This is a genomic window from Caballeronia sp. SL1002, assembly GCF_057814995.1.
On sequence record NZ_JBYMUW010000004.1, the window covers coordinates 288,358 to 400,079 of the forward strand.

Annotated in this window: 109 protein-coding genes (2 of these 109 only partly in view); 43 read left to right on the forward strand and 66 right to left on the reverse strand. The window is 63.8% G+C overall.

Features of this window, described 5'->3' with window-relative positions:
• From AC3D25_RS22770 to AC3D25_RS22785, 4 genes are all read left to right on the forward strand, one after another.
• Nucleotides 1–525, forward strand: partial view of a carbohydrate ABC transporter permease gene (locus tag AC3D25_RS22770; RefSeq protein ID WP_488890736.1) — the 3' portion only. It extends 327 nt beyond the left edge of the window; 525 of the gene's 852 nt are visible here — the last part of the coding sequence; its start codon lies beyond the left edge, outside the window; the stop codon is at nt 523–525.
• An 81-nt stretch (nt 526–606) separates the two neighbouring features.
• Nucleotides 607–1,005, forward strand: a complete 399-nt coding sequence (locus tag AC3D25_RS22775) for an FKBP-type peptidyl-prolyl cis-trans isomerase (RefSeq protein WP_488890737.1) — start codon at nt 607–609, stop codon at nt 1,003–1,005.
• 81 nt (nt 1,006–1,086) lie between these two features.
• Nucleotides 1,087–1,623, forward strand: a complete 537-nt coding sequence (locus AC3D25_RS22780) for a DUF3280 domain-containing protein (protein ID WP_488890738.1) — start codon at nt 1,087–1,089, stop codon at nt 1,621–1,623.
• A 148-nt stretch (nt 1,624–1,771) separates the two neighbouring features.
• Nucleotides 1,772–2,812: a cytochrome D1 domain-containing protein gene (locus tag AC3D25_RS22785; RefSeq protein WP_488890739.1), complete on the forward strand. Its 1,041-nt coding sequence runs from the start codon at nt 1,772–1,774 to the stop codon at nt 2,810–2,812.
• A 66-nt stretch (nt 2,813–2,878) separates the two neighbouring features.
• Here the strand turns inward: AC3D25_RS22785 and AC3D25_RS22790 are convergent, their stop codons facing one another.
• Nucleotides 2,879–5,233, reverse strand: coding sequence for a TonB-dependent receptor (locus AC3D25_RS22790; protein WP_488890740.1), 2,355 nt, complete (start codon nt 5,231–5,233; stop codon nt 2,879–2,881).
• Between the two features lie 196 nt (nt 5,234–5,429).
• On the opposite strand from AC3D25_RS22790, the gene AC3D25_RS22795 reads away from it, so the two are divergent.
• On the forward strand, nt 5,430–6,491 hold the full coding sequence (locus AC3D25_RS22795) for an ATP-binding protein (RefSeq protein ID WP_488890741.1): 1,062 nt from the start codon (nt 5,430–5,432) through the stop codon (nt 6,489–6,491).
• On the opposite strand, the gene AC3D25_RS22800 is transcribed toward AC3D25_RS22795, so the two are convergent.
• From AC3D25_RS22800 to AC3D25_RS22850, 11 genes are all read right to left on the reverse strand, one after another.
• Nucleotides 6,398–7,123 carry a response regulator gene (locus tag AC3D25_RS22800; protein ID WP_488890742.1) on the reverse strand — a complete coding sequence of 242 codons (726 nt, stop codon included), beginning with the start codon at nt 7,121–7,123 and terminating at the stop codon, nt 6,398–6,400. The genes AC3D25_RS22795 and AC3D25_RS22800 overlap by 94 nt on opposite strands.
• Nucleotides 7,120–8,307, reverse strand: a complete 1,188-nt coding sequence (pqqE, locus tag AC3D25_RS22805; protein ID WP_488890743.1) for a pyrroloquinoline quinone biosynthesis protein PqqE — start codon at nt 8,305–8,307, stop codon at nt 7,120–7,122. Before pqqE ends, AC3D25_RS22800 begins: the two co-directional genes overlap by 4 nt.
• A 3-nt stretch (nt 8,308–8,310) precedes the next feature.
• Nucleotides 8,311–8,592 carry a pyrroloquinoline quinone biosynthesis peptide chaperone PqqD gene (gene pqqD / locus AC3D25_RS22810; RefSeq protein WP_488890744.1) on the reverse strand — a complete coding sequence of 94 codons (282 nt, stop codon included), beginning with the start codon at nt 8,590–8,592 and terminating at the stop codon, nt 8,311–8,313.
• Complete coding sequence (gene pqqC, locus AC3D25_RS22815) at nt 8,589–9,305, reverse strand: pyrroloquinoline-quinone synthase PqqC (RefSeq protein WP_488890745.1); 717 nt, start codon at nt 9,303–9,305, stop codon at nt 8,589–8,591. Before pqqC ends, pqqD begins: the two co-directional genes overlap by 4 nt.
• A complete protein-coding gene (pqqB, locus tag AC3D25_RS22820; protein WP_488890746.1) occupies nt 9,302–10,222 on the reverse strand; it encodes a pyrroloquinoline quinone biosynthesis protein PqqB in 921 nt (306 codons plus the stop codon). The genes pqqC and pqqB overlap by 4 nt, the downstream gene beginning before the upstream one ends.
• A gap of 19 nt (nt 10,223–10,241) precedes the next feature.
• On the reverse strand, nt 10,242–10,808 hold the full coding sequence (locus tag AC3D25_RS22825) for a cytochrome b (RefSeq protein ID WP_488890747.1): 567 nt from the start codon (nt 10,806–10,808) through the stop codon (nt 10,242–10,244).
• 74 nt (nt 10,809–10,882) lie between these two features.
• Nucleotides 10,883–11,701 (reverse strand): formylmethanofuran dehydrogenase subunit C, encoded by an 819-nt coding sequence (locus AC3D25_RS22830; protein ID WP_488890748.1) that lies wholly within the window; start codon nt 11,699–11,701, stop codon nt 10,883–10,885.
• Nucleotides 11,698–12,645 (reverse strand): formylmethanofuran--tetrahydromethanopterin N-formyltransferase, encoded by a 948-nt coding sequence (gene fhcD / locus AC3D25_RS22835; protein ID WP_488890749.1) that lies wholly within the window; start codon nt 12,643–12,645, stop codon nt 11,698–11,700. The genes AC3D25_RS22830 and fhcD overlap by 4 nt, the downstream gene beginning before the upstream one ends.
• A gap of 14 nt (nt 12,646–12,659) precedes the next feature.
• Complete coding sequence (locus tag AC3D25_RS22840) at nt 12,660–14,360, reverse strand: formylmethanofuran dehydrogenase subunit A (RefSeq protein WP_488890750.1); 1,701 nt, start codon at nt 14,358–14,360, stop codon at nt 12,660–12,662.
• Nucleotides 14,357–15,694: a molybdopterin-binding domain-containing protein gene (locus tag AC3D25_RS22845; protein WP_488890751.1), complete on the reverse strand. Its 1,338-nt coding sequence runs from the start codon at nt 15,692–15,694 to the stop codon at nt 14,357–14,359. Before AC3D25_RS22845 ends, AC3D25_RS22840 begins: the two co-directional genes overlap by 4 nt.
• A gap of 240 nt (nt 15,695–15,934) precedes the next feature.
• Nucleotides 15,935–16,693: a HisA/HisF-related TIM barrel protein gene (locus tag AC3D25_RS22850; RefSeq protein WP_488890752.1), complete on the reverse strand. Its 759-nt coding sequence runs from the start codon at nt 16,691–16,693 to the stop codon at nt 15,935–15,937.
• A gap of 12 nt (nt 16,694–16,705) precedes the next feature.
• On the opposite strand from AC3D25_RS22850, the gene AC3D25_RS22855 reads away from it, so the two are divergent.
• The 3 genes from AC3D25_RS22855 to AC3D25_RS22865 are packed head-to-tail and all read left to right on the forward strand — an operon-like array spanning nt 16,706 to nt 19,438.
• Nucleotides 16,706–17,719, forward strand: a complete 1,014-nt coding sequence (locus AC3D25_RS22855) for an ATP-grasp domain-containing protein (RefSeq protein ID WP_488890753.1) — start codon at nt 16,706–16,708, stop codon at nt 17,717–17,719.
• Nucleotides 17,716–18,810 (forward strand): hydantoinase/oxoprolinase family protein, encoded by a 1,095-nt coding sequence (locus AC3D25_RS22860; protein WP_488890754.1) that lies wholly within the window; start codon nt 17,716–17,718, stop codon nt 18,808–18,810. Before AC3D25_RS22855 ends, AC3D25_RS22860 begins: the two co-directional genes overlap by 4 nt.
• Before the next feature lie 37 nt (nt 18,811–18,847).
• Nucleotides 18,848–19,438, forward strand: coding sequence for an amino acid kinase family protein (locus AC3D25_RS22865; RefSeq protein WP_488891059.1), 591 nt, complete (start codon nt 18,848–18,850; stop codon nt 19,436–19,438).
• 1,170 nt (nt 19,439–20,608) lie between these two features.
• On the opposite strand, the gene AC3D25_RS22870 is transcribed toward AC3D25_RS22865, so the two are convergent.
• The 3 genes from AC3D25_RS22870 to pqqA all read right to left on the reverse strand — a co-directional run bounded on the left by AC3D25_RS22870 (nt 20,609) and on the right by pqqA (nt 22,114).
• On the reverse strand, nt 20,609–21,289 hold the full coding sequence (locus AC3D25_RS22870) for a (5-formylfuran-3-yl)methyl phosphate synthase (RefSeq protein ID WP_488890755.1): 681 nt from the start codon (nt 21,287–21,289) through the stop codon (nt 20,609–20,611).
• Nucleotides 21,290–21,329: 40 nt separating this feature from the next.
• Nucleotides 21,330–21,935 (reverse strand): DUF447 domain-containing protein, encoded by a 606-nt coding sequence (locus AC3D25_RS22875; RefSeq protein ID WP_488890756.1) that lies wholly within the window; start codon nt 21,933–21,935, stop codon nt 21,330–21,332.
• Between the two features lie 104 nt (nt 21,936–22,039).
• Nucleotides 22,040–22,114 carry a pyrroloquinoline quinone precursor peptide PqqA gene (gene pqqA, locus AC3D25_RS22880; RefSeq protein WP_013342881.1) on the reverse strand — a complete coding sequence of 25 codons (75 nt, stop codon included), beginning with the start codon at nt 22,112–22,114 and terminating at the stop codon, nt 22,040–22,042.
• 389 nt (nt 22,115–22,503) lie between these two features.
• Here pqqA and AC3D25_RS22885 point away from each other — a divergent pair, with 389 nt between their 5' ends.
• From AC3D25_RS22885 to tkt, 6 genes are read left to right on the forward strand one after another with little or no spacing between them, the layout of a single operon-like run.
• Complete coding sequence (locus tag AC3D25_RS22885) at nt 22,504–23,985, forward strand: ribulose-bisphosphate carboxylase large subunit (protein ID WP_488890757.1); 1,482 nt, start codon at nt 22,504–22,506, stop codon at nt 23,983–23,985.
• Between the two features lie 42 nt (nt 23,986–24,027).
• Nucleotides 24,028–24,456 (forward strand): ribulose bisphosphate carboxylase small subunit, encoded by a 429-nt coding sequence (locus tag AC3D25_RS22890; protein WP_488890758.1) that lies wholly within the window; start codon nt 24,028–24,030, stop codon nt 24,454–24,456.
• A gap of 43 nt (nt 24,457–24,499) precedes the next feature.
• Nucleotides 24,500–25,447: a CbbX protein gene (gene cbbX / locus AC3D25_RS22895; protein ID WP_488890759.1), complete on the forward strand. Its 948-nt coding sequence runs from the start codon at nt 24,500–24,502 to the stop codon at nt 25,445–25,447.
• 9 nt (nt 25,448–25,456) lie between these two features.
• Nucleotides 25,457–26,551, forward strand: a complete 1,095-nt coding sequence (locus AC3D25_RS22900) for a class 1 fructose-bisphosphatase (RefSeq protein WP_488890760.1) — start codon at nt 25,457–25,459, stop codon at nt 26,549–26,551.
• A gap of 44 nt (nt 26,552–26,595) precedes the next feature.
• Entirely contained in the window at nt 26,596–27,468 is an 873-nt protein-coding gene (locus AC3D25_RS22905; RefSeq protein WP_488890761.1) for a phosphoribulokinase, read from the forward strand.
• A 43-nt stretch (nt 27,469–27,511) separates the two neighbouring features.
• A complete protein-coding gene (gene tkt / locus AC3D25_RS22910; protein ID WP_488890762.1) occupies nt 27,512–29,566 on the forward strand; it encodes a transketolase in 2,055 nt (684 codons plus the stop codon).
• Nucleotides 29,567–30,380: 814 nt separating this feature from the next.
• Here tkt and AC3D25_RS22915 read toward each other — a convergent pair.
• From AC3D25_RS22915 to AC3D25_RS22925, 3 genes are read right to left on the reverse strand one after another with little or no spacing between them, the layout of a single operon-like run.
• Complete coding sequence (locus AC3D25_RS22915) at nt 30,381–31,754, reverse strand: DUF6513 domain-containing protein (RefSeq protein ID WP_488890763.1); 1,374 nt, start codon at nt 31,752–31,754, stop codon at nt 30,381–30,383.
• Nucleotides 31,733–32,332, reverse strand: a complete 600-nt coding sequence (locus AC3D25_RS22920) for a flavoprotein (RefSeq protein ID WP_488890764.1) — start codon at nt 32,330–32,332, stop codon at nt 31,733–31,735. Before AC3D25_RS22920 ends, AC3D25_RS22915 begins: the two co-directional genes overlap by 22 nt.
• A gap of 7 nt (nt 32,333–32,339) precedes the next feature.
• The gene (locus AC3D25_RS22925; protein ID WP_488890765.1) at nt 32,340–34,409 is read right to left on the reverse strand and encodes a sigma-54-dependent Fis family transcriptional regulator; all 2,070 of its coding nucleotides are present in this window, start codon (nt 34,407–34,409) and stop codon (nt 32,340–32,342) included.
• A 324-nt stretch (nt 34,410–34,733) separates the two neighbouring features.
• On the opposite strand from AC3D25_RS22925, the gene AC3D25_RS22930 reads away from it, so the two are divergent.
• Nucleotides 34,734–35,216: a dihydroneopterin aldolase gene (locus AC3D25_RS22930; protein WP_488890766.1), complete on the forward strand. Its 483-nt coding sequence runs from the start codon at nt 34,734–34,736 to the stop codon at nt 35,214–35,216.
• Nucleotides 35,217–36,081: 865 nt separating this feature from the next.
• Here AC3D25_RS22930 and AC3D25_RS22935 read toward each other — a convergent pair.
• The 8 genes from AC3D25_RS22935 to AC3D25_RS22970 all read right to left on the reverse strand — a co-directional run bounded on the left by AC3D25_RS22935 (nt 36,082) and on the right by AC3D25_RS22970 (nt 43,346).
• Complete coding sequence (locus AC3D25_RS22935) at nt 36,082–36,489, reverse strand: hypothetical protein (RefSeq protein WP_488890767.1); 408 nt, start codon at nt 36,487–36,489, stop codon at nt 36,082–36,084.
• Between the two features lie 93 nt (nt 36,490–36,582).
• Nucleotides 36,583–37,092, reverse strand: a complete 510-nt coding sequence (gene fae / locus AC3D25_RS22940) for a formaldehyde-activating enzyme (protein WP_488890768.1) — start codon at nt 37,090–37,092, stop codon at nt 36,583–36,585.
• A 121-nt stretch (nt 37,093–37,213) separates the two neighbouring features.
• Nucleotides 37,214–38,104, reverse strand: a complete 891-nt coding sequence (locus tag AC3D25_RS22945) for a triphosphoribosyl-dephospho-CoA synthase (protein ID WP_488890769.1) — start codon at nt 38,102–38,104, stop codon at nt 37,214–37,216.
• Nucleotides 38,091–39,050 carry an ATP-grasp domain-containing protein gene (locus AC3D25_RS22950; RefSeq protein WP_488890770.1) on the reverse strand — a complete coding sequence of 320 codons (960 nt, stop codon included), beginning with the start codon at nt 39,048–39,050 and terminating at the stop codon, nt 38,091–38,093. The genes AC3D25_RS22945 and AC3D25_RS22950 overlap by 14 nt, the downstream gene beginning before the upstream one ends.
• Entirely contained in the window at nt 39,047–40,072 is a 1,026-nt protein-coding gene (mch, locus tag AC3D25_RS22955; RefSeq protein ID WP_488890771.1) for a methenyltetrahydromethanopterin cyclohydrolase, read from the reverse strand. The genes AC3D25_RS22950 and mch overlap by 4 nt, the downstream gene beginning before the upstream one ends.
• Nucleotides 40,050–41,246 (reverse strand): ATP-grasp domain-containing protein, encoded by a 1,197-nt coding sequence (locus tag AC3D25_RS22960; RefSeq protein WP_488890772.1) that lies wholly within the window; start codon nt 41,244–41,246, stop codon nt 40,050–40,052. Before AC3D25_RS22960 ends, mch begins: the two co-directional genes overlap by 23 nt.
• Before the next feature lie 9 nt (nt 41,247–41,255).
• Nucleotides 41,256–42,182 (reverse strand): NAD(P)-dependent methylenetetrahydromethanopterin dehydrogenase, encoded by a 927-nt coding sequence (locus tag AC3D25_RS22965; RefSeq protein ID WP_488890773.1) that lies wholly within the window; start codon nt 42,180–42,182, stop codon nt 41,256–41,258.
• 105 nt (nt 42,183–42,287) lie between these two features.
• Entirely contained in the window at nt 42,288–43,346 is a 1,059-nt protein-coding gene (locus AC3D25_RS22970) for a beta-ribofuranosylaminobenzene 5'-phosphate synthase family protein (RefSeq protein WP_488890774.1), read from the reverse strand.
• A 379-nt stretch (nt 43,347–43,725) separates the two neighbouring features.
• On the opposite strand from AC3D25_RS22970, the gene AC3D25_RS22975 reads away from it, so the two are divergent.
• Nucleotides 43,726–44,865, forward strand: coding sequence for an IS481 family transposase (locus AC3D25_RS22975; protein ID WP_488888469.1), 1,140 nt, complete (start codon nt 43,726–43,728; stop codon nt 44,863–44,865).
• A 485-nt stretch (nt 44,866–45,350) separates the two neighbouring features.
• Here AC3D25_RS22975 and AC3D25_RS22980 read toward each other — a convergent pair whose 3' ends face one another.
• Complete coding sequence (locus AC3D25_RS22980) at nt 45,351–45,617, reverse strand: hypothetical protein (RefSeq protein WP_488890775.1); 267 nt, start codon at nt 45,615–45,617, stop codon at nt 45,351–45,353.
• A 35-nt stretch (nt 45,618–45,652) separates the two neighbouring features.
• Nucleotides 45,653–46,027 (reverse strand): 4a-hydroxytetrahydrobiopterin dehydratase, encoded by a 375-nt coding sequence (locus tag AC3D25_RS22985; RefSeq protein WP_488890776.1) that lies wholly within the window; start codon nt 46,025–46,027, stop codon nt 45,653–45,655.
• A gap of 390 nt (nt 46,028–46,417) precedes the next feature.
• Here AC3D25_RS22985 and AC3D25_RS22990 point away from each other — a divergent pair, with 390 nt between their 5' ends.
• The 11 genes from AC3D25_RS22990 to AC3D25_RS23040 all read left to right on the forward strand — a co-directional run bounded on the left by AC3D25_RS22990 (nt 46,418) and on the right by AC3D25_RS23040 (nt 56,468).
• Nucleotides 46,418–48,235 carry a methanol/ethanol family PQQ-dependent dehydrogenase gene (locus AC3D25_RS22990; RefSeq protein WP_488890777.1) on the forward strand — a complete coding sequence of 606 codons (1,818 nt, stop codon included), beginning with the start codon at nt 46,418–46,420 and terminating at the stop codon, nt 48,233–48,235.
• Nucleotides 48,236–48,382: 147 nt separating this feature from the next.
• Entirely contained in the window at nt 48,383–48,820 is a 438-nt protein-coding gene (locus AC3D25_RS22995) for a c-type cytochrome (RefSeq protein WP_488890778.1), read from the forward strand.
• A 59-nt stretch (nt 48,821–48,879) separates the two neighbouring features.
• Nucleotides 48,880–49,800 carry a substrate-binding domain-containing protein gene (locus tag AC3D25_RS23000; RefSeq protein WP_488890779.1) on the forward strand — a complete coding sequence of 307 codons (921 nt, stop codon included), beginning with the start codon at nt 48,880–48,882 and terminating at the stop codon, nt 49,798–49,800.
• Nucleotides 49,800–50,531 carry a hypothetical protein gene (locus AC3D25_RS23005; protein ID WP_488891060.1) on the forward strand — a complete coding sequence of 244 codons (732 nt, stop codon included), beginning with the start codon at nt 49,800–49,802 and terminating at the stop codon, nt 50,529–50,531. The genes AC3D25_RS23000 and AC3D25_RS23005 overlap by 1 nt, the downstream gene beginning before the upstream one ends.
• A gap of 36 nt (nt 50,532–50,567) precedes the next feature.
• Nucleotides 50,568–51,560, forward strand: a complete 993-nt coding sequence (locus AC3D25_RS23010) for a LysR family transcriptional regulator (RefSeq protein ID WP_488890780.1) — start codon at nt 50,568–50,570, stop codon at nt 51,558–51,560.
• Complete coding sequence (locus AC3D25_RS23015; RefSeq protein WP_488890781.1) at nt 51,529–52,479, forward strand: quinoprotein relay system zinc metallohydrolase 2; 951 nt, start codon at nt 51,529–51,531, stop codon at nt 52,477–52,479. Before AC3D25_RS23010 ends, AC3D25_RS23015 begins: the two co-directional genes overlap by 32 nt.
• 35 nt (nt 52,480–52,514) lie before the next feature.
• Nucleotides 52,515–53,381: a quinoprotein dehydrogenase-associated SoxYZ-like carrier gene (locus AC3D25_RS23020; protein ID WP_488890782.1), complete on the forward strand. Its 867-nt coding sequence runs from the start codon at nt 52,515–52,517 to the stop codon at nt 53,379–53,381.
• A 20-nt stretch (nt 53,382–53,401) separates the two neighbouring features.
• On the forward strand, nt 53,402–54,298 hold the full coding sequence (locus tag AC3D25_RS23025; RefSeq protein ID WP_488890783.1) for an MBL fold metallo-hydrolase: 897 nt from the start codon (nt 53,402–53,404) through the stop codon (nt 54,296–54,298).
• A 29-nt stretch (nt 54,299–54,327) separates the two neighbouring features.
• Nucleotides 54,328–54,627 (forward strand): EthD family reductase, encoded by a 300-nt coding sequence (locus tag AC3D25_RS23030; RefSeq protein WP_488890784.1) that lies wholly within the window; start codon nt 54,328–54,330, stop codon nt 54,625–54,627.
• A gap of 860 nt (nt 54,628–55,487) precedes the next feature.
• Nucleotides 55,488–55,748: a hypothetical protein gene (locus AC3D25_RS23035; RefSeq protein ID WP_488890785.1), complete on the forward strand. Its 261-nt coding sequence runs from the start codon at nt 55,488–55,490 to the stop codon at nt 55,746–55,748.
• Between the two features lie 81 nt (nt 55,749–55,829).
• The gene (locus AC3D25_RS23040) at nt 55,830–56,468 is read left to right on the forward strand and encodes a hypothetical protein (protein WP_488890786.1); all 639 of its coding nucleotides are present in this window, start codon (nt 55,830–55,832) and stop codon (nt 56,466–56,468) included.
• A 19-nt stretch (nt 56,469–56,487) separates the two neighbouring features.
• Here the strand turns inward: AC3D25_RS23040 and AC3D25_RS23045 are convergent, their stop codons facing one another.
• Nucleotides 56,488–59,436 carry a bifunctional diguanylate cyclase/phosphodiesterase gene (locus AC3D25_RS23045; protein WP_488890787.1) on the reverse strand — a complete coding sequence of 983 codons (2,949 nt, stop codon included), beginning with the start codon at nt 59,434–59,436 and terminating at the stop codon, nt 56,488–56,490.
• Nucleotides 59,433–60,593 carry an ABC transporter substrate-binding protein gene (locus tag AC3D25_RS23050; protein ID WP_488891061.1) on the reverse strand — a complete coding sequence of 387 codons (1,161 nt, stop codon included), beginning with the start codon at nt 60,591–60,593 and terminating at the stop codon, nt 59,433–59,435. Before AC3D25_RS23050 ends, AC3D25_RS23045 begins: the two co-directional genes overlap by 4 nt.
• A gap of 522 nt (nt 60,594–61,115) precedes the next feature.
• Between AC3D25_RS23050 and AC3D25_RS23055 the strand changes: the two genes are divergently transcribed.
• Nucleotides 61,116–61,991, forward strand: coding sequence for an IclR family transcriptional regulator (locus AC3D25_RS23055; protein ID WP_488890788.1), 876 nt, complete (start codon nt 61,116–61,118; stop codon nt 61,989–61,991).
• Between the two features lie 13 nt (nt 61,992–62,004).
• Here the strand turns inward: AC3D25_RS23055 and AC3D25_RS23060 are convergent, their stop codons facing one another.
• The 4 genes from AC3D25_RS23060 to AC3D25_RS23075 all read right to left on the reverse strand — a co-directional run bounded on the left by AC3D25_RS23060 (nt 62,005) and on the right by AC3D25_RS23075 (nt 65,069).
• Nucleotides 62,005–62,634: a LysE family translocator gene (locus tag AC3D25_RS23060; protein WP_488890789.1), complete on the reverse strand. Its 630-nt coding sequence runs from the start codon at nt 62,632–62,634 to the stop codon at nt 62,005–62,007.
• 149 nt (nt 62,635–62,783) lie between these two features.
• A complete protein-coding gene (locus AC3D25_RS23065; protein ID WP_488890790.1) occupies nt 62,784–64,280 on the reverse strand; it encodes an MFS transporter in 1,497 nt (498 codons plus the stop codon).
• 37 nt (nt 64,281–64,317) lie between these two features.
• A complete protein-coding gene (locus AC3D25_RS23070; RefSeq protein ID WP_488890791.1) occupies nt 64,318–64,578 on the reverse strand; it encodes a hypothetical protein in 261 nt (86 codons plus the stop codon).
• A 74-nt stretch (nt 64,579–64,652) separates the two neighbouring features.
• Nucleotides 64,653–65,069, reverse strand: a complete 417-nt coding sequence (locus tag AC3D25_RS23075; protein ID WP_488890792.1) for a hypothetical protein — start codon at nt 65,067–65,069, stop codon at nt 64,653–64,655.
• A 237-nt stretch (nt 65,070–65,306) separates the two neighbouring features.
• Here AC3D25_RS23075 and AC3D25_RS23080 point away from each other — a divergent pair, with 237 nt between their 5' ends.
• The 10 genes from AC3D25_RS23080 (at nt 65,307) to AC3D25_RS23125 (ending at nt 76,743) form a co-directional block, all read left to right on the forward strand.
• A complete protein-coding gene (locus AC3D25_RS23080) occupies nt 65,307–65,870 on the forward strand; it encodes a cysteine hydrolase family protein (protein ID WP_488890793.1) in 564 nt (187 codons plus the stop codon).
• A 10-nt stretch (nt 65,871–65,880) separates the two neighbouring features.
• A complete protein-coding gene (locus tag AC3D25_RS23085; RefSeq protein WP_488890794.1) occupies nt 65,881–66,909 on the forward strand; it encodes a GlxA family transcriptional regulator in 1,029 nt (342 codons plus the stop codon).
• Between the two features lie 106 nt (nt 66,910–67,015).
• Nucleotides 67,016–68,026, forward strand: a complete 1,011-nt coding sequence (gene deoC, locus AC3D25_RS23090; protein WP_488890795.1) for a deoxyribose-phosphate aldolase — start codon at nt 67,016–67,018, stop codon at nt 68,024–68,026.
• Nucleotides 68,027–68,083: 57 nt separating this feature from the next.
• Nucleotides 68,084–70,480 (forward strand): aldehyde dehydrogenase family protein, encoded by a 2,397-nt coding sequence (locus AC3D25_RS23095; RefSeq protein ID WP_488890796.1) that lies wholly within the window; start codon nt 68,084–68,086, stop codon nt 70,478–70,480.
• A 76-nt stretch (nt 70,481–70,556) separates the two neighbouring features.
• Nucleotides 70,557–71,027 carry an RbsD/FucU family protein gene (locus AC3D25_RS23100; protein ID WP_488890797.1) on the forward strand — a complete coding sequence of 157 codons (471 nt, stop codon included), beginning with the start codon at nt 70,557–70,559 and terminating at the stop codon, nt 71,025–71,027.
• Nucleotides 71,024–71,983, forward strand: coding sequence for a ribokinase (gene rbsK / locus AC3D25_RS23105; RefSeq protein WP_488890798.1), 960 nt, complete (start codon nt 71,024–71,026; stop codon nt 71,981–71,983). Before AC3D25_RS23100 ends, rbsK begins: the two co-directional genes overlap by 4 nt.
• Before the next feature lie 10 nt (nt 71,984–71,993).
• On the forward strand, nt 71,994–73,037 hold the full coding sequence (locus AC3D25_RS23110) for an ABC transporter permease (RefSeq protein ID WP_488890799.1): 1,044 nt from the start codon (nt 71,994–71,996) through the stop codon (nt 73,035–73,037).
• A gap of 47 nt (nt 73,038–73,084) precedes the next feature.
• The gene (locus tag AC3D25_RS23115) at nt 73,085–74,089 is read left to right on the forward strand and encodes an autoinducer 2 ABC transporter substrate-binding protein (protein ID WP_488890800.1); all 1,005 of its coding nucleotides are present in this window, start codon (nt 73,085–73,087) and stop codon (nt 74,087–74,089) included.
• A gap of 63 nt (nt 74,090–74,152) precedes the next feature.
• Nucleotides 74,153–75,691 (forward strand): sugar ABC transporter ATP-binding protein, encoded by a 1,539-nt coding sequence (locus AC3D25_RS23120; RefSeq protein WP_488890801.1) that lies wholly within the window; start codon nt 74,153–74,155, stop codon nt 75,689–75,691.
• Nucleotides 75,688–76,743 (forward strand): ABC transporter permease, encoded by a 1,056-nt coding sequence (locus AC3D25_RS23125; protein WP_488890802.1) that lies wholly within the window; start codon nt 75,688–75,690, stop codon nt 76,741–76,743. The genes AC3D25_RS23120 and AC3D25_RS23125 overlap by 4 nt, the downstream gene beginning before the upstream one ends.
• 30 nt (nt 76,744–76,773) lie before the next feature.
• Here AC3D25_RS23125 and AC3D25_RS23130 read toward each other — a convergent pair whose 3' ends face one another.
• Nucleotides 76,774–77,499: a DeoR family transcriptional regulator gene (locus AC3D25_RS23130; protein WP_488890803.1), complete on the reverse strand. Its 726-nt coding sequence runs from the start codon at nt 77,497–77,499 to the stop codon at nt 76,774–76,776.
• A gap of 306 nt (nt 77,500–77,805) precedes the next feature.
• On the opposite strand from AC3D25_RS23130, the gene AC3D25_RS23135 reads away from it, so the two are divergent.
• Complete coding sequence (locus AC3D25_RS23135) at nt 77,806–78,276, forward strand: hypothetical protein (RefSeq protein ID WP_488890804.1); 471 nt, start codon at nt 77,806–77,808, stop codon at nt 78,274–78,276.
• Between the two features lie 11 nt (nt 78,277–78,287).
• Here the strand turns inward: AC3D25_RS23135 and AC3D25_RS23140 are convergent, their stop codons facing one another.
• Nucleotides 78,288–79,313, reverse strand: a complete 1,026-nt coding sequence (locus AC3D25_RS23140) for a sensor domain-containing diguanylate cyclase (RefSeq protein WP_488890805.1) — start codon at nt 79,311–79,313, stop codon at nt 78,288–78,290.
• 88 nt (nt 79,314–79,401) lie between these two features.
• The gene (locus AC3D25_RS23145) at nt 79,402–79,863 is read right to left on the reverse strand and encodes an Lrp/AsnC family transcriptional regulator (RefSeq protein ID WP_488891062.1); all 462 of its coding nucleotides are present in this window, start codon (nt 79,861–79,863) and stop codon (nt 79,402–79,404) included.
• Between the two features lie 125 nt (nt 79,864–79,988).
• Here AC3D25_RS23145 and AC3D25_RS23150 point away from each other — a divergent pair, with 125 nt between their 5' ends.
• Complete coding sequence (locus AC3D25_RS23150; RefSeq protein ID WP_488890806.1) at nt 79,989–80,525, forward strand: RBBP9/YdeN family alpha/beta hydrolase; 537 nt, start codon at nt 79,989–79,991, stop codon at nt 80,523–80,525.
• Between the two features lie 155 nt (nt 80,526–80,680).
• Here the strand turns inward: AC3D25_RS23150 and AC3D25_RS23155 are convergent, their stop codons facing one another.
• From AC3D25_RS23155 to AC3D25_RS23185, 7 genes are all read right to left on the reverse strand, one after another.
• Complete coding sequence (locus tag AC3D25_RS23155) at nt 80,681–81,025, reverse strand: DUF4148 domain-containing protein (protein WP_488890807.1); 345 nt, start codon at nt 81,023–81,025, stop codon at nt 80,681–80,683.
• 155 nt (nt 81,026–81,180) lie between these two features.
• Nucleotides 81,181–81,723, reverse strand: coding sequence for a cytochrome b (locus AC3D25_RS23160; protein WP_488890808.1), 543 nt, complete (start codon nt 81,721–81,723; stop codon nt 81,181–81,183).
• Nucleotides 81,720–82,778 (reverse strand): catalase family peroxidase, encoded by a 1,059-nt coding sequence (locus tag AC3D25_RS23165; RefSeq protein WP_488890809.1) that lies wholly within the window; start codon nt 82,776–82,778, stop codon nt 81,720–81,722. Before AC3D25_RS23165 ends, AC3D25_RS23160 begins: the two co-directional genes overlap by 4 nt.
• A 113-nt stretch (nt 82,779–82,891) precedes the next feature.
• Nucleotides 82,892–84,136 (reverse strand): citrate synthase, encoded by a 1,245-nt coding sequence (locus tag AC3D25_RS23170; protein WP_488890810.1) that lies wholly within the window; start codon nt 84,134–84,136, stop codon nt 82,892–82,894.
• 53 nt (nt 84,137–84,189) lie between these two features.
• The gene (locus AC3D25_RS23175; protein WP_488890811.1) at nt 84,190–84,579 is read right to left on the reverse strand and encodes a VOC family protein; all 390 of its coding nucleotides are present in this window, start codon (nt 84,577–84,579) and stop codon (nt 84,190–84,192) included.
• Between the two features lie 27 nt (nt 84,580–84,606).
• Nucleotides 84,607–85,923 carry an MFS transporter gene (locus AC3D25_RS23180; protein ID WP_488890812.1) on the reverse strand — a complete coding sequence of 439 codons (1,317 nt, stop codon included), beginning with the start codon at nt 85,921–85,923 and terminating at the stop codon, nt 84,607–84,609.
• Between the two features lie 53 nt (nt 85,924–85,976).
• The gene (locus AC3D25_RS23185; RefSeq protein ID WP_488890813.1) at nt 85,977–86,735 is read right to left on the reverse strand and encodes an SDR family oxidoreductase; all 759 of its coding nucleotides are present in this window, start codon (nt 86,733–86,735) and stop codon (nt 85,977–85,979) included.
• Nucleotides 86,736–86,993: 258 nt separating this feature from the next.
• On the opposite strand from AC3D25_RS23185, the gene AC3D25_RS23190 reads away from it, so the two are divergent.
• From AC3D25_RS23190 to AC3D25_RS23200, 3 genes are all read left to right on the forward strand, one after another.
• Nucleotides 86,994–87,956 carry a 2-hydroxyacid dehydrogenase gene (locus AC3D25_RS23190; protein WP_488890814.1) on the forward strand — a complete coding sequence of 321 codons (963 nt, stop codon included), beginning with the start codon at nt 86,994–86,996 and terminating at the stop codon, nt 87,954–87,956.
• Nucleotides 87,957–88,074: 118 nt separating this feature from the next.
• A complete protein-coding gene (locus AC3D25_RS23195) occupies nt 88,075–88,641 on the forward strand; it encodes a carboxymuconolactone decarboxylase family protein (RefSeq protein WP_488890815.1) in 567 nt (188 codons plus the stop codon).
• Nucleotides 88,642–88,680: 39 nt separating this feature from the next.
• The gene (locus tag AC3D25_RS23200; protein ID WP_488890816.1) at nt 88,681–89,514 is read left to right on the forward strand and encodes a helix-turn-helix transcriptional regulator; all 834 of its coding nucleotides are present in this window, start codon (nt 88,681–88,683) and stop codon (nt 89,512–89,514) included.
• A 9-nt stretch (nt 89,515–89,523) separates the two neighbouring features.
• On the opposite strand, the gene AC3D25_RS23205 is transcribed toward AC3D25_RS23200, so the two are convergent.
• The 22 genes from AC3D25_RS23205 to AC3D25_RS23310 form a co-directional block, all read right to left on the reverse strand.
• Nucleotides 89,524–90,228 (reverse strand): GntR family transcriptional regulator, encoded by a 705-nt coding sequence (locus tag AC3D25_RS23205; protein ID WP_488891063.1) that lies wholly within the window; start codon nt 90,226–90,228, stop codon nt 89,524–89,526.
• 95 nt (nt 90,229–90,323) lie between these two features.
• On the reverse strand, nt 90,324–91,652 hold the full coding sequence (gene oxlT, locus AC3D25_RS23210) for an oxalate/formate MFS antiporter (protein ID WP_488890817.1): 1,329 nt from the start codon (nt 91,650–91,652) through the stop codon (nt 90,324–90,326).
• A gap of 165 nt (nt 91,653–91,817) precedes the next feature.
• Entirely contained in the window at nt 91,818–92,249 is a 432-nt protein-coding gene (locus AC3D25_RS23215) for a PAS domain-containing protein (protein ID WP_488891064.1), read from the reverse strand.
• A 94-nt stretch (nt 92,250–92,343) separates the two neighbouring features.
• The gene (gene frc / locus AC3D25_RS23220; protein WP_488890818.1) at nt 92,344–93,594 is read right to left on the reverse strand and encodes a formyl-CoA transferase; all 1,251 of its coding nucleotides are present in this window, start codon (nt 93,592–93,594) and stop codon (nt 92,344–92,346) included.
• A gap of 85 nt (nt 93,595–93,679) precedes the next feature.
• Entirely contained in the window at nt 93,680–95,458 is a 1,779-nt protein-coding gene (locus AC3D25_RS23225) for a thiamine pyrophosphate-binding protein (protein WP_488890819.1), read from the reverse strand.
• A gap of 273 nt (nt 95,459–95,731) precedes the next feature.
• A complete protein-coding gene (locus tag AC3D25_RS23230; RefSeq protein WP_488890820.1) occupies nt 95,732–97,534 on the reverse strand; it encodes a TadE/TadG family type IV pilus assembly protein in 1,803 nt (600 codons plus the stop codon).
• A gap of 37 nt (nt 97,535–97,571) precedes the next feature.
• The gene (locus AC3D25_RS23235; protein WP_488890821.1) at nt 97,572–98,150 is read right to left on the reverse strand and encodes a TadE/TadG family type IV pilus assembly protein; all 579 of its coding nucleotides are present in this window, start codon (nt 98,148–98,150) and stop codon (nt 97,572–97,574) included.
• 92 nt (nt 98,151–98,242) lie between these two features.
• Nucleotides 98,243–98,839, reverse strand: coding sequence for a TadE/TadG family type IV pilus assembly protein (locus AC3D25_RS23240; protein ID WP_488890822.1), 597 nt, complete (start codon nt 98,837–98,839; stop codon nt 98,243–98,245).
• Nucleotides 98,840–98,847: 8 nt separating this feature from the next.
• Nucleotides 98,848–99,714: a tetratricopeptide repeat protein gene (locus tag AC3D25_RS23245; RefSeq protein WP_488890823.1), complete on the reverse strand. Its 867-nt coding sequence runs from the start codon at nt 99,712–99,714 to the stop codon at nt 98,848–98,850.
• Nucleotides 99,711–100,667 carry a type II secretion system F family protein gene (locus AC3D25_RS23250; protein ID WP_488890824.1) on the reverse strand — a complete coding sequence of 319 codons (957 nt, stop codon included), beginning with the start codon at nt 100,665–100,667 and terminating at the stop codon, nt 99,711–99,713. Before AC3D25_RS23250 ends, AC3D25_RS23245 begins: the two co-directional genes overlap by 4 nt.
• 13 nt (nt 100,668–100,680) lie before the next feature.
• Complete coding sequence (locus AC3D25_RS23255; protein WP_488890825.1) at nt 100,681–101,655, reverse strand: type II secretion system F family protein; 975 nt, start codon at nt 101,653–101,655, stop codon at nt 100,681–100,683.
• Nucleotides 101,652–103,112 carry a TadA family conjugal transfer-associated ATPase gene (locus tag AC3D25_RS23260; protein WP_488891065.1) on the reverse strand — a complete coding sequence of 487 codons (1,461 nt, stop codon included), beginning with the start codon at nt 103,110–103,112 and terminating at the stop codon, nt 101,652–101,654. Before AC3D25_RS23260 ends, AC3D25_RS23255 begins: the two co-directional genes overlap by 4 nt.
• Complete coding sequence (locus AC3D25_RS23265; RefSeq protein ID WP_488890826.1) at nt 103,112–104,326, reverse strand: CpaE/TadZ family protein; 1,215 nt, start codon at nt 104,324–104,326, stop codon at nt 103,112–103,114. The genes AC3D25_RS23260 and AC3D25_RS23265 overlap by 1 nt, the downstream gene beginning before the upstream one ends.
• A gap of 61 nt (nt 104,327–104,387) precedes the next feature.
• A complete protein-coding gene (locus AC3D25_RS23270) occupies nt 104,388–104,771 on the reverse strand; it encodes a CpaD family pilus assembly lipoprotein (RefSeq protein WP_488890827.1) in 384 nt (127 codons plus the stop codon).
• Between the two features lie 11 nt (nt 104,772–104,782).
• Nucleotides 104,783–106,237: a type II and III secretion system protein family protein gene (locus tag AC3D25_RS23275; RefSeq protein ID WP_488890828.1), complete on the reverse strand. Its 1,455-nt coding sequence runs from the start codon at nt 106,235–106,237 to the stop codon at nt 104,783–104,785.
• A 65-nt stretch (nt 106,238–106,302) separates the two neighbouring features.
• Complete coding sequence (gene cpaB / locus AC3D25_RS23280; protein ID WP_488890829.1) at nt 106,303–107,349, reverse strand: Flp pilus assembly protein CpaB; 1,047 nt, start codon at nt 107,347–107,349, stop codon at nt 106,303–106,305.
• 30 nt (nt 107,350–107,379) lie between these two features.
• The gene (locus AC3D25_RS23285) at nt 107,380–107,937 is read right to left on the reverse strand and encodes an A24 family peptidase (RefSeq protein WP_488890830.1); all 558 of its coding nucleotides are present in this window, start codon (nt 107,935–107,937) and stop codon (nt 107,380–107,382) included.
• Between the two features lie 30 nt (nt 107,938–107,967).
• Entirely contained in the window at nt 107,968–108,159 is a 192-nt protein-coding gene (locus AC3D25_RS23290) for a Flp family type IVb pilin (protein WP_488890831.1), read from the reverse strand.
• Nucleotides 108,160–108,611: 452 nt separating this feature from the next.
• Nucleotides 108,612–108,767 carry a hypothetical protein gene (locus AC3D25_RS23295; protein WP_488890832.1) on the reverse strand — a complete coding sequence of 52 codons (156 nt, stop codon included), beginning with the start codon at nt 108,765–108,767 and terminating at the stop codon, nt 108,612–108,614.
• A 382-nt stretch (nt 108,768–109,149) separates the two neighbouring features.
• Entirely contained in the window at nt 109,150–110,265 is a 1,116-nt protein-coding gene (locus AC3D25_RS23300; protein ID WP_488890833.1) for a TIGR03118 family protein, read from the reverse strand.
• Between the two features lie 198 nt (nt 110,266–110,463).
• On the reverse strand, nt 110,464–111,162 hold the full coding sequence (locus AC3D25_RS23305) for an anti-sigma factor family protein (protein ID WP_488890834.1): 699 nt from the start codon (nt 111,160–111,162) through the stop codon (nt 110,464–110,466).
• A protein-coding gene (locus AC3D25_RS23310) for an RNA polymerase sigma factor (RefSeq protein WP_488890835.1) crosses the window boundary here: on the reverse strand, nt 111,152–111,722 show its 3' portion. It continues 35 nt past the right edge of the window; 571 of the gene's 606 nt are visible here — the last part of the coding sequence; its start codon lies beyond the right edge, outside the window; it ends in the stop codon at nt 111,152–111,154. The genes AC3D25_RS23305 and AC3D25_RS23310 overlap by 11 nt, the downstream gene beginning before the upstream one ends.

Below are 111,722 nucleotides of genomic sequence, written 5' to 3' on the forward strand. Positions count from 1 at the left end.
AACACGACGCTGTTCGCGGCGTTCGTCGCGGGTAATTTCGTGCCGATCCAGATCCTGATGATTCCGGTGCGCGACCTGTCGCTGCAACTCGGGCTGTTCAACACGGTCGGCGCGCTGATTCTCTTCCACATCGCGTTTCAGACCGGCTTTTGCGCGCTGTTCCTGCGCAACTTCATCAAGCAGTTGCCGTTCGAACTGATCGAGGCGGCGCGGATCGAGGGCGCGAACGAGTGGACCGTGTTCTTCAAGATCGTGCTGCCGCTGATCCGGCCCGCGCTCGCGGCGCTCGGCATTCTCGTGTTCACGTTCGTGTGGAACGACTACTTCTGGGCGCTGTGCCTGACACAAGGCGATGAAGCCGCACCGATCACCGTCGGCGTCGCCGCGCTGAAAGGACAGTGGACGACCGCGTGGAACCTGGTGTCGGCGGGATCGGTGCTGGCGGCGCTGCCATCCGTGATGATGTTCTTCGCGATGCAGCGCCACTTCGTCGCCGGGCTGACGTTCGGCGCGACGAAGGGGTAAAACGCGCGACGCGTGCTATCTTCCTCGGTTCGTCACACCATAACGCTGCGTCGTCAGCGATATAGAACCGAGGAAGCTCAAATGAAAAAGCTCGCATTCCTGCTCACGTCCGTCGTCATCGCCGCGTCGGCTCACGCCGCCGGCACGACTGAAACGCTGCCGTCGGGCGTCAAGATCACCCAGACCAAGGAAGGCACCGGCGCGCAACCGACCGCCGCCGATACCGTCACGGTGAACTATCGCGGCACGCTCGCGAACGGCACGGAGTTCGACTCCTCGTATAAGCGCGGCACGCCGGCGTCGTTCCCGCTCGGCCGCGTGATTCCGTGCTGGACCGAAGGCGTGCAGAAGATGAAAGTCGGCGGCAAGGCGACGCTCGTCTGCCCGGCGGCGACCGCTTACGGCGATCGCGGCGTCGGCTCGATTCCGCCGAACAGCACGCTGACTTTCGAAGTCGAACTGCTGAAAATCGGCAACTAAGGTTTTAACGCGACGGCCTGGCATTACCCTTGCTCGCGCATACGCCTGAACGACGTATCCGCCGTGCAACCCGAGGCCGTCATGCGATTCCTGCGATCCACGCTCGCCGTCTGCGCGAGCGTTCTTTCGATCTGCGCCACCGGCGCGTTCGCTCAATCGCCGCCCACGCGCAGCATCGCGGTCGCGGACTGCACGCTGATCGACGATAACGCCGCCTATAACGACGCCGAAACCGATCGCGCGCAGCGCGAACGCGTGACCGTCGCCAGCAACGAACTGCGCACGCAACTCGGCACGCGCGCAATCTTCGACGTGCTGGACACCGCGCCCGCCGCCGCCCTGATCGCACAACTGCAATCCTCGCAAGACCTCAACGCCTGCAACGGCTGCGAGCGCGAGATCGGCCGCAAGCTCGGCGCGGAACGCGTCGGCGTGTGCTGGGTGCAGAAGATCAGCAACCTCATCCTCAATATCAATCTGCGGGTCGAAGATGTCGGCAGCGGCGCGACATTGTTCCAGCGCTCCGTCGATATTCGCGGCAACACGGACCTGTCGTGGCGGCGCGGGATCGGCTCGCTCGTCGATTTGCTCGCCGCCGACCCCGACGCGCGCCGTTGAAGTACGCGATCAGCGGGAATTCGGGAAATTCTCCCGTCTGCTGGCGTTGTCAACGGTGTCGGGCTTGCGCTAAGTTGAGGCAGGCGACAACGACACTTCGACGGAACACGCCACGAACAACAAAAACAGCACCCAGCAGGAGACACGAATGCATCGCAGAAATCCCGGCGCGCGACGCGCGCTGTTATCCGCCATCGCGCTGGCTGCGGGTGTCGCGCATGCCGCGCCCGCGCCGACCGCCTATGTGACGAGCGAGACGGCGGGCGTCGGCGTGATCGACCTCGACCAGATGACGCTCGCGAAGACCATCGATCTCGGCAAAGACGGTCCACGCGGCCTGAGCCTGAGCGCGGACGGACGGCGTCTTTACGTTGCCAACAAGTCCGGCACGCTCTCGGCCATCGATACCGCGACGGGCAAGGTCGTCACGCGCGTCACGATCGGGAAGAACCCGGAGTTCGTGCGGGTTCATCGCGGATTCGCGTATGTGACGTATGAGCCGGGCGAGAACGGCGGGCCGCCGGGCAAGGACGACGACGACGACCCGAACCGCCCTCCCGCGGAAATCGCCATCGTCGATCTGAAAACGATGAAGGTGATCCGCTCGGTGAAAAGCGGACACGAGACGGAAGGCGTCGAATTTTCGCCGGATGGCCGCGAGTTGCTCGTGACCAACGAAGGCGACGACACCGTGTCCGTCTACCGCACCGGCAGCGGTGCGCCGGTGCGCGAGGTGAAGCTCGACAAAGGCTCGCGTCCGCGTGGCATCAGAGTGTCGCCGGATGGCTCGCAATATGTGGTGACGCTTGAAAACACCAACCGCTTCGTCGTGCTCGACGCAAAAACGCTGGCGACGGTCAAGTCCGTGGAAACCAAGACCGGTCCTTACGGCGTCGCGTTCGATCCCGCCGGAAAGCGCTTGCTGGTCGCGGCGGCGCGCGCGAAGACGCTGCAAGTGTTCGACGCGAAAACCTACGATCACATCGCCGATGCGGAAATCGGACAGCGTTGCTGGCATTTCAGCTTCACGCCCGACGCTTCGAAGCTGCTGATCGCGTGCGGCCGCTCGAACGCGGTGTACGTGCTCGACGCCACCAGCTTCCAGACCATCAAGCAGATCGGCGATCTGCCGCTCGCGTGGGGCGTCGTAACGTGGCCGCGCAGTGCGGGATCGATCGAGTCGAAGTAATCTTTCGCCGCTTCTACCAATGAAAAAGCCCCGCAAAAAGCGGGGCTTTTTCATGTTCACGCCGCTTTACTTCCACGCATACCGCAAGCCGACCCACGCACCGCGCGGCGCGCCGATCCCGAGAAACTGCTCGTTCGTGGTGGCCGTGCCGTCGAAGGTATGGTTCGGACCGTTGAAGAAGTTCTCGCCGAGAATCGCGAAGCTCGAATAGCGCTTGTTCAGCAGGTTCTTCACCGTCGCGAACACCTGGAGTTGTTTCGTGATGTTGTACGTGGTGTCGAGGTCGATCAGGAAATACCCGGCGACCGAGCCGTTCTGATCCTGATTGTTCTCGTCGCCGCGCGCGAAGATGCTGCCGCGATAGCTCAGGTTCGTGCCGATATTCCACTTTGGCGTGGCCGCATAGTCGATCCTGACCTTGATCGTGTTCGCCGGAATGCCGGGAATCTTGTCGCCCGAATTCACCGTGATATTGCCGTTCGCGTCCGCGCTCGAATTGCTGCCGCTGCTTTCGGTCCAGGTCGAACGATACGTGGCGTCAATATAGCTGTAGCTCGCGGCGAATCCGAGCGGACCATACTGCGTGCGTCCAGCGAGTTCCAGCCCTTGCCGGCGCGTCTTGCCGACGTTCTGGAAATAGCCGAGCGTGCTCGCCGCGCCGTTGCTGCTGATGAACTGGATGTCGTCGGTGAGCGTCGTGCTGTAGGCCGCCGCGCTCCACGTGGTGTGATTGCCGAGCCGCCCGCGCGCGCCCACTTCGAAGGTTTTCGAAATCACCGGTTTGAGCGAGGGATCGGCGATGAAATCGTTCGGCAGCGAGCAGGGCGCGGCCGGATCGGCGCACGCGAGTTCGATCGAGGTCGGCGAGCGCATGCCTTCGTTGTACGTGACATAGGCGGTGAATCCCGGCGTCGGGTTCCAGTTCACGCCGACGGCCGGGTTGAAGCGCGAGAACGTGTGGCGTCCGTCGAGGAGCGGCTGCACGCCGCTTTCATCGCCGATCACCGCGCGCGACCAGTTATAACGCCCGGCGAGCGTCATCGACCATTGCTCGTTGAAGCTCAACGTGTCCTCGAAATAGATGCCGTAGTTCTCGTTGCGCGTCTTCGCGTCCGTGTTCGGGACGAAATCGCCCGTGCCGATGGTCGCGCGCGAGTCCGTGAACGCCGCGTCCTGCGAGGATTGCGAAAAGTGCGAGTTCGACAGATCCGCCGCCGTCCCGAGCACCAACTGGTTGTCGCGGCCGAAGAGCTTTTGCAGCAACGTCAATTGCACGCTCGCGCCGTAGCTGTCCGTCACGATCACGGATTTGTCGTTGCTCGCTTGCGTATCGTCGATATTGCCGTCGTCGTCGACGGTGCCGAAGTCGTCGTTGACGTTGCTGCTGATGTTCGTGTTCCGGTAATGCCGGTAGTACATGTTGCCGCTCAACTGCACGTTCGGCGTGAAATAGTGATCCGCCGAGAGCGTCAGGTAGCCGACGCTATTGTGGTTCTCGTCCGGGAACGTGTACGCCTGCTTGTAGTTGTCGAGAAACGAGCGGGGAATGGTCTGCGAGCCTTGCAGCGTGTTGTCGGCGCCGCCCGCCGACAACGAAATGGTGGTGTCGGCGTCGGTGTAGCGCAGCTTGCCGAACGCCTGGCGCAGACGGCTCGAATTGTGGTCGGCCCAGCCGTCGTCGTTGGTTGCGTTCGCGGTGAAGTAGTAGTCCAGGTTCTGACCGATCGTCCCGCCCTGCTGAATCTGCGCGGACTTCCGTCCCAACGATCCGGCCGTGATCTCGGCCTCGCCGCCGGGGTCCGAGCGGCCGTTCTTGGTCGTCACGGCGACCGCGCCGCCGAGCGTGTTGAGGCCGAAGGTCGGATTGGAGCCGGGAATGATCTGGATCGTGCTGATGGCGGCCTGCGGAATCAGGTCCCAGTTCACGACATCGCCGAACGGTTCGTTGACGCGCACGCCGTCGAGAAATACCGACAAACCCTGCGGCGTTCCAAGCAGCGGCGAGGCCGTGAAGCCACGGTAGTTGATGTCCACCTGCGACGGGTTGCCCTGCGCCTCGTTGACATCGACGCTCTGCACGTTGCTCGAAAAATAATCGGTGAGCGTGTTCGGATGCTGCTGGTCGATGTCGCGCCCACGGATGGTCTGGACGTTCGCGGGCACGCGTTCGAGCGGCGTGCCGACACCCAGGAGCGGCGTCGTGCCGATCACGAGAATCGGCGGCAATTCGGTGACGGCGGTTTCGGTCGCGCTCGGCGCGCTGGCGGCGGTGGGCGCGCTCGCGGCGTTCGGCGTGGTCGGCTCGGCCTGCGCCCACGCGGTAGCGGAGAGTCCCGCCAGCGCGCCGCCGAAGCAGAGCCGCCACGCGGCCCGGGGTTTGAACGGGTGTCCACGAAGCTTTTTGCGCGCCATGATTTTCATCGTCGTCTCCGGTCGCTTTTATGCTGCTTTTTTTTGAAGTCCGGCACGCTCGATACGCCGCCGGAACTGTAAGGCAAGCGTCGCACAAGAGAGGCACGCGCGACCCGGGAAGTTCTCCCGAATGTGTCAGGAATCGTTCCCAAACCCGCCATTGCACGCACAACGCGCACTCGGCCCATGCGTAGAATGCCTCTCCATGCAAACCGAATCCGTCACACTCAATGCCCGGCCGGAGCCGCGTAACGCGTCGCGCTCGACGGTGCGGCTCGACCTCTTCTGCGTGCTCGCCGTCACGCTGATCGCGGCGGCGTTGTGCGCGAGTTTCGACGTGAGCGAACTCGCGTATCGCTGGACGCGCCGCGCCGAGGGGTTTCAACTCGATGAATTGCCTGCCACGCTGCTCGTGCTGGCAATCGCCCTCGCGTGGTTCGCGTGGCGGCGGTATCGGGAGTCGCGGGCCGAGCTAGCGTACCGGCGCGCGCTGGAGGAGGAGGCCGAGCGGCTGCTCGCCGATAACCGGCGGCTCGCCACGCAGGCGATCGAGGCGCAGGAAGCCGAGCGCCGGCATCTCGCGCGCGAACTTCACGATGAACTCGGGCAGTATCTGAACGCCATTTCGCTCGATGCCGCGCGCATCCGCGATCTATCGGCGGCGCGGGAGCCGGAGATTCATCGCGTGTCGCTTGCGGTGATGCAGAGCGCGAGCCTCGTGTACCGGCAGATCGGCGGGATGATACGGCGGCTGCGCCCGATCGGTCTCGACGAATTCGGCCTGCCGAGCGCGGTCGAACATTGCGTGGAAGGCTGGCGCGAGCGGCTGCCGGACGCGGTTTTCGCGCTCACCATCGACGGCGATTTCTCGCATTTGAGCGACGCGCTCAACATCACGCTTTACCGGCTGGTTCAGGAAGGGCTGACGAACGTATCGAAGTTCGCGCGCGCGGCGCGGGTCGAAATCTATCTGGTGCGAACGCCGGGCCAGGACGGGCGCGCGGGCGAAGTCGTGGTGAGCATGGCCGACGACGGCCCCGGCGTCGATCTCGCCAAACCGCGCGCGGGACTTGGATTGATCGGCATGCGCGAGCGCGTGGAGGCGCTCGGCGGCGAATTTCACGTCGCGAGCGAGGCGGGCGGCGGTTTTCTGTTCTGCGCGCGCGTGCGCGTTCAGGCCGGGCTGCTCGACCCGAGCGAACCCATCGATCCGAGCGATTCCAGCGACACCGACGGTACGCCGGCCGCCGCGAATTCGGAGAAGTGAAGGCCGAGCCGGTTCGCCATCTGCGCGAGCTGCACACCGTTATCGGCGCCGAATTTCTGCCGGATCACCGATTGATGATTCGCCACGGTTTTCTGGCTCAAGCCCAGCCGTTCCGCGATATTGGGCAGCGTGTAGCCCTGCACGAGCAAACGCAGCACTTCGAACTCGCGCGCCGACAACTGGCGTCCGGGCGGGCCTTCGCTGAACGCGGTGCGTAGCGCTAGCGCCTGCGATACATCGGCGCTCAGATACCGCACGCGCCGCGCGACCGCCCGCACGGCTTCGACGAGCACATCGGGCGCGCTCGCCTTGGTCACGTAGCCGTGCGCGCCGGCATCGAGCGCGCGCCGCACGAAAAGCGTTTCCTCGTGGACGCTGAAAATCAGCACGCGCGCGGACGCTTCGCGCGCGAGCATGCGCCGCATCGCCTCGATCCCGCTCGCGCCCGGCAGCGCCAGATCCATCACCACGACGTCCGGCTGTACCGCGCAAAAGCGCTGATAAGCCTGCGCGGCATCCGCGGCTTCGCCCGCCACGCGGACGTCGGGGCTGAGTTCGAGCAAACGCCGGTAGCCTTCGCGCACCACGGCGTGATCGTCGACCAGAAGGACGGATATGCAGGCGTTCGTCATGGGCGCGGGTCTGGATCGGAGGGGGAAGTCGTGGCGAGCCGGCGCGAATTGGCGTCGTTGCGGAACACGACCGGATGTTCGTTGGGCGCGCGTGCCGCCGCCGAGCGCACCACCTGCACGACCTTCTCGTGATGCGGCGATTTATCGCAAACCGGATCGGCGTTCGCGGCGTCCTGCGTCAGCAGATACGCCTGACACCGGCAACCGCCGAGATCGCGCGTCTTTTCCTCGCAACTGCGGCACGGCTCTTTCATCCAGTCGAAGCCGCGAAACCGGTTGAACGCGTCGCTCTCGTACCAGATTTCTCGCAGCGGCACGTCGCGCACGTTCGGAAATTCGAGGCCGGGCAGCGATCGCGCGGTGTGGCAGGGCAGCGCGGCGCCGTCCGGCGCGATACCGAGAAACACCGATCCCCAGCCGTTCATGCAGCGTTTCGGCCGCGTCTCGAAGTAATCCGGCACGACGAAATAGATCGTGCAGCGATGGCCGATTTCCTTCCGGTAGCGCTCGACCACCGCTTCGGCTTCCTGCAATTGCTCGGCCGTCGGCATCAATTGCGCGCGGTTCGTGTGCGCCCAGCCGTAATACTGCGTGTTGGCGAGTTCGAGATATTCGGCGCCCATCGCGAGCGCCATCTCGATGATCTTGTCCACGTGCGGCAGGTTGTAGCGATGCAGCACGCAGTTGAGCACCATCGGGAAGCCGTGCGCTTTGATCGAACGCGCGACGCGATTTTTCAGGTCGAAGGTGCGCGTGCTGCTCAGGAAATCGTTGAGTTCCTGCGTCGAATCCTGAAACGAAAGCTGGATATGATCCAGCCCGTTTTCCTTCAGCGCGGTGAGCCGCTTGTCCGTCAAACCGATGCCCGAGGTAATCAGGTTCGTGTAGAAGCCGAGCTTGCGCGCCTCGCCGACCAAGGTTTCCAGATCGTCGCGCATGAGCGGCTCGCCGCCCGAAAAGCCGAGTTGCGCCGCGCCGAGCGCGCGCGCCTGACGCAATACGTCGATCCACTGCGCGGTATCGAGTTCGTCGTGGTGATCGGTGTAGTTCACCGGGTTGTAGCAGAACGCGCAGTGCAGCGGACAGCGATACGTCAGCTCCGCGAGCAGCCACAGCGGCGGCGCGACGGGCGGCGCGGCCGGGACCGGCGCGGGTTCTGACAGTGGAATGGACAGATCGGTCATGGATTACTCCAGCCAGCCGCGCGTTTGCGCATCGGCGACGAACGCTTCGATCTCGGGGGCAAGCCCGGCCGCGCCGAACGCCTCTTCGAGATCGGCGATGAGGCGCGGCATGTCGCGCGTGCCGTCGCAGCGCAGAAGAATTTGCGCGGCGCTCTGGTTCAATTTCACCATGCCTTCCGGATACAGCAAGACGTGCGCGTCCTGCGCCGGCTCCCATTGCAGACGAAAAATCCGCTTGAGCTTCGGCCGGAGAACCGCGCCTTCGGGCAGGGTCGGGTCGTTCATGTCGGGAAGGCCTTTTCGATGGCATCGAGCATCGACCACAAAATGTCGAGCTTGAATTGCAGGATATCGAGCGCGCGTTCCTGCTGCTCGCGCGTCTTGAAGTAATCGAGCGTGACGGCGAGTCCATGCTCGACATCGCGCTGCGCAAGCGAAATGCGCGAGCGGAAATACGTGAGACCGTCCGCTTCGATCCACGGATAGTGGCCGGGCCATGTCGCCAGGCGGTCGCGATGAATCTGCGGCGCGAAGATTTCCGTCAGCGATGAACACACGGCTTCCTGCCACGGCGCGCGACGCGCGAAATTAACGTAGGCGTCCACGGCGAAACGCACGCCCGGACACACGTGTTCGAGCGACCAGAGTTCGTCGCGCGAGAGGCCGACCGCGTCGCCCAGCCGCGCCCACGTTTCGATGCCGCCTTCGTCCTCGCCGTAGCCGTCGTGGTCGAGAATGCGCAGCACCCAGCGGCGGCGCGTCTCGCGATCCGGACAATTCGACATGATCGCGGCGTCTTTCAGCGGAATGTTGATCTGGTAGTAGAACCGGTTCGCGACCCAGCCGCGGATTTGCTCGCGCGAACAGCCGCCCGAATTCATCTTCACGTTGAACGGATGATGAATGTGATAAGCCTTGCCCTTCGCGCGCAACTGCGCTTCGAATTCGTCGCGGCTCCAGGCCGGACCTGGCGATGAGTTTGCAGCGTTGGCGTTCATAGTTCGAAGGTCATCCCGTCGTAAGCCACTTCGATCCCGTACTCGGCCAGCACGCGCCGCTCGGGGCCGTCTTCGATCAGGATCGGATTCGTGTTGTTGATATGGATCAGTACGCGCCGCACGCCGGTCCGGCGGATCGATTCGAGCACTTCGATCATGCCGCCCGCGCCGGTTTGCGCGAGATGCCCCATGTCGGCGGCCGTCTTCTTCGACAACCCGAGCCGGATCATTTCGTCGCCCGTCCAGCACGTGCCGTCGACCAACAGCAGATCGGCTTCGCGCATCGCGTCGAGCACGTGCGGTTCCAGCACGCCGAGACCGGGCGCGTAGAACGCGCGCCGTCCGGAATCGGGCGCGGTGAACAGCAAGCCGATGTTGTCGCCGCGCACGGGCGCTTCGCGATTCGGCGAATACGGCGGCGCCTTGCTCGACAGCGGCAACGCGTCGATCCGCACGCCCGGCAGCGCGGACACCTGAAGCGGCGCGCCGTCGAGCGCGATCCGGCAATGCTCGACGCCGCAATAATGCGAGAGGATCGGCACGACCGGAAAGCTCGCCGACAAGTCCTGCCACACGGAATCGGTGGCATAGAGCGGCAACGGCGCGGCGTTTTCGCGCAGCATCAAAAGACCGGTGACGTGGTCGATCTGCGCGTCCATCAAGAGCACCGCCGCGATGCCGGTGTCGCGCGCGCGGCGCGCCGGCTGCAATTCCGGGTTGGCCGCGATCTGCGCGAGCAGGTCGGGCGACGCGTTCACGAGCAGCCACGACACGCCGTCCACGCTCACCGCAATCGACGATTGCGTGCGCGGCGTGGCCGCGATCGTCCCGCGCCGCACGCCGTCGCAATTGCGGCAGTTGCAGTTCCATTGCGGAAAACCGCCGCCCGCCGACGATCCCAACACCCGAATCTTCATCGCGCGGAAGCTCGTCTGGTCATGGTTTCATCCTCCAAAGCAGATTGTCGCGGTCGATGAACTGGTGTTTCAGCGCGCCCAGAATATGCAGCGCGATCGCCGCGATCAGCACCCACGCGCTCACCTCGTGGATGCCGAAGAAAATGCTGCGCAGATGCGCGTCGTCCCAGCCCCATTTCGGCAGCGCAATGCCCCAGAAGCGCGTGCCGAAGCGGTTGAACGACGAACCGAGATAGCCGGAGAGCGGCATCACGATCATGCCTGCATATAAAAGAACCTGCGTGGCGCTCGCGGCGGCGCGTTGCCACGCTCGCATCGGCGGTAGCGGCGGCCGACCGGAGGCCATGCGCACGAAGATGCGGATCAGCACCAGCAGGAAAATCGTCAAGCCGAGCGACTTGTGAAAGTTGAGGAGCGTCGCCTTGAACGGCAGCCCCTTCGGCAGCGAAACCATGTAGAGGCCCACGCCGAGCATGCCGATGATGCCGAGCGCGATCAGCCAGTGCAGCGCGATCATCGTCGGTGTGTAGCGCAGCGGCGCCGTGTTCGGGCCGCGCGCCGTACTGCCGGAATGCGTGGCGTTCATGTCGTCTCCCTGTGCCGCAAGCCCGTGTACGCAAATCGTGGCGCAAGTGCTCTCCTATCATGCGTCGTTCGGCGTCAGCCCGCGATCAGCAATTCCCCGCGTCCGTCCACGGCGAGATCGCCCGCAAAACGGCGCGGCAACGCGTGCGCGGCCAATAACGCGAACGGCACGCGCTCTTTCGCGAACGAGCGCACGAGCAAGGACCAGAATACGTCGAAACCGCGTCCGCCTTCCGTGAAGGTCGGCGGGATACTGGCGGGCGCGTTCAGCAGCAAAAGCGTGCCGCGCCGCATGCCGTAACCGATATGCGCACCCGTCGTGCCCGCGATGGCGATGGTTCCCGCCACCATCCGCGAGCCGGTGTAATCGCCGGCATTGCCGCCCACCAGCACCGCGCCGCGCCGCATCCGGTCGCCCAGACGCGCGCCCGCGCTGCCTTCGATCGACAAGGTTCCGCCGCTCATGCCTTCCATGTCGCCCGGCAGCGCGCCGGCCGCGAAATCGCCGGCGTCGCCGGTCACGTCGATGCGTCCGCCGCGCAGTTCGGCGCCGGTGAACATGCCCGCGTCGCCTTCAATCCGCAATTCGCCGCCGCTCATTCGCAGTCCGGCGTAATCGCCCGCCGATCCCACCACGCGCAAATTCCCCGACGCCATCGCCGCGCCGAGTCGGTCGAGCCAGCGCACGTCACCTTCGATCACCAGCGCGGGCTCGTCGCTTTCCGTGCGCGAAATATCGAAGAGATCGCCGAGCGCGCAGAGATCGTTGCTCGCGGGCAACAGCACGCGGCCGATTTCGGCGTCCGGCAGCGCGGCGAGCGTGGCGGGCAGCAGCGCGGAACCATCGACCCGAAAGCCCGGCGCGGTGCGCACGCGCAACGTGAGCGTGCTCATGACGCTTCCCCGTCGAGACCGGCGCGCGTCGCCAGTTCGCGCAAATGAAAATGATAGGGTCCGAGCTTGCCGCCGTAGTTTCCCGCCGAAATGCGCAGCACGCCGGCCGTGCGCTCCGGCGCGCTCGCGGCGGCGATCCCGGCGGCCATCGCCGCGCCGACGTCGGCGTCGGTCAGCCCGTCGATCACGATTTCCAGCACGCAGCCGATCTCCGCCGTGAGCTCGCTTTTCTTCGATAAACCAATCAGCGTCGGGCAAAACGCGTCGTTCGTGGACGCGGGCGCGCCGGCATATTTCGAGCCGATCTTCGATCCGGAACGCACCACGCCGCCCGGGAACGGCGTAATCACGTTCGGGAGCGCGTGCATCGCGGTGACGGCGGCTTCGGCGGCGTCGAGCGCGGCGTCCAGATTGCGCGCGAGAAACAGCAGATTGCCGCCGCCGACCGCCTTCACGGTTTGCGCGGTGTCCTCGCAGACGAACTCGCCGTCCATCACCGGGACGCGCCAGTAGCGCGTTTCTCCGAGCATCTTCGAAATCTGCCAGCCGTCGCCGAAAAAGCGCAGCGCTGCGCCGAGCGGCGCACGATCCGAGAGCGGCGCGCGGCTCGTTGAAGCGTCGATCCCGCTATAGACTGCCGTGGTCGGGCAGGTCAGCACGCACTGGCCGACGCGCCGCGCGATCTGCTTCGCCAGTTCCTTCGACGAAATCGCGAACATCAGCACCGAGATGCCGGGGCGTCCGTCCGGCGTTTCTTCCGACGAAAGCGCGCGCTCGATGCCCGCCTCGCAGCCGCAATCGATCACCGAAGTTGCGAAACCGGTGAGCGACTGCGCGGCGTGGCGCGCCCAGACGGGCGAATGCGCGGTGATGACGAGCCGCGTCGCCTTCATCGGGAAGGCTTCCGCGAAGGTATCGTCGATCAGGGTTTCGTTGATCCGCATTGCTCGCCCGGTGCCTAGACCGAGGCCGCGCACGCGACCGGCAGCAGCCGTCCGCCGTGGCAGAAGCCGCAGATTTCGTCGTCGCCGATGGCCGTGTGCGCGTGTTCGCCCACCAGATTCGCCTCGCGATATGCGCGCAGTGTCTTCTCGATGCCACGGTCGAATTCGGGCGCGACATAGTGGATGCCGCCCGTCGGCGTCGCGACGAGGTTGCCGTCGCGGGCGACCAACCGGCCGTCCTTGAACACGAACGCGGGCGACGTGAACATGCGCTCCCGGTCGGCGTCTTCCCGATAAACCGCGATATCGGCCGCCGCGCCCACGCCGAGATGGCCGCGGTCGGCGAGCCCGAGCAGCCGCGCCGGGCCCGCGCGCGTGATGATCGCGATGTCGTAGAGCGAGAATTCGCGGCTGATTTCGGCGAGTGCGCTGCCGGTTTTCGCTTCTGGATGCAGCCGGTCGAGTTGCTCGTCGCGAAACGATTTGTCCATCAGAAGGCGGATCAGGTGCGGATAGCTCGTGAACGGGCCGCCGTTCGGGTGATCGGTCGTCATGCACACGCGCCACGGATCGGCGACCAGCAGGAACATCTCCAGCCCGATGATCCACTGCAGCGCATTCACATAGCTTTGCTCGCGATACCGGAACGGCACGACGCCGCAGCCCGCATCGCACTCGATATCGCCCGCGATCCACTTGCGCGGATTCGCGAACGGCGCGTTCTTGAACTGCATCATCGTGTCGCCGGACGCGGTGACGGTCTGCCCGAAAATGATCTGCCCGACGTCGATGGACACGTTCGGCCGCGCGTTCACGGCCTCCGCGACTTCTCGCGCGCCCGACGAAAACTTCCGCGGCCCGTCCGTGCCGTAGCTGTGGAACTGGATGTGCGTGAGGTGGATCGGCAAGCCGCCGGCGGCGTCCATCGTGGCGATCGTCGAGGCGAGATTGCCCGGCACGCCGAGGTTGCTCGCGTGAACATGCAGCGGATGCGGCACGCGCAATTCGGTGAGCGCGCGCGTCAGCGTGGCGAGCACGTCGCGCGGCGTGATGCCGTAGTGGACGTGCTTTTCGTCGATATCGAGCGAGCGCTGGTTGAACTTGAACGCCGAAATGCCGCCCGGATTCACCACTTTTACGCCGAGCGCGCGGCTCGCGTGAATCGTCCAGCCGACGTAATCGCGCATGCGCTCGAAATCCTCGCGGCCCGCGAGCATGCGCAGCAAGAATTCGTCGTTGCCGAGCATCACGTAGGCGCCGTGATCGATGATCGGCGTGTCGCCCATTTCGAGATGCGTGTGACGCGCGTTCGACGGCATCATCGCGGGTTCGAACGCGGCGGTGTAGCCCATTTCGGCGTAGCGGTAGCCGGTCGCGAGCGTGCCCGGCGTGCAGGTGCCGCACGACGGCAGCCGCAGATAACGGCCGTTTTCGTCGCGCACGGACTCGTAAGCGTAGTCGCGCGGGGCGTCGTCGCGGTGATCTTCGGGCAGCAAAAGCCGCGACAGATTCGTCTTGCCGCCGCCGATGTGCGAATGCAGGTCGATCCCGCCCGCCATCACCACCATGCCGCGCGCGTCGTAGTCGTGATCGACGGATGCGCCCGGCTCGGGCGTGACCATCCGGCCGTCGCGGAAATACAGGTCGCGTTGCTCGCCGTTCACGTTGTTCGTCGGATCGTAGAGCCGTCCTCCGGTGAGGCGCGTCAGGCTCATGGCGTGCTCCCGGCGTCGAGGCGCGCAGCGATTTGCGTCAAAACCTGCGCGACGGTCGGCAGCCCCAATCCCCGCGCGGCCGTCAGCGGCGCGACCACCGAGCCGTCCATGCGGAACAGATGCCCGTTCGCGTCGATACCGGGCGTCGCGACGGGAATGAACACGGTCGGCGCGGCGCGCGTGCCGAGCCGGTGCCAAAGCGCCGGATGGCCGAGCACGATGGCGGGAACGTGCGGATCGAGCGCGTCGGGCAGCGGATGCGGCTCGAAACTGGCAATCCAGAGCAGCGCGTCGATCTGCTTTTCGCCGATCAAGCGCGCCGTGGCGTAGCGATGCGGATCGTAATCGAGCGGGGCTAGGCCGGCCGCGCGACCCGGTTTGGCGACGCGCGTGCGCAGCGGGAAGCCCGAGAGCCACGTCACCGCCTGATTCACGCTTATTCCCCCTTCCGCGCCGCCGAGCGCGAGCGCGCCCGCGCGCGTCGTCCGGTTCACGGCCTTGACGATCCGCTGAAGCGCTTCGATCAAGAGCGCCGCGTGCGCACCGGGCAGCGCCGCCGGTTCATAGACGAACACCGTGTAGCGCGCCGACGCCACGCGCGTGACGAGCGTGGCGAGCGTTTGGGCCAGGCCCGAGCCGTCGTCGAGCGATTCCGCGCGCCGGCCTTCTGCGAGCGCGGCCAGGAGCGCGAGCAGGCCGTGGAGATCGACGCCGGGCGCGACGACCGCGGCGCCGGGTTGATGTGCGTTCGGATCCGCCTCGCAGCCGACAAAACACCACTCGCGCGGCGTGTCGGTCCCGCCGAAAACACGCTCGTAAAAGCGCGGATAACGCAACGACGGCTGACAGCCGATCACCACCAGCAAATCGGCGCGGCTGCGGACCTCGGAGAGCGTCGCGAACATCGCGCCGCGATCCTGCAGCGCAAGCGTTGAAACGGCGAGCGCGTCGCCGTCGAGATGATCGAGTGTCGCGCCGCAATGCGCCGCCAGGGTATAGAGCGCGCGTGCGCCTTCGACATCAGTCGCGCAGCCGCCGAACAGCGGCCGGTGCGACGCCGCGAGCAGTTCCGCCGCGCGAGCGATTGCGGCGTCGGGCGCGACGTCGTCGTCATCGACCGACGCGCTGCATCGACCGTCCTGCGCGCCGTATCGCGCGAGCGCGCCGGTCAGTCGGGAGCAGTCCGTCGCGGGCGCGGCGAGCGTGTGGTCGGCGTGTTGAGCGGCATCGATGTCGTCGCACAGCAGCGGGCAGAACGGGCAGGTCCAGCCCCGCGTGACGGCGGCGGATAGCGGATTGGCGACGTTCGGATCGGTGGGAGAGGACAGGGACATGGCGCTCGGTAGAGCAAGGTCCATGCCGATTTTTATCGATTTTGTCGATTGGGCGGCGGTTTGTGCCTCCGCCGGAAATTACGGCGCGGGTCGGAGCGCGCTGCGTCCGTGCCTCAAGCCCCGCACCGGGCAGTGCAACACAGAATGTGCGTCTTTCCGGAACACTGTGTCACACGCCGAATGGTCGCGGCACGTACCGCGCGGCGCACGCGCGATCCGGCGACTGGCACGGATATTGTGTTACCGGCTGCGGCGCTCTCCGGCGCCAAGGTCGAGTCGACCATCGTGCAGCGCCGATGCAACCAGCCACGCGGGCGCGCCGTTCGCGGCGGCTGCGGCGAGATCCGCGGCATGGCGGATGCCGCCCGCGCCGATCACCGCGCGCTCGCCGGCCTTGGCGCGGATCGCGTTGAAGGTGGCGAGGTCCGGACCTTCGTAAGCGCCGACTTGATCGAGCGTCATCGCGATCACGCGGCGCGGCCAGCGCGAAGGTGTGGACGACGGCAAGGATGGAGGCGGCGCGTCGGGATGGACGATCATCCGCCCGGCGCGGTGGTCGAGGGACAGGATAGGGTCGAAGCCGGCGCGGGCGGCGGCGTCGAGCGCGGCGGGATCGATGAGGGATTCGGTGCCGAACACCGGCACGAGCGTCGCCCGCGCGCGTTCGATGCCGATGCGTTCGAAGAACGCGAGCATCGAAGGGAAGTCGGCGAAACCTGCGTCGAGCCAGATTTTCGCCGTGCGGCCGCCCTCGGCGAAGCAGGTGCAAAGCGCGCCGAGCAGGGCGGCGTGACCGAGGCTATCCCGGCCGAGGATCGCGTCGAGATCGGCGATATACAACGTGTTCGCGCCTGTCAGGTCGATCAGCGCGCGGGCGACGGCGAGCGGTTCGCTCGTCGGGCACAAGGAGGACTGGATGGGCAGGTAGGCCGAACGCTCGCCCCGCACCGCGCGTACCGCGTGGCCGTCGAGCAGATCGAGAACCGGTATCACGCGCATAAAGGATTTCCTTTGATCAAGATATTTGTCTTCGAGTATCTCACCGGCGGCGGCATCGACCCGGATCTGGCCCCGGCGGGCAGCCTGGCCGACCTCAGCGCGTTGATCGCGGAAGGCCGCACGATGCGCGACGCGCTCGCCGCCGACTTGCGCGCGCTCGACGGCGTGGAAACGTGCGTCGCGAGTTCGCGCTTCGAGAATATCGAAAGCGCCGGCCCCGCTTTCGCTTACTGCCGCGCGAAGACCGGCGAGCCGATGCTCGATTTCGTCGCGCGGGTGTCGCGCGAACACGATTATGCGTTCATCGTCGCGCCGGAATGCGACGGCCTTTTGCTGCAACTCGCGGCGGTCGTCGGCGCGCCGCGCTGGCTGGGCTGCGACGAGGCGGCGATCCGCACGGCGTCGAGCAAACGCACGACGGCGGCGCATCTCGCGGCGCACGGTATCGACGTGACGCCCGCGCTCACGCCCGCGCAGCTCGACGGGCGCGGCGCGCGGCGCTGGGTGGTGAAGCCCGACGACGGCGCGGGCGGCCTCGAAACGTCGCTCTACGATTACGCCGCCGACGCCAGCGCCGACTTCGAGGCCCGCGCCGCCGCCGGGCGCGATCCGGTGCTGCAGGAGTGGGTGGACGGCGAGCCGCTGAGTCTGTCGCTCGTGTGCGGCGCGCGAGGGCCACGCCTCGTGAGCATCAACCGGCAGCGGATCGGACTGAGCAGCGTCGACGGGCCGGGATGGCTCGTTGAGTTCGGCGGTGTGGATGTGGACAGGATCGACCGGAATGGCGTTCAGGGACGCGTGCTCGATGCGCTCGCCCGGCGTGTCTGCGATGCGCTGCCGGGATTGCGCGGGTTTTGCGGGATCGACGTCGTGTGGCACGCCGAGCGCGGGCCGGTGGTGATCGAGGTTAATCCGCGTCTGACGGTCGCGTATGGCGGACTTTCCGCGCGGCTCGGGCGCAATCTGGCGGCCGATTTGCTGGCGGCGCACGACGTCGATATCACCGCGTGCGGAGCCGTATCGTGAGCGCCGCTGACGCGGTTCCGGACGGCGATGTTTTCGGCTGGGACGTCGGCGGCGCGCACGTGAAAGTGTCGATGGCCGATGCGTCCGGCGTGCTGGTCGATGTCGCGCAGTGGGCGTGTCCGCTCTGGCAGGGGCTGGAGCATCTCGAACGGACCATCGACGCGGTGCTCGCGCGCTGGCCGTCCGCAAGTGCGCGCGGCGCGCGCCACGGCATCACGATGACGGGCGAAATGGTCGATCTGTTCGGCGATCGTGCCGAAGGCGTGCGCGTAATTTCGCGCACGCTCGCCGCGCGGCTCGGCGCGGACACCGCGTTCTATGCGGCTGCGAGCGCGGGCGCCAGCGGCTGGCTGCGCGCCGATGAATGCGTGGCCGCGTGGCGCGAGGTGGCGTCGGCGAACTGGCACGCGAGCGCGCGGTGGGTGGCGAGCCGCGTGCCGGACGCGATTTTCGTCGATATTGGCAGTACGACCACGGATATCGTGCCGATCGTGCGCGGGCGCGTCGCCGCGCGCGGCTCGACCGATTCCGCGCGGTTGCAGAACGGCGAACTCGTGTATCAGGGCGTCGTGCGGACCCCCTTGTGCGGCGTGGCGCATCACATCGCGTTCCGGGGCGAGACGACCGGCGTTATGAACGAGTGGTTCGCGACGAGCGCCGATGTGTATCGGTTGACCGGCGAACTGTGGCCGCCGCACGACCAGTATCCCGCCGCCGATAACGGCCCGAAAACCGCCGCCGCGAGCCGCGAACGGCTGGCACGCATGATCGGCCGCGATGCCGCCGAGGCGGGTGACGCCGATTGGCGGATCTTCGCCGAGACCTGGCGCGGCGAGCAATTGCGCGCGATCGGCGCGAACGTGTTGCGCGTGGCGTCGCGGCATCCCGAACTCGCGCGCGCGCCGATTGTCGGCGCGGGATGCGGGCGGTTTCTGGCCGCCGCGCTTGCCCAGCAGGAATCCCGCAGTCATCTCGATTTCGCGATGCTCGGCGCGCGGGGCGAGCGTGCCGAGGCGCTGTCCGAGTGGATCTCCACGTGCGCGCCGAGTGCGGCGGTGGCGTTGTTGCTGGCGTCGCGGGAGTTCGCGTAGGTGCCGATCATGTTGGGTTTTTGCGGGGGTAATGAACATGTGGGTGGTGAAAATCGGCGGAAGCCTGAGTCACGACCCGTTGCTGCGGGACTGGCTCACGCAGCTTTGGGAGCTAGGCGGCGGGCGAGTGGTGATTGTGCCGGGCGGCGGCGATTTTGCCGATCAGGTGCGGCATTACCAGCGCGAATGGGAATTCGACGACTTGGCCGCACACAACATGTGTTTGCTCGCGATGGCGCAGTACGCGATTTTGATGCAGGGGGTGCAGCCGGAGCTGGTGTTGGCGTCGAGCGAGGAGTTGATCCGGCGCGCGTTGCGTAATGGTCGTGTGGCGGTGTGGGTGCCGATTGGGTTGATGCGCGGCACGCCCGACGCCATGACGAACTGGGACACGACTTCCGACAGCCTTGCCGCATGGCTTTCGACTTCGCTGAATGCGGAGCGGTTGATTGTGGTGAAGTCTTGCGAGGTCGACGGGGGCGCCTCGCTGGCGGCGCTTGCTGGGGCCGGAGTGCTCGATGCGCGGTTTGTCGAGTATGTCAGCGACGCTAACTATGTTGTTGAATTGCTCGGGAAAGGGGACGTGGGGGCCATGCGGGAGCGGCTTTTGAATATTCCCGTGGTTTAGGGGTCGCTGGCGCTTGGGTTTGGTTTTTGGTGTTTGCTGGCGCTCGTTGCTTTTGTTTGCCTGCGCTTCTTGGGAACTTGCTTTCGTGTAGGTTTATTAGCACGCCGCTATGCGCGGCAGCAGTCACTTTCTTTGCTGCTGCAAAGAAAGTAACCAAAGAAAGCAGCGTGACCGTCTAAGTGTCCGCCACGAACGGCTTCCCGGAGTGGTTCGCAAGCTGATTCGGCCATCGCACCACCCTACAGAGTGGAGCCGCTCATTCATCCCGGCAGGCACGAAGTGCCTGCCGGGACGGCATAACCGAACAACCAAACCAAACCGACGGTTGTTGATCTGCCCGACGTCCGAGCGCAGCGAGGATGGAACTGACAGGCGCTGTGCCAATCCGAATAACTGCGCGATAACCGAGTCAGCCTGCGTGCCTATCCGAGTTGTTATGAGTGGTGGACACTTAGACGGAAAAGCTGCTTTCTTTGGTTACTTTCTTTGCAGCAGCAAAGAAAGTGACTGCTGCCGCGCACAGCGGCGAGCTAATGGACCTACACGAAAGCAAGTTCCCAGAAAGCGCGTAACTAAGCAGCTATGCCCGACGTCCGAGCGCAGCGAGGATGGAACTGACAGGCGCTGTGCCAATACCAACGAATGCGAGCTGCCCGGGTCAGCCTGCGTGCCTATCCGTGTAGTTCTTAGAGGCGGACACTTAGACGGAAAAGCTGCTTTCTTTGGTTACTTTCTTTGCAGCAGCAAAGAAAGTGACTGCTGCCGCGCACAGCGGCGAGCTAATGGACCTACACGAAAGCAAGTTCCCAGAAAGCGCGTAACTAGGCAGCTATGCCCGACGTCCGAGCGCAGCAAGGATGGAACTGACAGGCGCTGTGCCAAAAAAGTATAACTGCGCGATAACCGAGTTAGCCTGCGTGCCTATCCGAGTTGTTATGAGTGGCGGACACTTAGCCGGAAAAGCTGCTTTCTTTGGTTACTTTCTTTGCAGCTAGCCAAAGAAAGTGACTGCTGCCGCGCATAGCGGCGTGCTAATAGACCTACACGAAAGCAAGTTCCCAGAAACCACAGGCAAACAAAATCAAACAGCGCCAGCAAACCAACCCAGCCCGAGCAAACATCCGCCGGGGCGAGCAAACCCTAACCCCAACTCAAGCGCAGCAAAAAAAATCAAAACCCATGTACAGCCCCCACCCACCGCGCGACGCGCAACGGATCAATCCTCCCCGCGCGCCCCGCGCTACACAACGCTGATCGAAATCCGGCAAAGTCCGGCGCAAGCGCGCGAATCTGCGCAAGCTGCGCCCAATCGAGCGATCCGGCGACCCCGGCCATCATCCCGCGCGCGCCGATCGTCCCGATACACCGCGCCAGCACCTCCTCATCAACGCAATCGAATAGCGTTCGTCCATCCTTCTGCGCGGTATCGAAGACGATGCCCACAAATCCCAGCGACGCGGCATACGAAGCCAACTCGACGTCGATCCCGTCATCGCACAGCAAGACCGGCACGACCGACGCCGGCAATCCCGCCAGCCGCGTGAGACACGCCTCGGCCGCCACGCTCGCGCTCACGCCGACCTTCACGTAATCCACGCCCGTCTCGCTCACTTCGATCACCCGCGAGGCGATCGCGTCGAACGCCTCGGTCGGAATGTCGCCGATCGTCGCGCTGATCGGCTTGAGCGGAAAGCGCGCGCGCAACACGACGACAATCCGCGCGATCTCGTCGACCGCCACGCCACCCAGCGCACCGGCATGCGGTTCTTTCAGGTCGATCAAATCTGCGCCGGCCTCGGCGGCATCCAATGCTTCCTCGGGCGAGCGAACGCTCGCGAGCAACGCGGTCATGGTCTCTCCAATGTTCCAATGGGTTCTACTACTACGACGATCAAGACGACGCGCGACCGGACGGCTTAGACAAATCGGACTGCGCGCCGGCACGCGCGCGATATTGCTCGACCGCGTCGAGGATCCACGCCCACGCGGTGCGTTCGTCATCGCCAGCGGTTTTATCGATGGCGATCTGCAAGTACGCCATCTCGCGATCCACCTTGTCGGCGGGCAACATGAAAAGACGGCTCACGAGAATCGCGCCTTCGACCACCGCGCTTTGCGCGCGATTGAAGCCACCGAACGGTGCGTGCGTCTCGCTGTGTACGCAGCGCATGCGCAGAACGGGACGCTCGGTGTCGTCGCTGACTTGATCGAGACTTAACTCGGTATGCGCGAGTGTCGATGCAAGCCGCACGCTCGCAACGTAATGCGCAACGACCGTCGGCCAGCTTCGGCACGCGCCAGTCACGCAGCCCGCGAACACGCGCACGTCGGTCGTGAAATTGATCACAGCGGATTGCGTCGCGAGAATGTTGTCGAGCGTGGTGGACGGCCGGAACGGCGCAAGGATCGCGATGCCGTCCTCGAAGCGCACGCCCATCGGTGCGATGTGAGGCCGGCCATCGCGCGCCGCGGTCGTGACGATCGTTTCATGGATCATGGCGGGGAACGCTGGTCGTGGCGGCGCGCCGGAACCGGCGGGTTGGCTAGCTAAAAAACGAACCGCACGTCAGCCGCTCAACGCGGCTTGCGGCGGCTAACAAGTTAGCGGGTTGCGATATACATCGTGATTTCGAAACCAAAACGCATATCGGTGTAGCTCGGTGTCGTCCATTGCATAGTCATCCTCCATCGTGGGTGGAACAGCAAGACGCCCGTGCGACCGATGCCACAGCATTCGGCCGCGCCGGCACGCTCAGCCGATGCAAGGCGCATGCCAGTCGCTCGACACACACAAAGCACGGCGCATTGTCCCGCGCCGGAGCATCCAGCCGGATCACTGTCGCGATATCGCAGCAAAGTGTCCCACCGGCGACTGCGCGCGTGACCTTCGTGCATGCCCTCGGTTAAACCCTCCCCAAGCGATCGCTTAAGTCAGTCCAAGAAAATCGTGAATTCCCTTCGATATCCCACGCGCCTACATTGACCTCACCGAACCGCGAACCCGTTCGCCACCTAAGCACCACCGGCGGTCGCGGCCTTCCGTCACTCATCTTCAGGGATCCGTTATGAACGATTTCAGCAAGGCCGCGGTCCAGTCTCCCCAGGCGCCGCGCGACCGCTATGCGGCAGGCGTGATGAAGTATCGCGAGATGGGTTACTGGGAACCGGACTACACGCCGAAGGACACCGACGTCATCGCGCTCTTTCGCATCACGCCGCAACCGGGCGTCGATCCCGAAGAAGCCGCCGCCGCCGTCGCGGGGGAATCGTCGACGGCCACGTGGACGGTCGTGTGGACCGACCGGCTCACGGCGTGCGACATGTATCGCGCCAAGGCGTATCGCGTCGATCCGGTGCCGTCGTCGGCAGGCGGCGACCCGCAGTACTTCGCGTATATCGCCTATGAACTCGATCTCTTCGAGGAAGGTTCGGTCGCGAACCTGACTGCGTCGATCATCGGCAATGTGTTCGGCTTCAAGCCGCTCAAGGCGCTGCGTCTGGAGGACATGCGTATCCCGATCGCATATCTGAAGACGTTTCAAGGGCCGCCGACGGGCATCGTGGTGGAGCGCGAGCGGCTCGACAAATACGGCCGCCCGCTTCTCGGCGCGACCGTCAAGCCGAAGCTCGGGTTGTCGGGCAAGAACTACGGGCGCGTCGTGTATGAAGGTTTGCGCGGCGGCCTGGACTTCCTGAAGGACGACGAGAACATCAACTCGCAGGCGTTCATGCACTGGCGCGACCGCTTTCTCTTTTCGATGGACGCCGTCAACCGCGCGCAAGCCGAAACCGGCGAAGTGAAGGGTCACTATCTCAACGTGACGGCCGGCACGATGGAGGACATGTACGAGCGCGCTGAATTCGCGAAGCAACTCGGCTCATGCATCGTGATGATCGACCTCGTGATCGGCTGGACCGCGATTCAGTCGATGGCCCGCTGGGCGCGCAGAAACGACATGATCCTGCATCTTCACCGCGCGGGACACAGCACGTACACACGTCAGCGCAATCACGGCATCTCGTTTCGGGTGATCGCGAAATGGCTGCGCATGGCGGGCGTCGATCACGCGCATGCGGGCACGGCGGTCGGCAAGCTCGAAGGCGATCCGCTGTCGGTGCAAGGCTATTACAACGTGCTGCGCGAGTCGCAGAACCCGGTGGATCTGTCGCGCGGCATCTTCTTCGATCAGCCGTGGGCGGGCTTGCGCAAGGTCATGCCGGTCGCATCGGGCGGTATCCACGCAGGGCAGATGCATCAGTTGCTCGAACTGTTCGGCGACGACTGCATTCTCCAGTTCGGCGGCGGCACGATCGGCCATCCGGGGGGCATTCAGGCGGGCGCAATCGCCAACCGCGTGGCGCTCGAAGCGATGGTGAAGGCGCGCAACGAAGGCCGGGATATCGCAAACGAAGGGCCGGAACTGCTGGAAGCCGCCGCGCGGAGTTGCACGCCGCTCAAGCAGGCGCTCGATACATGGCGCGACGTGACGTTCAACTACGCGTCTACCGACACGCCCGATTTCGCTAACACGCCGAGCGTGGCCTGAACGGCGCGCACATTCATAAGACACCCGAAAAGGAGTTCTTCCATGCGCATTACCCAAGGCACATTTTCTTTCCTGCCGGACCTGAGCGATCCGGAAATCAGTCTCCAGATCGACTACGCATTGCGTCAGGGCTGGGCCTGTTCAGTCGAATTCACCGACGACCCGCATCCGCGCAACACGTACTGGGACATGTGGGCATTGCCGATGTTCGATCTGCACGACGCAGCGGGCGTCATGCAGGAAGTCGCGGCCTGCCGCACGACGTATCCGCAGCACTACATCAAGGTGAACGCGTTCGATTCGGTGCGCGGCTTCGAGACGATGCGTCTTTCGTTCATCGTCAATCGTCCGCAGACCGAGCCGGGTTTCCGTCTGGAGCGGCAGGAAGGCGAAGGCCGCGCGCAGCGTTACGGCCTGAAGAGTTACGCGGGCGACAAGCCCGGCGGCGAGCGCTACGTCGCACCGCGATAAGCCACTGAGAGCCACCTGCAACGCGCGAAAACCGGAGAGCACGATGAGCCTTGCCATACTCGAACCCGCTGCGATTCTCGACACCGAGATACCGCGCGTCGATCTGGTCGCGCTGTTTCGCGAGTCGGGGATCGGCGACGTGCTGGCCGAACTCGACCGCGATCTGGTCGGCCTCACGCCGGTCAAGACGCGCATCCGCGAAATCGCCGCGCAATTGCTCGTGGCGCGCGCGCGTGAATCGCTCGGGATCGAGAGCGGGGCGCCCACGCTGCACATGTGCTTTTCCGGCAATCCTGGCACCGGCAAGACGACGGTTGCGATGCGAATGGCGCAGGTGCTGCACCGGCTCGGCTATATCCGCCGCGATCATCTTGTTTCGGTGACGCGCGACGATCTGGTCGGTCAATACATCGGACACACCGCGCCGAAAACGCGCGACGTGCTCAAGCGCGCGATGGGCGGTGTGCTGTTTATCGACGAAGCGTACTACCTGTACCGTCCGGAAAACGAGCGCGATTACGGTCAGGAAGCGATCGAGATTTTGCTCCAGACCATGGAGAACCAGCGCGACGATCTCGTCGTGATTCTGGCGGGTTATGCGTCGCGGATGGACACGTTTTTCGAGAGCAATCCCGGCTTTCGCTCGCGTATCGCGCATCACATCACGTTCCCCGATTACGCGCCCGACGAACTGCTGCAGATTGCCGAGAGCATGCTCGGCGGGCTGAATTATCGTCTTGACACCGACGCCCGCGCGGCGTTCGAGGACTATCTCGCGCGGCGGCTCAGTCAGCCGAATTTCGCCAACGCGCGCTCCGTGCGCAACGCGCTCGACCGCGCGCGGCTGCGTCAGGCGAACCGGCTCTTTGCATCCGCGATGGAAGGCGGCCCGCCCGCCGACCGCGCCGCGCTGACGCTGCTTTCTGCCGCCGATATCCGTGGCAGCCGCGTGTTCGACGCGCCGCCCAACACGCTTTCCAATGACTCCTAGGAGCGCGCCATGCAGGATGGACGAACCACGCTTTCGAAGTTCCTCATCGATACGCTCGACCGCGACTCCGCGCCGCCCTCGGCGGCTGGTCTGTCGGCGTTGCTGGTCGATGTGGCCGCCGCCATCAAGACGATCTCCGCGATGCTGACCAAAGGCGCGCTCGGCGGTCACTACGGCAAGACGGAAACGTTCAACACGCATGGCGAACAGCAGACCCGGCTCGACCTCGCGACCAACGAGGTCTTCCTCAAGCAATGCGAGTGGGACGGCCTGCTCGCGGGCATGGTGTCGGAGGAAATGGACGACGTGTACGCGATCCCGCCCGGCTTTCCGCGCGGCGACTTTCTGCTCGCGTTCGATCCGCTCGACGGCTCCTCGAATATCGATATCAACGGCGTGGTCGGTTCGATTTTTTCCGTGTTGCGGATGCCGCCCGGATCGAATGGCGTGCTTGCAGACGACAGTTTCCTGCGACCGGGGAGCGAGCAGGTCGCGGCGGGCTACGCGGTGTACGGCCCGACCACCATGCTCGTGCTGTCGGTCGGCACTGGCACGCACGGCTTCACGCTCGACCGCGAAATCGGCAATTTCGTGCTGACGCACTCGAACATTCTCGTGCCGGACGAAACCGGCGAATTCGCGATCAATGCATCGAACGAGCGCTTTTGGGAACCGCCCGTCCGCCGTTATGTGCAGGAATGCAAGGACGGCCGCAACGGCTGCCGCAAACGCGATTTCAACATGCGCTGGTTCGCGTCGATGGTCGCCGAAGGACATCGCATCCTGATGCGCGGCGGCGTGTTCATGTATCCGCGCGACTTCAAGACGCCCGCAATGGAGGGCAAGCTGCGGCTGCTTTATGAAGCGAGTCCGATGAGCTTCTTGATCGAACAAGCGGGCGGCATGGCGATCACCGGGCGCGAACGCATTCTCGATCTCGTCCCGCGCACGCCGCACGAACGCGCGCCGGTGATTCTCGGGTCGAAGAGCGAGGTGGCGCGCATCTGGCGTTATCACAGCGAATACGATCGCGGCGAGGACAAGCCGTTCAGTTCGCCGCTCTTTAACGAGCGCTCGCTGTTTTTGCCCGAAGCGCCGGCCTGACAGTCGCGGCATCACAGAACACAAAACCACAGGGAGTGAGCGCCATGTCAGTCAAGCATCCGATCGTCGCCGTGACCGGTTCCAGCGGGGCGGGCACGACCACCGTCATGAAGAGTTTCACGCATATTTTCCGGCGCGAGCGCATCAACGCGCAGATCGTGGAAGGCGATGCGTTTCACCGATACGACCGGCTCGGCATGCGCGAGGCGATGAAGCAAAGCGAACGCGACGGCGTGCAGAGCTTCAGCCACTTCGGACCGGGAGCGAACCTGCTCGCGGAGCTGGAACAACTGTTTGAAACCTATGGTCGGACCGGCTCCGGAAAATTCCGCCGCTATGTCCACGACGATGCCGAGGCGCTCGTTCACAAGCAGGACGCGGGGACGTTCACGCCTTGGACCGACATCGAACCGGACACGGACCTGATGTTCTACGAAGGGCTGCACGGCGCGGCGGCGACCGGCGATATCGACGTCGGCCGTCATGCCGATTTGCTGGTCGGCGTGGTGCCGATCATCAACCTGGAATGGATTCAGAAACTGCATCGCGATCAGACCTTGCGCGGTTATTCGCACGAGGCGGTGGTCGATACGATCCTGCGGCGCATGCCCGATTACGTGAACTACATCTGCCCGCAGTTTTCGCGCACGCATGTGAATTTCCAGCGCGTGCCGACCGTCGATACCTCGAACCCGTTCATGGCGCGCGAAATTCCGCACCCGGACGAGAGTTTCGTGGTGATTCGCTTCGCGCGGCCACGCGGTATCGACTTTCCTTATCTGCTCACGATGCTGCACGACTCGTTCATGTCGCGGCCCAACGTGATCGTCGTGCCGGGCGGCAAGATGGGACTCGCCATGCAGTTGATCTTCACGCCGATGATCCTGCAATTGCGCGACCGCCGCGCGCGCGCCTGACGCGCTCACCCCAGTTTCCTCGACCATTGAAAGGAGGCCTCCGATGAGCGCCGTCGCCGAAACCCTGACTCAAAAACCCGCCGCCGCGTCGGATACGCGGCTGATGGCGAACGCGTTGCGCATGCTCGCCGTCGACGCTGTGCAAGCCGCTAATTCCGGCCATCCCGGCATGCCGATGGGCATGGCGGAGATCGCGGTCGCGTTGTGGAGCCGGCATCTCAAGTTCAACCCACGCAATCCGGACTGGGCCGACCGCGACCGCTTCGTGTTGTCGAACGGACATGGATCGATGCTGCTTTACGGCTTGTTGCATCTCACCGGATTCGACCTGCCGCTCGACGAACTCAAACGCTTTCGTCAGTTGCACAGCAAGACGCCGGGGCATCCCGAAGTGGGTCTGACGCCGGGCGTCGAAACGACGACCGGACCGCTCGGGCAGGGCTTCGCGAACGCGGTCGGCATGGCGCTCGCCGAGGCGCTGCTTGCGCGCGAATTCAACCGGCCGGGACACACTATCGTCGATCACCGCACCTACGTGTTCGCCGGCGACGGCTGCCTGATGGAAGGCATCTCGCACGAAGCCGCGTCGCTTGCGGGCACGCTCAAGCTCGGCAAGCTGACAGTGCTTTACGACGACAACGGCATTTCCATCGACGGCCACGTCGACGGCTGGTTCGCCGACGACACACCCGCGCGCTTCGCCGCGTGCGGCTGGAACGTGGTGCGCGCGGTGGACGGCCACAACGTGGACGCGGTCGATCGCGCGTTGCACGCCGCGCGCGGCTCGGGCAGGCCGACGCTCATCTGTTGCCGGACCCAGATCGGACGTGGCTCGCCGTCGCTCGCTGGAACCCACGAGTCGCACGGCGCGCCGCTCGGCGCAGAGGAAGTCGCCGCGACGCGCGCGGCGCTCGGCTGGCCGTATCCGCCGTTCGAGGTGCCGTCGTCCGTGCGTTGCCTGTGGGACCGGCGCGAGCAGGGCGCGGCGGCGGAGGCGGACTGGACGCATCGTTTCGATGCTTATCGACGCGCCTATCCGAACAATGCCGCCGAGTTCGTGCGCCGCACGCGCGGTGCGTTGCCCGCGAACTGGCGCGAGGTGGCGCAGAATCTCGTCGATCAGGCTAACGAGGCGGGCGAGACGATCGCGACGCGCCGCGCGTCGCAGCAGGCGATCGAGCGGCTCGCGCGCGCGTTGCCCGAATTCCTGGGCGGCTCGGCGGATCTGACGGGTTCCAACCTGACGCGCTGGAAAGAGGCCGTCACCGTGACCGCCGACGATGCCGGTCCGCAAGGCGGCAACTATGTGCATTACGGCGTGCGCGAGTTCGGCATGAGCGCGGCGCTGAACGGTTTGGCGCTGCATCGCGGACATTTGCCGTTCGGCGGCACGTTCCTCACGTTCTCCGATTATTCGCGTAACGCACTGCGCATGGCCGCGTTGATGAAGACGCGTGCGGTGTTCGTGTTCACGCACGATTCCATCGGGCTGGGCGAGGACGGGCCGACGCATCAGTCGGTCGAGCATGCCGCGTGTCTCAGGCTGATTCCGGGGCTGGACGTGTGGCGGCCGTGCGATACGGTCGAGACCGCGCAGGCGTGGGTGAGCGCCGTCGAGCGTGACGGTCCGTCGTGTTTGCTGTTAAGCCGCCAGAATTTGCCGTTCGTTCCGCGCGATGAAGCGCAACTGGATTCTCTCGGGCGCGGCGGGTATGTGTTGCGCGACTGGACCGATCCGTCGTTTCCTTCCGCGCGGCGGGTCGTGTTGATCGCCACGGGGTCCGAGGTGGCGCTGGCTTTGGCCGCCGTCGAGCCGTTGATGGCGCAGGGTATTTTTGCGCGCGTCGTGTCGATGCCATGCACGAATGCGTTCGACCGGCAGTCGCGTGCCTGGCGCGATAAGGTGTTGCCGCCGGGCGTGCCGCGGGTTGCTGTCGAGGCCGGTGTGACTGCGTTCTGGCGACAGTATGTCGGGCTTGAGGGTGGGGTGGTCGGGATCGACCGGTTCGGGGAATCGGCTCCCGCCGGGGCGTTGTTTGAGTATTTTGGTGTCACCGTTGAAGGGGTGGTGGGGGAGGGTTGTCGCGTCGCGGTTTAGGTTTTGCTGGCGCTCGTTGTTTTTGTTTGCCTGTGGTGTCTGGGAACTTGCTTTCGTGTAGGTTTATTAGCTCGCCGCTCTGCGCGGCAGCAGTCGCTTTCTTTGGCTAGCTGCAAAGAAAGTAATCAAAGAAAGCAGCACGGGTTCGGCGCCGTTGGGCGGCTCTAGGGTGGGTTACACCGTCTGCTGTTCGGTTGCTTTCTGGGAACTTGCTTTCGTGTAGGTTTATTAGCACGCCGCTATGCGCGGCAGCAGTCACTTTCTTTGCTGCTGCAAAGAAAGTAACCAAAGAAAGCAGCTTATCCGCCTAAGTGTCCACCTCGAATAACCCTGCGGATAGGCACGCAGGCTGACTATGGCAACTCGCATTCGTTGGTATTGGCACAGCGCCTGTCAGGTCCATCCTCGCTGCGCTCGGACGTCGGGCACATCAAAAACAACGGGCGGCTTGGTTTGGTTTTTGGTCTGGTTCTTGGTTTGGTTTGGTTTGTCGGTTATGCCGTTCCGGCAGGCACTTCGTGCCTGTCGGGATGGATGAGCGGCTCCACTTTGTTGTGTGGTGCGATCGCCGAATCAGCTTGCGCGCCTATCCGCGTGGTTATGTGTGGTGGACACTTAGACGGTCACGCTGCTTTCTTTGCTTACTTTCTTTGCAGCAGCAAAGAAAGTGAGTGCTGCCGCGCACAGCGGCGTGCTAATAAACCTACACGAAAGCAAGTTCCCCGAAAGCACCGGCAAACAAAAGCAACGAGCGCCAGCAAAACCCAAAACCGCCAGCAAAACCCAAACCCCCAAACCCTTCCCCGAGCACAACTCACCGCGTCGTCCCCGGCCCACACCACACATTCAAATCCTCGTCAGGCCGTTCAACCTGACACCCCCAATCAAGCGGCTGATCCTGATCGAATCGCTTGCCCAATTGCCAGGCAATCTCCGCCCGCGCAAGCTGCACGCCCATATAAAACGCGTGTCCGCCATCAAGCTCAAGCCTGAGCCGCGGATACAACTCGAACGGATCGGCAGCGATCGAATGTCCCTCGCGGTTGTAGACATGAATACCATCCGCCGCGACCTGCACGCGAAAATTGGGATCGCGGACATTGCGCGCGAACGCATCGATCTCGGCGGCATCGTAGGGAAACGGCCGCTTCGCGTGCAACGCCGACAACGCCGACGATATCCCCTTCGGCAACACCTGCGCCTCGCTAGCGGCGTGCATGATGCGCCGCGCGACATCGGCTTCGCGCACGGCGCGCCGCGCGTGCAGGCTCACCGAGGTCGTCAGCACCGCGCTCACCTTCAGTTCCGCCGCGATCCCGAGCAACACGGCGTTGATGCCGCTCGTATCGGCTTCGGTCAGTTCAGTCAGATTGCCGATCCCGAGCATGATCGCGACGTCCGGATAACGCTCGCGCAACCGCACGTAACGCGCAATCGACGCCGCAAAGCCGAATGGAATCGGGTCGAGAATCGGATCGGCGAGAAACGCGCGGCCCGCGCGTGTGAGCTGTTCGATGGCGGTATCGAGTGAGGCCGGGTCGCGCGGATCGCGCGCGACGATAACCGGCGTGGCCGCGACTTCGTCGGCCATCCACAACGTGTCGAGATTCAGGCTCATCAGATAATCCGCGCCCGCATGGCCGCCGCGCAGGAGTTCATCGGTGAGCATCGAATCGACGCTCACGCGATAACCCTGCGATTTAAGCAGCTTCACCGCGTCTTCGAGATGCGGAAACGGCGTTTCCGGCAGGCAGCCGATATCGATCACATCCGCGCCCTGATCGGCGTACGCGCGCGCGCGGGCGGCGATGCCGTCCAGATCGAGGCGCGGTGCATCGACGATTTCCGCGAAAATCTCGGTCCCGTAACGCGACAGATCGAAGCTGCGCGCCGCGCGTCCGAAAAACTGCGGCAGATCTTTCACCTCCTCGGGACCGCGCTCGACCGGCACGCCGAAATGCGCGCTAAGCGAATCGAGGTCGCCCCGGCAGCGGCCTGGGACGATCATCCGGTTCGCGTTGAGCGGCAGCGGCACGCGGCGGCGGATCATGTCGGCGGTCATCAATGCGGCGACCTGTAAGCCGATTTCGCGTACTTCCCACGTGAACGGCGCGCCGGAAAGGCCTTCGAGCACCTGCACCACGCTACGTTCGGCGAGCCGTCCGGTCAGGAAGACGATGTGTTCCATGCGAGCCCGAGTTGCGTCAGCCGTTGATCGAGCGCGGCCCGCAACGCGTCGAGCGAGCGCGCCACGGTGGTGTATTCGATACGCGCGAGCCGCTCCACGTTGTCCAGTTCGACCGAGCGCGGCCGCACTTCCACCCATTCGTGCGGACTTTGCGTGATGACGCTCGGCTCGGTGTCACATGCGAAAACGATGCCCGGCACGCACTGCTTTCCCGCCTGCGCGAACACGTTGGTGGGCAGCGTGTCGGAGATCCCGAACGCGCATTTCGCGACCGTGTTGCTGGTCGCGGGCGCGATGACGACAGTGTGATATTCGCCGGTGTAGAGCCGGCCGACCGGCACGCTGCTCGCGCTGTTGTCGCGAAGCACGCGGAAGTGCTCGCGCAGTTTCGTGACCGTCCAGCCGTAGAGCGGCAGGACTTCCTCGCCCGCTGCCGAGAGAAAGAGGTCGACGCCCGGCAGTTCCAGCGCGAGCGCGACCGATTCTTCGAGCATGTGGCCGGAGCCGGTCACGCACCACGCAAAACGCGCGTCGGGTTTGAACGTGCCGGGGCGTCGTGCGGGCGTCGGGTCGCTCATGCAGCGTTCAGGCGTCGTGAGGCGCGAGCGTGCCGTCGTGTGACAGGCGGATATGCAACCTGTGCATTTTCCGGTACAGGGTGTTACGGCTGATGTTGAGCGCCTTCGCGACATTGCTCACATTCCACCGATGCTCGTCGAGCATCGAGAGCACGGTTTCGCGTTCCCTGACCTGAATGGCGTTGAGCGCCGACATGTCCACTTCGTCGATCGGATGCGCCCGCGACACGTTCGCCGCCGCCGGAGCCGGTACGGATCGCGCGTGAGTTGCCGCGTTGCCGCCAATGCCACCACCGCTGCGCGTGATTTCAGCCGGCAAATGCGCGCAGCGAATCTCCGATCCGTCGAGCAACGCGATTGCCATTTGCAGCACATGACGCAACTGGCGGATATTGCCCGGCCACGGATAACTCAGGAGCGCGTTGCGGGCTTCGGCGCTGAGCGTCGGCGGATCGTCGGTTTCGCTTTCAAGCAAATGATGAATCAGCGCCAGCGCATCTGCTCTTTCACGCAGCGGCGGCAAGTTGATTTCGATGCCGTTCAGCCGGTAGTAAAGGTCTTCGCGGAAAAGGCCGGTCTGCACGAGTTCGAGCAGATTGCGGTGGCTTGCGCTGATCAACTGGAAATCCACCTTGACCGTGGTTTCCGTGCCGAGCGGCGTCACCTCGTGCTCTTCCAGCACGCGTAACAAACGCGCTTGGAGCGTGGCGGGCATATCGCCGATTTCATCCAGGAACAGCGTGCCGCCGTTCGCCTGCACGATCTTGCCGCGCCTGCCTTCACGCTGCGCGCCGGTGAACGCGCCCGCGCGATAACCGAACAGTTCGCTCTCGATCAGGTTCTCCGGCAGCGACGCGCAATTCACCGCGACAAAACTGCCGCCCGCTTTCGGGCTGATGCTGTGCAGCGCGTTCGCGAACACTTCCTTGCCGGAGCCGGTCTCGCCGCGCAGGATGATCGGAATGTTGCGCTGGATCACGCGCGCCGCGAGCTGGATTTGCGACGCCATGCGCGGGTCGCCGAATTCGAGGTGCGAGAGTTTGTCGAGACGGTTGGTCGACGCGTCGCGTGTTTCCTTTGGCTTGGGCGCCTTGCTGCGGAGCGCCGCGGGGGACGCGACGGACAGCGCGTGCGTGGCCGGCGTGGCGGCGTCGCGCGGCGTCTGCGCGATCAGGAAAAAGCGGTTATTCGCGCTGGCGCTGTACACGGTGATAGGGTGAAACGAGCCGCGGATGCTGCGCGCGACCATGTCTTCGAGCGACGCGTTGAACGCCTCTTCAACGCGCTTGCCGCACAGTTGCGCGGGCGAGCGGTAGTCGAGCTGGAACAGCGCGCTGCGGCTCGCGGCGAGCACGACGCCGTCGTCGCTGACCGCGAGTTTGCCCGCGTGCAGCGTGCCGACGAATTCGGGGCGGCTATGAAAATGGATCATGTTCGCGCGGCGAAAACGGGCATCGATCAAACGATTTTCGATCATCTGCCGCGACATGCCGACAAGCACCAGCGAATGCTGCTGAAGCATTTTCGAACGGCTCGTCACGTCGAGCACGCCGGCGATTGCGCCGCGTTCGTCGAAGATGGGCGCGGCCGAGCAGGTGAGCGACGTGTAGCGCGGATAGAAGTGTTCGTGCTGATACACCGCGATGCACTCGCGCTCCGCGAGGCACGTGCCCATGCCGTTGGTGCCCGCTTCGCGCTCGCTCCAGACCGCGCCGACGCGCAGGCCGTCGGCGGCGACCGCTTCGCCGAATTGCAGCGACGACACCTGATGCACGATGACCCCGTCCGCATCGACCAGCACGACCGCGAGTTCGGGGTCGGCCAGTTGCTGATACAGCGTGGTCATTTCGAGCTTCGAGCAGGCGATGAGATCGGTGGCCGCCTCGCGCCGCGCCGCGAGTTCCTGCTGCGTGAGGATTGGCGGCATCACGAAGCGGCCGGGGTCGAGCTTGAATTCGTTCAGGCAGCGCGTCCACGATTTCGCGACGGAGTCGCTGGTGGGACGCGTAGCCGGTTGATTGTTGACGATGTTCAGCACTTCCCGGACATGCGTGTCGATGTCAGCGAGCGATGACATGGGGCCTTGTCTCCGATGCGTCCGGTGCGTCGTTTTAAGCGGCGGATCCGGCGCAATGTCTGTATGTGTTTCCCCTGGATGCCGCGTGTTCTCGGCCACGCATGCGGACAAGCCGGGCTATGTAACGCGCCTCGTACTAGCCAGACTCCGGCAAAACTCTACATCCGATAACGAGTGTATTCAATAAGTAGTCGCATCGGTTTTGCTTATCAAGCCCGCTTTTTGCTTTGAGAGTTTTTCCGCGCGCCGTGTTCCATGTGGCATGGCGCGCGGCGGACTTTTCCGAAGATGAAGGTTTTTGCCGCACTGCGGCGGAGCGCGCTCATGGATCGTTTCAACACGGTGCAGGCCGGCATTCTCGCCGATGCATACGCGGGTGATGGCCGCATACGGGCGGGATCGGCGATGGATATCGTGTATATCGAGGGTTTCACCGGAGAGACGGTGATCGGGATCGACGCGAGCGAGCTGCACGTGGCGCAGCCGGTGCGGCTGGACCTGGCGATTGGCGTACCGTCGATACGCGCCTGTACGACGGATCGTATCGAGGATACGGTGAATTATGCGGCGGTGCACGATGCGCTTAGGGTGCTTCTGGCGTCGCACGGGGTGCAGTTGCTGGAGGCGCTCGCTGAGCGGATCGCGCAGATGGTGATAGGGGAGTTTGGTGCTTGCTGGGTGCGGGTTTCGCTGGCCAAGCCGGCTAAGTTTCCTTCTGTCGTGGCGGTTGGAGTGGTCATTGAGCGCGTTCGCTCGCGGGAGAGTGCGCGTGGGTTAGGCGCGCTTGGGGAAGGGTTCGGGCCGTGAGGGATTTGGTTTGCTGGCGCCTGGTTTGGTTAGGCGGTTAGAGCTTTCTGGGGAACTTGCACGGGTTTTGGTTTGCTGGCGCTGTTTGGGTTTGTTTGCCTCTGCTTCTTGGGAACTTGCTTTCGTGTCGGTTTATTAGCACGCCGCTATGCGCGGCAGCAGTCACTTTCTTTGCTGCTGCAAAGAAAGTAACCAAAGAAAGCAGCTAGTCCGTCTAAGTGTCCACCACGAACCGTTTCTGGGAGTGGTCCGCAAGCTGATTCGGCCGTCGCACCACACAACAGAGTGGAACCGCTCATTCATCCCGGCAGGCACAAAGTGCCTGCCGGAACGGCATAACCGAACAAATCAAACCAAGCCGCCCGTTGTTTTTGATGTGCCCGACGTCCGAGCGCAGCGAGGATGGAACTGACAGGCGCTGCGCCAATACCAACGAATGCGAGCTGCCCGAGTCAGCCTGCGTGCCTATCCGTGTAGTTCTTAGAGGCGGACACTTAGACGGAAAAGCTGCTTTCTTTGGTTACTTTCTTTGCAGCAGCAAAGAAAGTGACTGCTGCCGCGCATAGCGGCGAGCTAATAAACCTACACGAAAGCAAGTTCACAAGAAGTGCCCGAACATCAGACGGTGTAACCCACTCCAAAGCCGCCCGACGGCGCCGAACCACCGTGCTGATTTCTTCGCCGCTAGCCAAAGAAAGTGACTGCTGCCGCGCATAGCGGCGAGTTAATCGACCTACACGAAAGCAAGTTCACAAGACGCGCCCAAAAAACCCAACCAGAGGGCGCCAGCAAAACCCCACCTCCGCTCGCGAGAAAAGTTCAACCGGCGCGAAGCGGAAAAAGCCAAAAAACGAAGCCTAAGCGTTCACTTAGCCCCCGCGGTCCGCGTCAACCCACAGGCGCGATACGCCGCCCCTTGTACTGATAAGAAATTCCGCGATTTAGCCTTCGCGCGATCGACGCGAAACTCCGACCCGCCTTCCCCGCCAAGCGTCGAATATTTGGAAAACGTCATCTGTTCGACGTAATCGTCATACGGTAATGCCGCCGCAATATGGTCGATCGCGCACGAGCACTTATAGACATTGGCAAAGTCATGCCCGTTGTCGTCCATGCAACCCAGCACGTACTCAACGCGCCCCTGCGTCGGATAATCGTGCGCCGACACGTCCTGCCCGCCGTCGACGGCAAACGCCACCGGCGCCATCAAACCCATTCCCAAAACCAGCGCGAAACACGCGGCCACCGGCCCCGCGCGAAAACATGAAGTCATCCGGAATCTCTCGTCGATATCGTGGCGCTTGAGCGAAAACCGCGATGCGAGGCGGCGAAGCGGCCACGCCGCATCGCGGACAACACACGCGGCCTAGTTCGGCGCGAACGGATGCGCCGCGCTGCCCTTCTTCGCAATGACGTCCGCCGCGCTCGGCTCGCCCGCTACCGCTCGCTGGATCGCTTCGCGCGTGGCCTTGTAGTTGTATTCCTGAATCTTCTTGTCATCCTCGGCCTGCCAGTGGATGAACACGCCGACGCATACGAACAAATCGTCCGCCTCGTCCTGCGGGATCGTGCCGTCCTCGACGCTGTCCGCCACCGCGAGCGCTACCCCATGCTGAGCCGGGCCGAACATCTGCACGGCCTGCTTGGCGCCCTTGATCGTCACTTTGTTGAACATGACGGTATTCGGCTTGGTCAGCAGGTTCGGCGCGATCACCGCGAGCAGTGAGGTAAAGCCGTCCTTGTTGTTCGTCAGCGCGTGGCAGAACGCGGTTTCGGCCGCCGAACCTCGCGGTCCGATCAGCAAATCGATATGCGCGACTTCGTTGCCCTCGCCGATAAGCGACTCGCCTACCATGACGCGGTTGATCTTGGCCATGCTGTTCCTCCAGTGATGGATATGGATATTTGCCCTGCGCTCGACGCGGGGCGCACGGACGTCTGCCGCGCTTTGAGAATCTGGCGGACCACGGAAGTCCCTATCATGTTTCGTGCCAATTTCACCGCGCCGCGTCCGCGCACGCGAACCGCTCGGGCATCAGCACGGCCACCACGAACACCGCCGCGACGCTCAGGTCGGCGCTCGTGCCCGGATTCACGCCGTGCGCCTTTAATTCGGCATCCCATGTTTCGATCGCGGCGAGCGCGTCGGCGGGCGGCGCGCGCCGCCATTCGTCGTGAATCGTCGCTGCGTGGCGCGTGACACTTTGCGCCAGCGATACACCGTGTTTGCGCAGAATGTGTGAGTCCGGGAACGTTCGCAGGAAGGTGAGGAAGACGTCGAGCATCGCGGCCTCGGGCGGCTTGTCCGGCGACGCTTGCACGAGTCGTTCCGCCTCCGCGAAGATATCGGCGAAATCGCTCGCGTATTGACGCGCGATGCTGTCGCGATCGGCGGCGAGTTGCATCGCCGCGCGCAGATCGACGCTCGGTTCGTCGTGAACCGATTGCTCGGGTGCATCGCCGAGGCCGCCCGGATTGGCGAGCGCGATCGCGCGGTAGGCATCGCGCGTATCGTCGATGCCGAGCGCCGCGAGCACCTCGCTCAACGCTTCGTGCCAGCGCCCGGCGCTCACCGGCGCGGCGTCGTCGAGCCGATCCAGCGCGGCGGCGAGCGGCGCGACCAGCAGCAGGATGCCCAGATTGGTATTGCAGCCCGCGACCGCCTGCGTGCGCGTCACGGCGTCGAGAATGCGCGCGCCGACAGTTGCGTTCGGCGCGAACAGCGCGGGCGCCGCCGCCTCGGCGCTCGCGATGAACTGTGCCGCCGTCATGCCGTGTCCGGGACTTGTCACGCTGACGTTGCCGGGCTTGATGCTTTCGACGTCGAGACGGCATGCGCGGAGGAACGCCGTCCGCGCGCGCTGGCCGAGAGCGTCAGAAGGCCGCATGACGCGAGAGGCCAGCGTCCGCTGCGTGGACGCGCGCGAGAAGGTCGTCGGCGAGCGCGGCGGCGATATCCACTTGCGTGACCGATTGCAGGCCGCGCCACGCCGCCACGCCATTGACTTCGAGCACGAGCGGCTGCGCGCCTTCGCCAGGGATCAGATCGACGCCCGCATAGTCGAGACCGACCGCCCGCGTGGCGCGCACGGCGGTATCCGCGAGCAAGGCATCGAGGGGCGCGGGTTCGCAGCGCGCCCCTCGCGCCACGTTGTGAATCCAGCCACGACCGCCGATCCGGCGCATCGCCGCGACCGCCTGCCCGCCGATCACGAGCACGCGCCAGTCGAAGCCCGGCCGCGCCACGCCGACAAACCGCTGCAGGTACGCCACCTGCCCGACCGCGCGGAGCGACGGCAGCGGCCGTAACAAACTCGTCGAGCCGCCGCTCGCGCCAAGCCGCCGCAAGCCCTTGCCCTGCGAGCCGAACAGCGGTTTCATCACGACTTGCCTGCCCGCCGCCGCTTCGCGCATCAGCACGCGCTGCGCGAACGCGGCCGATTCGCAGGCCCACGCGGGCGGTGTCGGTACACCGTGGCGATGCAGCAGGAAGCTGGTCATCGACTTGTCCACGCTGCGTTCGATCGCGCGCGCGTCGTTATAGACGATCACGCCGCATTCGCGCAGCGCGTGCAGGATGCCGAGCCGCAGCGTCACCTGCTCGAAGCTGCCGCCCGCGATCCCGCGCACCAGCACGGCATCCGGCAGATCGCGACCAAAGCCGGGAATGGCGATGCCGTGCGGGCTCCAGGTGGTGTCGAAGCGGCAATCGGCGAGATCGACGCAGCGCGCCTCCACGCCGCGCTCCCGGAACGCTCGTTTCAAACGCGTGGTGTGCCAGCCGGTTTCGTCGGCCATGATCGCGACGCGCGGATTTCCGGCGAGTCCGTTCATGGCGCGGCGGCGTCGGGCGCGCCGTTCCAGAGACCGTGCAAGAGCGCGCGGTCGATCCGCCCGCCGTGATACGTCGCGCCGCTTTCCAGGCTGCTCACCCAGACCTCGGCGGGCGCGAAAAGCGCGGGGTCGATCTGGTAGAAGTCGAAATTGAACGATGTGAAGATTTCCGCGAACGGCCGGCCGTGGTCGCGCGACGTGGACGAGGGCAATTCCGCCGCGAGTCTCCTCGCGACGACATCCTGCTTCACCGTGAGGTGGACCCGGCCGCCGTAGAGAATGGCGTCGTTCGTGCGCCCCATTGCCTGAATCGCGTCCGGCGCAGGCGGCGGTAAGGGCGCGGAGCCGCTCGCCTCGACCACCTCCGAGAGCTCGACGCCGAGCACGTGCGTCTTGTGCAGCGCAACTTCCACGATGCGTGCAACGACCTGAACCGTTCCCGCGACAGATTGTGTCGGCGTGACGATGATCACCAGCCGGTCCGGCGAGAGCCCGCAATCGGCGAGCACTTTATCGATCACCACTTGCGGCGGCGGCCGGTCGACTTCCATCACGAGCACGCCGTGCGAATGGGTATCGCGATACGCGATTTCGTCGAATAACGATTCCTTGCCCGCGAGCGCGCGCGCCGGGCCCGAACCGAGCGAGAAGAACTTCTTGCCGCCGGTCTGCTCGCGCGTGGCGGAAAGGCTCCAGCCCGCGTACTGGCTGCCGAGACAGGCGAGCACGGGCCACGAGGTCTGCACGTCGATCGCGCTCGGCCAGAGCGGATCGGCGTCGAGCGCGCTTTGCCGCGCAACGTGTCCGAGACCGCCCATGCAGATCCGCGCGATCAAAATCCCCGCTTCGATGCCGCCGGGCGCGGTGAGGCCCGCATCGGCAATCACGGTGCCTGTTGCGGTGCGGGACACGCCGATGCGCAAGCGCGCGGCATTGTCGAGGAGTTGCGCGACCAGCGGTTCGGCCAGCGCGTTCACGCTCAAGGCGGGTCGTGCGAAATCAGTCGGATGAGATGAGGTCATCGGCGCTCTCGTGGCAGGTTTCGGTGCGATGCAGCAGGATCGCGCGGCGGCGGTCGAGCTCGGCTGCGAGCGTCTCGCGCGAACCCGTGACCATCAGCGTGCAGAGTGGTTCGCCCGCCGCGATTCGCGTGCCGGGCAGCGGAATGTCGTGGCATGCGGGATCGACGAACAGCGCGTCGCTCAACGCCCGCGAAACGCACAGCGCGTGGGTCGCGAACACGACGCGCTGCGCCGCGACGGCGAGCGCAGCGGCGGGCGGCGAGGGGTCGGGCAGACGCCCGTGCAGACAGGCGTCGAGATGGCAGGCGAGCAGTCCGTGCGGCCAGCGCTCCGGGCACGCAGTCTCATACAGGCTCATCGTCGATGAAGGACGTGCGTTGATTTCCAGCACGCGCACGGTGTCGCCGTCGAGCAGGAAATCAATGCTGTTCAGCCCGACCAACCCGGTTTTCGCGACGATCGCCGCGATGGCGTCTTGGATCTGTGCGGCGATGCGCGGCGGCAATTCGACCGGCCCCGCCGACCCTGTATGCAAATAAGGATACGGCGAGCTACCCAGCGTGAATTGCTCCGCGAACCCGACCACGCGACACTCGCCGCGCGCCGCGAGGAAAAGCGCCGACATGGAAAGGCCGCCCTCGCGACGCTGAAAATAGCGCCCCGGCGCGAGCGGCACGCCGTTCGCCGCCTGAATGTGCACGCCGCCGCAGCCGTCCGCATGCTTGCTCAGCCAGCCAGTGCGCTCCCTCACCGGAAGATCGAACGAAACCTGCGGATGACCGATCCCGAGCGCATCCAGCAACGCGAAGAAGCGCCGGGGATCGCGCACGGCGGCGGTGGCGTCGGCATCGTTGCCGATCAGCCGGGGCAAGCCCGGCGTGTCCCGCATGATTGTCGTCAGTGCTTCCAGCCCGCTGCCCGGAACCACGCCGAGCAAGCCCGGGAGCCGCGCCGCGCCGCCGAGTGCATCGATCATCTTCGCGCGGTCCACCGTCACGCCCGTGCCGCCGACGTCGAACCACAGCGCGGACAGATGCCGCGTATCGCGGTCGCCGAACGCGTCGAGCGCGACCGTGCTCAAGCCCGCGCGCGCCGCCGATTGCGCCAGAAAGCGCGCCGATAACCCGGCCAATGCCACATAGGGCGCGTGCTTCGCGGAGGTTCTTCGGTTCATCGCGGGGTCTCAGGACAGCCCGGCCGCAATCGCCCGCGCTTCCTCGAACGCTTCCGGATAACCCAGATAAACCGGCTTGCCGCCGCCGCGCATGCGCAAAAACAGCCGGTGCTCGACCTGATATTTGACCTGGCCGATCGCCAGGGCGCCGATCGCGATGGCGTCCGGCCGGGCCGCGCCCGCGAGCCGCTTGCCGTTATCCATCACATTGACCCCGGCGATGCCTTCCGGCGGCACCGCGTTCACATCGGCGGCGATCAGCAGATTGGCCGCGCTCGCGAGATCGGCGGGACCGACGACCTGAACGCCCGCCGCCGCCGTCGCGAACACGATGTCCGCCTGCGCGAGCGCGGCGCGCAGCGTCTCGGGCGTGCCGGTCGCAACGCCCTGACTCTCGATCCCGAAGCGCTGGTTGATTTCCGCGCTGACATGCTGGGCGCGCGACAGGTCCGAGTGGCTCGCGAGCGTGACCTCGGCGCCGAGCGACGCCGCCATCGCCGCCGACACGCGTCCAACCGCGCCCGTGCCGCCGAGGATCAGCACGCGCTTGCCTGCCAGATCGGTGCCGTGTTCGGCTTTCAGATGCCGCTCCACCAGCGCGACGAGCGCGCCGGCGGTCGTGTAGGAGCCGCTTGGATCGGCGAAGACGGCCACCTCGAATGGCGGCACCATCGCCTGACGCGCGCGTTCCAGCATGTCGGCGGCGAGCATCACGTCGCGCCCGCCGATAAAAATGCCCGTCCGCGACACGCCTTTCGGTCCGCGCGAGAAGATCGCGTCCTGCGTGAGCTGCACGACGCTTTCCAGTCCCACGTTGCAATACGGTACGAGAATCTGATAACCGGCATCGGCGGCCATGTTCACGTCGAACGGGCTCATTTGCGGCGCCGCGGTGAACATGTGCAGGATGTAAGGCCTTTCTGTGGCTTCTGGCATGGCAGTGGACTCATTGTGCGGACAGGAAGGCGGCCGCAGCCGCAGGCGAACAACGCGAACAACGAACAGGCACGCGTGACGCGTGGCACCTGTTGGATTTGAGATTCATGCGGTGCCGGCGCGGCATTGCTGGCGGTGCGGCTCGCCGTCCTCGGCGCGCAGCCACGCGCCGCGGTTGCGTCCGGCGGCGATCGAACACACCACGCCCGGCGCGTCGCTCAAGGCGTCGCGCGCGATTGCGAGTGCGCGCTCGGCGGTGCGGGCGTCCGGCAGGAACGCGAAGCCGGTCGGCCCCCAGGACGTCTGGCCGATGCCGGCCGGACACGCGTCGCGCACTGCGTTAAGCGCTTGCGCGACGGCGGGACTCGCGAACACGCCGCCTTGTACGGGCGCGAAATATTCGCCGATGGTCTGCTGAATTTCGCCGATCCCGTTCGCGAACGCGCTGAAGTCGGCCTGCGCGATGCCGGGCAGCGCGCGCATCAGCACCAGATGGCACAGATGGGCGGCGAGTGTCGCGGGAAACGGGGCGAGGGCGGCGAGGCCGCGACGTTCGTCGTCGCCGTGCAGGCCTTCGCGCGTGGTGTCGTCGATCAGCAGGATGCGCCAGGCGTCTGGAAAAGCGTGGCGCGACAAGAGCGGCGGCAACGTGGCGACGCCGCTGCGTCCCGGCGCGCGTCCCGGCCCGCCATCCACGATCAATCCGCCATGCTCGAAGCCCAGCACGCCGATTCCTGAACGCGCGCCACGGCCGAGCCGTTCCGCGATATCGGCGCTCGTCGCGACGTGTCCGGTGAGACGCATGACCGCCGCGCCGACCGCCAGCGCCATCTGGGTGCCCGAACCGAGGCCGGAATGACCGCGCGGGCAGTGTTCCACGTCGATCGTAATCGGGCCGCCGCCCAAGGCGGCCTGCAGCCGCTCTACATAGTGTTCGATCCGTATGCGCTGCGTCTCGCTCGACGCACCTTCGACACGTGTTTCGCTCGAGCGGCGGGCAGTAACGCGCGTGCCGTGATCTTCGATCACCAGCCCGATGCTACCGAACGGGCGGCCGAGTGTGCCTGATGGATCGAGGAAGCCGAGATGCAGGCGCGCGGGCGCTTCGACGGTCACGGCGTGTGCGACAGGCAGCGGCGCTGGGCGGTCGGTGTGCATCGGCATCGCGAGTGTCCTCGGGGCTGGCGTGGAGCGGACCGCGCACGGCTCAGGCCGGCCACGCGGGGGCCGGGGTTATCAAGCAAGAGCCGCACCAATGCAAGGGGCGGGTTCGGATTTGGCCCCGCGGGGGTGTTGGTGGTTTCGAAAGGTTTCGCGCGCGGTTTGAGTGGCTGGCCGGGCGGGGTGGGGTGGGCTGGGCTGGGTACACCGTCTGGTTGCCCTGCGCCTCCTGGAAACTTGCTTTCGTGTCGGTTTATTAGCACGCCGCTATGCGCGGCAGCAGTCACTTTCTTTGCTGCTGTGTACAGACCGGAGACATAGCTGACAGGTGTACGGAGACATGGTTGACACTTTCGGGTAATCGAACGCCCGAAATCCTCCCATGCCCTGGAACGTAAAAGACACCATGAGTCTCCGACAGGAATTCGTTCAACTCGCCACCCAACGGAGCGTGCCGTTCAGCGAGTTGTGCCGACGTTTCAACGTCAGCCGCCAGACCGGCTACAAGTGGCTTGCCCGCCACTCGACGCAAGGCCTTGAAGGTCTCGTCGATCGCTCGCGTCGTCCGCACGACAGTCCCGCGCGCTCATCCGATGAGATCGTCGCCGTCGTGCTCGACCTGCGCCGCGAGTACGGCTGGGGCGGACGCAAGATCGAGCGTCGTCTGCAAGATCTCGGCCACGCCAATGTGCCCGCACCCTCCACGATCACCGAGATCCTGCGCCGTCACGACCTGCTCCACGCGCCTGAGGACAGACCGCAGCGGCCCTGGCAGCGCTTCGAGCACGAGCATCCGAATGCGCTGTGGCAGATGGATTTCAAGGGCGATTTCCCGACCCTGGAGGGTGGCCGCTGTGCGCCGCTGACGGTGCTCGACGATCACTCGCGCTTTAACATCGTGCTCGCCGCCTGCGGCCGGACAACCACGGAAGTCGTGCAGACCGAGCTCGAGCGGGCGTTTCGCTGCTATGGGCTACCGTCACGCATCAATACCGATAACGGTGCGCCGTGGGGTTCCCCGAGCGCGCCGGGCCAGTTGACCGAGCTCGCGGTGTGGCTGATCAGACTGGGTATTCACGTGAGCTACAGCCGACCGTATCATCCTCAGACGAATGGCAAGGATGAGCGATTCCATCGGTCGCTGAAAGCTGAAGTGCTGGCGCGGCACGTGTTCACGACCCACGCCCACGTGCAGCAGGAGTTGGAACGCTGGCGACAGGTGTACAACACGCAACGCCCGCATGAGGCGCTGGACCTGGCGACGCCGGTGAGCCGCTACCAACCCAGCCCGCGAGCGATGCCCGAGCATCTGCCAGAACCGCAATACGGGCCTGCCGATGAAGTGCTGCGGGTCAATTCAAATGGCCTGGTGCGTTTCAGAGGCGAGGCGCTGCGTCTGTCGACTGCGCTCAAAGGGCTGTACGTGGCCGCACGTCCAAAGCACGACGAAGACGGCGTAATTGAGTTCTGGTTTGCCCATCAACGCATTGCAAAACTTGACCTGAAAGCAGCAAAACCCTGAACATCAGGTGTCAACGATGTCCTCGTACATGTGTCAACTATGTCTCCGGTCCGTACACTGCTGCAAAGAAAGTAACCAAAGAAAGCAGCTTATCCGTCTAAGTGTCCACCACGAACGGCTTCCGGGAGTGGTGCGCAAGCTGACTCGGCCATCGCACCACACCACAGAGTGGAACCACTCATCCATCCCCGCAGGCACAAAGTGCCTGCCGGTAAGGCATAACCGCAAAACCGAACCGAACCGAACCGAACCGAACCGAACCGAACCGAACCGAACCGAACCGAACCGAACCAACCGAACCAGCCGAACCAGCCGAACCAAGCGACCGCTGGTTGTGAGATCCGCCTGTCGTGCGAGCGCAGCGAGGATGGAACTGACGGGCGCTGTGCCAATCCGAACGAGTGCGCGACGACCGGGTCAGCTTGCGCGCCTATCCCGGTTGTTATGCGTGGTGGACACTTAGCCGGACAAGCTGCTTTCTTTGGTTACTTTCTTTGCAGCAGCAAAGAAAGTGACTGCTGCCGCGCATAGCGGCGTGCTAATGGACCTACATGAAAGCAAGGTCCCAGACACCGGAGGCAAACAGAAGCAAAGGGCGCCAGCAAACCAAACTCGAGCGCCAGCAAACTAACCCCGAGCGCCAGCAAACCAACCCCAAGCGCCAGCAAACCAACCCCGAGCGTCAGCAAACCAAACTCGAGCGCCAGCAAACTAACCCCGAGCGCCAGCAAACCAACCCCGAGCGCCAGCAAACACAACCCGCCCGACGTCCCTGTCAGCCCTTCCCCTAGTCGTACTTGATATAGCGAAACCGCTGATCCTCACTGGGTGTACCTTCCAGCGCCCCCCCGTCCTTCCCCGGCTGCCACTGGATCACTTCCTCGATCTTCCGCGCGAGCGTGAAGTCCTTATCGGTGATGCCCTTCGCCGAATGCGTCTTGAGCTTCACCACGACGAACGCATACGAAACGTTGAGGTCCGGGTGATGCCACGCGGCCTCCGCCAGATGCCCCACGGTCGCGACCACCATCAGCGTCCCCTTCCAGCTTTCAGTCCGATACTTGCGACGCAGCCAGCCATCTTCGAGATACCAGTGTTCCAGCGGACCCGTAAGACGTTGCTGGATTTCCTCGTCGGTATAGACCTGCTCGGCTTGTGTCATGACTCACCTCCGGAATGTGCGGCTTGACGGACGACGCGATAGACAAAGCATAGATGCGCAACGCGCCCAGTGTGCAGCAAACGCAACGCCTCACGAACCGTATCGCGGATTTGACACAGTATGTCTCGCCGCGCGCTCCACGCGGGCCGCGCGGCAACGGCTTCGGGCCGCCCGAATGGAGCCGGGCCGCGCTGTCACTGCGCATGCGGCCTACTTGGGGCAAATCGGGAATGGCTCCCGGCATGGAATATGCAAATCGCCTTTGCAGGCATGAGCCCGGCAACGTACCGGGTAAAGCCCTAGCTCGTTACCTGCCCCGTAAAGGCGCGATCGGTGCAAGACGGTAGCGTGGTCATCATGAGTTGGACGGTTTCACCCTCTGGAGGAGACATGAACGTACGCACCCTGGTTCTTGGACTGGCGGTGGCTGCGACGACTGCGCTGAGTTCTTATGTAGCGCAGGCCGATTCGCAGCTCGACACGCTGATCAAGAACCCATCGAACTGGGCAGCTCAAGCGGGCGATTATGCCAATCACCGCTATAGCACCCTCAAGCAAGTCAACGAAACCAACGTGGGCAAGCTGCAAGTTGCCTGGACCATGTCGACCGGTGTATTGCGCGGTCACGAAGGTTCACCGCTCGTCATCGGCGACACGATGTATATCCACTCGCCGTTCCCCAACAAGGTCATCGCGATCAGTCTGAAGGACCAGACGTTCCTGTGGCAGTACGAGCCGAAGCAGGATGCGCAAGTCATTTCCGTGATGTGCTGCGATACGGTCAATCGCGGGCTCGCTTACGGCGACGGCAAGATCTTCCTCCAACAGGCCGACACCAAACTCGTCGCGCTCGACGCAAAGACCGGCGAAGTGGTCTGGAGCGCGCAGAACGGCAATCCGAAGGCAGGCGAAACCAACACCAACGCGCCGCACGTTTTCGGCGACAAGGTGCTCACCGGCATCTCGGGCGGCGAATTCGGCGTGCGCGGCCGGCTGATCGCGTATGACATCAAGACCGGCAAGGAAGCGTGGAAGGCCTACAGCACCGGTCCTGACAATGAAATGCTGATGGACCCGGACAAGACCATGACCTGGGCCGACGGCAAGATGGGCCCGATCGGCGCGGATTCATCGCTGAAAAGCTGGAAGGGCGATCAGTGGAAATCCGGCGGTGGGACAACCTGGGGCTGGTACGCGTGGGACCCCAAGCTCAACCTTGTCTACTACGGTACCGGCAACCCCGGCACCTGGAATCCGACTCAACGGCCCGGCGACAACAAGTGGTCGATGTCGATCTTCGCGCGCGACCTGAACACCGGCAAAGCGAAGTGGGTCTACCAGATGACCCCGCACGACGAGTGGGATTATGACGGCGTCAACGAGATGATCCTCGTCGACCTGCCGATGGGCGGCAAGAAGATTCCGGCCATCGTCCACTTCGACCGCAACGGCTTCGGCTACACGCTCAATCGCGAGACGGGCCAGTTGCTCGTCGCCGACAAGTACGACCCGGCGGTGAACTGGGCCGACAGCGTGGATGTGAAGAGCGGCCTGCCGATTCGCAATGCAAGCTACTCCACGCAGAAAGCCGGTCCGGACCACAACGTGAAGGGCATCTGTCCTGCCGCGCTCGGTTCGAAAGACCAGCAGCCCGCCGCCTTCGATCCCAAGACGAATCTCTTCCTCGTGCCGACCAATCACGTCTGCATGGACTACGAGCCGTTCGAGGTCGAATACGTGTCCGGACAGCCTTACGTCGGCGCCACGCTCTCGATGTTCCCGGGCCCGAACGAAAACGGCGCCATGGGCAACTTCATTGCATGGGATGCGGCCAAGGGCAAGATCGCGTGGTCGAAGACGGAGAAGTTCTCGGTGTGGTCGGGCGCGCTCGCCACCGCTGGCGGCATCGCGTTCTACGGCACGCTGGAAGGCTATATCAAGGCCGTCCGTATCAGCGATGGCAAGGAACTGTGGAAGTTCAAGACGCCTTCGGGAATCATCGGCAACGTGTTCACGTATGAGTTCCAGGGCAAGCAGTACGTCGGCGTGTATTCGGGCATCGGCGGCTGGGCGGGTATCGGCATGGCAGCCGGCCTCGCCAAGTCGACGGAAGGCCTGGGCGCTGTCGGCGGCTATCGCGAACTGGCGAAGTACACCGCGCTCGGCGGCACGCTGTTCGTCTTCGCGATTCCGGGCGGCAACGGCTGAGTTTCAAGTGGTGTTTTCGTGAACGGCGCGTCTTTGACCTGACGCCCGTTCACGGTCTGGCAGAAACGATGTGAGGCATCGTGCGGCGCGACCTGGGAGGGACGCGCCGCATAAGAAGCCCGCCCATGAACAGATGGAGACAAACGCATGAAAGGCCGCATTTTCCTGGGGTTCGCGCTCGCTTCGGCGATCGGATGGCTCGCATTGCCCGCGACTTACGCACAAACGCCTGCGCCGGCCCCTGTGGGGCAGATGAAGCCGGTCAACTATAAGGTCGTGGACGGCAACAAGGTCGATACCGCGACGCTGCAAGGCTGGAAGACATGGCGGGCGCTCGCATGCGAACGCTGTCACGGCGCGAAGCAAGAAGGGATGGTCGGACCGTCGCTGATCGACGCGCTCAAGACCATCGACAAGACCGAATTTCACCGCACCGTGTTCGGCGGGCGTATCGATAAAGGCATGCCCGATTTCAGTTCGAGCACAATGATGCAGAAGAACTGGGAAGACCTGTACGCGTATCTGAAAGGGCGTTCGGATGGCAAGATCAACCCCGGCGACCTGCAGGCAATCGATGCGAAATAATCATGGCTCGTCCGTTTTGTATATCGTCGCGTTTGGCTTGCGTGCAACCGGAGAACGCGATGCGTGATCGACGTATTGCCCGCGCCGCGTGCATGCTGGCCGTGTCCGCGCTCGCCTGTTTGAGTTCATACGCCGCGCAGGCTCAGGCGCCCGCTGGCGGCCCGCCCGCCGCGCCCCCGCCGGTTCTGCCCAACAATGACGGCGCCGACGGCGTGCTGCGCGTCTGCGCCGATCCGAACAACATGCCGCTCTCGAACAGTCAGGGCGAGGGCTACGAGAACAAGATCGCGGCGGCGATGGCGAGCGATTTCGGCTACAAGCTCGAATACACGTACTTTCCGCAGCGCATGGGCTTCGTGCGCCGCACGCTGCGCGACAAGGTGCCCGACACGGACCGCTTCAAGTGCGATCTGATCATCGGCGTGCCGAAGGGTTATGACCTGACGGCCACCACGCGTCCGTATCTGCATTCCACCTACGCAATGGTGTTTCCGAAGCGGCCGGAACTGGCAAACATCAACACGCCGGCCGATCTTCTTAAACTCCCGCCCGACGAATTGCGCAAGTTGCGGCTCGGCATTTTCTCGCAGACACCCGCGGTCGACTGGCTGCTCGGCAATAACCTGATCGAGCAGGCAGTGTCGTATCAGGCGCAAAGCGGCGATCCGCAAGCGTTCCCCGGTGAAATGATCCAGCGCGATCTCGCCAAGGGCAACGTGGACGTCGTGTTCCTGTGGGGACCGATTGCCGGCTATTTCGTGAAGCTCGCGGGCGATAGCGTGAAGATCGTGCCGTTCCCGCCGCAGCCCGGCATTCGCTTCGACTACGAAATTTCGATGGGCGTGCGCTACGGCGAAAAGGCGTGGAAAGACAAGGTCGATCAGTGGATCGGCGCGAATCACGACAAGATCGACAAGATTTTGTTGAGCTACGAAGTACCGCTACTGCCGATCGCCAGCGCGCCGGCCGCCACGCAATGATGCGCGGCGTGCGGAGATTGTCCGCGTGCGCGCTCGCCGCCGCATTCTTCGCGGCGAGCACGGCGAGCGCGGCGGAATCGAGCGATATCGCGCCCGCCGAGCGGTTGCTTTTCATGACGACGCATCTGCATGGCATCGCGCCGCAAACCGAACTCGACTACGCGATGAACGCGGCGGGGCCGTCGGAGAAGGTCGCCGATACCGTGCGCGTGCTGATCACGAGTCCCGACAACACGGGCGGCGACGCGCGCGTGACGGACCGCAGCGGACCGGTCGAGGTGCCGGGCGGCTTGCCGTGCAACCCGGTGATCCTCTATTTCCTTGAGCGCGACATCGCGGAGATGGAGCAGCAAACGGGCGGCAAGCGGCGCTATTTCCAGCAGCGCGTGCGTCTCGCACTCGCCGCCGGGCCGCCGATCACGCAAGTGACGACCGACGCAAACGGCAAGCCGGTGAAGGCGCGCAAGATCGTGATTCAGCCGTATCTCGGCGACCCCAACGGTCAGCGTTTCGCGAAGTACATCGCGAAGCGCTACACGTTCCTGATCGCGGATGACGTGCCGGGAAGCGTGATGCTCATCAGCACCGAAGTGCCCGGCGAGAACGGCGATTTCGTTCATCCGCTGCAAACGGAGACGCTGAGTTTTCAGGGCGCGCTCCACAATCTCCCGCCCGCGAAGGGCACGACCGCGCCGGTGAAGCCGCCGAACGCGCCACGCGCGAGCCGTTGATCGTGTTTGAACGTTACTGCGGGGTGACTGCTCATCGTGAACCTGATCCGCTCGCTGACCCTGCGGCAGTTGCAGATTTTCGTGATCGCGAGCCGCTGCCCGAGCTTCGCGCGGGCAGCCGAGGAACTGCATCTGACGCAGCCCGCAGTGTCGATGCAGATTCGTCAGTTGGAGGAAGCGGTCGGCTTGCCGCTGTTCGAGCGGATCGCGCGGCGTCTCACGCTCACCGAGGCGGGCGAGCGGCTATCGCATCACGCGAGCCGGATGCTCGGCGAGATCAAGGACGCCGAGGACACGATGATGTCGCTCCGGCAGGCCGAGAGCGGCACGATCGCGGTGAGTATCGTCAGTTCGGCGACCTATTTCGCGCCTAAATTACTGGCACTTTATTCGCAGCAGTATCCCAACGTCGATGTGCATTTTTCGGTCGGCAATCGCGAGACATTGCTGCGTCTTTTGCAGGACAACGCAACCGATCTCGCCATCATGGGCCGTCCGCCGCCCGAACTCGGCACCACGGCCGAGCCGCTCGCTTATCACCCGCATGTGATCGTCGCGCCGCTCACGCATCCGTTGCGGGGCATGCGCCGTTTCGACCTGCAGGAACTCGCAGGCGATACTTTCCTTCTGCGCGAGCCGGGTTCGGGAACGCGCGCGGTGGCCGAGCACATGTTCCGGCAAAACCTGTTCAATCCGGCGCGGCGCGTGACGCTCGGCAGCAACGAGACCATCAAGCAAGCGGTGATGGCGGGCATGGGCGTGAGCCTCATTTCGCTGCATACGCTCGCGCTTGAATTGCGCACGGGCGAGATCGCGCTGCTGGACGTCAACGGCACGCCGCTCGAACGGACCTGGCAGATCGTGCATCTGCGCTCGAAGCAGTTATCGCCGACCTGTCTCGCGTTTCGCCGCTTTTTGCTCGAACACGCGGAGCCGTATCTGGAGCGCGAATACGCGCATCTGGTGCTGCACAAGCCTACGCGTACCGGCAAATTGCATGGCGATGCCGCGCCCGCCGGTGCGTCTTGAGATGCGTGCTTTATGTGCGATCGCGCTGTGCTTTTTTCTGACGGGCGGCGCGCACGCCGAAACTCAATTCAACCTGACGCAGTTCGCGCCGGGTCTTTACGTGCATCGCGGCGACGACGACGTCGCGACGCCCACGAATGGCGGAGACATCGCGAACATCGGATTTATCGTCGGCACGCGCTGCGTCGCGGTGATCGACACGGGCGGCACAGCTGCCATAGGACGCGCATTGCGTTCAGCGATCCGCTCGGTCACGGCATTGCCGGTTTGCTACGTGATCAACACGCACATGCATCCCGATCATATCTTCGGCAATGTCGCGTTCAAAGGCGACGGCGTGCAGTTCGTCGGCAGCGCGACGCTCCCTGAGGCCGAAGCGTCGCATGCGCAAAGCTATTTGCGCGCGCTCAAACGCGAACTCGGCGCAGCGGCGGACGGCAGCGAAATCATCCCGCCGACGCTTGTTGTAAGTAACGACATGACACTCGATCTCGGTGGCCGGGTGCTGCATCTGAAGGCGTGGAAAACAGCGCATACGAACAACGACCTGACGGTATACGATGAAGCAAGTGGCACGCTGTGGCTCGCGGATCTGCTGTTTGTCCAGTGCATTCCTGTGATAGATGGCAGCGTGCTCGGCTGGCTCGGCGATATCGCGTCGATCCGCCGGATGAATCCGGCGCGCGCCGTGCCGGGTCATGGTCCGATCGACACGCCGTGGCCGCAGGCGCTCGACGCCGAGGAAGCGTATCTCGCGCGGCTCGTGCGCGATGTGCGCGGCGCGATCCGGCGCGGCGAGACCATGCAGCAGGCGGTCGATACGATCGGACTCGACGAGCGGGAACGGTGGCGGCTTTTCGATCTCTACCACCGGCGCAACGTGACGACGGCTTACGCGGAACTCGAATGGGAACCGTAGACGCTGCGTCGAAAATAGCGGTATGGAGGTGGATCATGAGCAGGACAGCATTCAGTGCGGCGCTGACCGTTGCATGGATTGTCGGCATCACGTTTGCGGCGCAGCCCGCGCAGGCCACGCAGCCCGAGGACAATCCCGACACCGTCGCGCGCTGGCAGGACTTCCGCGAAGGCATGTTCAAGGACCGCAAGATCGAGACGCACGGCGACGCCGTCATCAAACTCGATGCGCCGGCGCGCGCGGCCGATGGCGCGGTGGTGCCGATCTCGATCGTCGCGCAGTTTCCGCAGACCTCCACGCGCTACATTCGCCGCGTCTATCTTTTCATCGATGAAAACCCGGAGCCGTACGCGGGTTCGTTCGAGTTCTCGCCGGCGTCCGGTCTCGCGAGCGTGGAAACCCGCGTGCGGGTGGAGGATTACACGTTCATGCGCGTGATCGCGGAGACGAACGACGGGCATCTTTATAGCTCGGTGCGTTTCGTGAAGGCGTCGGGTGGATGCTCGGCGCCCGCGGGCAAGGACGATGCCGCCGCCGAGGCCAACGCGGGCAAGGTCAGGCTCGTGGCGGAAGGCGCGAGCGTCGCGGGTAAACCGCAACTCGCGCAACTGATGGTGCGTCATCCGAACCGGACCGGCATGGCGATGGACCAGGTGACGCGCAACTACGCGACCGCGTACTTCGTGCGCCGCGTGACCGTGACTTACGCCGACCAGCCCGTGATGATCGCGAACGTGAATTTTTCGATCAGCGAGAACCCGAATTTCCGCTTCTACTTCGTGCCGCGCGAGAGCGGCGAGTTGCGCGCAAATATCGAGGATACGAAGAGCCATCAGTTCAATGGCGCGATTGCCGTGGGCGCGCAACCATCGGCGCAACAGACTTCCTCGACGAAGCTGTGATGCGCAGGATTGTCGGGGTGATGTTGTTTCTGGCACTGCCGTTCGCGAACGCCGCGTCCGGCGATGTGCCCGCGCCCGTCGCGCTCGCGCCGGGCGTCTACGTGATGCAGGGCAGCGGCGATGCGGTCGCGCCCGCCAATCGCGGCATGGTGGCGAACAACGGGTTTATCGTGGGATCGAGCGGCGTGACGGTGATCGACACGGGCGCGTCGTATCGCTATGGCCGCGCGATGATCGAAGCGATCCGCCGCGTCACGCCGCTGCCGGTCGAACTTGTGATCGTCACGCATCAGGGTCCGGAATTCGTCTTTGGCGCAGCGGCATTCCGGGACCGCGACGTGCCGATTCTCGCGCATCGGCGAACGGCGGAACTGATCCGCGACCGTTGCGCCATTTGCCTGAAAAACCTGCGCAAAACGCTGGGCGAAGAAGAGATGAGCGGCTCGCGCGTCACCGTGCCGGACCGAACGATCGACGCCACGACGCAGATCACGAGCGGCGGGCGCGATATCGAATTGCTGTACTTCGGCCCCGCGAGCACGCCGGGCGATCTTGTCGTGCGCGATCCGCAGACCGGCGTGCTGTTTGCGGGCGGTCTGGTCAATGTCGGACGCATTCCCGAATTGCGCAACGAGCAGATTCCCGGCTGGCTCGCCGCGCTGACGAAGCTACAGACGCTCGAAGCGAGTTTGATCGTGCCTGCATTCGGGCCGCCCGTGACCCGCGATAAAGCCGCCGATACCGGCACGTATCTGCGCGAACTCGATGCTGGCGTGACGCGCGCCTTCGACTCGGGCATGGGTTTGATCGAGGCGATGCGAACCGTGCAGGTGCCGGCGTTTGAGCATTACAAGCTGTACGCGAGCGCGCAGCCGCAAAACGTGCAGCGGCTTTACCTGCAACTCGAAAAGAAGTGAAACCACGCAGACCTTTCAGGAGACATGTCATGGCACAACTCGTCGCGCTCTACAAGACACCGGCCGATAAACAGGCCTTCGATGCGCACTACACGTCCACGCATATTCCGCTTGCGAAGACCTTGCCGGGCTTGACGCGCTACGACATCAGCACTGGGCCTGTCGGCGGCGGCACCGATTATTATCTGGTCGCGCTGCTGGCGTTCGATTCCGCCGAGGCGATCGGTGCGGCACTCGAATCGCCCGAAGGGAAAACGACCGCGGCCGATCTTGCCAATTTCGCGCAGGCAGGCGTGGAGTTGTTGATCTTCGATACGAAGCAGGTATAACCTCGCGGGCTGTTTGAAAAAACAGCTGATTTTTTGGGTTGCTGGGTTGCGTGGGGTGGGTGGTGCACCGGCCGGTTGCCTTTGCGCTTTCCGGGAACTTGCTTTCGTGTAGGTTGATTAGCACGCCGTTATGCGCGGCAGCACGGGATTCGGCGCCGTGGGGCGGCTTGGGGGTGGTCGGGGTAAACCGTCTGATGCGCCTGCGCTTTCTGGGAACTTGCTTTCGTGTAGGTCTATTAGCACGCCGCTATGCGCGGCAGCAGTCACTTTCTTTGCTGCTGCAAAGAAAGTAACCAAAGAAAGCAGCTTATCCGCCTAAGTGTCCACCACGAATAACAACAGGGATAGGCGCGCAAGCTGACTCGGCTAACTCGCAGTTATTGGTATTGGCACAGCGCCTGTCAGTTCCGTCCTCGCTGCGCGCGGACGACAGGCAGATCAAGAACCAGCGATCGGTTTGGTTTGGTTTGGTTTGGTTTTTGGGGTTATGCCGTTCTGGCAGGCACTTTGTGCCTGCCGGGATGGATGAGCGGTTCCACTCTGTGGTGTGGTGCGATGGTCGAATCAGCTTGCGCACCACTCCCGGAAATCGTTCGTGGTGGACACTTAGACGGTCACGCTGCTTTCTTTGGTTACTTTCTTTGCAGCAGCAAAGAAAGTGACTGCTGCCGCGCACAGCGGCGTGCTAATAAACGCACACGAAAGCAAGTTCCCAAGAAGCGCCCAAGTAACCAAACCAAAAGCGCCAGCAAACCAAAAAGGGCCAGCAAACCAAACCCGTACAAAGAGCGCCAGCAAAACCAAACCCGTCCAATCAAAGCGCCAGCGTCCTCCGTCCAAATCCAGCTAGACTACCGGCTATGGATACGTGCCGTTACTGCGGAAAAGAGCGCGAAGAGTGGGACTGCCACGGGCAGGCGTGCCGGAGAGCCATCGCCAAGGCGCTCCGTCGACAACGCGCGGGCCTGCCAATGATCGCGAACGTCATCCGCAACGAGCTGCCTGCAAACGCGAGCAACGGCGAGGTCATCGCGCAACTGTCGCGGCAACGCGTGCGCGCCCGAAGAAGCAACGAAGAGCGGCGGGAACGCAAGGAAGTGGAGGACGGCGAGGAGGGTTGACGGCGCTCGCTTGCAGGTCTTCTGAAAGCGCCCGGGTATCATTGTCCAATTGCGTCGCCCGATCGACCCCGTTGGTTCAATATGATGAATACAGTCAAAGCTTTATTAATTAGTGTGCTTCTGGTCGTGCTGGTGTTCGGCGGTTATCTGCTGTTCCGTACCGGCGATTCGTCGATTTCCCCGTCCCACGTCGCCGCGAGCAGCACGTCGGCCCCCGCGCTCGCCGATCTCCGCGCCGCCGAAATCCATGTGACCGAAGGCAGTATCGCCGCCGCCGTGCCGTCCGCGAGCAGCACCACTCCGGCACCCAAACCGGTACACGTTCCAGACGTGGCGGCACAATCTGCCTCGATGGCCACCAGCGTGGCAAAAGCCGCGCCGCCAGAAGAAAAGCCGCATCGAAAGGCCGCCGCGCCGCGCGAAATAGTGCAGGCTCAACCTTCCGTCAGCACGCCGCCGCCCGCGGTCGCGGTGACCCGCGCGTCGAAACCGGCTGGGTCGGCAATGACCGATGAACTGGTCAGGGAGTCCGCGAAACTCGATCCCTCATTGCCGCCGCCCGACCGCAACAGTCTGTCCAGCTTATCGGCGCCGCCCAGCCGCGACACCACGCGCCGTCACGGCACGAATCCGGTTGCATCCGCGATGACGGACGGACTGGTCAGAGAATCCGCCAAGCTCGATCCCGCTTTGCCGCCGCCCGACCACACCGCGCATTGAGCTCGCAGCAAGGGCGCATTCACGCCGACTGTCCGAGCGCATGTTCGGCGTTGAGCACAATGCGATCATCCCGGCCCGGCCATACGGTCGCCTCGAAGCGATGCGCCGGGACGGGTTCGGAATACAGAAAGCCCTGCGCGAAATCGCATCCCACCGCGACCAGAAAATCGCGTTGCTCGACCGTCTCCACGCCCTCGGCGATGACCTTCAGCCCCAGCTTGTGCGCGAGCACGACCATCGCTTCGCAAAGCGCCTGATTGTCGCCATCGAAGGCGAGGTTCTGGACGAACGAACGGTCGATCTTGAGATAGTCGATGTCGAAACGCCTCAGATAGGCGAGCGACGAATATCCCGTTCCGAAGTCGTCGATCGAAATTCGAATGCCCGCGTCGCGAAGCGTCTGCAAGCGCTCGTCGATCTTCGATTCAGCGTGCAGCAACAAGCCTTCGGTAATTTCGATGGCGACGCTTTGCCCTGGCATCCCTTCGCGCAGCAGATATTCGGGCCATTCGGCGCTCACGAACCCGTCCTGTCGAATCTGCAGCGGCGACATGTTGACGCTGATCTGGAACGACGGATGGAAGCGGCTGCGCCATTGCCGCGCTTGATCGACGGCTTGCTTGAATACCCAGTCGCCGATCGGAATGATGAGCCCGGTATCCTCGGCGAGCGGAATGAAATCGAGCGGACTGATCATGCCGCGCTCGGGGTGCATCCAGCGGATCAGCGCCTCGGCCTTGTAGATTTCGCCGCTCGCCAGATCGACGATTGGCTGGTAATACACGCGGAATTGTTCGCCCGGCAGCGCGGCGCGCAGATCGCTCGTGAGGCGCAGGCGCTTTTCCGCCGCGATCTGCAACTCGGGCGTGAAATAGCTGAAACGGCTGCGTCCCGCGTTCTTCGCGGCGTACATGGCCTGGTCGGCGTTCTTGAACAGGATGTCGAGTTCGCCGGCGTCGTCGGGGAAAAGCGTGATGCCGATGCTGGCGGAAATGTAGACCTCGTCCGGGCCGAGCCTGAACGGTTCGCACATCGCCTGGATGATCGTTTCGGCAATGCGTTCGATGCTTTCCGTGTTGTCGAGATTCGGCAGTATCACGGTGAATTCGTCGCCGCCGAGGCGCGCGACCGTGTCCGATTCGCGCACGCACGCCGTGATCCGCCGGGCCGCTTCGATCAGCAGGACGTCGCCCGTATCGTGTCCAAGCGAATCGTTGACTTCCTTGAAGCGGTCGAGATCGACCAGCATCAGCGCCATCGGCCGTCCCGAGCGCCGCGAAATCCTGGTTTCGTGTTCCAGCCGGTCCTGGAACATCCGGCGGTTCGGCAACTGGGTCAGCGCGTCGAAATTGGCCTGTTTCCAGATGGTCGCCTCGAAAGCCATGCGCTCCGAGATATCGCGGCCGACCGCGAGCACCGAACTCACCACGCCCGACCGGTCGATTTCCGGCGTGAGGCGAATATGCGTGCAATGTTCCCGGCCGTCCCTGGCGGTCCATTTGAGCTCGAACTGCGCCGGCTCCCCACTCGAAATGGTCTCGCTGATTTTTTCTTCGTAGATCAGCGCATTCGCGCCGCCCGGAATTTCCGAGGGACGCTTGCCGAGCGATTCTTCGAGGCTGTGTCCCGCCGACGCACAGAACGCCGGATTGGCGTACGTGCGCCGGAGCGCGCGGTCGTAGCGCGTGATCGTGTCGGGCGAGTTCTCGATCAGCGTGCGCGACTCGTGCTCTTTCGTGATGAGTTCCGCCGTCCGCTCGGCGATGGTCTGCTCCAGCGACGCGTTGATCTCGTTGATCTTCTGGATTTTCTGCCTGATCGCCTCGCGCATTTTTCCGAAGCGTTGCGACAGGCGGCCAAGTTCGTCCTGGCCGCCCGCGTTCGTGAGCGGTTCCGGTTCCAGGTCCGCTTCTGCCGCGTTGCCGGCGCCGTAGAGGTTTCGCACGAGTTCCCTGAGCGGCGCCGAGATGCTGTGCGAAATGAAGTAGGCGAAGAAGATGGAAAGCAGAAAGCCCGAGATGCCGACCAGCACGATCTGGTTGCGCACCGACTGCGCTTCCGCCGTCAGTTTTTCTTCGGCCATGGTACTGACGACGAACCATGTGGTGCCGGGAATTCGCGTGTATGCCGCAAGATAACGGCCGCCGCGACGACCTTCGAAGGCGACGAAGCCATTCGGCGCGCTCTGCGCGAGGCGGTCGATCAGCCCGGCTTCGGGCGTGTCGCCCGACTTGGCCGAGGTGTTGTCGGCGCGAACGATCAGCTTGTCGTTGCTCGCGTCGAGAACGTAGATCTCCGTGCCGCTGCCGGGCGCCACGTCGTTGAAAATGGTCGAGAAATGTTCGGGGCGGATCACCAGGACCAGATTGCCGATCAGCCGGTTATTGCTCTTGCCGATAATCGCCCGCACCATCCCGAGGTTTTGCTGGCCGACGCCGTTGTCGTAGCTGCCCCAGTAAGGGCGGCCGTTGCGTTCGGGCGCCTGCTTCACCAGACGCATCACGCCGCGCGTCAGTTGCGCGAACGCCTGCGTGTCCATGATGCGGTTGGATTTGTCGAGCAGATACTTCTGGTTGATAAAGTCAATCGATCCGTAGTGTTCCAGCAGCAGCCGTGTCATGTCCTGACGCGCCTCGCTCTGCTCGGTTTCAGTGCCGTTGGCAACGCGGGTCAGCGCGCCCTGAACGCGGTCCGACAGCACGACGAGGCTGCTTTCCGTCTCGATCTGTTCCATCCGCAACAGGACGTTGCGCGAGACCTGCTTCACCACTTCCTTCGAGAATATCTCGGCCTTTTCCTTGATCGCCGCCGTCGATTCCACATACGAGATGTAGCCCGAGATGAGGATCGGAATGAGCGAAAGCAGGATGAACGCGGTCATCAGGCGATAGCGAATCTCCACGCGGCGCAGCAGATCCAGCGAGAGATATTCGAACGCGCCTTTCAGCGAAAAGATGATTGAGCTCATTTGTAATGCATCTTCGCTTCGTTCTTGACGGACGCATCCAGAAGTTTCGCCGCCTGGCCCGGCGTGATCTTCTTGAAGAGGACGTCCTGCATCAGCGGATGCAGGCGCTCGATCGAATTGGACGGCAGAACCGAATAGTACGGGCTGGCTGTCACCGGAAACCGGCTGACCATGCGCGTGTAATCGACAATTCGGGGATCGCTCACCGTCGCGCCCGCCACTTGTTTGAACGGCGCGATGTTCTGACGCTTGCGCTGGAGAATGGCGAACCCTTTCCCGGCGATGAATTCGAGGAAACGCATCGCAGCCGCCTTGTTCGGCGTCTCGCAGACCGCGAAGCCGGTCTCGCTGCCGATCACGGGCACGACGCGCTTGCCCGGCGCGTTCCATGGCGGAATGAACACGCCGGCTTTGAACCGATTGCCGTGCAGCAACGGACCCGCCGCCCAGCTACCGTGAAACGCCATCGCGACTTGGCCTTCCTTGAAGAGGCGGATGCCTTCGTCGTAGTTGGTCGACATGTAGGACTTTTGCACGTAACCGCGGTCGGCCATCAGCCGGATCTTCGCGAAGATATCGGCGACTTGCGGTGTGTTCAGGTCCAGCGTGCCGTCGCCGATCTTGGCTTTCCAGTCTGCGTCGCGCGCCACCACGTTGTTCGCGAAGCCGAAACTGAACGGGCCGTTACCGAGCATGTTCGGAAAGCCGCCGTTCCACATGATCGGCGTGAAACCCGCGCGTTTGAGCCGTTCGCAAATAGCCAGGAATTCGTCGAAATTAGTGGGAAGCGTTTTGATGCCCGCTTTCGCGAACATGGCCTCGTTGTAGTAGATCAGCGTCGTCGCCACGCCGCCGGAAATGCCGAAACTCCGCGACTGGCGGCTGGTCCAGTCGTCCTTGAGCGGATCGAGCATGTTTTTCCATGCCGACGTGCCGCTCACGTCCGCGAGGATCCCTTGGTCGGCGAGTTCGGCTGCATAGGCATTCGGATTAACGCTCACGAAATCCGGCAGGTTGCCCGAGGCAATTCTCGGCTTGATGTTTTCCTCGACGGAATTGCCGATCATGAACTGCACGTTCACGCTGATGTCCGGATTCTGCTTGTCGAACTCGGCGGCGATCTGGAGCATTTCCTCGGGCCAGTCCGGCGCCCACATCAACGCGGTGATGGTGGTCTTGGGCACGGCTGCGGCGATCGGCGAGGCATTGCGGTCCTCGTGACGACAACCGCCAAGCGCCACGAGAACCAGGCTGACCAGTCCAGCTAGCAGGGTAGCAAACTCAATTCGTCGCACTTGCAGTTCACTCGTCGGTTTCGGGATGAATCGGCCTGGCTTCGGTCGGAAAAATTTGATGCGTCTGGTATCGGACCGGTGCACGTCGCGTCGCGAAAGAGCCAATGGCGTTGCCACGGTGGTGCCGCTGCTGCGGTCAGTCGCCTCGTACCGGCGAACCGGCGTACCGGCGTACCGGCAAATTCGACGAGGCAGTGCGTAGCCTGCATATCGGCATTGGGAGCGAATTCTTTAGCGCGGGCGCGGGATGGATCGGGCCCGAATTCGGGCTTTTGAGTAAGAAACGGGAAGTGGATTGCGTCGGCGAAATCAACGGAACGCCACTTGAATTCAAATATGGAATCGTGTTCTCATTCGTGATCTCCTCACAAAAATGAGAACACCATGGCAGGCAATCTGGAGCGGGCGCTGGCGATTGTCGAATTGCTCGCGAGGAATGGCGGGCGCATGCAGCTCGCGGCGATCGCGGATACGCTCAACATTCCGCGCAGCGGCACGCACCGGTTGCTCGCCACGCTGATCGACGAAGGCTACGTGCGTCAGGACGAAGACCACGGCGAGTACCTGCTGGCGCTCAAGCTGGTCTCGCTCGCGCTGATCTATCTCTCGACTGGCGGCGTGCTCGATGTTTCGCAGCCCGTGCTGGACCGGCTCGCGGCGAGTTCGGGCGAACTCGCCCGGCTCGGGGTCGTCGAAGGTGAGCACATTACGTTCGTGGGGAAGGCGCAGGGCGCGAAATCGGGACTGCGTTACGACCCCGACATGGGCAGCCAGCCGCCGCTGCATTGCACGGCGAGCGGACAGGCGTGGCTTGCGTCGTTATCGGACGAAGAGGCGCTCGAAATCGTCTCGCGGCAGGGCGGGCTCGGTCAGGCGGCGCAGAAAGGTCCCAAGGCGCCCAAGACTATCCAGCGGTTTCTCGCCGATCTGCAGGGCGCGAGAAAGCGCGGTTACGGTATCGCGAGCGAAACCTACGAAGCTGGCATGACGGCGATGGCCGCGCCGATTCGTCATCCGGTGTCGGGCGTCGTGGTGGGCGTGGTGAGTCTCGCCGGGCCGACCAGCCGTTTGCCTGCCGAGCGGCTCGACGCGCTCGCGCCCGCGCTTCTCGAAGCCGCGTCCGACATGGGCGCGGCGACGCTGAGTTCACCGTATTTCAAGCGCGGTGTAACGCCGAACGCGACTACGGCGACCGAAGTAAAGGAAGCGCCCACGCCTGCGCCCGCGACAAAGCGCGTGGCGCGAAAGCGGGCAGCATAACGCGGCTCTCGATCTAAATTTTCGCCAGCATGCCGATACCCAACGCAATCAGCGTCGCGCCGCCGATTCGCCGAAGCACACGCGCGCCGTTGCCCTGCGCGACGCGATCGGCTGCGAGCCTTGTCGCGAATGCGTAGAAAAGCATGACGGATAGCAGCACGCTTGCATCGATCAAAAGCAGCGCGGGCAACTGTCCGAGCATCGGCCTGTTCGTATCGAGCGCCTGCGGCAGCGCAGCGGCGAGAAAGCCTAGCGTGTTGGGATTCAAGCCGCTGACGAGCGCAGCTTCGACGACCACTGCATTCGTCGAACTCGCGTTCCTGATGACATCCGGGGCGAGACTGCTGCACCGTTTCAGGCTGCGCGGCATCATCAGTTTTAGCCCTAGAAAAACGAGGTAACTCGCGCCCGCGACCTGCATTACCGCTGCGAGCGCCGGCATGGAAACCAGCAGCGCACTGAGGCCGAGCATGACGGAAATGCCCAGCGCGAGGCGCGCCATCATCTGGCCGGCGAGTGTCGGCAGCGTCGATCCCGCGCCGTAGGCCGCTGTATTGCGAATGATGAGCATCGCGTTCGGCCCGGGCGTTGCGGTACACGCGAACGAGGCGACGGCGAACGACAACAGCGGATCGCTAGGCATCTCGACATCTCTCTCAAGCATTCACGATAGTCACCGGGCGGCGTGCGCGCTGCGGTGTTCCCATGCGTTGATTACTTAACGAGAGACGAATTTATTCCCGCGAAATTGAAGTTTCGGCGCAGCAGAGAAAAGGTCGGATGTTTTGGGATCTACACGCGAGAGCAATCGTCGATGGACGATAGCGGGCGCGCCACGTCTTCGAGCGATTTGCGCTCGGCCGCGACACCCCACACCGCCGCGACGACGCCCGCCACGATCATCAGCGCCGCGCCGATCAGATATCCCGCGTACAGTGCGCCGCGCTGATGCAGGTCGATCAGGCGGCCGAACAGCGCGGGTCCGAGCACGCCGCCGAGCGCGGTGCCGAACGCATAGAACACGGCAATGGCGAGCGCCCGTATTTCGAGCGGAAAGGTCTCGCTGACGGTCAGATAAGCCGAACTCGCCGCCGCCGATGCGAAGAAAAACACGACGGTCCATGCCAGCGTTTGCGTCGCCGTGGACAGCACGCCGATCTGAAAAAGATAGCCGCTGATGGCGAGCAGCGCGCCGGATACGCAGTACGTGAACGCGATCATCGTGCGCCGGCCGAAGACATCGAACAGCTTGCCAAGCAGGAGCGGTCCCAGAAAATTGCCCGCAGCAAACGGCAGCAGATACCAGCCGATATGGTCGCCCGGCACGCCGTAGAAATCGGTCAACACGAGCGCATAGGTGAAGAAGATGGCGTTGTAACAGAACGCCTGCGCGGTCATCAGCGTAAGACCGACGAGCGCGCGCGTGCGATGAACGCGGAACAGGGTATCGAATACTTCGCGCAGCGGCGTGAACGCGCGAGCGCGCAGACGCAGCGTCTTGACCGGCTCAGACGGCAGCACGATACCGCGCCGGGTGAATCGCGCCTCGATGTCTTCGACAATCCGGTGGGCTTCGTCGGCGCGATCGTGCGTCATCAGCCAGCGCGGACTTTCCGGTATCCATCGGCGCATCGGCAGGATCACGAGTCCGAGCGCCGCGCCGGTCAGAAAGCACGCGCGCCAGCCCCAGTCCGGCGGCAGAAGAGAAACGTCGAGCAGCAACAGCGACGCGCCCGCGCCCAGCGCCGCGCCGACCCAGAACGTGCCGTTGATCGCGAGGTCCGTCCAGCCGCGCACGCGCGCGGGCGTGAACTCCTGAATGGTCGAATTGATCGCGGTATATTCGCCGCCGATCCCCGCGCCCGTCAGAAAGCGAAACAGCACGAAACTCGCGAAATTCCACGATAACGCGGTCGCGGCGGTGGCCGTCAGATAGAGCGTCAGCGTGACGAAGAAAAGCCGCCGGCGTCCGAGCCGGTCCGTCAGCCAGCCGAAACCGAGCGCGCCGAGCACCGCGCCGCCGATATACGCGCTGCTCGCGAGACCGACATCGGCGTTCGAAAAATGCAGCAACGCGCTCGCTTTGAGCGCGCTCGCCACCGCGCCGCCGAGCGTGACTTCCAGCCCGTCGAGCAGCCAGGTAATGCCGAGCGCGAACACGATCAGCGTGTGAAACCGGCCCCACGGCAAACGATCGAGCCGCGAAGGCAGATTCGTTACGACGATTCGCGCCGGGTCCGCCAGCGGATCGCTCTTCCGGATTCCCGGCCCTTTCGTCGTTTCGCTCATTGCGTGGAGGGCCGGGAAAACCTGCGTGGCGGATAGTTTATTGCGTCATCTTGCCGGTCGATTTTCCACCGGATGCCGCGTCGGGCGCCATGCCTTTTTCGCGCTGCTGCATCAGTGTTTTGCCGTTGGCGTCGCCCTTGTTCGCGCCTTTGTCCGCGCCGCTCATCTTCGACGGACTCGTCGCGCCCGCGTCGGGCGCGGGCTGGTTGGAATTGGCAGTCTGAGCGAGCGCGCTGGTGGCAGCGGCGGCGCTCGCGATCAGCACGAACGTGCTGGCGATTCGGGTGATGGATGTCATGTTCGTCTCCGTTTGCACTGCGGACTCATGCGCAGCTTGAGGAAGACGTAGCATCCGCCGTGCCGTGTCGTGTTTCAGCGGGCCGGCGGCGGACCTTCGTGGCCGTCTCCGTGTTCAGGATGATTCGCGAGCGCCGTCAGGTCCTCGGCTAGGCTCGAACGAATGGTCGCGATGGCTTCATCCGGGTTGGCCGGATGCAGATAGGTCCGCGCAAGCGCGTCGTAGACGAAATGGCGCACCATCGGATCTTTTGTCTGCTTTAGTACGTCTCGGTAGATCGGCGTCATTTCGGCGGGGCGGCCGTTCAGATCGTAAAGACGCTGCAGATGTTCGAGATCGTTGATCACCGCGAAGCCGGGGCCCGGCGGCGGGAAGTCCATGAAAGGCGGCGGCTGATCGGCGGGCGGCATCGGCGCGCCTTGCGCGAACGCAGCATGCTCGCCGGTGACGAACATCAGGGCGGCGACGAGAGACAGAGAGAGTCGGTTCATGGGTCGGAGAGGAAAACTGCGGCGCGCAGTGGACGACCGACAATACCAAAAGGTTCACTGTTTCCGCATTGGCCCTGAATACCGTATTCCTCACGCAGTCTTACGAGGCGCAGCATTCAGTACTTGTCACGATGTCCGAAAACGTCCGATGCTGGTCCACATAGCGTCTGTCGAGAAGCTCGCCTCCGCGCTACGATGTGTCATCATTCATCGTTATATAGGGTAAAGGAAAAGATCATGGCTCTCAGCGCACTTATCGTCATCGACGTTCAGGAATCGTTCCGGCATCGCCCTTACTGGTCCGAAACAGACCTGTCGGCGTATATCGAAAAGCAGCAGGCGCTGATCGACGGCTGCGTTGCGGCGGGCGTGCCGGTCGTCCAGATCTTTCACGTCGAGGAAGAAGGCGATTTTTCTCTGGCGTCCGGTCACGTGCGAACGCTGGATGCGCTCTCTATCAAGCCCGACGTCACGTTCCACAAGCAATACCACAGCGCGCTGGCCGGCACGCCGCTCGCCGCTTGGCTCGTCGCGCGCGGGATCGGCCGCGTGATCGTGAGCGGCATCCGTACCGAGCAATGCTGCGAAACCACCACGCGCCACGCATCCGATAGCGGTTTCGAAGTCGATTACGTCAGCGAAGCCACGCTAACGTTCGCGATGACCCACCCGCGCAGCGGACGCGTCTACTCGCCGCAAGAGATTCGCGAGCGCTGCGAACTCGTGCTGGAAGGCCGCTTTGCCCGCATCGCGACGGTGGCCGAAGCGCTCGCCGCCGTGCGCGAGCCGGCCGTCGCCTGACGCGCAAATAATGGTCACGTCCAAAGCGCCGAGCGCCGCCGTACCGGTGTACTTCGTGATTCTGCCGAACGTGCTGATGCTCGATCTCGCCGGTCCCGCAGAAGCGCTGAGGCTCGCGTCGCAACTCGATCCGGCGGAGGCGGGCGGTCCGGTCACGCGGTTCGCACTTCGCTATGTCGGGCCGGTGGCCGAGGTGCAGACGTCGATCGGATTGACGCTCGGCGCGATTGAACCGTTGCCCGATTCGCTTCCGGCGGAAACGATCGTGGTGATCGTCGGTGTGAGTTCGCGTGTCGAAAAGCGTGCGCAGCGAGCATTCGATACCGCGTCCGATGCGGCCGTCGCGTGGCTGAAAAGCGTCGTCGCGCCGCACGGAAACCGCGTCATGTGCGTGTGTTCGGGCGCGCTGATCGCCGCGCGGGCGGGCTTGCTGGATGGCCGGCAATGCACGACGCATCACGCGTTGTGCGGCGCGCTTCAGACGCTCGCGCCCGCCGCGAAGGTGCTGGAGAACCGGCTCTACGTATCGGACGGCGCGGTGAGCACGAGCGCGGGCATCACGGCGGGCATCGACCTGATGTTGCAAATGCTCGCGGAACTCGCCGGTCCGCGCGCTGCGTGCGCGGTCGCGCGCGATATGGTGGTCTATATGCGGCGCGGCGGGGCCGATCCGCAACTGTCGCCGTGGATCACCGGCCGCAACCATCTGCATCCCGCGTTGCATCGCGTGCAGGACGCAATTGCCGCCGATCCGGCGCGTGACTGGGATGCGGACCAGATGGCGCGGATCGCCTGCAGCAGCACGCGGCATCTGGCGCGGCTTTTTCAGGAATATGCGGGCACGAGTCCGCTCGATTACCTGCACCAGTTGCGTGTCGCGATGGCGCGCGAACTGATCGCGCAGTCGTCGCTTGACATGGAAGCCGTCGCCGAGCGGGCCGGATTCGGGTCCGCGCGCCATATGCGGCGGATCTGGCGCAAGTACGACGCGTCGGCTCCGTCGAGCAGCCGTCGCGAAGAGATACAAAGCAGTCACTGAGGCCTGCCATCTCCGCACTTTCCCTATGTCACAATCATAACAAACATGGGATAAACTGATATTAATCTATCAGAAACTGTTGTGCGTTGCACAACGCGGAAGCCCTATGCTCGATGCTGCTTCGAAATCGGTGGTCGTATGGCCCGGCACCACGGCCTTGACGGTCGTCCATGACCGCAATCCCGGCGTTCCCCTCGATCTTTCGTGGATCGACACGTTGCGCGTAAATCAGTCGGCGGTCGGCCGGCGCGCCGCTACGCTCGGCACGCGCCGCGCGGTGAAAAAGGACGCGCAGGCGGCGTGGCTCTTAAAAGCGATTACGTGTATCGACCTGACGACGCTCAGCGGCGACGACACCACCGCGCGCGTCGAGCGGCTGTGCGCAAAGGCGCGCCGACCTGTGCGCGACGATCTTCTCGACGCGCTCGGTATGCCGCAAGGTTCGATCCGCACCGGCGCGGTTTGCGTGTATCACCGCTTCGTCGCGGCGGCGGTGGCCGCGCTAGAAGGCAGCGGCATCCCGGTCGCGGCGGTATCGACGGGATTTCCCGCCGGGCTGATTCCGCATCCGCTCAAGCTGCGCGAAATCGAGGCATCGGTTGCGGACGGCGCGGCGGAAATCGATATCGTCGTCACGCGCGAGCACGTTCTCACCGGCAACTGGCAAGCCCTTTACGACGAGATGCGCGACTTCCGCGCGGCGTGCGGCGACGCACACATCAAGGCGATTCTCGCTACCGGCGATATCCGCACGCTGTCGAATATCGCGAAGGCGTCGATGGTCTGCATGATGGCGGGCGCCGATTTCATCAAGACATCCACCGGCAAGGAAGGCGTGAACGCCACGCTCGATGTGTCGCTCGTCATGGTGCGGATGATCCGCGAATACTTCGAACGCACGGGCGTCGCGATCGGTTTCAAACCGGCGGGCGGTGTATCGACGGCCAAGACCGTGCTCGACTATCAGATCCTGATGAAGGAAGAACTCGGCCGTCAATGGCTGGAGCCGGACTTGTTCCGGATCGGCGCGTCGAGTTTGCTGGCGGATATCGAGCGCCAGCTCGAACACCATGTCAGCGGCCGATATTCGGCGTTCAACCGTCACCCCGTCGCGTGATTTCACGGCAGTGGACCGCGTTTCAAACGCGCGATGCGACCTAACCAGAAGCCCCCAATGAGCGTAGCTGAGTACTTCTCCTCGATGGAATACGGACCCGCACCGGAAGACGACCGCGCCGCGCGCGCATGGCTCGATGAACACGCAGGACACCTGGGCCATTTCATCGGCGGCGCGTTTCGCGATAGTGTGGACGGTGCCGACGATGCGCGGTTCGAGTCGCGCGAACCGGCGAGCGGCCGCTTGCTCGCGAGCATCGCGCAAGGCACGGTGGCCGATGTCGAGGCCGCCGTCGCCGCCGCAGAGAACGCGTTGGGACCTTGGCAAGCGCTGGGCGGCGCGGGCCGCGCGCGGCATCTGTATGCGCTCGCGCGCATGGTTCAGCGCCACAGCCGCTTGTTCGCGGTGCTCGAATCGCTAGACAACGGCAAGCCGATCCGCGAAACCCGCGATATCGATATACCGCTTGTGGCAAGGCACTTTTATCACCACGCGGGTTGGGCGCAGTTGCAGGACAGCGAGTTTCCGGACTGGGTTCCGCTCGGCGTGGTCGGGCAGATCGTGCCGTGGAATTTTCCGCTGCTGATGCTCGCATGGAAGATCGCGCCCGCGCTGGCGCTCGGCAATTGCGTCGTGTTGAAGCCGGCGGAATACACGCCGCTGACCGCGCTGTTATTCGCTGAACTCAGCGCACGCGCCGGTTTGCCACCGGGCGTGCTGAATGTCGTGACGGGCGATGGCCGCACGGGCGCCGCGCTCGTCGATCATCCACGCGTCGCGAAGATCGCGTTCACGGGATCGACGGAAGTCGGGCGGCAGATTCGCGTGGCGACCGCAGGCTCGGGCAAATCGCTGACGCTGGAACTCGGCGGTAAGTCGCCGTTCATCGTCTTCGACGACGCCGATCTCGACGGCGCGGTCGAAGGCGTGGTCGATGCGATCTGGTTCAATCAAGGGCAAGTGTGCTGTGCGGGTTCGCGTTTGCTCGTGCAGGAAGGCATCGAAGCGCGCTTTGTCGAGAAGCTGAAGCGCCGGATGGAGACGCTGCGGGTCGGCACGTCGCTCGACAAAGGCATCGATCTCGGCGCGATCGTCGATGACGTTCAGTTGCAGCGCATACGCACGCTCGTCGAACGCGGCGCGAGCGAAGGTTGTGAAATCTTCCAGCCGAAGTCGCTGCGCTTGCCCGAAGGCGGCGCGTTTTATCCGCCGACGCTCGTGACGAAAGTCGCGCCTGCATCGACGCTCGCGCAAGAGGAAATCTTCGGGCCGGTGCTCGTGACGATGAGCTTTCGCACGCCCGAGGAAGCGGTCGCGCTGGCGAATCATTCGCGCTACGGACTCGCCGCGAGCGTATGGAGCGAGACGATCGGGCGCGCGCTCGATATCGCGCCGCAACTGCAATGCGGCGTGGTGTGGATCAACGCGACCAATCTCTTCGACGCGGCGGTCGGCTTCGGCGGATATCGCGAGTCGGGCTTCGGGCGCGAAGGCGGACGTGAAGGCGTCTACGAATATCTGAAGCCGCGCGCGTGGACCAAGTTGGCTCTCCGCGACGAGTCCGCCATGACGCCCGCAGCGGATCGCGCACAAAACATGCAGAACGTCGGCGCGCTCGACCGGACGGCGAAGCTGTTCGTCAACGGCAAGCAGGCCCGCCCCGACAGCGGTTATTCGCGGCTCGTGTATGCGCCGTCGGGCGCGATCGTCGGCGAAGTGGGCGAGGGCAATCGCAAGGACATCCGCAATGCGGTCGCGGCGGCTCGTGGCGCGCAGAAGTGGTCGTCGGCGAGCACGCACAACCGCGCGCAAATCCTGTACTACCTCGCGGAAAATCTCTCCGCTCGTGCCGATGAATTCGCGCGGCAACTCGTCGCGCGGGCAGGATCGAGCGAAGCGGATGCGCGGCGCGAAGTGGACGCGGCGGTGACGCGCCTCTTCACCTACGGCGCATGGGCCGACAAGTTCGACGGCGCGGTGCATTCGCCGCCGTTGCGTGGCGTCGCGCTCGCGATGCACGAACCGCTCGGCGTCGCCGGCGTCGTGTGTTCGGACGAAGCGCCGCTGCTCGGATTCGTGTCGCTGGTCGCGCCGCTGCTCGCGATGGGAAATCGCGTGGTCGCCGTGCCGAGCGAGCGTTGCCCGCTGATGGCGACCGATTTCTATCAGGTCGTCGAGACGTCGGACGTGCCCGCAGGCGCGCTGAATATCGTCACCGGCGAGCGTCACTCGCTCGCGCAGACGCTCGCGCAACATGATGACGTCGATACGCTCTGGGCGTTCGGCGGCGCAAAAACAGCCGCGATGGCCGAGCGCGAATCGGTGGGCAATCTGAAGCGCACGTTCGTCGATCATGGTCGCGCGTTCGACTGGTACGCGGCATCGAGCGAAGGGTTGCCGTTCTTGCGGCAGGCGGTGCAGGTCAAGAATATCTGGATTCCCTACGGCGACTGAAGTGGGGAAACGTTGAGAGACTAATCGACGGGCGAAGACCTCGCGAACGAGGCGCGCCCTGAACGGAGGAGACACGATGCTGAAGAACATTGATCCGTTGTTGAACGCCGATATCCTGCACGCGCTCTGCGCGATGGGTCACGGCGACGAAGTGGTGATCTGCGATGCGAATTTCCCGGCCGATTCGGTCGCGCGCAAAACGGTGCTCGGCAAGGTGCTGCGGCTCGACGGCGTGAGTTCGCCGCGTGCGGTGCGCGCGGTGTTGTCGGTGATGCCGCTCGACTCGTTCGTCGATCACCCGGCGGAACGCATGGAAGTGGTCGGCGACGCGAACGCGCTGCCGGCCGTGCAGCAAGAAGCGCAACGCGAAGTGGACGCCGCCGAAGGGCGCGCCACGCCGCTCGCGTCGATCGAACGTTTTGCCTTCTACGAACGCGCCAAACAGGCGTATTGCGTGATCGCGACCGGCGAAGGGCGCGGCTATGGCTGCTTCATTTTCAAGAAGGGCGTCGAACTTGCGCCGGACGTCGCGGAGCAATCGGCATGAGCGCGCAGAGTGTCGTGATCCTCGGCATCTACGTGACGGATCTGACCTTTCGCGCGAGCCGCATGCCGCTGATCGGCGAGACGATCGCGGGCACGGCCTTCGCGATGGGACCGGGCGGCAAGGGCTCGAATCAGGCGGTCGCGGCGGCGCGCGCGGGCGCGGATGTCGTGTTCTGCACGCGTATCGGCGCGGACGCGTTCGGTGAGATCGCGCGCGCGACCTGGGCCACGGAAGGCATCACGGCGCGCGCCACGGTGACCGAAGGGTTATCGACGGGCGCGGCGCATATTTTCGTGGACGACGTGACGGGCGGCAACGCGATCATCGTCGCGGCGGGCGCGGCAGGCGCGCTCGTGCCGGCGGATGTCGATGCCATCGAGGCGGATATCGCCGATGCCGCTGTGTTCGTGACGCAACTCGAACAGCCGATTCCCGCCGCGCAGCGCGGGCTGGAACTCGCGGGCAAGCACGGCGTGACGACCGTGTTCAACCCGGCGCCCGCACTTCCGCTCGACGACGCGATCTATCCGCTCTGCGACTACATCACGCCGAACGAAACCGAGGCGACGGCGCTGACCGGCGTGTCGATCGCGTCCATCGACGACGCGCGCCGCGCCGCCGACGTGCTGATCGCGAAGGGCGCGCGCGCGGTGATCGTCACGTTGGGCGAGAGCGGCGCGCTGCTGCATTCGCCGGAACAATCGGTCCACGTACCTGCGTTCAACTGCGGCCGTGTCGTCGAGACGGCGGGCGCGGGCGACGGCTTCACCGGCGGATTCGCCGCCGCGCTCGCACGTGGAGAAACACCGCTCGACGCCGTGCGCTTCGGCTGCGCACTCGCGAGCCTGTCGGTCACGCGTCCGGGCACCGCACCGTCGATGCCGTCGCGCGCCGAGGCCGAAGCCGTGCTCGCGGCACACGCAGCACCCGGCGATCCGGTTGCGCATGCCACCTGAGGGCCACGAGATGAAAGCATCGAAGTGGTTCGCGGATCGGCAACTCAACTTTTTGGTAGGCGTGAATCTGCTGGTCGTGATCGTCGCGACGTGGCTGTCGAGCGGCCAGTTCGTCGATATCGACAATCTGCAATCAATGGGCAGCCAGTTGCCCGAACTCGGACTGCTCGCGCTCGGCATCATGCTCTCGATGATTTCGGGCAACGGCGGCATCGACCTGTCGGGCGTCGGACTCGCGAATCTTTCCGGCATGGTGGCGGCGCTCGTGATGCCGCAATTGCTCGTCGCCGACGATTCGCCTGCGTTGTATACGGCGGGCTTCATCGCTATTGTCGTGTTGATGGGGATGATCGGCGGCGTGCTGAACGGCGTCGTGATCGCGCGTCTCAGGCTCACGCCCATTCTGTGTACGCTCGGGACGTCGCTCCTGTTCACGGGCATCGCGGTGGTGTTGAGCAACGGTGCGTCGGTGCGCGTCGAATACGTGGATGCGTTGTCGAACATCGGTAACGGCACTTTCCTGCAAGTGCCCATTTCGCTGTGGATCTTCCTCGCGGCGGTGATCGTGCTCGGCTGGATCATGAAACGCACGCCGTTCGGACTGCGCCTCTTCCTGATGGGCACGAACCCGAAAGCCGCGTTTTACGCGGGCATTCCGCGCGCCCGCATGTTGATCGTGACTTACGGCATGTGCGGCGTGCTCGCATCGCTCGCGGGTCTTATCAGCGCGACGCATACGTCGAGCGCCAAGTGGGATTACGGGAATTCCTATCTGCTGATCGCAATCCTGATCGCGGTGATGGGCGGCGTGAATCCGGCGGGCGGATACGGGCGCATCGTGTGCGTGTTCCTCGCGGCGACGGTGCTGCAATTCCTGTCGAGCCTCTTCAATCTGCTGGGCGTCTCGCAGTTTTTCGGCGATTGCGCGTGGGGCTTTCTGCTGCTCGCCTCGCTCGCTTTCGCGGGCGGCGATCGCACCCGAAAGATCTTCGGCCTCGGCGGCGCCGCGCCTACGACAAAGACACCAACGCCGCCCGCATCGACGGGACGCTAGCTCCAATTCTCATGTGCAGCACATTCAAACCATAACGGAGACATCGCATGAAACTGACTCGACTCGGCACCGCGCTCACCGCGTTCGCACTCGCCGCCGGCACGCTGGCCGTTGCGCACGCGGCCACCAATGAAACCATCGTCACGGTGGTCAAGGTGACCGGTATCAACTGGTTCAACCGCATGGACGACGGCGTGAAGGAGTTCGGCAAGGAGACGCCGGGCGTGACCGTGTATCAGACCGGTCCGGGTCGTGCCGATGCGGCGCAGCAACTCAAGATCATCGAGGATCTGATCGCGAAGAAAGTGACGGCGATCGCGGTGGTTCCTTATGATCCGCCGACGCTCGAACCGGCGCTCAAGAAGGCAATGGATCGCGGTATCAAGGTCGTGACGCACGAGGCCGACAACGCGAAGAACACGATGGTGGATATCGAGGCGTTCGACAACACGGCGTATGGCGCAGGGTTGAACGAGCGTCTTGCGAAGTGCATGGGCTCGCAGGGCAAGTGGGCGGTGCTCGTGGGTTCGCTCGGCAGCCGCTCGCAGGTGCAGTGGGCCGACGGCGGGATCGGCAATGCGAAGCAGAAGTATCCGAAGATGGATCTTGTCGAGCCGAAGCTCGAAACGAATAACGACGGTGAGCGCGCCTATCAGGTGGCGAAGGAAGTGCTGCGCAAGCACCCGGACCTGACGGGATTTCAAGGGTCGTCGTCGCTCGACGTGATCGGCATCGGGCGCGCGGTGGAAGAAGCGGGCAAGATCGGCAAGATCTGCGTGTATGGCACGGGCCTGCCGACGGAAGCGGGCAAGTTCCTCGAAAGCGGCGCGGTCAACGGCATTGCGTTCTGGGACCCGAAGCTCGCGGGCATCGCAATGAACAAGGTGGCGAAGATGCTGATCGACGGGAAGACGGTCGAGAACGGCGCGGATCTCGGCATTCCCGGCTACACCAAGGTGACGGTGAGCAAGGGTCCGGGCAAGGGCGTGATCGTGCGCGGCACCGGCTGGGTGGACGTCGACAAGACGAACTACAAGCAGTATCCGTTCTGACCAGTGAGACACGGCGCGCGTCGTCCGGCGCGCGCCGTGCTTGAAGTCAAGCAGTCAAGGGCCATGATGAATTCAGCACCGCTTCTCGAAGTCGTCGATATCCACAAGCGTTTTACCGGCGTGTACGCGCTGCGCGGCGTGAGCCTGTCGTTCGCGCGCGGGCAGATCTATCACCTGCTCGGCGAAAACGGCTGCGGCAAGAGCACGCTCATCAAGATCATCTCCGGCGCGCAGCCGCCGGATCAGGGCGAACTCGTGATCGAGGGCGCGCGTCATGCGCGGCTGTCGCCGCTCGAAGCGTTATCGGCGGGGATTGAAACGGTTTATCAGGACCTGTCGCTCTTGCCGAACATGAGCGTGGCCGAGAACGTCGGCTTGACCGTCGAACTCGCGGCACACGGCGGCCGGCTTGCGCGCACCTTCGACCGGCGCGCTTTGGCGCGCAACGCGGCGCGTGCGCTCGAAGCGGTGGGCCTGCCTGGCGAAGCGGATTTTCAGGCGACGCTCATCGAACAATTGCCGATCGCGACGCGTCAGCTCGTCGCGATCGCGCGGGCCATCGCGAGCGAAGCGAAGTTCGTCATCATGGATGAACCCACCACCTCGCTCACGCAAAAGGAAGTGGACAACCTCATTGCCGTGCTCGCGAAACTGCGCGCGGACGGCGTCGCGGTGCTGTTCGTGAGCCACAAGCTCGACGAATGTTATGCCATCGGCGGCGAAGTGATCGTGCTGCGCGACGGCCAGAAAATGGCGCAAGGGCCGATCGAGAATTACACGAAGGCGCAGATCAGCGAACTGATGACGGGCAAGCATTTGTCGACGGAACGCTACCGTGCCGGGCAGCAGGCGCAGGCCGGCATCGAACGTGAAATCGTGCTCGACGTAAAGGCGCTGGGACGCAAAGGTCAATTTGCCGATGTCTCGTTCTCGCTCTATCGCGGCGAGATTCTCGGCGTGACCGGTTTGCTCGATTCGGGACGCAACGAACTCGCTCGCGCGCTCGCGGGCGTAGCGCCCGCCGACAGCGGCACGGTGACGCTCGACGGCATGCGCGCGCGCCTCCATTCACCAAGCGACGCGAAGCTGCAACGGATCGGCTATGTGCCGGAAGACCGCTTAAACGAAGGCCTTTTCCTCGATAAACCGATCCGCGACAACGTCATCACCGCGATGATTTCGAGCTTGCGCGACCGCTTCGGCCAGATCGATCGCAAGCGCGCGCACGAACTCGCGGAGCGCACGGTCAGGGAGTTGCAGATCGCGACGCCCGATATCGACAAGCCGGTGCAGTCGCTGTCCGGCGGCAACCAGCAGCGGGTTTTAATCGGGCGCTGGCTCGCCATCGACCCGCGCGTTCTGATTTTGCATGGACCTACGGTGGGCGTGGACGTGGGGTCGAAGGACATCATTTACCGCATCATGCAGCGGCTGTCGGGCGAAGGCATCGGCATCATTCTGATTAGCGACGACTTGCCCGAACTGCTGCAAAACTGCGACCGTATCCTGATGATGAAGAAAGGCCGCATCGCCGACGAATATCGCGCCGAAGGCATGGCGGAAGCCGATCTTTATCACGCACTACTTTCCGAGGCAGCATGAGCGAGTCGATTCATCGCGTGTCGCAACCGACACTGAACGCGGGCCCCAAGGACATCGCGCCGCGCGTGCGGCCATTGACGTGGTACGCGCGGCTGATGCGCAATCCCGAGTGGTTCACGGTCGCGCTGATCGCGGTGACGTGTCTCGTGGTCGGCACGCTGAACCCGCGCTTCTTCCAGTTCGCGACGCTCTTCGATCTGCTGCATTCCGGCACGACCGTTTCGCTGTTCGCGCTGGGTACGCTCGTCGTGCTCGCGTCGGGCGGGATCGACGTGTCGTTCACGGCCATTGCCGCGCTCACGATGTACTCGCTCACCAAAGCGGTTTTCGCGTGGTGGCCGGACGCGCCGTTCGCGCTGATCCTGCTTGCGGGCGCCGTGGGCGGCGTCGTGCTCGGGATCGTCAACGGCATGCTTGTGCATCGGCTGAAGGCGCCTTCGCTGATCGTGACGATCGGCACGCAGTATCTGTATCGCGGTCTGCTGCTGACCTTCGTCGGCACACAGTTCTTCATGAACATTCCGCACAGCATGGACAATTTCGGCCGCCTGCCGCTGTTTTTCTATCACACGGCCGACGGCCTGCGCGCGGTTCTGCCGGTCTCCGTGATCGCGCTCGTGGTCGCCGCGATCGTGACCTGGTGGCTGCTCAACCGCACGATGATGGGACGCGGCGTCTACGCGATGGGCGGCAGCCTGCCGATCGCCGAGCGCCTCGGCTACAACCTGCGCGCGATCCATCTGTTCGTGTTCGGCTACACGGGCATGCTCGCCGGTATCGCGGGCATCCTGCACGTATCGACGAACCGTCTCGCGAATCCGTTCGATCTGGTCGGCACCGAACTCGACGTGATCGCGGCCGTGATTCTCGGCGGCGCGCGCATCACGGGCGGGACGGGAACGGTGGCCGGGACGCTGCTCGGCGTCGTGCTGGTCACGCTCATCAACAGCGTGCTGATTCTGGTGGGCGTGCCGAGCACCTGGCAGAAGGTGATTATCGGCGCGTTTATCCTGATCGCCGGGACGCTGTTCGCGCTCGGACGGCGCGGTTGAAATGGCGGTTGAATAAGCGGCCGTAGCCGCTTATTTCGCGGCGCGCGGTTGCGCGCCTTTTTCCGTCAGGATCGAATCGAAGTCGCTCATTTGCGAGAAACGGACGGCCTTCACCTTGCCGAACTTGCTTTCGTCCACCACGAGATGCCGCTCGACGGCGCTTGCCATCGCCGCTTGCTTGATGGCGACCTCGTGAAAATTCCAGCAGGTCACGCCGCGCATTTCGTCGACGCCGCCCGCCGACATGAACGCCTTGTTGATGCCCATGCGCCGCAACGTCTCCACGCTCTCATCGCTTGCAAACGAATCCGACGACGGCACATACACGCCGCCGAGCAAAATCATGCGCACGTTCGGCTTGCGCCGCAAAATCTCGGCGACGTTCAGCGAATAGCACACGACGGTGAGATGCATCTCGGCCGGAATTTGCCGCACGAGCGTGGTGAGCGTCGTGCCGCAATCGACGAAGATAGTCTCGCTGTCCACCAAAAGACGCGCGGCCGCATTCGATGCGTCGGCTTTCGCCTGCGCGAAATGGTCCTTTTCTTCCTCGATGGTGTAGCCCGCGGCGTTGGGCACGTCGGCGGCGCTCACGATATAGCCGCCCAGGTAGGTGAACTGGCCGGGGCTCGCGCCAATGTCGCGCCGCACGGTCATTTCCGATACGCCGAGTAGCGCGGCGGCGTCGCGCAAGCGCATGACGCTCTGCTTTTCGAGTGCGCTCGCGAGCAATTGAAGGCGGTCGTTTTTTGCCATCACAGGGGCTCAGCGCGCTGGCAATCGGCCATGCCGCACGCGTTGTTAGATTTTAGTCGGGCGATGGAAGAATTATAACAATCCTGACACGCGATTCGGCGCAAAGCCACGTCATTACGGGGTTTATCCCAACGGCCTCGGAGCTAATCGAAGCCGAAGCGAAATCCTCGGTGCGTTTTCGAACCGATTATTTGGGCTTGTTATGCGAACGTGCACGCCTTGAAGGCAAATTGAAAAAAGCACGGCGTAGCATGGGCGACGATTAACGTGCGGCGTCCCCAACAATAATCGAATGAGAATGGCACTATGAGCACGACTTATTTTCATGTTTCACCGGTGCCATTGACGCCGGGTTTTATCGTGCATGCGGGAAATCATGGGCTGGTAATCAATACGTATCGGCATTTCACCGCAGACGCCGTGAATGGCTGGCGTCTCGCCACCGAACTCGTTCTCGAAAATTTCCGGCTTCAGCATGCCGCCGATAAACCGAGCCGCTTTGAAAGCGCCTTCGCGTTTCTTTCCGAAGCCGACGCCCGTGCGCGGGCATCGGCTTTTGCGGTTGCATCGCGTGTGTACGAGGTGGAATTCGTGCATCCGGCCGATCCGCATCACGTCGGCAGCTTCGATCTTTACGCGGCGCTGGTCAAATCGGAACCGAATCGCGCTTTTCTGCCCAAGGCGCAAGAACTTTCGCGCGATTACTGGACCGGCGTGCCGCATGGAATTCGCGAAATAATGACGACATCCGATTTGCGGGTACTCCGGCCGGTCTGATTGGCGAACGATTATTTAAACGGATCCGCGCGATCGATGGCCGTAATGCGATTGCGGCCATTTTCTTTTGCGTTATACAACTGCGCATCGACCAGATTAATGAAACCGATTGCATCGGTCCGATGCGCCGGGATAATCGTGCCGACGCCGAAACTCGCGGTCGCCAATTGCCGATGCGGCGAGCGCTCGTGGGCAATCTGTTTCGACGCGATCGATTCACGGCATCGCTCGGCGATTTTAAGCGCGTCGCGGGCATTCGTATCCGGCAAAACCAGAACGAATTCCTCGCCGCCAAAACGGCCGAGAAAATCGCCGGGACGGATTGCTTCGCCGAGCGCCGCGGCAATGCGTTTCAGGCATTCGTCGCCTTGAACGTGACCGTAGTAATCGTTGTATGACTTGAAGAAATCGATGTCCATCATGATGAGCGAAAGCGGCGTCCGCGCGGCGAGTGCCGTGTCCCATTCGTGCTTCATCACCAGGTCGAATTTACGGCGGTTTGACGCACCGGTCAGGCCGTCCTTGAAGGACAGGTCTTCGAGTTCCTTTTGCAGTTTCGCAACTTGCTCTTCGGTCTTTTTCCGCTCGCTGATGTCGAACATGAAGCCGATCAGCGATTCCACTTCGCCGTGTTCGTTGCGCACGACATGAACGACATCGCGCAGCCACACGTAGCCGCCGCTTTGCGTGAGCGCGCGGTAGTCTGCCTCGTGATCCGAGCCCGCCGTCGATTGCGCGACGCAAAACTCGACCACCTTCGCGCGGTCGTCCGGATGCATGCGCTCGGCCCAGTCGGTGACGCTCTTCCAGCTCGACGGCGGCCAGCCCAGCAGCGCTTCGATCTGCGGACCGATATATTCGAACTGCATCGTGCGCCAGTCGATCTTCCACGGAATCGCGCGCGTCGATTCGAGCAGCGTCCGGTAGACCGCGTGGTCGTGCGCGATGCCGCGCTCCGCCGCGTGGGCGCGTCCCGTCTCGTCATGGCGCAGAAATTCCGCGCCAAGTACCGCTTCGCCTGCATCGCTGCTATTCATGCCGCCGTGTCCTTTTATTGTTCGCGTTCGGTCTAGCGCCGCGCACGGGCGCTTCTCCGACGTGATTACGGCCTCGCGCGCCGTTTCTTTAACGCCCGCCGCGCTCAGCGACGATCTTCGGCGGGTAGGTCGCGAGAATGACCGAAGTCGTGACCGGACCGAAGCGCGCGAGCGCGTCGATCGCGGCCTCCAGTTGCGGCATTTCCTCGACCAGCAGACGCACGACGAAGCAATCCTCGCCCGTCACGCGATGCGCCTCTACGATCTCCGGCATCGCTTCGAAGGCGGCGAGACACGGCGTGATCTGCGCGTGCGTGGTGCGAATGCGAACCAGCGCGCCGATACTCCGTCCGACGAGTTTCGCGTCGATACGCGCCGTATAGCCCTGAATCACGCCTTGTTCTTCCAGTCGCCGGATACGCGCGGTGACCGCCGGTTGAGAGAGGCCGATCTGCTTGCCGATGTTGGTGTTCGTCTCGCGCGCGTTGTCCTGCAACGCTTCCAGAATCCGCCAGTCGAGGCGGTCGAGCGTCACCCGCTTAGGTTTCATTTGCATCTGTACCCGTTTTCCGTTGGATCGACGGTGATTCGCCGTTGTTTCATTCGGATCGGTATGGTGCCGGAATCGGCCGGGTTTTACACTGGTCCTTCGTTATTCATTGGAGATTCGCAGCGATGGACTATCCCGTTTTCGTGGTTCCGGGCATCGGCAATTCGGGGCCGGCGCACTGGCAGAGTCGCTGGCAAGCGGCGCATCCGGACTGGCGGCGGATGGAAATTCCGGACTGGGACGACCTGGAATGCGGCGAGTGGGTCGAAGCGATCGAGCGGCAGATCGGCGCGCTCGGGGAAGGCACCGTGATCGTCGCGCATAGTCTCGGCTGTCTCGCCGTCGCGCACTGGGCCGCGCGTCATGCGCCCAAGATTCGCGGCGCGTTGCTGGTCGCGGTTCCGGATCCGACGGCTGCGGCTTTCCCGGCGTCGTCGGCGCGTGGATTCACACCGTTGCCCGACGAGCGCTTGCCGTTCCCGAGCGTGATCGTGGCGAGCACGGACGACCCGTACGGCAGCGCGGATTACGCCCGGGCGCGCGCGAAAGCGTGGGGCAGCGAGTTCGTCGATGCCGGCGCGCACGGGCATCTGAACGGCGAGAGCGGTCTGGGAGATTGGGATGAGGGCATGCGGTTGCTACGGGCGCTGACCTATCGGTAGCCCAAACACAAGGACGCAAAAAAGCCCAGCAAACGTCGGCCGGGCAACTCATCGGGCAGACATCGAACTCCGCCCTTTGAGGGAGGTTCGAAATGGAGGTTCGAAACTCTGAGTGAAAGCATGGGCGGCGCGAACGGGCCGCCCGAAGTTGCGGATTAGTTGCCGAAGTAGACCGACTGCGCGTTCTGCGCGGAACCGGCGCGCGCCGATGAGCCGACCATCCCTGCGCGAGTGGCGGAACCCGCCGCCGATGCACCATCCGTCACGCCGCCATAACCGGTCGATTGTCCGCGTTGCGCGGCAAGACGCGCTTCTGCGGCCTGGACATCGGAGGGGTACGCGTTGGGATTGGCGGTGGCGGGGTTGTAGCCCGCTCCTTCGATCTGCACCAGGTCGGCGCGTACTTGCGCGCGCGTGACCGGCGCGTCGGACTGTGCGAACGACAGCACCGGCACGGTGAGCGCGGCGGCAAGGGCGACAGCTTGAATAAGCGATTTCATGATGACTACCTCCGGATTTTCTTTTAACCAGGAACGTCATATGGCGTTCAGTAATTAGAAGATTAGGCAGCCGATCGCTTTAAATTAAGCGTGTTGTGAGCAAGACATTGTTGTCGCTTTTCTGCGTAAACCCTTGGTAATCCAGGAGCGCGGTTTCATCGTTTCACCCAGGGCGCCATCGCCTGAAAAACGCCGTCGCGCCGCACCAGCGCGTGCAACAGCGCCGCCGCGAGATGCAGCACGATCAGCGCGAAGAAGCACAGCGCAAGCGTCTTGTGTGCGTCCCACAGCAGCGTGTGCAACGTGTTGCTATGCGGCAGGATCGGCGGCAGATGAATCCCGAACACGACAACCGGATAGTCGGCGGCGGACAGCATGCCCCATCCGATCAACGGCAGCGCGATCATCAAAATGTAGAACGCGAGATGCGACAGGTAAGCGGCCAGTTTCATCGGCGCGGGCATCGATGCGGGCAGCGGCGGCGCGCCGCGCGTCAGCCGCACGACCAGACGGATCAGCGCCAGCACGAGAATCGTGATGCCCAGCGGCTTGTGGATCGACACCAGCGAAAGGTAATCCGGCCGCACGGTGGACACCATCCCAACGCCGATAAACAGCATCGCCAGAATACAGACCGCCATGAGCCAGTGAAGCGCGCGCTGCAGCGGGGTGAAGCGTTTCAGCGTCGTCGGGGTCATGGCGTGGCTCCTCCCGGATGGCGCGGATAGTCCTTATCCTCGGCGGTGCGCCGGTTGAACGACACGGAATACGCGGCCGAACGCGCGGCGGGGAACGGGTCGTCCGAGACGTGGATGCCGGGCGGCAACACGGTGGGATCGAAGTTCAGATCGCGGCACGGACCGTCGGCCTCCGGCTCGATCGTCTTGACCACCAGCGTTCCCGCTTCGACCTTGCGCCGGTCTTGGCCCCAAGCGCGGCTCGGGTCGGCGGTCGGGTCGCCGGGATTGGCAACCGTGATGTCCAGAGTCCATTTTTGCGGCGCGCTTTGGACGCGCTGCGCGATGTCGGCGGCGAGGAAGTCCGCGCCACGCGTTTTCAACTGCGCGGCGGGAACGGCTTCGGGCGGCGCGGCGGGCACGAAGGACCAGCGCACGGCCTGATCTTCTCCGGCCGCATTGGTGAAAACGAAGCTATTGAGGCTGTTGTAGCGTTCCTGCGAGTAGGAACCGGTCCACGGCGCGCTGCCCGCCCACGCGACGAACGTGCCGAACTCGGGATGCGCGGCGGCGAAATTCTTCATGGCGTCCGGATCGCTCTTGTTGGCCGAAGCCTGCAGCAGCGCGTAGAAAGCCTGCGGTGTGGCAACCGGGAAAAAGGGCGCATCGATCATCGCCGAGCGCCATTCGCTGCCGTCCGGCGCGACGATGCGCAGGCTCAAGCCGCGCACGCGGACCGTGGCGTCGGGCGCGTGGGGATCGGCGGTAGCGAGGTTGAAACGTCCGGTGACGGGATACGAACCCGCCGCGAACATCGGCGCGCGCGAAAGGGCGACCGCCGCGCCGGTGGATTCGAAGCTGCCGGTAAAGCAGATGCCCTTCGCGTGATTGCGCCGGAAGCCGAGCGCCGCGCCGCCCGGCGGCGCAAGTCCGTTGACGATCTTCGCCGGCGTGAGGCGGCCCGGCGAGAGCCAGCCGGCGGTATAGGCGAACGCCGCGACCAGCACGCCCACGACGACAGCAATCGTCACCAGCGAACGGACAGGGGACGCGTTGGAAGTCGGTCTGTCGGCCATCGATCTCTCCCGATCAATGTATCGTCTGAATAGAAGTCCAGCAGGGTGGAGAGAATAGTGCCATCGATCGACCGACCGTGCTCGAAGGCGGCGCGGCGCGTGGCGTCACACCTTCACGGCTCGACCGCCTTGAACAGCCGGTTCTTGTCGAGCGTGGCTTGATCGAGCGGCGTTTCGTTGTCGTCCAGCGGCGGCGCGGCGTTACCGTCCTCCAGCGCGCGTCCGGTGTAGCGCCCGCGTGGCCGGATCACCTTGCCGACCCGAAGCTGCTCGATGCAATGCGCAAGCAGTCCCACGCTTCGAGCGGTCGCGAACAAAGCAAACGACGCATCGCGCGGCAAGGCGAGTTGCGCCGCCAACGCGGCCAGCGCGACGTCGATATTCGGCTTGAGACCAGTCAGCTCGACCACCTTGTCGATGAACGACGTGAGTTCGCGCGGCGGACTCAGTGCGTCGAGCAAGGCGGCCGCGCGCGGATCGCCGTCGGGATACAGATGATGCCCGAAGCCCGGAATAGGAATGGCCGATTGCAGATGATGCGCGACGACGTGCTCGGCACCGAGCCGTCCGACGTCGTCGAAGACGGCGCGCACGCGGCCCGAGGCGTCGCCGTGCAGCGGACCGGATAACGTCGCGAGACCGGTGAGCAGGCAACCGGGCAGCGATGCACCGGTCGACGCGGTAATTCTCGCCGCGAACGCCGAACTGGTGATTTCGTGATCGGCGATCAGCACCATCGCGCGGCGGATCAGTTCCGCGCCGTCGCGATTCTGGCCCCAGCCGAGCGCGAGCCGTTCGTGCGTGTTGCGCGCCGCCGCGTCATAGCGCGCGCCGAACGCCTGCGCGATGAGCGCGACCAGCCTGCCCGCCTCGACATGCAGCGCGCTGTCCGTGCGTCCGATGGTCGAATGGCCGTTCGCCGTGAGCGCCGCCAGCGACATGAATGCGCATTGCCGGCCGCGCTCGTCGCCGTATAGCGGGAGATCGCCGGTATCGAAGGAAACGGGCGCGTTCGCGTTCCACAGCAAGGTCGCCACGTCTTCGAGCGTCGCGGTGTCGGCAAGCCGGATACTGTCGCGCCCGCGAAAATACGGGCGGCCCTTCGAGAACGTGGTGATGCTGCTGTAAATGCATGGTTCCGCGCCGAAGATCGTCCCGGCGGCGAGCGCCTCGCGCTTGCGTCCGACCTGCTTTTTGCGGCACAGACCGGCAACGTCCTCCGCGCGATACAGGCTCTTGCGCGTGTCGTGCGGGTCCGGCATGACCGCGATGTTGCCGCGGCTCACGTAGGCGTAGACGGTTTGCGCTTGCACGCCGAGTTGTCGGGCTGCTTCGGTCAGCGTGATCCAGTTTCGCATGGGATGGCAGGCAAGGTGATGCTGCAAAATCGAGCGTCAATATTGACGTCTTTTCACGTAAAAGTCATCTCGGCGGGACGGCGCTCCAGAATCTCGACGAGGATGTCGCCAGGGGATCGCACGAAGCAGGCCCGCACGCCCGGGCGCACTTGCTTGACCGCCTCGACGATCTCCGCGTCGCAGCGCTGCAGATGCGCGAACGCTGCATCGAGATCGTCCACGAGCACGCCGAAATGATCGATACCCTGCTTGCGCGCGCCGTCGGCCCGCACGGTTTGCGCGTCCGGCAGCGGCGTGATGAACAGATTGATCGCGCCGATCCGCAAGTCCACGCGCCCCGGCCGGCGCACGATTTCCGCGTTCAGGCAGCGCGCGAACCACGCGGCGGTCGCTTCGGCATCCGCCGAGCACAGTTGCAGATGATCCCACTTGAATTCAATCATTCGATATCACCGGAAAGGTCGAAGGCGTCACAGTTCGATGCGGGAAAGTTTCCCCAGCAGCACGGAGTAAGAGAGCGTTCCGACGAGACAGATCGCGCCCATCAGGTTCAGCGCCCAGTAGAAGTGGCCGGTGTGATGCGTGATGTAGCCGATCATCAGCGGCGTGGTCACCGCCGCGATATTGGCCGCGAGGCTCGTGATGCTGCTGGTCAGTCCCACGTATTGCCGCGGCGCGATTTCGGAGACGGCCGCCCACGACATCGACCCGACGCCCTGCGCGAAGAACGCAACGGTCAGAATGACGATCACCAGTTCGTTCGATTCGACGAAATTCACGAGCACGATCGACGCGCCGAGCAGTGTCCCGATGATGAGCGGCGCCTTGCGCGCCGTCGAAATCGACACGCCGCGCCGGATGAAGAAGTCCGACAAAAACCCGGCGGAGAGAATGCCGATCGTCGCGCCGATAAAAGGCAGCGCCTGGAAGATGCCGACCTTGATCATCGACATGTGGCGGGCTTCGATCAGATACGTCATGAACCACGTAGTGAAGAAAACCAGCAGCGTGTTGTTGCAGAATTTCCCGAGGCAGATAGCGAGAATCTGGCGGTATTTGAGCAGCTTGAGCGCCATTCGCCAGTCGAATTTCTCGCGCGGCTTGCGCGTCCCCGTCGCGCCTTCGTTGATGTATCGAAGCTCGGCGGCGTTTGCGCCCGGATGCTGGTGCGGATCGCGATAGACGCGATACCAGAGCAGGCTGAACAGAATGCCGAAGGCGCCCGTCACGTAGAACACCGAACGCCAGCCATATGACGCGGAGATCCACAGCAGCAAGCCGGTAAACAGCGGCGTGCCGATGTATTGCCCCATCACGTAGACGCTGGTCGCGAAGCCGCGTTCGCGCGCGGGAAACCATAACGTGACCGCGCGCGCATTCGATGGAAACGCCGGCGCTTCCAGCGCGCCGATGGCGAGCCGCGAGCCGAGCAGCATGTGATAACCGTTCGCGAAACCTTGCGTCAGCGTGGCGAACGACCAACCGACGAGCGACAGCGCGTAAGCGATGCGCGAGCCGAGAATGTCGGTGAGCACGCCGCCTGGGACCAGCGCGATGGAATACGCGAGGCCGAACGCGGCGAACAGTTCGCCCATCTGCATCTTGTCGAGCGAGAGGCTCTTGGACAGACCGGGCGCGACGATACCGAGCGCCGAGCGATCCACGTAGTTGAGAATGGTGGCCGTGAGCAGCATCGAGAGCACGACGTACCGCACTCGGGAGCGCTTCGTGGTATCCGCGTAAGCCGGGTTTTGCGCCGGCAGGGTGTGTTCCTCTACGACTTTCATCGGTGTCTCCAGAACAGTAGCCTTTTATTATTTTTTTATTCGGCGAAAAGAATTTAGCCGCGGCCGACGAACGGCATGGACGTCGCCATGATCGTCATGTTGAGCACGTTGGCATCGAGCGGAAGGTTCGCCATATGCACGACCGCGTTCGCCACGTGCGTCACGTCCATGCGTGCTTCGGGCGCCATCCGTCCGTCCGCCTGAAGCACGCCGCGATTCATGCGCTCGGTCAGCGGTGTCGCCGCGTTGCCGATATCGATCTGCCCGCACGCGATGTTGTACGCGCGGCCGTCCAGCGCGATCGATTTCGTGATGCCGGTGACCGCGTGCTTCGTCGCCGAATAGGCGATCGTGTTCGGCCTCGGCGAGTGCGCCGAGATCGAGCCGTTGTTGATGATCCGGCCGCCTTGAGGCGTCTGCGATTTCATCAAGCGATACGCCGCCCGCGCGCAGAGAAAAACGCCGGTGAGGTTGGTCGCGACCACGTCGTTCCAGAAATCGACGTCGTAGTCTTCGAGCGGGACCGCGCCCGCATTGCGGCCCGCGTTGTTGAACAGCACATCGAGGCGGCCGAAGGTTTCAGCGATCTGCGAAAACGCGCGATCGACCGAAGCCGCGTCGGCGACGTCCGCCTGGAAGACCTGCGCTTCGCCGCCGGCCTGGCCGATGGCTTCTTTCGTTTCCAGGAGCGGCTCGGCGCGGCGGCCGATCAGCGCGACCGCGAATCCAGCGTTGGCGAGCGCGACAGCGGCGCTGCGGCCGATGCCGGAACCGGCGCCCGTGACGGCTGCGAATTTCTTCGATGCAGGCATCTCACTTCCTCTTCACATGTCATTGAACATGGAAGCAGAGTTGCATCCGGCCGATGCGTTGAGCAATCTTGATTTGTTGAATCAACATCCGAGCGCTTTGCTGGCGGGAGCCGCCTAGGGTTTTCCTGATGTGCGCATGTACGCCAGCCGGGCGCGTTGGAGCCATTGCACGCCGATAAGTTGATTCAATCAATCAATATTGACGCTTCTGTCCGCGGTTTCGTAGTCTCTCGACACCACTCGATCAAAGGAAAAACCATGTCGGACAATAAACGCACGAAGCTGCTGGTTGCGCGCAAGGTTCCCACTGCTGTGGCGAATCGCGCCGAGGCTGAATTCCACGCGTTCGTCACCGAGTCCGATATGGATTCGTGGTCGGTCGTCGATTTCTGCAAGAAGCATGACGTGCCGGCTGTGCTGATCGGCAAGAAGTCCGGTTTGCAGGCGGAGCACATTGCCGCGCTGCCTTCGACCGTCAAGATCATCGCGAACGCGAGCGCGGGTTTCGATCACATGGACGTCGCCGCTGCCCGCGAGCGCGGTATCGCGGTCACGAACGCGCCGGACGCGCTGACCGAATGCACCGCCGATTTCTCGATGCTGCTCGTGCTCGCGGCATGCCGCCGCGCGTCGGAATACGAGCGAATCATGCGCAACGGCTGGGGAAAATCGTTCGGCATGACCGAGATGCTGGGGACGCGCGTGAACGGCAAGACCCTTGGTATCGTCGGATTCGGGCGGATCGGGCGGGCGGTGGCGAAGCGTGCTCAGGGTTTCGGCATGCGCGTGATCTACACGGACATCCGCCGCGCCGATCCCGCGCTTGAACAAGGCGCGACGTTTTATCCGAGCCTCGACGCGATGCTGCCACATTCGCAAGTGCTCACGCTGCATGTGCCGGGCGGCGGAGTCCCGCTCATGTCGACAAGCGAGTTCGCGCGCTTGCCGAAGGGCTCGGTATTCGTCAATGCGGCGCGTGGCGGTCTCGTGGATGAAGATGCGCTCTATGCCGCGCTGACTTCAGGGCATCTGTTCAGCGCGGGGCTGGACGTGTATCACGGCGAGCCGAATGTCGATAAGCGTTTCGCGCAACTCGACAACGTCTTCCTCACGCCGCATATGGCGAGCGCCACGATGGAGACGCGCGACCAGATGGGTTTGACGGCGCTGGACAATGTCGCGGCGGTTCTGGATGGAAGGCCCGCGTTGAATCCGGTGTGAGTCGCGGTCTGGCGCGGCGCGACGATTACATCCGATGTAATTGGCGCGCCGCGCGGCCGCTTCTACTCTCTGGTTGTCGCGCCACTGCTCCGGTGGCGCTCATCACCAGAGAGATACCATGTCAAACGTCCGTGCCTATCCCGTCTACACCGTCGAAACCGCCCCCGCACAATCGAAGCCCGTTCTGCAGCAATTACAGCAGACGTTCGGACTCGTTCCGAATATCGCGGGCGCGATGGCCGCTTCGCCGGTGCTCATCAACGGCTTCATCGGCCTGTTCGAGCGCGTGCATGCGAGCAGTCTGACCGAGCAGCAGATCCAGACCTTGTTGCTGACCAACGCCGTCACGAACGCGAGCGCGTGGGCCGTCGCGTTTCATACCGCGCTTGCGTTGAAGCAAGGCGTAAGTTCCGCCGATGTGCAAGCAATCCGCTCCGGCCGCTCGCCCAACGACGCAGACCTCGCCGCATTCTCGACGCTCGCGCGCACGCTGATCGAAAAGCGCGGGCATGTAGATCAATCCGACCAGCAGCGCTTCCTCGATGCCGGATTCAGCGCCGAGCAGATACTCGAAGTGATCGCGGTGGTGGCGGCATCGACCATCACGAACTACACCGGCAGCGTGACCCTGCCGCCGCTCGAAGCGCCGTTCGAGGAATTCGTCTGGCATGCGCCCGCGCCGTGAGCCGGTAATATTCATCCGTCACGCGATGAAGGAGAGCCGATGAACCTCGCCAGTCCCGATCCAAACATGCCGCAAGGTGAACTCGGGCGTCTCCTGCGTTATTGGCGAGACGTTCGCGGCGTGAGTCAGCTCGATTTGTCGCTCGAAGCGGGCGTTTCGCAGCGGCAGATCAGCTTTATCGAAAGCGGGCGCAGCGTGCCGGGCCGCAACACCGTCCTGATTCTCGCGCAGACGCTCGACGTGCCGCTGCGCGAGCGCAATGCATTGATGCTCGCCGCTGGCTATGCGCCGGTTTATTCGGAGTCGCCGTGGAATGCCGAGGAGATGCAGAGCGTCGTTCGGGCGCTAGAGCGCGTCGTGGGTCAGCACGAACCGTTTCCGGCGATCGTGATGGATCGCCATTGGAACGTGCTGATGACGAATCAAGCCGCGCCGCGTTTTTTCGATCGCTTCATCGATATGGCGGCGCGCAAAGGTCCGCGCAACATGCTGCATCTGATCTTCGATCCTGACGGGATGCGTCCGTTCATCGACGATTGGGAGAGCGTCTCGCGCAGTTTGCTGCAGCGGGTGTATCGCGAATCGGTCGGGCAGGTGATCGACCGTGAGACCGGGTCTCTGCTCGACGCGTTGCTCGCGTATCCCGGCGTGCCGCGGGACTGGAAGGCGTATCGCGCGCCATCGTCCACGATGCCGGTCGTTCCGCTCGGCTTCGTGCTCGACGGCGTGGTGCTTCGCTATTTTTCGATGGTGACGAGCGTCGGCACGCCGCAAACCGTCGCCGCGCAGGAACTGCGTCTGGAATGCATGTTCCCCGCCGACGATGCCACCGAAGCGCGCCACCGCCAACTGCTCGCGGCGCATTCGGACTAGCGTCCGGCTTCAGCCTAGCGCGTCGCAATGTTCCTCGACGAACAGCGCGAGATCGAGCGAATGCTGACGAACCAGAATTTCCGCGAGGTCGGGATCGCGCTTTTCCAGCGCGACGATGATCTGATCGTGATCCGACATGGAGCGCGATGCGCGGTCGCTTTGCGTGATCGTGATTTTCCGGATCGCGCGCACGTGGGCGAAGATATTCGAAAGCGTCTCGAAGATCATCGTCGATTTCGACAGCCGCACCACCGCTTCGTGAAACGCGATATTCGAGTCGGAATAGTTCGCGATATCGTCGGCGGGGGACACGTCATGGAACGAATCGAACATCGTGCGCAGGGACGCGATTTCCGCGTCGCTCGCGCGTTGCGTCGCGAGCCGCGCGGCCATGCTTTCGAGCGCGGCCCAAAGATGGATCATCTCGACGATCTCGCGCCGCGTCTTGCGCAGAATATAGACGCCGCGACGCGGCACGGTCTTGAGAAAACCCTCTTGTTCGAGCAGCGTGATTGCCTGGCGGATCGGCGTGCGGGAGACGCCGAGCGCCATCGTCAGCTTGCGTTCGTCGAGCCGGATTTCTTCCTGCGAGCCGTAGATATCCGCATCGGCGATGGCCTGGCGCAACTTCGCGTAGGCCTGCTTGCGCAGCGGCTCGGTGGCGTCGATCGGCGCGATCCGGCTTGTAATGTCGAAGCTGGAAAGATCCGCCAGCCCGGTAAATAACTCAGCCACGTTGCGTTCCCGAAAGTAAATCCCGTTGATCCTTGCGGTCCTGAGTCCCTTGCCTTATCCGCGCTGACAGACCTTTAGCGGCCCGACGAAGCGGGGCGTTCGGCCATCGCGACGAACGGCGCGCCGTCCACCACGGCATGCGTGTTGTCGATCCAGCGCTTTCTCATCGGCGCGAGGATGAACTTGGCCGACACCGCCGCTGCAATCGAGACGACCGCCGCGCAGATGAACACCGAGTTCCAGCCGCCGTTGGCCGACAGGATCGAGGCGAGCGGCACGAGCATCGACGCCGTGCCCTTCGCCGTGTACAGCGTTCCCGCGTTGGCCGCCGCGTACTTGCTGCCGAACGTGTCTGCGCAGGTCGCCGGGAAGATCGAGAAGATTTCGCCCCAGCACAGGAAGATCATCGCGGCGAAGAACATGAACGCATACGGGTTGTGTCCGAACGCCATCAGGCCGAGCAGCGCCGCGCCTTCACCGAGAAAGATCACGAACATCGTGTTCTCGCGGCCGAACCGGTCCGAGAGAAAGCCGCACAGAGGGCGCGTGAAGCCGTTGCACAGGTTGTCGATGGACAGCGTCATCGTGAGCAGCGGCAACGTGACGCCGAGGAGCGACATCGGCATGTTGGCGAAGCCGAATTCCTTCGCAATCGGACCGAGTTGCGCGGTCGCGATGATGCCGCCCGCCGCGACGAACACGAACATGAAGTAGATCACCCAGAAGAGCGGCGCGCGCACCATCTGGTTGGTCGTGTAGTCGATCTTGGTCGAGACCAGGCGTTTGGGCAGCACGATGTTTTTCGGCGGCGTCGGACGCACGAGGAACAGCGCCAGCGCGAAGATGCAGACGCCTTGCAGGATGCCGAAGAACATGAACGTGTGCTCGTAGCCCGAGCGCTGGATCATGTTCGCGATCGGGATCACCGTGACGGCGGCACCCGCGCCGAAGCCGGCGGCGGTCAGGCCGGCGGCGAGACCGCGCTTGTCCGGGAACCACTTCAGCGCATTGCCGACGCAGGTGCCGTATACGCAGCCCGCGCCGATGCCGGCCACGACCGCCGCAATATACAGATGCACGAGACTGGTTGCGTGCGCGTCGATCATCCATCCCAGCGCCGCGCAAATCGAGCCGCCGATCACAACCGGACGCGGCCCGAATTTATCGACGAGCCAGCCTTCGATTGGCACGAGCCACGTTTCGGTCACGATGAAAATCGTGAAGGCCGTTTGAATCGCGGCCTGTCCCCAATGATGCTTGGCATCCATGGGAACGACGAACAGCGTCCACGCGTATTGCAGGTTCGCGACGAGACCCATGCACAGAATGCCGATCGCGAGCTGAGCCCAGCGATTGCGTTCGCGTACGGGTTGTACGGGCGTTGATAGGGATGAATTTGCCATGTCTTGTCTCCGTTCATATTTTTGGCGCTCGTCTGGCGCCTTTTCGAAATTCAGTCGATCTCTGTGACAAAGCTCCTTTGTTCTGAGGGCCGGCGCGTGCGTTCCGATCGGCACGGTCGTGCTTTCGTAAGGTGCTTCATAACGCGGTCCGCTGTCGATACTGGCTTACGCTGACGGCTTGGGCTCCAGTTCCGCGAGACGCTTGCGCAACGCGCGTTCTTCGTTGAAACGGGTCGTTTCGTCGCGGATCACGGCGACAATGCCGCTCACCGCGCCTTCGTCCGAATGCAGCAGCGCGACCGTGAAAGCGATCGACATCGCGTGGCCGTCCTGATGCACGGCGGGCACGCGCAGCACGTCATGGCCGTAGCGCGTTTCGCCGGTTTTCATGGTCTTTTCGTAGCCGCTCCAGTGACGGCCGCGCAAACGTTCGGGGATGATGATGTCGAGCGATTGCCCGAGCGCCGCGTCTTGCGCGAAGCCGAACATGCGCTCGGCGGCGGGGTTCCAATAAGTGATCGCGCCGTTCGGGTCGGAGATGACGATGGCGTCGCCTATCGCACCGGCGAGTTGTTCGAAATCGATCGCGCCTTGCAGGGAACTGTTGTCGTTCATCGTATTCGGGCTATTCGATTGTGGGCGTTCGAACCTGCCGCGCGCCGCCGGGGAAGGGCGGCGCGCGGCACGCGCGTCAGACGGCCTGCGACTCGTGCAAGTGGGCGATTTGCTCGCGGCTGTAGCCGAGGCTCGCAAGCACTTCGTCGGTGTGCTCGCCCAGCAGCGGCGATGCGGTCACTTCCGGCTTCATGTCGGAGAACTTGATCGGGCTGCCCACCGTCAGGTACGTGCCGCGTTCCTTGTGCGGCACTTCGGTGATCGTGCCGCTTTCGCGCAACGACGGATCGTTGGCGATCTCCTTCATGCTCAAGACGGGCGAGCACGGAATATCGAACTTGCGCAGGATGTCCACAGCCTCGAACTTGGTCTTGTCGGCGAGCCATTCCTCGATGGTCTTGAAGATTTCGAAGATGTGCGGCTGACGGGCCTGAGCCGTGGCATAAAGCGGGTCCTCAATCCATTCCGGCTTGCCGAGCGCGCGGCAGATCGGCGCCCAGGCGTGGCCCTGGATCGTGAAATAGATATACGCGTTCGGGTCCGTTTCCCAGCCCTTGCACTTCAGCACCCAGCCCGGCTGACCGCCGCCGCCCGCATTGCCGCCGCGCGGCACGACGTCGCTGAACGTGCCGTGCGGATATTGCGGATACTCTTCGAGGAAGCCGAGGCGGTCGAGCCGCTGCTGATCGCGCAGTTTCACGCGGCACAGGTTCAGCACGCTGTCCTGCATCGAAACCGCGACTTTCTGGCCCTTGCCGGTTTTCTGGCGGCCCATCAGCGCCGTGAGAATGCCGATGGCGAGGTGCATGCCGGTGTTGCTGTCGCCGAGCGCGGCGGCGCTGACGGTCGGCGGGCCGTCCCAGAAACCCGTGGTCGATGCCGCGCCGCCCGCGCATTGCGCGACGTTTTCATAGACTTTGAGGTCATCGTAATGGTGGCCATCGCTGAAGCCTTTCACCGATGCCACGATCATCTTCGGGTTCAGTTCCTTCAGGCGTTCCCACGAAAAACCCATGCGATCCAGCGCGCCCGGACCGAAGTTTTCGACCAGTACGTCCGATTCCTTGATGAGCTTTTCCAGCACTTCCTTGCCTTCCGGCTTCTTCGTGTCGAGCGTGAGCGAACGCTTGTTGCTGTTGAGCATGGTGAAATACAGCGCATCGACGTCGGGAATATCGCGCAACTGCGTGCGCGTCACGTCGCCCGAGCCCGGCCGTTCCACCTTGATGACGTCTGCGCCGAACCACGCGAGTAACTGCGTGCAGGCAGGTCCCGCCTGAACGTGCGTGAAATCGATGATCTTGATTCCTTCGAGCGGCTTGCTCATGGTGTCTGTCTCCTGAATGGCTTTGGTTGGTGTGGACATCAAGCAGCGCGCCGGCGGACCGGCGCCATCTTCGTTTTCGAGTTCGTTACTTGTACATCGTCTGCGCCATGGTTCCGGGCGCGTAGACCGACGGATCGACCCAGATATTGATGACCGCGCTCTTACGCGTTTTCTGCAAGGATTCACGCGCACGCTGCAACGCGCCGGCGATCATCGACGGATCGCGCACTTCCTCGCCGTAGCCGCCGAGCATTTCCGCGAACTTGCCGTAGGGCACATCCGACAGCAGATTGCCGACGTTGCCGCGCTCGTCGCCGTACTTCGCCAACTGGCCGTAGCGGATCTGGTTCATCGCCGAGTTATTGCCGATCACCGCGATGTACGGCACGCCGAAGCGGTTCGCCGTTTCCATGTCGAAGGACGTCATGCTGAACGCGCCGTCGCCGTAGTAGCAGAGCACTTCTTTTTCCGGATTCGCCAAGCCCGCCGCCACCGCGAAACCCGTGCCGACACCCAACGAACCGAGCGCGCCCGGGTCCATCCACTGCCCCGGACGACGCGGCCGCACGGCTTGCGCGGAGATCGTCACGACGTCGCCGCCGTCGCCGATGTAGATCGTGTCGTCGGCGAGGAATTCGTTGATCTCGTAAGCGACGCGATACGGATGAATCGGGCTGCTGTCGGATTTGAAGAGCGGCATCAGCTTGGCGGTTGCAACTTCTTCGGCACCGGCCAGATCGCGCATCCACGATTGACGCGCCTGACGCTTGTCGTTCTTCAGACGGCTGTTCGCGGCGTTCAACACCGCGCCGAGGATCGCGCCCGGATCGCCGACGAGGCCCAGATCGATATCGCGATTCTTGCCGACCGTGCGGTAATCCATGTCGATCTGCACCAGCTTCAAGTCCTTGCTGATGCGCTTGCCGTAACCCATCCGGAAGTCGAACGGCGTCCCGACGATCACGATCACATCGGCCTTCGCAAAGGCTTGCGAGCGCGTGCGGTCGAAGTGATGCGGATCGCCCGGCGGCAGCAAACCGCGGCTCGCGCCATTGAAATAGCCGGGGATATCGAGCCCGCGCAGCAGCGCGATCGCTTCTTCGTGACCGCGCGCGGTCCAGACTTGCTGGCCGAAGAGAATCGCCGGACGTTCGGCGTTCACCAGCAGATCGGCCAGCGCTTCGATCGCCTGCGGATCGCCGATCGATTTGGTCGACGCGCGATAACGGCCCGGCTGCGGAATGACCGCCTTGGACTCGTCGATTTCACGGTCGAGCACGTCGCGCGGGATCTCGAGGTAAGCCGGACCGGGCGCGCCGTTGAAGGCTTCGCGCGCGGCCATCGAGATCATGTCGGCGATGCGTTCGGTGGACGGGATGTTGGCCGAGAACTTGGTGATCGGCGCCATCATGTCGACGTGCGGCAGGTCTTGCAGCGATCCCATCTTGTGTTGCGTGAGCGCGCCCTGGCCGCCGATATGGATGATCGGGCTTTCCGAGCGGAAAGCCGTGGCGACGCCGGTGACGGCGTTCGTGCAGCCGGGGCCGGCGGTAGTGACGACGCAGCCGAGCTTGCCGGTCTGGCGCGCATAGCCGTCGGCGGCGTGGGCGGCGACTTGCTCGTGACGGAAGTCGATGATGCGGATGCCTTCATCGACGCAGCCGTCGTAGATATCGATGATGTGGCCGCCGCACAGCGTGAAGATGGTATCGACGCCTTCGTTCTTAAGGGCACGGGCGACCAGATGGCCGCCCGAGACGATGCCGGCGCCGCGGGATTTCTGCTTCAGGGTGTCGTCGGCCGTGGTGCTTCCGTGGGCGGCACTCTGGTCGACGGGGGGGCGGCTGCTGACGACTTCGGACATGGTGTCTCCAAGTGAAAGGACGTTGTTCTTGTGATATACAATATTCCATACACGATATTTGTCAACGCGGTTAACCCGAATTAAGTGCTGGAGCCTTGCTGGGCGGGCCTCTCGGCTCGACGGAACGCGTGCGAGATGACACAAAGCGCGCTTGCTGCAATGCACCAGTCAGCGTGCTCGTCCAACTCGGCAAAAAGAGAGGGCCGCGAACGAAAACAGGCCCGCTTGAAAGCGGGCCTGTTTTTTTGTCCATCGAAACGGAGAGAAAGCGACTTACTGGATGAGCCGCAATTCGCTCAACCCGCCCGCGATCTGTCCAAAGGTTTGCTGAAGCGTGGCGTTATCCGGCGCGTGGAAATAGTGATCCTTGTCGGTCGCGCAGGCGAGCATCGACTGCTGGGCGGCGCTGCTCGCGGAGTCCGAGCCGAACGTGATCGCGTAGATCGTGATGCCTTCCGCCTTGATCTTGTTGCAAAGTGCGAGCTGGAAGGTGTTCAGGTCGTCCGTGTAGCCCGCGCCGCTCGCGCTCGAATCCGTCGGACTGTTATTGTGCAGTTCCGCCGAATCGATCCGGCCGTTCGCGAGCGTGGTGCCGTTCGTTCGCGTCACGGTCGGCACCGGCAGCGTCGCATTGCCGATCCCGCTCAGGCCGTTGTAGTACACCCCGTTCGGGAACGTGTTGGTGCCGCTGACCTGGTTCTGGCCGTCGGTCAGGATAATCAGGATCCGCTTCAAACCGACCGTGCTGGTCGGGTAGGGAAGCGTCGTGCTGCCCCAGCCGGTCGTCCCCGCCCAGTCCGGCGACAGCATGCGCCAGCCCCACAAGAGACCGAGCGGAATGATGGTCGAACCCGCCGCGGACATCCCGTTGATCGCCGTATTGAGGGCCTTCTGATCCGAGCTCAGGAACACTACGCGCTGCGAAATGCAGTTCTGGTTCTGCGTGTAGGTGGCCGTTGGGCTCGTGCTGCGCTGCGCCCAAAGCCGCGTCAGACCCGAACCCGCATCGCCACCGTAGATGTTGCCGCTCTCGCCGCTCGGGTTCGGTCCGCCGTTCGAGCCGATCGTAAAGGGCACCTGGGCGACGGTGCTGGTCGACGTGGCGGCCGCCACGCAGTTTTTCAGCGACACACTTGAACTCGAGTTCGCACAGGTCGCGACCGTCATCCCGCTGGACGGTACGTTGTAGTAGTACTTCTTGAAGAGCTTCGCGCTCGGCTGATAAGTCTGGATATCGAGGTTGCCGTTCGTTTCGTCAGGCTGCCCGCTGCTGTTCAGGCGCGGTTCGACCGCGCAACCGCTCCACGCGCTTTCGTCCACGTTCGTTGTGTTGAAACTCGGCAGCGCGCCGAACCAGTTGCTCGAACTCGCGATGCTTTTCACGTTGACCGTGCTCGCGAACGGCACGAGACCGATATACGCGTTACCGGCGGGCGCGGTCGAACCGGTGCCGAACATCAAGGTGACGAGCGTGCTCGCGGCGCTTTTCAAGCCGGCGATTTTCGTCGCGCCGCCGTTGCCGGTCGCGCTGCTGCCCATCGAGCCGGTGTTGTCGAGCGCCATCACGAGTTCGAGGTTCGTGCGGTTGCGGCGCAGCGTCTGGTTTTGCGCGGTGACCGTGTTCGACGCGATGGGCAGCAGTCCCGCCGACCACAGCGGCACGATGCCGCTGACCTGCGCGGTGGTGGTCTGGCCGGTGCCGAGCGAACCCGATACCGCGAGCTGAAAACTATCGGGTATCACCGAGCCGCCCACATAGTTGCTCGGCACGTTAGCCATCAGATACTGGTACGAGTTCGCCTTCCACGTGGTGAAGTCGGTGCCTTGCAGCGTGGGGTAGAGCGCGAGGTTGACGCCAGCGGAGATCATCGCGGCATCGAGCGCATTTTGCAGGCGCGCCTGCATCATGTGCGTGCGCATGAGGTCGAGGCCACCCAGCATGCACATCAGCATGAGGCCGAGGCTGACCGCGAAAAACGGCGTGACCGCGCCCCGTTCCGTGCGACGTTTGCGAGACGTTACGCGATGCGCGATGTGATGCGGGACGCCGGGGCGAGCGCGAGACAGCAGGGACATGACGGCGTCGATCAAAATGAACTCGGCAAAAATGAACTCAGGAAGTCACCAGCGTGACCGGGCCATTGCGCGGGCGGGCGTAGACGACCTGATAAACGATGATGGTTCCGGGCGCGTTCGACCAGAACGCGCCGGTCATCAGGTACGGGTTGAACCGGTAGAACACTTCCACGGCGATCATGGAGTCGCCGCTGAAGTACGGCCAGTTGGTCGGCAGCAGTCCGGACTGTAGGCGCGAATCCTGATTCGGACTGTTGCCGCCCGCGACTGCCGTGCGGCGTTGCCACATCAGCGCGGCGGCGCCGGCCGAGCCGATGCTGCCCTTGGCATCCGGGTTGGCGCAGTTATTCGAAGCCGTGTCGCACACCATGCTGACGATCACTTCGCCGCGATTGGCGAAGTCGAGCGGGCGCGAGATCACGTTCGCCGCGTACCAGTACGTACCGATGTTGTCGGCGCTCGACGTGCTGTTCACGTCGTTGATCGACGACTTCTGGCCGATCGTGTCGGCGAGTGTGAAGGCCACGCGCTCCGCGGCGCTCACGGTGCGGAGATACATGTAAAGCTCGGTGAAGCCGAGCATGACCAGCATCGCGAGCGGCAGGATGATAGCCATTTCGATGCCCGCGACGCCGTGGTCGGAGCGCCACGCACGGCGTACCGGCAGGTGCGTTACGCGCCTTTGACAGGCGCGGATAAAAGCGCGGATCATATTGAGGTCTCGTTCTGCACGATAAAGGTTCGGGTGAAGCTCAAGGACGGAATGCCGACAAGTTCCGGCATGCCGGTGAAGCTCGGCATCGTGATGGTGACGGTGTAGCTCACGACGTCGCCGTAGCCGCCGGTGCCGTTCACGCCCTGATCCGCGTCCCATACGCCGTTCTTGTTGATATCGACGAACGGATCGCCCTGCACGTAATGGCCGACATTGCCGACATCGGTGTACGGCTCCGCGCCGCCCGAGGTGACATACGACGGGTACGACTTGTTGGTGATGCTGAACGTGAGCGCGCGCGACGTCCATACCGACATCGTGCTTTTGATGGACGCGGCGACCGCGTCGGGCATCGACATGTTGGTCGGCGGCAGCGTCGTGATGCCTAGCCGAGACGCGCGCTGCACGGCCGTTTCGACGGTTGCATCGACGTAGAGATCGAGGCCCATCTCGATGATCCCCAGCGTGATGAAAACGAGCACCGGCGCGACGATCGCAAACTCGACGGCCGTCACGCCGCGATCGCACAGTGCGCGCCGGCCGTGGCGATCGCGTCGCGCCGGCGTGGTGAGAACGAGTGGGTTTCGCACGAGCCGGATCAGCGCGCTGGCGCGTCGGTGGTGTCGGTTACCGCGGGGCCGCGTACCGGCTTGTCGCTCGCCGGACGCGAAGCGAGCAACGTGCGCACGGCTTCGTAGTAGCGCAGGTCGTCGGTGACGGATGCCTTCGGCAGATCCAGCGCGAGAATGCGGCTCGCCGCTTCGTCGTTGCCGAGCACGCCGTAGGCCAGCGCGAGATTCTGGCGCGCTTGCGGCGGCGCGCTCGGGCCACCCGCGATATCGAGCAGCACGTTCGCGCCTTCGCGCGGCTGGCCGTCGAGCACGAGCGACAAGCCGAGATTGCTGCGCAGCGCGAGGTCGCCGGGCGACGCCTTCAGCCCCGCGCGATACGTGTCCTGCGCCGAGCGATGATCGCCGCTCATGTCGTAAGCGGTCCCGAGTCCGGCCCACGAAACAGCGTCGTTCGGATTCGCGGTGACGAGCGGACGGTAGAGCGCGACGGCATCGGCGAAGCGGCGTTCGCGCACCGCGACGCGCGCGAGACCGAGGCGCGGTCCGCGTGCGCCTTTCGCAATTTGGCCCGCATGTTCGTATAGCGTGCGGGCGCGCGCGTTGTCGCCGCTCAGGTACATCGCGTCCGCAAGACCTTGCAGCGCTTCGGTGGAGTCGGGATGCACCGTCAGTTCGCGTTCGTAGATCGACGCGGCCATCTGCACGTTACCGCCTTGCAGCGCGGTATCGGCGATATGCATTTCGCTCGTTGTGCTGGGCGATGTGTTGAGCATCGTCGGGCGCGGCGTCGGGATCTGCGCGCGCGGCGCGGCGGATCCGCAGGCGGCGAGGGTCGCGATCATGGCGAGGGAAACAGCGCCGAGGGCGGCGCTGGAAATCAGAGTGGATTTCATTTGAGCATGCTTCCGAATACAGACTTAAGCGTGAGAATGGCGGGGCCGCAAGCGATCATCACGACCGTCGGCAGAATAAAAAGCATCATGGGCAAGGTGATTTTCGGCGGCAGTTTCGCGGCCTTTTCTTCCATTGCCATCAGTCGTGCCGAGCGTTCGCTGCGCGACAGAACGCGCAATGCCTGCGTGATCGGCGTGCCGTATTGCAAGGACTGAATCAACGTCGATACGAGGCTGCGCGCCGACGGCAGATCGACCCGCTCGGCGAAGTTGCGCAGCACCGACGTGCTGTCGCCGCCGAGCTGAAGTTCGTTCGCGGTAAAAGTCAGCTCGTCGGAGAGCGCCGGGGCCATGAGCTTGACCTCGGACGCGACGCGGCGGATGGCGATGCTCAGGCTGTTACCGGCGTTCGTGCAGATCACGAGCAGGTCGAGCGCATCCGGCAGATACAGCGAAATTTCGTTTCTCCGGCGGCGCGAGTGATAGGCCAGCACGTACTCCGGCAGGATCATGCCGACCACGAACGAGACCAGCAGCGCAAAAATGCGCATCACGAAAAACTGGCCGTAGGTGGGGATCCGGTGCGCGAAGCTGAACGCCACGATGCCGATGAAAAGTCCCGAGAAGAACTTCGCCGCGACGAGCAGCGCGGTCGCGCGGCGGCCCCGAAATCCGGCGCGAATCAGCGTTTGCGTAAGCGCGCTGCGCTGCTTCGCGTCGAGAATCGGCAGGCGTTCGCCCAGGTCGGCAAGGCGCTTGAGAATGCGCTGCGCGAGCGTATCGTCCGGATCGTCCACGTCATCCGCGGTGTTGATCTTGAGCGAGCGAATTGTGCGCACGCGGTCGGCGATCCGTTCCTTCGGACCGGTGCGCACGCGGTAGTAGTAGTACGCGAGCGTGAGCAGCAGCACGCACAGCGCGAGATTGAGGAGGGTGCCCGGGGCGATCGTCATGGTCGTGGCGCGCCTATCGTGCGTTATCGAGGTTCGACATCTTCGCGATCACGAAGAGGCCGGTGGCGAGCAGACCGGCTGCGACCAGCAGGATCGTGTGGCCGCCTTGCTCGGTGAACAGCAGCATGATGTAGTCGTGGCTCACGAGGTACAGCATGCCGAGAATCACGAACGGCACCGCTGCGATGATCTTGCTCGCCACCCGCGTTTCGCCGGTCAGCGCGCGCGTTTTGAGGCGCAAGTCGCGTCGCGAGCGGATGATCGTCGAGAGGTTTTCAAGCGTTTCGCCGAGCTGGCCGCCGGTTTCGCGTTGCAGCAAGAGACACACGGAGAAGAACGAGAAGTCGGGAATCTGAATGCGCTTCACGGCGACTTCGAGCACGTCGTCCATGTCGATGCCGAGCTTGAGCGAGTTGCCCATCGTCTTGAATTCGGATCGGACGGGTTCGGCTGCCTCGTCGCCCGCCGCGACGATGGCCTGTGTGACCGGCACGCCCGCGCGCACCGCGCGGATGATGAGGTCGAGCGTGTCGGGAAACGCGTTCACGAAGCGCAACTGATAGCGCGCGACGAGCTTGCCGTAGAGCTTGATCGTCGTGAACGACACGATGCCGAGCGCGACCGCGAAGTTGCCCCACACGGGCAGCGATGAAAAATGCAGCAGACCGAAGCTCGTCAGGAAGATAAACAGTGCGGCGCCCGCGACGATATGCAGGCTGCGCGGACCCGCGACGATTCGCAGCCGTTCGAGCCGCGCCTGAATCCACGCTTTTACGACGCGATTGCGCACTTGCGCCTTGAACACGCTCGCCGCGCGTTCGCCCGCAATGCTGTCCTGGCCGCCGCGCGCGGTCGCGATCGCCGTGAAGCGATCCTTGATGCGTGCCGGCGCGCGCGAGCGGGCCGAACCCATGGCCGTGCGCACGATCAGCCCGACGAACACGAAGCCGACGAAGACCGACGCAGTGACGATATCGGCAGGCGTCATGACTGCATCGCCTCGACGAGCGCGTCTTCGAGGCCGTAGTACGCGGCGCGCGGCGCGAAAGCGGGCCGCACGGACGACGCTTCGAACGTGCCTTTCACTTCCTCGTTGAACGAGGTTGCATCGTAGCGAAACGTGAAAAGATCTTGCGTGATGATGACGTCGCCTTCCATGCCCGCCACTTCCGTCACGCGCGTGATACGGCGCATGCCGTCGCGCATCCGTTCGATCTGCAAAATCAGGTTCACCGCACTTGCAATCTGGCGGCGGATCGAGACGAGCGGCAAGTTGCCGTTCGCCATCATCACCATGCTTTCGATACGCGTGAGCGCATCGCGCGGCGTGTTCGCGTGGACCGTGGTCATCGAGCCGTCGTGGCCCGTGTTCATCGCCTGCAGCACGTCGAACGCTTCGGGTCCGCGCGTTTCACCGAGAATGATGCGGTCCGGGCGCATCCGCAGCGCGTTGCGCACGAGGTCGCGCTGGTTCACGCCGCCGAATCCTTCGGTGTTATCCGGACGCGTTTCGAGACTCACGACGTGCGGCTGCTGGAGCTGCAGTTCGGCTGCATCCTCGATGGTGAGAATCCGTTCGCGCGCGTCGATGAAGTGCGACATTGCGTTGAGCAGCGTGGTCTTGCCCGAGCCCGTGCCGCCCGAAATGATGGTGTTGAGGCGGCATGCGCTCGCGATTTTCAGCACGCGCATCATCGCCTCGGACAAGTTGCCCTGCTGCGCCATGCGCGCAAGCGTGATGTTGCGCTTGCTGAATTTACGAATGGCGATGCACGCACCGCGCAGCGCGAGCGGCGGCAGCACGACGTTGACGCGGCTGCCGTCCGCGAGGCGCGCATCGACCATCGGGCTGCTTTCGTCCACGCGCCGACCCACGGCAGCGGCGATCCGCTGCGCCACGTTGACGACGTGCGCGTTGTCGCGGAATTTCAGCGGCGTGAGTTCGAGGCGCCCGTGACGTTCCACATAAACCTGGTCCGAGCCGTTCACCAGAATGTCGGTGACGGTATCGTCCGCGAGCAACGGCTCGATCGGGCCGACGCCGAACATGTCGTTGAGGATTTCATCGACGATCTGATTCAGCTCGACTTGCGTGATATTCAGCCGGTCACGTTCGACGATCTGCGCACCGATCTGCTCGATGCCCTTGCGCACTTGTGGACGCGTCTGCTGAATCACGGCGGACACGTTCATGCCCGCATAAACGGCCGTGCGGATGATCTTGAAGTTCTCCGAGCGCACGAGCGCCTCGTTCCCTTCGATGCTGACGTAAGCAGTCGCCGCGGCGATACCGGCCACGCTCGTCGCGTGCGGGGCGGCCGGCGACGACGCATGCGCCGGGCTTTCGGCCGCCGGTGCGCGGGGCGCCGCGGCGGCGCGGTCGATCGCCGCGAATGCGTCGAGCGCGGAGACTTCGTCGAGGCCGTCTGCTTTCTGTCCGAACATCATGCGCTCCTGCGTTTCAGGCGAGCGAGCCAGCCGGTCTGGGCCACGACCGGCTGACCGGTCAGTTCCGCGCACAACTGTTCGATGGTTTCGGTATAGGCCGAGTGCTGCGCCGGACGTCCGCCTTCTCCGAGGTTCTCGGCGGTCTGGATGCCGCGGCCGTCGTACGGCAGCTCGGCCAGCACTACGCGGCCAACGGCCTGCGCGAAGTCGGCCGCCTTGACCTGAGCGGGGATGGCAGGCGCGGGATTGTTCAGCACGAGCGAACTGGTGAGCGAACCTGGCTGGCTTTCGACATAGCGGAACAAGCGGATGGCGTGACGCGCGGAATGCACCGAGCGGTCGCCCACGACGAACACGCGCTTGGACGCTGCGATGGCTTCGTCGGCGAGAACCGATTCGGCATTCGGTACGTCGATCACGACATAGTGAAAGCTGTTCTTCAACACACCGAGCAGCGCGGCGAGACCGCCCGGCGGCGGCGTGAAATCGGCGTTGTAGTCGAGCTCGGACGACAGCACGTAAAAGCGGTTGCTTTTCGGAATCAGCGTGCGGTCCACGTATTGCGGATCGAGCCGATGCACGTTCTGCAGCGCATCGGCGAGTCCGTTATTGCTCTCGATGCCGAGCATCGAATGGACTGCACCGCCACGCAGATTCGCGTCGACGTAGGCCACGCGCCGGTGCGTGTCGGTGGCGAGATGCTGGCCGACCGCGAGCGCGAGCGTCGTGACGCCCACGCCGCCGCGCGTGCCGATAAAGCTGATGACCTTGCCCGCGCGCGCCGAGTTGAGCGGCGCGCTGGTGTCGCCGTCGAGCGTGCGCTGCAGTAGTTCCAGCGCAATCGGCTTGACGAGATAGTCGCTGACGCCCAGTTGCAGCAGGTTCCGGAACAGGCCGACGTCGTTGCGGTCGCCGAGCACGAACACCTTCACCGAAGGCTCGCAGACCTGCGCGAGGCGCGCGAGATCGGACACCGGCATGGTCGAGCCGGTGATATCGACGAGCAAACGCGTGGGCGAATGTTCGGCTTCCTTGAGGAAAGCGATAGCCGTATCGATATTGCCGACCTGGACGTGCGCGTGCGGCAGCATCTGGTCGAGCATGTATCGGCGAACCGCTTCCTCGCTCTCGCGATCGGCGACGAACGCGAGGAACTCGCTCGCCTTGGCCGCCTGCGCGGCAGCGGGTTTCAGGATGCTGATGAGGCTCATGCTGGTGTCCTGGTCGGGATCGGCTGCTTTGTGTTCTGCTCTAAAGACTGCTTCATGGCGGTCATTTCGGTTGCGTGCGCGTACTCGTCGTGTCGAGCGGAATGACCGTGCCGGTCTGATAGCGGCGCACCGCGCCTGCGGCGACCGCGCCGTCCGCGGGACCCATCGGCAACGGCGCCTCGATGTCGGCGGGGCGCGCGATCTGCGCCGCGAGATTCGAGTACGTCGCGCAACCGAACGCGACGCTTGGCCGGCGGAAGCCGGCGTTGGTCACGAGCGACTTACGCTCGAGCGCCTCGCAGTCCGGTCCGATGACCGAGTGGCCGTCGTAGGAGAGCGTGGACGCGTCGGGCATGCCGATCGACGGTTTCGTCAGGCAACCCGCCAGGAGCGTGCAGGTGGCGAGGGCGACGGAAGCGCAAAGGAGCGGGCGAAAGACTGACATGGTCGCGATACTCAATAGATGAAGCCGGCTGCGCCCACGAGGCGCGGCGTCGAGGCGGACAGCGGATCCAGCCCGATCTTTTTCTGGTACGTGTATTCGACGTCGCTGCTCGGCGACAGCACGGACATCGAATCGGTCGGCGTGCGCAGACGTCCCGGCTCGGTCGGCTGAACGAGATACGGCGTCACGATCACCACCAGTTCGGTCTTGTTGTTCTGGTAGTTGGTCGAGGTGAAAAGCTTGCCGAGCACGGGCAGCGAGCCGAGACCCGGCACTTGCGAGATCACGTCGTTCGAGTTCGCCTGCAACAGCCCGCCGATCGCGAAGCTTTGTCCGCTCGACAGTTCGACGGTCGTGTCGAGCCGGCGCACCGACAAGCCCGGAATCGTGATGCCGCCGGTCGTGATGCTCGCCGATGAATCCAACTGGCTGACTTCCGGACGCACTTTCAGGCTGATGTGGTTATCGGCGAGCACGGTCGGGGTGAAGTCGAGCTTCACGCCGAACTGCTTGAATTCGATCGTGATCGCGTTGTCCTGCTGCTGGATCGGGATCGGGAATTCGCCGCCCGCGAGGAAGCTCGCCGTCTGGCCCGACAAGGCCACGAGGTTCGGCTCCGCGAGCACGGAGATCAGCCCTTCCTGATTCAGCGCGTCGATCAGCGCCTGCACCGACGTATTGGCGGTATGGAAGCCGCCAAGGAACGAGAACGCGTTGTTGGTCGGCAGATTGACCGTGGTCGGCGTGGTGTTCAGATTCAGGATCTGGCGACCGCTGAATACGCCCGCGGAGAAATTGCCCGCGAAGTTGCTGATCGTGCTCCAGTTGATGCCCAACTGCTGCGTCACGTTGCGGTCGATTTCCGTGATCCGCACGCGCAATTGCACCTGCTGCGGACGCGGGATCGTCAGGCGGTTGATCAACTGTTCCTTGTCCTTCAGGTACGGCGCGAGCGTCTGAACGATCGCATCCGCTTCGGCAGCGTTGTTCACGTTGCCGGAGATCATCAGCGAGCCGGGCGCGCTGATGAGCTGCAATTGCAGGGTCGGGAAACGCGCGTGGAGGATCGAATCGAGTGTGGTGATGTCCTGGCTCACCACCACGGTCTCACGCAGAACCTGCTTGTTGTTTGCGCCGAGCACGTAAAGCGTGGTCGTGCCGGCCTTCTTGCCGAGCACGAAGACGGCGCGCGGATTCGGCACGTTGACGTCGGCGATTTCCGGATCCGCGACGAACACGGCGGTCGCCGCTTCCGGCAGCCGGATCATTTCGCCCTTGCCGGCGGCGAGCGTGAGCGTCGCGGCGGCGCTCCCCGTCTGCTGGGCTTGCGCGGGCTGTCCGGCTTGTACGGACGGCGTGCTCGCGCGCGGCACCGAGAGGATGGTGGCGCTATTGGCGGCCTGTGCGGCGCTCGCGGCGAACAGCAGCAGCGCGGCGCCGGCCAGCGCCTTGAATGAAGAAAACATGACGGATACGTCCGGTGATGCTGTCGGGTTCAGATCGCAATGGGAAGTCATCTTGATGGCCTTCATCATTGCGGCACGGTGGCGCTGTCGGTCGATGCGACCGTCGCGGCCTTGGCGGCGGGGGCTTTCGGCTGGGCGGGCGCCGGCAGTTTTGTGACGCCGCCGGATACGGACGGCATCGGCGGAAGCGGCGGAACGCCCGCGTTCCACGCGCTTGACGACTGGTCGACGGGACCCCCTACTGCGGTCTTTTCCGAGCCGCGGAACACTTGTACGTTCGTTTCCACCGGCGCGGCGCGCACGGCGACCGGCGTCACGGCAGGCGCGGTTTCGCGCTGCACGCGCGCAGCGTGGGTGATGTCGCCCGCGTAGACCGGCGGCGGCATTTCCTCGGCGGCATCGCTCGCCGCGCCCGCCACGGCGGTGCGCGCGAAGCTGCGCAGCGCCAGCGACAGGCTGCCGAGCTTCGCCGCCACGGCGATCACTTCGGCGCGATGCGGCGTGACTTCGAGCGTGACGGTGCGAGCGCTTACGCGGGTATCGAATTCCTTGCCTTCCTTCGGGCGCTGAAATTGCGAGCCGACGGCCAGCACGCGGACGCGTTGCGCAACCGTTTCACTCGTGATCGACATGTCGCGCGACGCGTCCTGACGGTCCATTTGCTGCGTAAGCAGCAGGTCGATGTAGTCGCCCGGCTGGATCAGACCGGCATTGCCCGAGACATCGTCGATGGCAACCGACACCGCGCGCATATCCGGCTTGAGCGTCGCGGCGAGAAAGCCCGGATCGCTCGCGGGAATCACGTCGGCGGCGACGATCAGCGCGTCTTTCGAGATTGGGTGGCGCAGCAGTGCGCCTTTGAGGACGGTCGCTTCCGCGCCTTGCACGATCGCGCCGGCGGGTACGGCGCTTTTATCGACCGCGCGCCATGCGAAATCGGACTCGCGCAAAAGCAGGCCCTCGGGCAGATCGGCTGCGGCGACGCGCACCATCTTGCTGGCCTCTTCGGGCGCGGCCGCCGGATGCGACGCGTTCATGAAGAGCGTGCGCGCGAGGATCGCGAAGATTCCCGCAGCGACCACGAGCAGGATGATTTTGAAGGTATTCGACATGACGGCCTGGACCTGGGAACTTGGTGAAACTCAAAAGCGAGGTAAGTGGAAAATCACCGGCAGCCACAGTCCGGTCCCGCCGCCCAGCGCCAGCGCGACGCCATAGGGCACGCCGCGCTTCGCCGACCACCAGTTGGCGAGGCGCCGCATGCGCTGCGGCGAATCTTGATGTTGCGTAGTGCTCTGGCCGCGCCGCTTTACGAAGCGCGCGGCCAGCATGCTGAACATCGCGACCGGCAAGCCGAGCGCGGAAATCAGCAAAAGGACCGGCCACGCGAGTGGCGCGCCGGTCCAGAGGAAAATCACGGCGGCGAGTTTGACGTCGCCTCCCCCGAGCCAGCGCAGCGCGAACAGACCGAAACCGATCACGAACGCAGCGAGCGCCACGGTGCAGTGGGTGAGAATGAGAGTGAGCGAATCGCCAGCGGCGATGGCGTCGACGAAATACAGGCCTCCCACGATCGCGACGAGCCGGGTCGGCAGACGGCGATGGCGGATGTCATAGGCGGCGAGCGCACACAGTGCGACGCAGGCGACAAGGCGGATGAGCGGTGACATGGTGGTGGCGAGCAGGTGTTGGCGGAACAAGGGACTTGTCCCGCCGAACGTTTGCTTCGTTTAGTGCGCAGCGGCCGCAGTGTTCGCGTTCAAAATCTTGTTGCTCGCGGTGCCGAACAGCGTCGTTATGTTGCCGCCCATCGTGACCGCACCGGCGCTCACCGCGCCGACGATCAGTGCTGCCAGAATTGCATATTCGATTGCGCTGACGCCGCGTTCGTCGCGGACAAAGCGTTGCATGAGTTGACGCATGGTAACTACCCCTTTTTGATGATTGGAAAGCTTCCTTCGGGGCGTACCGACGACTCGTGCGCACGCGAGGAAGTGAGCACATCGTATCCAGAACCGGGGAAAATAATTTACTGAACTGAGGGGTAAAAGACGGTTAATTAGACGTATAAAGTTTTCAGAAATTTTGCCGATAAGCGGCGCGCCGAATATCGACTTAAGCGAGTGAAAACTTGTTATTCGCAAAAAAACCGGTCGCGCGGAGCGCGTTGAGCAGCGCGGGAGAGCGCCGGTCGAGGTCGTTTTTCGCCGTATTGGTATTTTATTTCTCGGCGATTAAACGTTTGCGAGATTGTAGCCGCCGATCAGTCCATGCGCAACGTCCGGCAATATTTACGCGAGTCAAACGTTTGCGCGAGTTCGCGTGAGTCGCTAATAAGCGGGCGGTAAAAACGCTATAGGCGCGCAACAGCATTTCAATGCGCCTCGCGAACGATAAACGAAACCACGATTGCCTGCGCCGCCGACGCGCGATTGAGTTCTTCGTCGGGCGTGTTGGGCAGCGCGATGGCGATGGTCAGCGCGGCGAGCGCTGCAACGACGATGGCGGCGAGCCAGGTGGTGAGATACATAACCTTCCTCTCTGAATTTCTTGCGAGTTCAGGCGCCCGGGACATTTCTCGTCCCGGTTGAGGCTTGGACACGCTCGGTCGTCCGGACGGATGCAGCACGTTTCAATTGGCGCGTGCATGACAGTGACGTTCGACGGGCGGCGAGTTCGACATGCAACGCCACCTGAAAACGTCGCGCGCCTTCCAAACCCCGGCATTCAACGCCGGAAAATCGAAGGTCAGCGAAAGCTCAGGTTATCGGGCGCGTGCTGTATCGACAGCCCCACGAGCGTGGGGTCTTGAAGGAGGGATTGGAGGGAGGGATCGAGCGAAGGCGGCGCTTACTTAAACAAGCCAAGCCGCGTGCCCGCGCGCAAGGCGGGCACGTCAGAGCGAAATGAATCTACTGCGTAGCATCGATGCGGCCATACGTACCGGTCGAGTCCGACGGGCCGGTCGCGAAGAACAGCGTATTGACCGGCTGATTGTCGATACCATTGCCGAACGCGATGCCCCACAGTCCCGGCTCCGTCACACTCGCACCGCTCGCGACCTTGAGCGGACCCAGCGGCTGGCCGCTCACCGGATCGAACGCGTTGATGGTCCCGTCGCCGAAATTGCCGATCAGCAAATCGTTGCTGAACGCGCCGAAACTGGCAGGCGCCATCGCGACGCCCCACGGCGAATTCAGCGTGCCGTTCGCGGCGATCCGCTTGACCAGATGCCCCGCCGTATCGAACGCATCGACCACGCCGTTACCTGCGCCCGCCACATCTCGATGACCGTCCGGGCCGAGCTTCGCGTAGGTCACGTAGATCGTCGCGCCCACGGTCTGGATGCCGAACGGATTGAAACCAGCGGGAAGATTCGGGTCGATGAACGCGCCGCTCAATGTGACTTTCTTGAAGGTGCGGTCGAACATGTCGATCTTGCCGTTGTGGAAATCGGCGGCGTACAGCATGTTGGCGCCCGCGTTGTTTGCGATCGCGAGGCCCGTGTATTCGGCGGCGCCCGCGCCGTCGTCGTACGCGAGGACCGCTTGCGTCGCCAGCACTTTCGGCGACCATCCGGCAAGCGTGCCTTGCAGCGTCGCCCACACGAACACCGCGCTTCCCGTTTTGCCCGCGGACGTCACCGCAAAGTCCGCGCTGCTGTTGAACACGATGCCGGTCGGGCTTTCCGGCAGCCCGCTCGCTGTCGCCGGCAAGGTGACGACGAGCGGCTGCGCGGCACCGTTGCCGTCATAGAGCGTGGACGTTTGCGTCCCGTTGTTCGAAACCCAGACGAAGCCCGCTGGATTGAACACGATGCCCCAGGCGTTCCTTAAATGGCTGTCGATGGTCGGCGCGCTCACGCTGCCGTCCGATACTAGAACCGCCGCCTTGAAGCTAGCGGCGGCAGGCACGGTATTAGAACTGCCGCCCGTCATGCTCATGGTTGAATTCGAACTTCCGCCGCACGCCGCCAGCCCGAGAACGGCGGCTACGGCGAGCGCGAAAGCGTTCGCGGGTCTTGACATGCTCGTCTCCTGATCGTGATTGACGGCTTTATCCGCGCGGCAGGCGAACGCGGTCCTCCGCCGTAAAAACGCGGGTGATCGGGAGCCACGCTATGGATTGGATAACGGACGAGGAGGGCGGTTTATTCCGCAGCGGCCAAGGATTTGCGCGCATCGCATTGCTGCGATGCGCGCCATGCGACGGTCGTGCGCGGATCGCTAGCGGCCCGTGGCGTGAATGATCGCGCCGGCGAACTGCTCGACGTAGGCGGGCGAGGCGTCGCTCACGGCCCAGTAGGTCATGCCGTCGCGTTGCCAGACGGCGAGCGAGTAACCTTCGGGCGAGCGCGTGACGACCGGCGCGCTGGCGGCGCTGACGCCTGCCGCGTGCGATGGAAAGACATACAGGTCGATCGGATGCTTCAGATAGCGATACACGAGCACCGCCACCGCGCGATGATCCACATAATCGAGCCGCCCGCCGACAAGCGGAAAGCCTTGCGCCTGCGGATCGACGACAGGCGGCGCATAGTCGATCCGGCCGTTGAACCACGGCTTGACCGTGTGTTGATCGGTGGAGATGACGTCGATCGCCCGCGTCGACAACAACGCACGCACATGGCTCGCCACGACCTCTTGCGCGACATCGGAACCGTGCCGCGAAGGCTGTGCTGAAAAAAGCAGCATGGCGAAAAATGCGCCGAGCGCCCCGAGCGCGATCCCCGCGACACCGCCGCCCATGAACGGCCACCGCGCGCCTTGCAGCACGCCGAGCCATCCGGACGCGCCGGACGAACGCACCGGACGCGCGGGCTTCACACTTTCCAGCACGCGCGCCCGCAGATGCGACGGCGCATTTTCATACAGGACGCCGCTTCGCAGCGTCTCCCCGAGCGAAGACGTGTTTTTAGTTTCCATGACTGGATATCTCCGGATCGTGCGGCGGCGTCTTCACGAGACGCACGCTCTGGCGGCCGTTTCTCGCCTGCATCGCGCGTACGGCGGCAGCGAGCAGCGCGCGTGCACGCGATAGCCGCGACATGACCGTGCCAACCGGCAAGCCGGTCACCGCGGCCACTTCGCGATAGCTCATGTCTTCGAGTTCGCGCAGCACCAGCACTTCGCGATATTCCACCGTGAGCGCCGCCAGCGCCTGATGCACCAATTCGATATCGTCGTGACGCACGGCGAGCGTTTCCGGGTCGCCGTCGTGCTCGTCGCTCCAGAGCGGCTGCGCGTCGGCGTGGATTTCTTCGTCGAACGTGGCCGTTACGCCGTGCTGCGCGCGCTTTTTCCACTCCGTGAACCACGTATTGCGCACGATCGCGAGCAGCCAGGCGCGCGGCGTGTCGCCGGTATAGCCGTCGAAATAACGCAGCGCCCGCAGAAACGCTTCCTGAACGATATCGTCGGCGTCCGCGGGGCTGCCGCTCAGCCAGCGAGCAAGGTTGTACGCGGAATCGAGGTACGGAAGCATC

Excerpts from the sequence above, each read along its gene's own strand:
- AC3D25_RS22900 (WP_488890760.1), top strand. The coding sequence starts at position 25,457 with ATGCAGGATGGACGAACCACGCTTTCGAAGTTCCTCATCGATACGCTC.
- AC3D25_RS22915 (WP_488890763.1), bottom strand. The coding sequence starts at position 31,754 with ATGGAACACATCGTCTTCCTGACCGGACGGCTCGCCGAACGTAGCGTG.
- AC3D25_RS23160 (WP_488890808.1), bottom strand. The coding sequence starts at position 81,723 with ATGACCCCGACGACGCTGAAACGCTTCACCCCGCTGCAGCGCGCGCTT.
- AC3D25_RS23250 (WP_488890824.1), bottom strand. The coding sequence starts at position 100,667 with ATGACGATCGCCCCGGGCACCCTCCTCAATCTCGCGCTGTGCGTGCTG.
- AC3D25_RS22960 (WP_488890772.1), bottom strand. The coding sequence starts at position 41,246 with ATGAACCGAAGAACCTCCGCGAAGCACGCGCCCTATGTGGCATTGGCC.
- AC3D25_RS23135 (WP_488890804.1), top strand. The coding sequence starts at position 77,806 with ATGAGCACGACTTATTTTCATGTTTCACCGGTGCCATTGACGCCGGGT.
- AC3D25_RS23235 (WP_488890821.1), bottom strand. The coding sequence starts at position 98,150 with ATGGCTATCATCCTGCCGCTCGCGATGCTGGTCATGCTCGGCTTCACC.
- AC3D25_RS23305 (WP_488890834.1), bottom strand. The coding sequence starts at position 111,162 with ATGGAAACTAAAAACACGTCTTCGCTCGGGGAGACGCTGCGAAGCGGC.
- AC3D25_RS22875 (WP_488890756.1), bottom strand. The coding sequence starts at position 21,935 with ATGATCCATGAAACGATCGTCACGACCGCGGCGCGCGATGGCCGGCCT.
- frc (WP_488890818.1), bottom strand. The coding sequence starts at position 93,594 with ATGAGCAAGCCGCTCGAAGGAATCAAGATCATCGATTTCACGCACGTT.
- AC3D25_RS23070 (WP_488890791.1), bottom strand. The coding sequence starts at position 64,578 with ATGACATCCATCACCCGAATCGCCAGCACGTTCGTGCTGATCGCGAGC.
- AC3D25_RS23065 (WP_488890790.1), bottom strand. The coding sequence starts at position 64,280 with ATGAGCGAAACGACGAAAGGGCCGGGAATCCGGAAGAGCGATCCGCTG.
- AC3D25_RS22785 (WP_488890739.1), top strand. The coding sequence starts at position 1,772 with ATGCATCGCAGAAATCCCGGCGCGCGACGCGCGCTGTTATCCGCCATC.
- AC3D25_RS22830 (WP_488890748.1), bottom strand. The coding sequence starts at position 11,701 with ATGAGCACGCTCACGTTGCGCGTGCGCACCGCGCCGGGCTTTCGGGTC.
- AC3D25_RS23275 (WP_488890828.1), bottom strand. The coding sequence starts at position 106,237 with ATGTTTTCTTCATTCAAGGCGCTGGCCGGCGCCGCGCTGCTGCTGTTC.
- AC3D25_RS23145 (WP_488891062.1), bottom strand. The coding sequence starts at position 79,863 with ATGAAACCTAAGCGGGTGACGCTCGACCGCCTCGACTGGCGGATTCTG.
- AC3D25_RS23200 (WP_488890816.1), top strand. The coding sequence starts at position 88,681 with ATGAACCTCGCCAGTCCCGATCCAAACATGCCGCAAGGTGAACTCGGG.
- AC3D25_RS23270 (WP_488890827.1), bottom strand. The coding sequence starts at position 104,771 with ATGTCAGTCTTTCGCCCGCTCCTTTGCGCTTCCGTCGCCCTCGCCACC.
- tkt (WP_488890762.1), top strand. The coding sequence starts at position 27,512 with ATGAGCGCCGTCGCCGAAACCCTGACTCAAAAACCCGCCGCCGCGTCG.
- AC3D25_RS22985 (WP_488890776.1), bottom strand. The coding sequence starts at position 46,027 with ATGACACAAGCCGAGCAGGTCTATACCGACGAGGAAATCCAGCAACGT.
- fhcD (WP_488890749.1), bottom strand. The coding sequence starts at position 12,645 with ATGCGGATCAACGAAACCCTGATCGACGATACCTTCGCGGAAGCCTTC.
- AC3D25_RS23005 (WP_488891060.1), top strand. The coding sequence starts at position 49,800 with ATGCGCGGCGTGCGGAGATTGTCCGCGTGCGCGCTCGCCGCCGCATTC.
- AC3D25_RS22995 (WP_488890778.1), top strand. The coding sequence starts at position 48,383 with ATGAAAGGCCGCATTTTCCTGGGGTTCGCGCTCGCTTCGGCGATCGGA.
- AC3D25_RS23165 (WP_488890809.1), bottom strand. The coding sequence starts at position 82,778 with ATGGCCGACAGACCGACTTCCAACGCGTCCCCTGTCCGTTCGCTGGTG.
- AC3D25_RS22840 (WP_488890750.1), bottom strand. The coding sequence starts at position 14,360 with ATGAGCCTGACGCGCCTCACCGGAGGACGGCTCTACGATCCGACGAAC.
- AC3D25_RS22865 (WP_488891059.1), top strand. The coding sequence starts at position 18,848 with ATGTGGGTGGTGAAAATCGGCGGAAGCCTGAGTCACGACCCGTTGCTG.
- AC3D25_RS22825 (WP_488890747.1), bottom strand. The coding sequence starts at position 10,808 with ATGAACGCCACGCATTCCGGCAGTACGGCGCGCGGCCCGAACACGGCG.
- AC3D25_RS23225 (WP_488890819.1), bottom strand. The coding sequence starts at position 95,458 with ATGTCCGAAGTCGTCAGCAGCCGCCCCCCCGTCGACCAGAGTGCCGCC.
- AC3D25_RS23245 (WP_488890823.1), bottom strand. The coding sequence starts at position 99,714 with ATGAAATCCACTCTGATTTCCAGCGCCGCCCTCGGCGCTGTTTCCCTC.
- AC3D25_RS23230 (WP_488890820.1), bottom strand. The coding sequence starts at position 97,534 with ATGTCCCTGCTGTCTCGCGCTCGCCCCGGCGTCCCGCATCACATCGCG.
- AC3D25_RS23265 (WP_488890826.1), bottom strand. The coding sequence starts at position 104,326 with ATGAGCCTCATCAGCATCCTGAAACCCGCTGCCGCGCAGGCGGCCAAG.
- AC3D25_RS23300 (WP_488890833.1), bottom strand. The coding sequence starts at position 110,265 with ATGTCAAGACCCGCGAACGCTTTCGCGCTCGCCGTAGCCGCCGTTCTC.
- pqqE (WP_488890743.1), bottom strand. The coding sequence starts at position 8,307 with ATGACCGATCTGTCCATTCCACTGTCAGAACCCGCGCCGGTCCCGGCC.
- AC3D25_RS22845 (WP_488890751.1), bottom strand. The coding sequence starts at position 15,694 with ATGTCCCTGTCCTCTCCCACCGATCCGAACGTCGCCAATCCGCTATCC.
- cpaB (WP_488890829.1), bottom strand. The coding sequence starts at position 107,349 with ATGTCGAATACCTTCAAAATCATCCTGCTCGTGGTCGCTGCGGGAATC.
- AC3D25_RS22870 (WP_488890755.1), bottom strand. The coding sequence starts at position 21,289 with ATGACCGCGTTGCTCGCGAGCGTTCGCTCGCCCGAGGAAGCATTGGAT.
- AC3D25_RS22800 (WP_488890742.1), bottom strand. The coding sequence starts at position 7,123 with ATGACGAACGCCTGCATATCCGTCCTTCTGGTCGACGATCACGCCGTG.
- AC3D25_RS23125 (WP_488890802.1), top strand. The coding sequence starts at position 75,688 with ATGAGCGAGTCGATTCATCGCGTGTCGCAACCGACACTGAACGCGGGC.
- rbsK (WP_488890798.1), top strand. The coding sequence starts at position 71,024 with ATGAGCGCGCAGAGTGTCGTGATCCTCGGCATCTACGTGACGGATCTG.
- AC3D25_RS23110 (WP_488890799.1), top strand. The coding sequence starts at position 71,994 with ATGAAAGCATCGAAGTGGTTCGCGGATCGGCAACTCAACTTTTTGGTA.
- AC3D25_RS23000 (WP_488890779.1), top strand. The coding sequence starts at position 48,880 with ATGCGTGATCGACGTATTGCCCGCGCCGCGTGCATGCTGGCCGTGTCC.
- AC3D25_RS23060 (WP_488890789.1), bottom strand. The coding sequence starts at position 62,634 with ATGCCTAGCGATCCGCTGTTGTCGTTCGCCGTCGCCTCGTTCGCGTGT.
- AC3D25_RS23115 (WP_488890800.1), top strand. The coding sequence starts at position 73,085 with ATGAAACTGACTCGACTCGGCACCGCGCTCACCGCGTTCGCACTCGCC.
- oxlT (WP_488890817.1), bottom strand. The coding sequence starts at position 91,652 with ATGGCAAATTCATCCCTATCAACGCCCGTACAACCCGTACGCGAACGC.
- mch (WP_488890771.1), bottom strand. The coding sequence starts at position 40,072 with ATGACCTCATCTCATCCGACTGATTTCGCACGACCCGCCTTGAGCGTG.
- AC3D25_RS22920 (WP_488890764.1), bottom strand. The coding sequence starts at position 32,332 with ATGAGCGACCCGACGCCCGCACGACGCCCCGGCACGTTCAAACCCGAC.
- AC3D25_RS23020 (WP_488890782.1), top strand. The coding sequence starts at position 52,515 with ATGAGCAGGACAGCATTCAGTGCGGCGCTGACCGTTGCATGGATTGTC.
- AC3D25_RS22850 (WP_488890752.1), bottom strand. The coding sequence starts at position 16,693 with ATGCGCGTGATACCGGTTCTCGATCTGCTCGACGGCCACGCGGTACGC.
- pqqB (WP_488890746.1), bottom strand. The coding sequence starts at position 10,222 with ATGAAGATTCGGGTGTTGGGATCGTCGGCGGGCGGCGGTTTTCCGCAA.
- AC3D25_RS22945 (WP_488890769.1), bottom strand. The coding sequence starts at position 38,104 with ATGCGGCCTTCTGACGCTCTCGGCCAGCGCGCGCGGACGGCGTTCCTC.
- AC3D25_RS22970 (WP_488890774.1), bottom strand. The coding sequence starts at position 43,346 with ATGCCGATGCACACCGACCGCCCAGCGCCGCTGCCTGTCGCACACGCC.
- AC3D25_RS23130 (WP_488890803.1), bottom strand. The coding sequence starts at position 77,499 with ATGGCAAAAAACGACCGCCTTCAATTGCTCGCGAGCGCACTCGAAAAG.
- AC3D25_RS23085 (WP_488890794.1), top strand. The coding sequence starts at position 65,881 with ATGGTCACGTCCAAAGCGCCGAGCGCCGCCGTACCGGTGTACTTCGTG.
- AC3D25_RS23015 (WP_488890781.1), top strand. The coding sequence starts at position 51,529 with ATGGCGATGCCGCGCCCGCCGGTGCGTCTTGAGATGCGTGCTTTATGT.
- AC3D25_RS23025 (WP_488890783.1), top strand. The coding sequence starts at position 53,402 with ATGTTGTTTCTGGCACTGCCGTTCGCGAACGCCGCGTCCGGCGATGTG.
- AC3D25_RS23140 (WP_488890805.1), bottom strand. The coding sequence starts at position 79,313 with ATGAATAGCAGCGATGCAGGCGAAGCGGTACTTGGCGCGGAATTTCTG.
- AC3D25_RS23170 (WP_488890810.1), bottom strand. The coding sequence starts at position 84,136 with ATGCGAAACTGGATCACGCTGACCGAAGCAGCCCGACAACTCGGCGTG.
- AC3D25_RS23155 (WP_488890807.1), bottom strand. The coding sequence starts at position 81,025 with ATGAAATCGCTTATTCAAGCTGTCGCCCTTGCCGCCGCGCTCACCGTG.
- AC3D25_RS22890 (WP_488890758.1), top strand. The coding sequence starts at position 24,028 with ATGCGCATTACCCAAGGCACATTTTCTTTCCTGCCGGACCTGAGCGAT.
- AC3D25_RS23080 (WP_488890793.1), top strand. The coding sequence starts at position 65,307 with ATGGCTCTCAGCGCACTTATCGTCATCGACGTTCAGGAATCGTTCCGG.
- AC3D25_RS23045 (WP_488890787.1), bottom strand. The coding sequence starts at position 59,436 with ATGAGCTCAATCATCTTTTCGCTGAAAGGCGCGTTCGAATATCTCTCG.
- AC3D25_RS23100 (WP_488890797.1), top strand. The coding sequence starts at position 70,557 with ATGCTGAAGAACATTGATCCGTTGTTGAACGCCGATATCCTGCACGCG.
- AC3D25_RS22935 (WP_488890767.1), bottom strand. The coding sequence starts at position 36,489 with ATGACTTCATGTTTTCGCGCGGGGCCGGTGGCCGCGTGTTTCGCGCTG.
- AC3D25_RS23180 (WP_488890812.1), bottom strand. The coding sequence starts at position 85,923 with ATGAAAGTCGTAGAGGAACACACCCTGCCGGCGCAAAACCCGGCTTAC.
- AC3D25_RS23030 (WP_488890784.1), top strand. The coding sequence starts at position 54,328 with ATGGCACAACTCGTCGCGCTCTACAAGACACCGGCCGATAAACAGGCC.
- AC3D25_RS22795 (WP_488890741.1), top strand. The coding sequence starts at position 5,430 with ATGCAAACCGAATCCGTCACACTCAATGCCCGGCCGGAGCCGCGTAAC.
- AC3D25_RS23185 (WP_488890813.1), bottom strand. The coding sequence starts at position 86,735 with ATGCCTGCATCGAAGAAATTCGCAGCCGTCACGGGCGCCGGTTCCGGC.
- AC3D25_RS23035 (WP_488890785.1), top strand. The coding sequence starts at position 55,488 with ATGGATACGTGCCGTTACTGCGGAAAAGAGCGCGAAGAGTGGGACTGC.
- AC3D25_RS22790 (WP_488890740.1), bottom strand. The coding sequence starts at position 5,233 with ATGAAAATCATGGCGCGCAAAAAGCTTCGTGGACACCCGTTCAAACCC.
- AC3D25_RS22905 (WP_488890761.1), top strand. The coding sequence starts at position 26,596 with ATGTCAGTCAAGCATCCGATCGTCGCCGTGACCGGTTCCAGCGGGGCG.
- AC3D25_RS22775 (WP_488890737.1), top strand. The coding sequence starts at position 607 with ATGAAAAAGCTCGCATTCCTGCTCACGTCCGTCGTCATCGCCGCGTCG.
- AC3D25_RS23175 (WP_488890811.1), bottom strand. The coding sequence starts at position 84,579 with ATGATTGAATTCAAGTGGGATCATCTGCAACTGTGCTCGGCGGATGCC.
- AC3D25_RS23075 (WP_488890792.1), bottom strand. The coding sequence starts at position 65,069 with ATGAACCGACTCTCTCTGTCTCTCGTCGCCGCCCTGATGTTCGTCACC.
- AC3D25_RS22950 (WP_488890770.1), bottom strand. The coding sequence starts at position 39,050 with ATGAACGGACTCGCCGGAAATCCGCGCGTCGCGATCATGGCCGACGAA.
- pqqD (WP_488890744.1), bottom strand. The coding sequence starts at position 8,592 with ATGAACGACCCGACCCTGCCCGAAGGCGCGGTTCTCCGGCCGAAGCTC.
- deoC (WP_488890795.1), top strand. The coding sequence starts at position 67,016 with ATGCTCGATGCTGCTTCGAAATCGGTGGTCGTATGGCCCGGCACCACG.
- AC3D25_RS23255 (WP_488890825.1), bottom strand. The coding sequence starts at position 101,655 with ATGACGCCTGCCGATATCGTCACTGCGTCGGTCTTCGTCGGCTTCGTG.
- AC3D25_RS23055 (WP_488890788.1), top strand. The coding sequence starts at position 61,116 with ATGGCAGGCAATCTGGAGCGGGCGCTGGCGATTGTCGAATTGCTCGCG.
- AC3D25_RS22975 (WP_488888469.1), top strand. The coding sequence starts at position 43,726 with ATGCCCTGGAACGTAAAAGACACCATGAGTCTCCGACAGGAATTCGTT.
- AC3D25_RS23195 (WP_488890815.1), top strand. The coding sequence starts at position 88,075 with ATGTCAAACGTCCGTGCCTATCCCGTCTACACCGTCGAAACCGCCCCC.
- AC3D25_RS23150 (WP_488890806.1), top strand. The coding sequence starts at position 79,989 with ATGGACTATCCCGTTTTCGTGGTTCCGGGCATCGGCAATTCGGGGCCG.
- AC3D25_RS23190 (WP_488890814.1), top strand. The coding sequence starts at position 86,994 with ATGTCGGACAATAAACGCACGAAGCTGCTGGTTGCGCGCAAGGTTCCC.
- AC3D25_RS22990 (WP_488890777.1), top strand. The coding sequence starts at position 46,418 with ATGAACGTACGCACCCTGGTTCTTGGACTGGCGGTGGCTGCGACGACT.
- AC3D25_RS22885 (WP_488890757.1), top strand. The coding sequence starts at position 22,504 with ATGAACGATTTCAGCAAGGCCGCGGTCCAGTCTCCCCAGGCGCCGCGC.
- cbbX (WP_488890759.1), top strand. The coding sequence starts at position 24,500 with ATGAGCCTTGCCATACTCGAACCCGCTGCGATTCTCGACACCGAGATA.
- AC3D25_RS22780 (WP_488890738.1), top strand. The coding sequence starts at position 1,087 with ATGCGATTCCTGCGATCCACGCTCGCCGTCTGCGCGAGCGTTCTTTCG.
- AC3D25_RS23120 (WP_488890801.1), top strand. The coding sequence starts at position 74,153 with ATGATGAATTCAGCACCGCTTCTCGAAGTCGTCGATATCCACAAGCGT.
- AC3D25_RS23050 (WP_488891061.1), bottom strand. The coding sequence starts at position 60,593 with ATGTGGGCGCCGGACTGGCCCGAGGAAATGCTCCAGATCGCCGCCGAG.
- AC3D25_RS23095 (WP_488890796.1), top strand. The coding sequence starts at position 68,084 with ATGAGCGTAGCTGAGTACTTCTCCTCGATGGAATACGGACCCGCACCG.
- AC3D25_RS23040 (WP_488890786.1), top strand. The coding sequence starts at position 55,830 with ATGATGAATACAGTCAAAGCTTTATTAATTAGTGTGCTTCTGGTCGTG.
- AC3D25_RS22930 (WP_488890766.1), top strand. The coding sequence starts at position 34,734 with ATGGATCGTTTCAACACGGTGCAGGCCGGCATTCTCGCCGATGCATAC.
- AC3D25_RS23260 (WP_488891065.1), bottom strand. The coding sequence starts at position 103,112 with ATGTTCGGACAGAAAGCAGACGGCCTCGACGAAGTCTCCGCGCTCGAC.
- pqqC (WP_488890745.1), bottom strand. The coding sequence starts at position 9,305 with ATGAACGCCAACGCTGCAAACTCATCGCCAGGTCCGGCCTGGAGCCGC.
- AC3D25_RS23290 (WP_488890831.1), bottom strand. The coding sequence starts at position 108,159 with ATGCGTCAACTCATGCAACGCTTTGTCCGCGACGAACGCGGCGTCAGC.
- fae (WP_488890768.1), bottom strand. The coding sequence starts at position 37,092 with ATGGCCAAGATCAACCGCGTCATGGTAGGCGAGTCGCTTATCGGCGAG.
- AC3D25_RS23295 (WP_488890832.1), bottom strand. The coding sequence starts at position 108,767 with ATGTATCTCACCACCTGGCTCGCCGCCATCGTCGTTGCAGCGCTCGCC.
- AC3D25_RS22965 (WP_488890773.1), bottom strand. The coding sequence starts at position 42,182 with ATGCCAGAAGCCACAGAAAGGCCTTACATCCTGCACATGTTCACCGCG.
- AC3D25_RS22925 (WP_488890765.1), bottom strand. The coding sequence starts at position 34,409 with ATGTCATCGCTCGCTGACATCGACACGCATGTCCGGGAAGTGCTGAAC.